Source organism: Candidatus Izimaplasma bacterium HR1 (genome assembly GCA_000755705.1).
GTDB lineage: Bacteria > Bacillota_I > Bacilli_A > Izemoplasmatales > Izemoplasmataceae > Xianfuyuplasma.
In genome coordinates this window covers 1,614,799-1,730,141 of the sequence record CP009415.1, presented here as the reverse complement: position 1 = coordinate 1,730,141, position 115,343 = coordinate 1,614,799, and the positions used below count along the sequence as shown (strand labels likewise).

Below are 115,343 nucleotides of genomic sequence, written 5' to 3'. Positions count from 1 at the left end.
CGAAATCGATAATATTGCCATCGTCAGTAGCTCGTAGGAAACTGTCAATAAAAGAATTGTAGGTATTTGATGCTTCATTAATAAAAGCGTCATATACTGCAGTTTTTTGTGCTTCGTACTCCACTGGGAATAAATCCCATATTGATACCAAACCATTTTCAGGTATATCTACTAATACAGAATAATTTTCATTTTCATTAAAGGATTCTGCCCAAGTTGGATAATTTGCAGAAAAATTATCTAAATCACCTAAACTATGGAATGAGCCACCAACACCTTGTGCTGTAAAATGTGTTTCAACATTTTGTGTACCGATTGCTGAAGATACACTGCTTGATATAGATGATGATGCGTCACCACTTACTATACCTTTTATCCCTGCTGAAAGTGCTCTTTCCACTGATGAACTAGATGTTTGGTTATAAGAAGAATCATTTGTTACCATATAAAAATAGCAACTAAGTCTTCCACCGAAATACCCAGATACAACCACGTGAGTACCATAAATGTTAATAAATTGCTCCGGTGTCATTGTTCCGGTTTTAAGAGCTTCTATATCTCTTAGAAACTCATCTGACAATGAATTTTCAAAAGTTCTTAAGTCTCTGTATCCTTCAATCTCAATTCTGTTTCCAACAATATTTTGTTGTAATGTATAATACATTTCTTGGGTACTTGAGGTATATGTTAATGAAGTGCTGAATTCCTTAAACTGTGATGCACTTGCCGTAAACATCTTGTATGCCCCTGAAGCACCTATTTTCTTTTGAATAGAAGAAGAACTTGAATCTGTAAATTCAGCTATTGTAGAACTGTAAAAACTCTCTGCATTTTGTGTTTGCATTGGTGTCTTTACAATTGTGAGTTCACTTAGCTTAGCAGCATCGAATACAGGTACTGCTCCTGATAGAGTCTCGATATACTTATTAGTGATTGCATTCACACTTTTCCCAATACCATTACTAATAACCACTTCTTTGTATTCAGAGCCCAATTCTTGTGAATCATTTCCAATACCTTCTCCACCGAGTAAATCGCAACCTGACAAACCTAACAAAACAAAAAAACTTAAAACCATAATACCAATTTTTTTCATTGTTTACCCCTCCATAATTTGTGTGAGGTAGTTATTCGATTTATAAAAGCAAATAAAAAGGTCTTAGATTATTATCTAAAATCTGACCAGTAAGTAAGTTCGAATTCCCCTCATAATTTCTCTCTCTATATTTATAATACATCTAATTAATAAAGATTTCCATTTATATTTCGCAATTTATAAAGGACAGCACTCTTCAAACTTTACTTAAATGTACCTAAAGTGAATAGTTAAGACAGATATATTAAATTCATGGAAGAGATATCTAAAATAGAGTAAATTATACTTATTTTTCAATTACTTTATGAAAAGAGTATGGAATCGCTTATTCATTTCTTTAAATGATATGACATAATGCCTAGAGTATTATGTCTTTTTTTATTAGTCGGGTGTGATGACGCAAATAGAGATATCCTAGGATTGCAGGAAAAGAGGAGATAGCTCTAAATGTTGGAACTGAGCTTCCTGATTTCTTAGAAAATATTTCAATCGTTGGATTGCAGGATTTAGAAGGAAATGAATTATTAACATTAGAATATCGAAATGATTTCTTCTTGAAATAAGCAAAATATAATCAAACCCAACTACCAAAAAGTAGTTGGGTTTATGTTTAGAACAATAACTTAAGACCTAAAGGAGCCATCATTTCATAATCAATCTCATTCTTTTATTTGTTCCTAGTAATTTGGTATAATAAGAATGTAAGGAGTGATCTTATGGAATTTAAAGGTAACACAATCAGTTTAAAATTATTTAGTGAGATTAAGAAAGAGTCTAGTATAATTGTTCATAACTCTAAAGTATATGATCCTTTTCAAAGCAAAAGAGATTATTATGTAATCAATGAGGTAAACAAGTTGGTTGATTCAGGTGTTAAGACAGAACAAGTAATTAAAGAACTAGAGAAAAAGTATCTACTTGAAGAAGTAGATGTTTCCTATGATAAACATCAATTCCAAGAAAATGACTTTAAACTAAAACTAACTCTGTTTTATACAGGATCTAGTGATGTTTTAAGAATTAAGTTTGAAAAAGATACATCACTTGGTAAATTACTGACTGTCGATATTGACGAAAGAAAACTAATCAAAGTAATGAAGTATGACAGAGTGCCAAATGAAGTAAGTGATGATATGGAGATGTTTGTTTCGGAGTTCAAGAAGCACCTTGAGAAAGCAAATAAAATGTCTCATCTTATAAATGCTGAGAGAAGTAAAATGATTAAACAATATGTTGAAGAAAGAGTAAAATACAATCTTCAAGAAGATAGAATGAAAAAGATTTTAGATAAGTAATAAAAAAAGTTCTAAACTCGTTAAATGTAATATGTTATAATTAGGATAGAATACAAGCACAAGAGCGCAGCTATTAGTTTAGTTGCGCTTTTATTTTTCCTTAGGAGGGTAAAGAATGAAGAAACTATTAATAGTAGTAATGTTTTTTATTGTTGTTTTAGTTAGTGGTTGTACGGGGAACACTGATTTTAGTATTACGGGAAATGAAAATATACAAGTAGAAGTTGGTAGTGCTCTACCAAACTTACTAGAAGGAGTAGCAATTGAAGGAGAGGTTACAGAACAACTCCTAAAAGTCGATACTTCAAGTGTTAACATGAATATTATAGGAGACTATAACATTGTCTTCTATATTGAATTGGATGAAGAAAGAATCTATGAAGAAACGATTGTTTTAAGTGTTGTTGAGAGTGTGACAGTTGCTAATCCACATCCGGTAATACTTGGTGCTGTTAATATAACTTATATTCTAGGTGAAGAGATACCTGATTTATTAGAAGGTATCAGAGTAGAAGATCCTAAATTCGGAGATATTACACCTGCTTTAACAATCGATGATAGTGAAATAGTATATGATACATTTGGCGTTTACGAGATTGAATATACTGCAAGTAATGCTGATGGATATTATGCGAGTATTACAAAAACAGTCGAAGTTACTGGTGGAGACATTTTTGCTCTTCCAGATGATTTTTATATTGTAAGTGCTAATAATATGTACGGAATTGTCGATGAAGATCAAAATGTAATTGTACCATTAGAATATGACGATATTTTTTACTTTGGTGCAGGGATAGTTAGATTGCAAAAAGATGGTATGTTCTTCTTTTATAATTCTGAAACAAATCAGTATTTTCAATCTGAGTACACTATTAATATGTATGGTGATAATGGACTAGCTATTGCATCTAATGGAACTAAATATGGGTATGTTGATACTAATGGTGAAGTTGTAATTGATTTTCAATTCTCAAGTGGTTCACTATTTATGGATGGGATTGCCTTTGTTAGTTACGGGACATTCAGCCAAGGAATCATCAATGAACAAGGAGAAACTTTGCTTCCGCTTATTCATCGTCAAATCAGTTTTTTAGATAATGGATATGTTAAAACAATGATTAATGATGGAACATATATTTATGATGATGAATATAATCTAGTATTTGAATGTGAATCTATCATTGGTGATTCATATATGATAAACGATGACGAATACTACATCTTTTCTGAAAACCAAAAACAAGGTGTTTTAGATAATGAATTCAATATCATTATTGAAGCAGAATATGAAACTGTTACTGTTGAGGAAGAATTGTTGTTCCTAGTAGTTAATTCTCTTAACACAGTTATTCATAATATTGAAAATGAAACTACGATAGTAAATTCAACATATCACGAGTTTGAAGATTTTGGTCTGTTTGTGTGTACTGATGGAGATTGTGGTCTATATGACAAAATGACACTCGAATTGATTATTGAGCAAGAATATGTATTCATAGGCGAACTTAACGATGATTTACTCATTGTTCAAAACTCTGAAGATGAGCTTGGTATCGTTGACAATCTAGGTAATGAGGTTATACCTTGTATTTACGAATCTATTTATTTACCAGCAATTGGTAGAATGTCTTTATACAAAGATGAAGAGTACTTCTTAGCGGATTACGATGGAAACATGTTAACTGGTGCTTACACATATATCTTTACATACAATAGCTTGGGTCATGCTATGGTGGAAAATACATCTGGATTCTATGGCCTAATTGATATGGATGGAGTAGAGATATTGCCTGCTGTTTATAGTACGCTTGAGTACAATAATAATGGATTTTATTATACTAGAGATTCTAGTGTGCCAAATGCTAGTAATATGGGAGTACTTGATTCCAATTTTAATGTTGTCATACCAAATCACTATTATCAAATATATTTTTATAGTGAAGGAATATTTTCTGCTAAATTAGACTATTCAGACGATACCTCAAGTGGCTATGTTGACACAACGAATACTGTTGTTGTCCCAATGATATATGAAGAAGTAAGCTCGATGAATGAAGGTTACGGAGTTGTCAAACTAGGTGCTGGTAGGTATCTGTATGTTGATGCTTTTGGTAATATATTACCAACACCGGAGTTTTATAGTGCTTCTGTTTTTAGAGATGGTTATGCGAGAGTGCAGTTAACTTCTAATGCGAATTCAAAAGGTGTGATTGATACTACTGGCTCAACTATAGTTTCTTGTGTTTATAAAAGTGTTACTGATATACAAGGTGGATTCTTTGTTGTTGTCTTCTCTGATAATACAAGGAATTATGTCGATCTAAATGATAATTTACTCTTAGCTGAAAATGTCGATAATGCTGGTAATTTCATATATGGAGTCGCTGTAATAAATGATGATGGAGTTGAATCACTTATTAATTCAAGTGGAGAAATAATTATAGAAGACAAATCGGCGATTTCGATTTTTGAAGATTCTATCTATGTAATAGGGTTAGATATTGATTACTATTACTATGGATTTGATGGTGAACTATTGTTTAGACAATCATTCTATCAGACAATACCATTCATAGATGGATACGCTCTAGTTTGGACAGGAACTCTAGAATCCGGGTTTATCAACATAAATGGAGATGCTATTTTACCAATAACTTATAATTATTTAATAAACTTGGGGGATACGCACTATCTGGTTTCCAAAGATGGGTACAATGTAGCAATTGTGAATGAAGAAGGAATCTTGACAAGGTATTTCTATGATGACGACGAAGAAGTAATCAGTTACTTAGAATATGGACTTAATCTAAAACTATATGATAGCCTTGATAACTTATTAGGTACATACGAGTATGATGATATTGTAGCGCATACAGCTGAAGGTAACTATCTATTCGAAGTTGATGGGAAATATATTCTTATAGATAGTGAGGGAGAACCTCTGTTTGATGAAACTTATGATCACATCTACATAGTTGGAGATGGTTATATTATAGTCAAAAATGATCTCAAATGCGGGTTAATTGATCCCTTTGGAGAATTAATTATGCCACTGCAATATGATATTTTATCTGTAGATATAGATAATGGAATCATCTTCGCTATAAATGGTGGTTATTACGGAATCTATGATATCGAAGGAAATGAAATAATACCGAATATTTACGACTACATACAATATGTAGTTAAATAGCACATACTCAACTTAAAAGAAAAATGAAAAACAAAAGTCCAAGGTTTATCCTTGGGCTTTTGTTAGTTAAAATCACTATAAATTACCAGAGAATAGGTAAAGTTAGCTTTTGTTACTAATAATAAATAAATATGGTATAATATATACACTAATAAACACAAAGGAGTGGTGCTTTGAAAGAAGGCCTGATTATTAAACTTATCGGTGGGTTATACACTGTGCTAGATAATGAAAACAATACTTACGAGCTAAAAGCTCGTGGGAAGTTTCGTCATATCAATAAATCACCTAAAGTAGGGGATAGAGTATTATATGATGAAGACTTTATTAAAGATATTAAAAAAAGAAAGAATAATCTAGAAAGACCACCTGTATGTAATATAGATCAAGCTATTCTAATTAATAGCGCCAAAGAACCTAACTTTAGTTTTAATCTGTTAGATAGGTTCTTAATGCTTATTGAAAATGAGGATATAACTCCTGTTATTGTTGTTACAAAAATAGATTTATTAAGTAAAGATGAATATATTATCTTGAGAAAGAAGATAAGTTATTATGAAAACTACTACAAAGTTGTTTATCTAAGCTCTAAAACCAAAGAGAATATTGAAAATTTATATCATTTATTTGACGGTAAAATCAGTGTTTTTGCTGGTCAAACAGGTGCTGGGAAAAGTAGTCTATTAAATGCGCTCAATCCAAACTTTAATTTAGAGACAAATGAGATATCAAAAGCTCTCGGAAGAGGAAAGCATACTACGAGACATAGTGAGTTGCTTCCAGTCCTTGGAGGATTAGTTGCGGATACACCAGGATTCTCTAAGTTGGATTTCTTCGATATAGACATCGATAATGTACCAATAAACTTCGTTGACTTCTTTGAACTATCAAATCAATGTAAGTTTAGAGGTTGTACACATATTAACGAACCAAAATGTAAAGTAAAAGAAGAAGTAGAAAATGGTAATATTCTACCTTCACGATATTTTAATTACAAAATAATTCATGATGAAATAAAAAATCAAAAGATAAAATACTAGAGGTGATTTTATGATAGTAGCTCCATCAATACTAAGTGCTGACTTCGGTAACTTAGAAAAATCTTTTAAGAAAGTTAGTAGTGCCAAATGGTTACATGTTGATGTAATGGATGGCCATTTTGTACCAAATATTTCAATTGGTCCAGTTGTTATAAAAGGATTAAGAGAATATACAAAACAAGTGTTAGATACCCATTTAATGATTTCAGATCCTGAAAAATATGCTCCTGAGTTTGTCAAGGCAGGTAGTGATAGAATCACTTTCCATATTGAGGCAGTTGAAGATCCATATGGACTAATCGATAAACTACGAGAATTAAATGTCTCAGTTGGTATATCAATTAAACCAAATACTAGTGTTAATAGTATTCGTGAACTAATTCCACTTATTGACCAGGTGCTTGTAATGAGTGTTGAACCAGGTTTTGGAGGTCAAAAGTTCATGCCTAATGCTCTAGATAAAATAAGTGAACTGAGTGAGTTAAGAAAACTATGGAATCCGGAACTACTAATTGTTGTAGATGGTGGTATCAATGAAACTACAGGTAATATGTGTAAAGAGGTTGGTGCAGACGTATTAGTTGCTGGTAGTTATGTTTTTAACAGTGAAAACCCTGAAGAGAGAATCAATAGTTTACTATGAAGTGTAATATTGTAACTGGACCGAATAACTATGATTTAAAGGAAATATTCACTGTCGATGAAACATTTACAATTGGTGCTGATATTGGCGCTTATATTTTAAGTAAAAATGAAGTAAAATTTGATTTAGCTCTCGGTGATTTTGATAGTGTAACTCCTTATGAGTTTGAGAAAATCAAAAAATATGCTAAAGAGATAAAAGAATACCCAATAAAAAAAGACCGAACTGATACATTCTTAGCGGTTGAAGAAGCTCTTATAAGAGGATTTGATGACATAACGATATATGGTGGTTTAGGAAGACGTATGGACCACACAATAGCTAATATAATGCTTCTAAAACTAGGTGACATTAAGATTGTTTCTGAGAATGAAGTTATGTATATCCTAGATCCAAACACATATGAAATAAATAATACCTATAAATATATTTCCTTCTTTGCATTAGAAGATGTAGAGGGTCTGACATTACATGGATTTGAATATGAGTTAAATAATTACAGTTTAACTGTTGATGATCCTATCTGTATAAGTAATAAAGGAAAAGGGACAGTAAGTTTTAAAGAAGGATTACTTCTTGTTGTACATCAAAAAGAACAGTGAAATCTGTTCTTTTTTTATTATTCAACTGAAAATAGAATTAATTCAAATATCTAGTTATTGTTGAATTTGCCAAATAGTTATATAATATTGATGTAGGAGGTAATAAAATGAATACAATCGAGATTGGAAAGTATATAAAAAGAAAACGTATCGAAATGCATTTAACACAAAAAGAAATCGCAGAGAAGCTAAGTATTAGTTTCCAAGCTGTGAGTAAGTGGGAGACTGGATCAACACTCCCAGACACTAGTATCTTAATGGAACTTAGTGATATCTTAGAAGTAACTGTTGATCAAATACTAAATGCAGGAGAGTTCAGAAAAAGAATGAATAAAAAAATCAATATTAATGAAGTAGCAGATGCAATTGAATCTATTTTAAGAGTAAAAGATGTTTTAGGGCCAAATAATGGTATCTATAAAACAATGATGCAAGGTATAAACCAAGACATGGAAGTACCATTCGAAGAATTCTACAAAAAACCTCGTAATCGCGAAATATTTGTAGCTAAATCAGTAATTCAATTAATAATAGATGGATACTCAGTTGATGAAGAAACGATAAAAGAATTTTTTAAATTTGAGGATATTCAAGCAAAACTTGTCAAAGTGCAAGTTAAATACAATAACCAATAGTTAGTAATAACATTTCGATACCCCATATAAAGGCATCAAAAAAGATGTCTTTTAAGGGTATTTTAATACGAAAAAAGCACTCAATTTTGAGTGCTTTTTATTCGTCTTTTTAAAAGAAAGGGAGATTTATTACATAAAAAAAGTCGCTAAGCGACTTTAAGAAGTTTGCTTATGCTCTTTTTACTAGACCGCTTTTTAAAGCTCTAGTAGATACTAATACTTTTTTGATTGTTCCGTCTTCTTCAACGATTCTTACTTTTTGAAGGTTAGCTTTCCATCTTCTCTTAGTTGCATTCATTCCGTGTGAACGGTTGTTACCACTCATACCTTTTTTCTTTGTTGCATAACATTCTCTTGCCATAGTATATACCTCCAATCGTATATTGCTTGATTTCAAGCATAAATAATTGTATCATACTTGAATTAAAAATCAAGCAAAAAATATATTTATTTTTAAAAAAGTATCTTCTAATATATATATAAGGATATGTGTTTTAAAATACGCTATGCTTTGATATTCAAAGTATGAGCCTGTAATCATATGTTTTCGGCTTCACTACTGAAAAAGACTTTCCGTTTGCATTTAAATTATAATTGTGATAAAATAACACAAGTTATAGCGAAAATAAAACAATTATGTATAAAATATATTGGAGGAATAAATATGAACCCAACTGTAATTGATGGTAATTTAATGAAACTTTTAATTACTAACGGTACTATTGCCTTAAGAAATGATCATCAAAGAATTAACGAGTTAAACGTATTTCCAGTACCTGATGGTGACACTGGAAGTAACATGCAATCAACTATGATGAGCGGTGTTAAAGCAATTAGTGCATTAGAAAATGAAAGTGTAGAAAAAGTAGCAAAAGTATTATCAAGAGGACTCTTAATGGGAGCTAGGGGAAATAGTGGAGTAATTTTATCTCAACTATTTAGTGGATTTGCCAAAGTATTTAAAGGTAAAACTACTGCAACTGTTTCAGAGTTTACTGAAGGATTTGTTCAAGGGGTTAAACAAGCATATAGTGCCGTAATTAATCCAGTAGAAGGTACAATTCTTACAGTAGCTAGAGAAGCTGCTGACAAAGCAGTAAATGATGTAAATGAAGAAACAGGATTACTAGACATTATGAATGTTTATGTAAAAGAAGCTTATGAATCATTAGACAGAACACCAGATTTATTACAAGTGTTAAAAGACGCTGGAGTAATTGATTCAGGTGGAGCTGGATTTAATGTAATTATTGATGGAATGATTTTGGCACTTGAGGGTGAAATTTTAGAAGATTCTAAATTTGCTACTGTACCAAGTGTTGCTCAAGAAATTGGAATGTATGATGGCGGAGAAGACTTTGGTTATTGTACAGAATTTATCGTTCAACTTAAAGATGGAGATAAATTCAATAAAGAAAAATTCACAAAACGTATTTCACGTTTTGGAGATAGTTTAGTTGTAGTTGCAGATGAAGAAATTTGTAAAGTACATATCCATACTCAAACTCCAGGAGACGTTTTAAACTTCGGACAACAATATGGTAACTTTGCGACACTAAAAATTGAAAATATGACATTACAACACAGTGAAACATTACTTCATGCAGAACAAGATGGACATGACTGTGGGCATGAACATGCACATTACGAAAAACCAAAAACAAAATACGGAATCATCACTGTAGTAAACGGTGAGGGATTACAAAATACATTTAAAGAAATGGGTGTATCTTGTGTTATTGATGGTGGACAAACAATGAACCCATCAACAGAAGATTTCATCAATGCAGTTGAAAACTTAAACTGTGATCACGTAATCATTATTCCAAATAATGGGAACGTACTTTTATCAGCACAACATGCTGCAAAATATATGGAAGAAAGAAGTGTTTCTGTTTTACCAGCTAAAACGATTGCTCAAGGATATGCATCATTAACAATGTTTGATGCTAACCAAGAGTTAGAAGTGAATATCGCTGAAATGGAAGACTTAATTAAAAATGTAAAAACTGGAGAAGTAACATATGCAGTTAGAGATACTGAATACAAAGGTGTTGAAATTAAAAAAGACCAATGGATGGGTATTGCTAACGGAGAAATCATTTCTTCAACAGAAGATAGATTATCTGCAGTTTGTAAATTAATGGAAACGTTAGTTGACGAAGATAGTGAAATAGTTACTGTTATTTACGGGAATAATGTAGATGAAAAAGAACTAGAAAAATTAATGTTATCAGTTGATACACATTACCCAGATGTAGAAATAGAAGTTATTGAAGGAAATCAAAACATCTATTCATACATTTTAGCAGTAGAATAAAAAATAAAAAGGACTTCGGTCCTTTTTTTTATTTATGGTATAATTTATTCATGAAGGGAAGTGGAGATATGTTTAGAAGAAGTTCAATATTTAAGATATTGTTTATCGTAATTGTTATTGCAGTAGTATTATATTCAGCTACTTTTGCATCTAAAGAGGTTAGTAACAAAGTAACGATTGCAACAGCTTTATTAGGGTTTATCGCAATTATCTATCAACTGTATAAAGACAGTAGAATAAAGAAAGCAGAGTTCTTGTTCGAACTAAATGATAAGTTCAACTCAGATGAACGAATCATGATAAGTTATGAGTTGTTAAAGAAAAACAGAAAGCTAAAAATTGATTTTTCAAAAGACGAAATTAGTAATATGGGAAATTATATAATGTTCTTTATCATCCTTAATTACCTTGTAAATAAAGGGCAAGTTAGTATAAAAATGGTTGATAAGATATTTGCTAATAAGTTTTTCTTACTTTGCCATAATGAAGCAGTCCAAAAACAACAATTTAGTACAAAAGAAGTAGATATTAATTATCCGATTATGGAGTTATATGAAACTTGGTATAATTATCGTCAAATAAATGGACTTAATGTCCTATACAACAAGCAAAACGTTTATGCCAAACATAGTAAAATTTTCACTCCAAAGAATGGTTTAATCTCATTTAAATGTCGAAAAAAGCGAAAATTTGTTTTCTATTGGAATAGACTATTCAAAAAAGTGAATACCGAAAAGTCATTCAAATAAATAAGTAGTTCAGATGAACTACTTTTCTTTTTGTCTTTATCCTCTAAATTTGTTATAATATTTAAGGAATAAAAGGTGATTTTATGAGTATGTTATTAACAATTAAAGGTATTGGACCAAAACTGAAAGATAAACTAAATCGTAATGAAATTTATGATTGTTTTGATTTGATTAATAAATTCCCATCTCGTTATGAAATCTATCACCTTACAACTTTATCTGATGCAGCTGACAATATACGTGTAACATTAGAAGGAAAAGTCACTAGTGTACCTACAGTCGCATATATAAGAAAGAACTTCACTAAGTTAGCGTTTAAGGTAATAATTGAAAATAGACCATTCTCCGTTGCTATATTCAATAGAGAATACCTAAAGAATATATTAGATATTGGAGAAGATATAGTTCTAACAGGGACAATTGATAGAATTAAGAACACCTTCACTGCCACAACATTAAAACTAAAGAGAAATTTCAAAAATGAAATTGAACCGATTTACAATGTTGATGGGGTTGGCGATGCCCAGTTTAATAAAATAGTTAAACTATCAATAATCGAATATGGATATTTAATTGAAGATGATCTTCCAGAATCATTAAGAAAGAAATATAAACTAATTACATACAGCGAACTACTTAAACTAGTTCATAATCCAATAACAAAGAAAGATTTAGAAAAAATTTCTAGAAGAATTAAATATGAAGAACTATTTAAGTTCCAATTTAAGATGCAATATATTAGATTAAGAAATAAAACAAAAAAGTCTTTATCTAAAAAATATGATATTAATTTCATAAGACAATTTATCAAAACTCTTCCTTTTGAATTAACAAACGCTCAAAAGAAAGTGACAAATGAAATCATAAAAGACATCAAATCACCTTATGTAATGAATAGATTACTTCAGGGTGATACTGGTAGTGGTAAAACAGTAGTAGCGGCAATCACAATTCTTACAGTTTTGAATGCTGGGTTCCAAGTTGCATTGATGGCACCGACGGAAATTCTCGCAAGACAGCACTATAAAACCTTCTCCAATTACTTTAAAGATGCTAAATACGAGATTGTATTCCTTAGTGGTAAAATATCCCGCGAACAAAGAAAAGAAAGACTGGAGATTATTAAAAATAATTCTCAAGTACTAATCATCGGTACCCATGCTCTATTTAGCACTGATGTAAGATATAACAATTTGGGTTATGTAATAACCGATGAACAACACCGTTTCGGTGTTAAACAACGTCAAAAATTACGAGAAAAAGGATTTAATCCTGATATTCTATATATGAGTGCAACACCTATTCCAAGGACATTAGCTATTTCATTATTTGGTGATATGGATATATCAACAATCAGAGAAAAACCTGCTAATAGAAAAAAAGTAGATACTAAATTATTTAGGAATAGTGAAATGAATCTTGTTCATATGATAATTGAGGATGAACTGAATAAAGGTCATCAAGTTTATGTTGTAACTCCTTTAATTTTAGAGAGTGAGAAATTAGATTTATCCAATGCTCAAAAAGTATTCAGCACATTGAATAAAAGGTTTAAGGAATTCAGTGTTGGGATGATGCATTCTAAAATTAAACAGGAAGACAAAGAAACTGTAATTGATATGTTTAATGCCAATAAGATAAATATATTAGTTAGTACAACAGTAATTGAAGTGGGAGTAGATAATCCAAATGCAACCTTGATGGTGGTAATGGATAGTGATCGTTTTGGTTTATCACAACTTCATCAATTACGAGGAAGAATTGGTAGAAGTAATCTTAAAAGTTACTGTTTATTAATCCATAAAGATAATGAAGAAGTAAAAGAAAGACTGGAAATTATGGAGAAAACAGATGATGGATTTAAACTCAGTGAAGAAGATCTTAGATTAAGAGGACCAGGAGAGTTCTTTGGTGCTCGTCAAAGTGGTGATATAAAATTCAAAGAAGCCGACATCGTCAGAGATGCCCACATTCTTGAAATTGCCAAAAATGATGCCCTAGAAATTCTTGATAATAAAGACAGTTATTATCAAAAACAATTTCAACTAATATTTAAATACCTAAAATCTGTATTAAAAAAATCTAATTTAGATTAATGTGTTATAATTAATAATCGAGAGGTGATATCATGATTAAAATCGCAGTAGACGCAATGGGTGGTGACTTTGCTCCTAAAGAACAAGTAGAAGGTGCAATGCTTGCTATCAAAAACATTGATGATATTGAAATAACCCTTTATGGTGATGAAAAAGCAATATATAAATATTTAACAAACACAGAAAGAATCAAAGTTGTACCTAGTGAAGGGACAATTGATATGGGTGAAAAAGACCCGATTAGAGCAATTAGAAATAATCGAAAAAGTTCAATGGCTCTAGCATTATCTAGTGTAAGAAGTGGTGACAATGATGGAGTTGTTTCAAGTGGAGCAACGCAAGCTTTAATCGCAGGTGCCCATATTTTAGTTGGTCGTATGAAACAAATGAAACGAACAGCTATTGCACCATTAATCCCAACTATTAACGGCGGAAGTACTATTCTATTAGATGCTGGTGGAAACATTGAAATTAAACCTGAATATATGTTAAATCAAGCTTACTTTGCACATGTTTATGCACAAGATGTTTTAGGTGTGAAAGAACCGAAAATTGGTTTAATCAATATCGGAACTGAACCTGGTAAAGGAAGACAATTGGATAAAGAAGCATTTGAACTATTTAAAAACGACTCACTCTTAGACTTTGTAGGAAACGTTGAACCTAAAGAAGTATTAGATCCACCATGTGATATCTTAATCAGTGACGGGTTTACCGCAAATATAGTTATGAAGACAGTAGAAGGTACCGCAAAAGGTATGGGTAAATTGTTAAAGCAAAAACTTAAAAAAGGTATTCTTGGTAAAATAGGATTGCTATTTAGTGCTAGGAATCTTAAAAGTTTTAAAAAAGCTATGAGTGCTGAAGAAATCGGTGGCGCGATGATATATGGTCTTAAAGGTGTTGTAGTAAAAGCACAAGGTTCAAGTAGAGCGAATGGATTCTATAATGGAATCAGACAAGCTGCGCTTATTTGTCGTAAAGATGTCTTAAATAAAGTTAAAACTCACATCGAAGAGATGGTTGAATAATGGAAAAACTGGAACAATATTTTAAACTGGATTTTTCAGACAAACAATTACTTAAAACTGCGTTAACTCATTCTAGTTATGCTAATGAGAATCACTGTGAATCAAACGAAAGATTAGAGTTCATGGGCGATGCTGTTCTTGATGTTATGATGGGAAAATACCTCTTTGAGAAGTATCCTAAATTTAATGAAGGAAATCTAACTAAAACAAGAGCTAAAAATGTATGTGAATCTGCTTTAGTAGAATATGCCAAAGCGTGTGAATTAAATAAATATTTACTATTAGGTAAAGGTGAAGAAAAATCTGGTGGTAGAAACAGAGTAGCTTTACAAGCGGATGCTTTTGAAGCTCTTATCGGTGCTGTATATATGGATAAAGGAATAACAGAATGTTATAAAATATTTGATAAAATTGTTGTCCCAATTGTCGAAACAGATGGAGAAGATAATTTCGTTGATTACAAATCATACTTACAGGAGTTAGTTCAATCAGATAAAAGAACTTTAGAATACCGTATTGTTGATGAAATTGGACCTTCACATAGTAAGACATTTGTAACCCGTGTTTATATGGATCAGATACTTATGGGCGAAGGAAAAGGGAGAACAAAAAAAGAGGCAGAACAAAATGCCGCAGAAATGGCTCTAAAAAAACTAGCCATAAGATCAATGAAATTTTAAAATAAGACAATGATGTAAAATCATTGTCTTTTGTTTTAAGATAATCAGAACAAGCGATATATCAAAAATTAGAAAAAACATAAATAAAAGTTTTCTAATATCTAATGGTCGAAATGTAAATGAAATTTATGAATGAACTGTTTAGTTATTGAATACGCGATGAATTATATGTAAGAGAATAGAAATGCCCAAACAGGGGAATTACTTATCCCCACTAACTATTGATAAAAATATATGTGAATTCTGTTGACTACAAGGATAATAATTCTATTAAAATTAACACAAAATATTAGATTGTAAATAGTCAAATAATGCTTTATTAATATTCTTTACATAAATCGTTAATTACATAGACCATATTTCTTGAAAAAAGACTTGACAAATCACCACACTTTACATTGTGGATAACTATGTGGAAAACAATGCTACAAAGCCAAAAAACAGGGTCAATACAGTAAAATATTTTTATTGAAAAATAATCTCTTTTTTCACTTTTTTTGTGCTATAATATAACTCCAAGAGAGGTGAAGGAATGGACGTTAAAGACATCAAATCATATATCAAAAGAAATATCATTGATTTTTCTGAATTAGTTCTGAATAATTATTACAAAATTGGTCTTGATGAAGTTGACGCTGTCATTATCATCAAACTTAAATATTTACTAGATCGTCAAATCACATTTATTCATCCAAAAAAACTATCTGAAATGCTAAGCATTTCTTCGCAAACCGCAAACAAGAGATTAAATAACTTAATGGATAAAGGGTTAATAAAAATGGAGTTAATTTCTAACGGTAACGGAAAAGAAACAGAGAGTTTCAACCTCGATCTTGTCATCGAACAAATCATCAAAGCCGATTTCGAAGAGAAAATCATGGAATCAAGCGATCAAAACAAAAACATAGAATCACGACTTGTTACATTATTTGAAACTGAATTCCGTAAACCACTAAGTGTTTTAGATATTCAAACAATAACTAAATGGTTAAGTGAAGACAATTATTCATTTGAAGAGATTAAGGGAGCATTATTTGAAGCTTCAAAAGCTCGTAAGCTTTCAACTAGATATGTTGATAAGATATTATTAAGTAAAGATGATCAAACACCTCAGACTAAATATAATCAAACAACTTTAATTAGGAATCTAAAGAAAATATGGACAGAATAGATATAATTCTAACTACATTTGATGAAATGTTTCCTGATGCCAAGTGTGAACTTAATCACACAAATGGCTTAGAATTATTAATAGCAGTTATGCTTAGTGCTCAAACTACAGATAAATCAGTTAACTTGTTAACTGATTCTCTTTTTAACAAGTATCAATCAATTGAGGATTATATTAATACACCGTTGGAAGAATTGCAAAATGACTTAAGACGAATTGGACTTTATAAAAATAAGGCTAAAAACTTGAAACTAATGTGTGAAAAGCTCAAAAGAGAATATAATAGTGAAGTGCCTTCAAGCCAGGAAAAACTAGAAAGTCTACCAGGAGTTGGAAGGAAAACAGCAAATGTTGTTTTAAGTGTATGGTATGATGTACCTAGAATTGCTGTAGATACTCATGTAGATCGTGTTTCTAAAAGACTAAAACTCGCATACCTTAAAGATAATGTAAGAAAAGTAGAAGAGAAATTGATGCGTAAAATACCAAAAAACAAATGGTCTGACACTCATCACAAAATGATTTTCTTTGGAAGATACCACTGTACTGCAAGGAATCCTAAATGTGCAAATTGTACTCTAAAAGATTTATGTCGCTATCCAAACATTTAAAAGCCAATTAAAATTGGCTTTTTTTTTATGGTTTGGTTCAGTTTTTGGATAAGTGTCAAAAATGTCTATGTCACATTTGTCAGAACAGAATTGATTTTAATTAGATTATTTTCAAATAAATCCAATAATAATACACATATTGGCACCTTTGTGCTAAATTTACCACAAGTTAAAGAGTATGGATATTTTATCAAGTTGATGTTAAACATAAGTCTCTAAAATTCCTTTAAAATTGAATAAGAGGTGGTGACTTTATGAAAGTTACAAGTTTAAAGAATAGAATCAATAAAAGAGTTGAACTAGATAAGTTCAAAAGTGATTTTACTGATATCGGAAGCTTTATTAAAAGAAAAAGAAAGGAATTAAACGTTACTCAAGATGAGATAAGTAATGGAATATGTAGTATCAGTTATTTATCTAAAATTGAAAATAACCAGATTGTACCAAATGATTTTTATGTTAAGGAGATTATGGACCGCTTGGACATTGAAGATGATGTTTATAGTAAAAGTATAAAAGATAAGGAATATATTGATAGTACTTTAAAAGCATTCTTCTATATGGATGATGAAGTAATGATTAATATCTATGACGAAGTGAAGGATATTAATCACAATGTTGTTATTAATCTTTGTAAGTTAGGATACACAGTTTATTTTAATCTTGTTGATGAAGACCAATACGTGATGATGCTAGAACATGTAGTGAATAATATGAGTAATCTTGAAGTGAAAGTCTATTTATATTTTAGCGCACTATATTTTATTCAAAATGAAAAATATAAAGTAGCTTTGGAACTCATTCTTTTAAACAGTAAGATAAGAGCAAACAATGATTTACTTGATTCACTATTCAATGAACTATCTTATTATGTAAAACAAAGGTTTCTAATAAAGAATAGTTCAAGTGATGATTATCATAATGCTATGACAATATTTAATAGATATCATAATGTAAAGAGGATAATGATTCTTGCATTACATAAAGCATTGTTTTTAACTATGGAGAATCCGAAGAAAGCAATGAGACTATTAAATACAATCAAAGTAAAAGAGCTCTCAAGTGAAATAAAAGACCTTTTCTATATCATCAAAGCTGAGACGTTATATTATCTAAATAACTATAAAGATGCATCATTTTACTTAAAGAATATTTCAAGAAACTCTGAATACTATTTAAAGAAAATGATTCTACTATTAAAAATATGTAAAGCTGAAGAAGATTTTGAAACAATCGAGAACATTAAAGATATAGTAAGAGAATATAAACCAAAGAAAAGTGAATTAAGAAATAAGATACATTATCATTTTCTAACCCAAAAAGATAAGCAGAATCAAAAAGAATATTTAAGAGATATTGCCATTCCTTTTTCAATAAAGATAGACGATTATGATTATTTGAGTATATATACTAATGAAGTAATGGACATTTGTGTTGAGAATTCTAGATATAAAGAGGCAATAAGTTACTACAATAAATACCAGAAAGAGTTAAATAAAGTAAGAAGAATTTTATATTAATGATTTTCCCTTGTATTAACTTTTATATTGGCATAGAATACTAGAGAATGGAGTGTTTCTATGAACGAAAACAGTGATTTACTCGGTAACACGAACATAAGAAAACTATTAATAAAATTAAGCATTCCTGCGATAGTAGGAATGGGAGTTAATGCATTATACAATTTAGTTGATACAATTTTTGTTGCTCAAGGAGCAGGAGAAATTGCTATTGGTGCTTTAGCATATGCTTTCCCTGTTCAAATGATTCTTTATGCAGTAGGATTAATGATTGGTATTGGTGGAGCTAGTGTGTTCAGCCGTGCATATGGTCGTGGTGATACAGAAACAATGAAACATACAATTAATACATCTTTGAGAGTAGGAATTGTTTTAGCATTGTTAGTTTCACTTTTTGGATATTTATTTTTAGATGAAATGCTTGTCTTTTTTAGAGCAAGTGATTCAAATATTGGTTTTGCCAAAGATTATCTTTCAGTAATCTTAATTGGACTAGTACCACTAACTTTATCAATGGTTTTAAATAACTTTGCTCGTGCCGAAGGTCGGGCTAATCTTGCAATGTTTGGTTTTATTATGGGTGCCGGATTAAACATCATCTTAGATCCTATTTTTATCTATGATTGGGGATTAGGTCTAGGGGTTAAAGGTGCCGCTATCGCTACAGTTATTTCGCAGTTCTCATCTTTTACTTTCTTGTTCTTCAATAGTTTGAGTAAAAAGAGTATTTTAGAAATAAATTTAATAAATCCATTTCTAATAAATTTAAAAGTTTTAAAAGATGTTGTAGTTATTGGCCTACCGACATTTGTTAGAAATAGTTTAGGAAGTATCTTATCAATAATCATCTTTATACTTATCGATGAATCAGTAAGCGGAGATCCTGCTATATATATATCCATATACGGAGTAATGAATAGATTGATAAATTTCTTGTTCTTACCAAGTTTTGGTGTTGTCCAAGGTTTAGCCCCAATTGTTGGATTTAATTACGGAGCTAAGAAGTTTAAACGGATTAGAGAAACTATTAATGATGCTACATTATTTGTCTTTGTATATTTCACAATTGCATTAATCTTGATTCAAGTATTTGCACCACAAATGTTTATGATTTTTAGTAAAGATCATAGCGAGTTCTTTATCAGTACTGGAGCTAGAGGATTTAGAATCTTATCATTAGGATTTATGTTTGTTAGTTTCCAAGTAGTTATGGGTAGTGTTTATCAAGCAATGGGTTATCCAATCAAAGCATTACTTGTAAGTCTTTCAAGACAGTTTTTATTCTTCCTACCACTTGTATTCATTTTTACTAATCTCTATGGACTGGACGGATTATGGATTACATTTGCAGTAGCAGACGTACTTGCAGGAATCTTGAGTATTATCTTGTTTGTTAGTAACCAAAGATATTTAAACAGAATGATCGAACCAGAATTATTAACTACATAAAAAAAAGCTTATCAATCACGATTGATAAGCTTTTTATTTAATATGCTTTAACTATTTTGTTTGCTAAACCTAAGTAGTCTATACCGATTTCTTCATCAGCTCCAAAAATACTTAAACTATTTTTTGGTTGGCCAATAGGAATACTAGATAAAACGCGAGTTTTTAGTTTGTCAGCAACGATTTTTCCGCCACCTGAACCAAAGATTTGTACATCTTCACCTTTGTGTCTGAAGTAACTCATATTTTCAACGATACCTAATATTTCATGTTCTAATTGCTCAGCTGCAAATCCTGCTTTAACAGCGATGTGTGAAGCACTAGGATGTGGAGTTGTAACGATTAACATTTTGCATGATGGAATTAATTTTTGAATATCTAGAGCTACATCACCAGTCCCTGGTGGAAGATCTACAAGAATATATTCAATGTTATCATCCCAGATTACATCATAGAAGAAATGATTTAACATTTTTCCTAACATTGGTCCACGCCACATTAAAGGTTTGTCTGGAGTTAAAAAGAATTCAGTAGAAATTAATTCAATACCATCAACATTATAAGGAATAATTTTCTCATCTTTTGTTCCTTTTGGTGGAGTTATTTCCATATCTAATATTGTAGGAATACTACTTCCGTAAATATCTGCATCAATAATACCAACATTTTTACCTAAACGTTTTAAAGCATAAGCCAAGTTAGCAGTTACTGTAGATTTCCCTACACCACCCTTACCACTAGCTACACCGACATAACGTACTTCTCTAGATAAAATACTAGTTGATAGTTTGTTTAATTGGTATTCAGTTTTAATACCTGTGAATCCTAATTCTATTTTTAACAAACGTGCTAAATCTCTAGTCATATTTCTTTTGAATTCATCATCGTCTTTATCAAGACCAATAACCATAGTTACTGTTTTTTTCTCTTCATCTATTGCTAAATGCTTAACACCATTTGAATCTCTAAGTGTTTTATCACTTGATGGATCTTTTAAATCTAAAACTCTTTCTATTACTTGTTCTTTTGTCATCATAATATCACCCAAAATTTATTATAATACTTTCATAAAAAAAAGCAACCAAAATACTATTTTATTGGTTGCATAAATTCACCTCTAAAGATTGCCTCATCACTCCCGATACTATAGACCTTAGAAACTCTGATCTCGATATCTAAATACGGGTGTATTCCCTCTTTAACTTTGACGATTAAAGGTATCTCTAAATCATGCTTTATTTCATTAAGAAAAGCTTGACCTTTTTTGTTCATTCCTAAGACTCTAATGTAAGGAATTTCAAATGATGTAATCTCATGTTTTTTTACATTACACAAAATATGAGCGAGTGCTCTTTTGATTTTAGAATTAGTGTATCTTCTAGTTAGAGATTTATGAATAAATTCACTAACATTGTTGAAAGAATTTATCTTTAAAAATCGGTTCTCTATACCCTCTGTGATATTGAATATTTGATGTAAATCTTCACTAGTAGAAGAACTAAAGATATGCCTGATAGGTAAATAGAAATCTTCATAACCTACTGGTTTTCTTGTGGTAAGAGTTTCATAGACATCTTTTGGAACATAATTAACTATGTCATTTTCATTGTTAACTAACTTTCTAATAGTTGTAGCACTTTGAATCGTGGAATTTTTATCTTCTTCATCAAAATAATTTGTACTTATTCTTTTGATTGTTTTAAAAACTATTTTAGAATTAAGTTTCTTACCAGCTAATATATACTGGATACCTAGTATATTGTTAGGAAGATCATAAGAGTTGTTAGGATATAAATCTTTCATAGCTAAATCACTACTTGTTGGATAACTATTCCCATCTTTTGAATACTTCTTGATTAACATGTTAAACTCAGTGCTTTCTAAAATATTACCTAAATGGTGTAATTCGTCGATATCGCCCGTCTCACTACCAAAGTATATTTCATCGACACATAAGTGGTTTAGGATACTAACGCTTGTAGAAGCGAAAATATCAGCGTTTTGGACTGTGAACACAAAAGGTAACTCAATAACCAAATCAACCCCATTATTTAAAGCCCATTTAGTTCTTGTGAATTTGTCAATTATCGCTGGTTCACCTCTTTGAGTGAAGTTCCCACTCATCACACAAACTAAACGATCAGCTTTGCTTAATCGCTTTGTTTCTTCAATGTGGTAAACGTGTCCATTATGTAATGGATTGTACTCGACTATAATCCCAACTGTTTTCATAATATCACCAATTAAATTATACCTTATAATTGACTTTTTAGTATAATAAAAGTATAATTTGTATCGCACAGGAGGTGAGTGGACATGAAATGGACAACTCATGAATTGATGAAATTAGAGAATATTGATAATCAGATCAATGAAACGATTGATTTATCGGAGTTAATATCAAATACTGATATTATTAGGATTAATCAAGTGGAAGTGACTGGTGATTTTGAAATCTATGATGGGGAAGAGTTTATTTTCTACCTAGATATTAAATGTACACTTGTTTTACCATGTGCAATTACCCTAGACGAAGTGGAATATCCTGTTGATTTAAGCGTAGAAGAGGTCTTTACAACATACAAAGATACTGATTCGAATGTAATTGACGGAATAACTATTGACTTATTACCGATAATATGGTCTAATATATTGTTGGATAAGCCAATGCGCGTTGTTAGTGAGCAAGCTCACGATAAAATCGACTTCGAAAACACTGAGTTTGAAGAAGAAGAAAAGCAGAACGCATTCGCAAGTCTAAAAAAATTACAATCATAGGAGATGACTAAATGGCAGTACCGTTTAGAAGAACCTCTAAAACAGCTAAAAGAAAACGCCGTTCTCATTTAAGATTAAGTGTACCTGGTATGGTAGTTTGTCCAAATTGTGGAGAAATGAAACTAGCACACAGAGTTTGTAAAGAATGTGGACATTATGCTGGAAGAGTCGTTCTTGTTGCAAAAGAAGACGAAGTAATCGAAGACTAAATTTCGAAAGAAAACGCTGATTTCAGCGTTTTTCTTTTACAATTTTTTAAGGATATGATAAAATAATTTAGCCGGAGGCGATTGTATGTATAAACATGTTAGTGTATTACTAAATGAATCACTTGATTATCTTAATATTAATAAAGATGGAATTTATGTGGACTGTACCCTGGGTGGTGGAGGACATTCTTTTGAAATCCTTAAGAGATTAGATAAAGGTCATCTATATTGCTTTGATCAAGATGATTATGCTATAGCAAGAGCAAAGGAAAAATTAGATACATTAAATAAGAACTTCACAATAATAAAAAGTAACTTCGTTAATATAACTGAGGAACTTAATAAGTTAGGAATTGAAAAAGTTGATGGTATTTTATATGACCTTGGGGTTTCATCTTTCCAATTTGATATTCCGGAACGTGGTTTTAGTTATAATTATGATGCTCCACTTGATATGCGTATGGATCAATCTCGTGAGTTAACCGCAGGAAAGATAGTAAATGAATTCTCTTTTCATGATATTAAGAATATCTTAAATCGTTATGGCGAGGAAAACCAAGCAAAATATATCGCAAGAAAGATTGAACAAGTTAGAGAAGAAAAACCTATCAACACTACATTTGAATTAGTAAAAGTAATTAAGAGTGCTTTACCACAAAAATTATTAAGTAAAAAAGGACATCCGGCTAAGAAAACTTTTCAAGCTTTAAGAATAGCTGTGAATGATGAACTTCAAGTCTTTGAAAAGTCGTTATCACAGGCTTTTGATTTACTAAATTCTGAAGGTAGAATTGTTGTAATAACTTTCCATTCATTAGAGGATAGAATCGCAAAAACATTGATGAGAGAAAAGAGTGTTTTAAATATTCCTAAACATATTCCAATAACACCAGATGTTAAACCTGATTTCGAATTATTACACCGTAAGGTTATCCTTCCTACTGAAGAAGAACTAAAAGTAAATAATCGTGCTCATAGTGCGAAATTACGAGCGGTTAAAAAATTATAAGAAATCCCTTTAAGTGTATTGACTTGTACGTTTCTTTATGATATTATACTAATGCTGACTTTGAAATGCGGGTGTGGTATAACGGCTATTACCTCAGCCTTCCAAGCTGATGACGTGGGTTCGATTCCCATCACCCGCTCCATTTTTTATGTCGGTGTAGTGATTCTTTTTTAAAAAGATGATCTCAAAACAACAACTAGTATAATTGACAGATATATTAGTCTATGATATTATACTATTTACATACATGCAGGTGTGGTATAACGGCTATTACCTCAGCCTTCCAAGCTGATGACGTGGGTTCGATTCCCATCACCTGCTCCAAGTTGTTGATAAAAGACCTAGAAATAGGTCTTTTTTATTTACTTCTTTATGGAATCGAAAAAACTAAAAAAAAGAGGAATTTTCCTCTTTTTATTTGAATGTAATATTTAATTCTGTTTCAGCATCTAAATTTGCAATTGTATAGCTAATGCTACAATATTTTTCTGCTTGATCCATTGATTTAATAATTTGTTTTTGTTTTGCCTCATCTGCACCTGTAATAACAACATTAGTAACAAGTTTGTTGATAATAGTTGGTACCTCATCACGTTTATAACTATTTACATCATAAGTTACTTCAGTAAATGTTAATTTACGTTTTCTCATAATTCCTATGAAAGTTGCGTGTAAGCAAGATGCATATCCACCTAAGAATAATTCATAAGGTGCCATACCTTCTCCTTTGTAGCTTAGTTTTGTTTCATAATTTTCTACTTTTAATATACCTTCGTGTTTATCATTGAATGATACGTTTACATTGTTAGCCATGTGAAACTCCTTTATTTTTTCTTGTTGTCAATATAACGCTTTTTGCATTCCAAAATCAACTCTAATGCATCAATTTTGTCATGGAAATCATAAACTTCAACCGTTTTATTTTGTTGTAAATCCTTATATGTTTTAAAGAAATGTTTAATTTCACGTCTTGTATGAACTTGAATATCACCAATCTCATTAACATGTGAGAAACGTGGATCAGAATCAACTACACCGATTATTTTTTGGTCTGGTTCACCATTATCTACCATGTCTAGGTATCCAACTACTCTTGCGTCAACAACACATCCAGGGAATGTTTTTGAAGATGCTAAAACTAATATATCAAGAGGATCATTATCCTCTGCTAATGTAAACTCTAAGAACCCGTATTCAGCAGGGTAAGTCATTGGACTATATAATACTCTATCTAATTTAATGCGATCATTTTTCTTATCAATCTCATATTTGTTCTTTGTTCCCATAGGTATTTCGATTATTGCTTCATAGATTTTTTCCATGATACACCTTCTCTCTTAATAAATTATATTCTTATTATGAAAAATTTTCAATAACATTATGAAAACAGATGAAAAAACGTGATACGAGCTTATATTGATAGATAAAAAAATGGTATTATGATAGAATATAGGCAGTGTAAAAGGAGGTGAATAATATGGACAACGAGTTCGTAAAAGAGATTATTGAGTTGATTAATACTAAAACAAAAGAAGAAATTTACAAACAAGTATTAGAGTATCACCCTTATGAAGTTAGTGAAGCTTTACTGGAAATGACAGTAGAAGAAAGAATTAAATTTTATCGAGTATTTAAGGGTAATGATATCTCCGAAATAATCAGTTACTTGGAAATTGATGATGCATTACGTCTTTTTGAGGAAATGAAACCTAGATATATTGTTAATATTATTCAAGACCTTGATACAGATGATGCAGTTGATGTTATGTTAGCATTTAAAGAAGAAGACCGAGCTGGATATCTAAAAATGATGGATGAAGAACATCGTGAAAATATTAGTTCTTTATTCCAACACAAAGAAGATACTGCTGGATCAATAATGACAACTGAATATATTGAAATAAGTATTAAAGATTCAGTTGAATCAGGAATGAAAAAACTATTAAAACAAGCGGTAGATGCTGAAACAATTAACACTATATATGTAACTGACACAAAGAATACTTTGGTTGGGACATTATCACTTCGTGAAATGATCCTTGCAAGGAAAGGTCAGTTTATAAAAGATATTATGAATACACGTATTATTTCAGTTCCAACATCACTCGATCAAGAAGATGTTGCTGTCATCTTCAAAGATTATGATTTTACATCATTGCCTGTTGTCGATAATCTAAATCGCATGATCGGGATTATCACAATTGATGATATTATTGATGTAATTGAAGATGAAGCTAATGAAGATTACTCTCGTTTAGCTGCAATTAGTGATGTAGAGATTGATACTGATAATGAAACAATCTGGATGAGTGTTAAGAAACGTTTACCATGGCTTTTAGTTTTAATGATATTAAGTTTCTTTACTTCAACAATTATCGCTCAATTTGAATCAACCTTAGCCATAGTTCCAACGATTGCTTTATTCATGCCGATGATATTAGGGATGGCAGGTAATACAGGTACACAAAGTTTAGCAGTTACAGTAAGAGGGCTAAATAGTGATGAGTTTGAGGATAGAGCAGATATAAGAAAACATCTTATAAGAGAAGTAGGAACTGGGTTATTAAATGGACTTATTATTGGAGCGATATTGTTCTTTGTAACTTACGGATTCTTATTATTGAACGGAAGTTCTGAAGCATTTAAAATAACGCAAGTTGTTAGTTTATCAATTATAGTAAGCTTAACTGTATCAACATTAAGTGGAGCATTGATTCCAATCATTATCAATTCGCTTAAAATTGATCCAGCAGTGGCAAGTGGACCATTTGTTACAATGATAGTAGATATCTTAGCTTTAAGTGTTTACTTTAGTCTAGCAACAATCTTAATTATTAATACATTATAAAAATAACGTTCAATTTGAACGTTATTTTTTTATGTTATCTAATTCGCTTTTACAATATTCCTTATCCTCATCCTTTTCAACCTGGTCAATTGCATTATATCCCAGTTCTAGATACTTGTTCATATTGTCTAAATCATGTAGAATTTGATATGCATGAGCCATCGATTCATAGGCAAATACAAGATCAAAATCGCCAATGTTATTTTCTATTGTTTGCTTATAACAAGCCTTAGCATGTATCAGAGCACTTTCACCCATTTTAAGCACTGAATACACTCTTGAAACTTGCCAATCGCCCCTAACGATATTTAGAATAGGAGCACCGCTCATTTGCCAATGAAATCTTGAAGCGTGTACATAATGAATCATCTTTAAATCGTCTTCATTATTTCGATTCTTTTTGTTTAAATAATCCCAGGTCTTGTTAAAGTAACTGATTCCTAGTTTCTTATGATCTTCCAAAGTCATACTATAGCTCCTTTTTCATTTTAATGTGATCTATCTCAGCTTCTTGAAATATATCACCAACAGGTATATATCCGAGATGTTCATAAAAGTCTTTAACATATAATTGGGCATTTAAAATTAATTCTGTTAAACCTATTTCTTTAGCATGTTCTTCAATGAAACTCATCAGTTCTGATGCAACACCTTGTTTCCTATATTTAACTAGCGTTGCTACACGTCCTACTTTATTCTTATATAATCTAGCAGCGCCAACAGGAATTTCATCAATATATGCTGTAAACAATGTACAATCATTGTCTAATCCATCAAATTCAATCTCATAATCTATTTCTTGTCCTATGACGAAAACTTTTCCACGTACTAAAAAATTATCAATGATTTCCTTTTTATTAACTGCTACAACTACCTTCATATTAATTCACCTTTTTCCATTATATTCCTTCTCTTATTATAACTTATTTATATTTTATTTTGAATTAATATATGTTAGAATTATGCACGAGGTGGAAAAAATGGAATTATATCATTATATTATAATCGCAGTAGTAGCTATTGTAGCGGTTGTTGTATCTGTCGTATTATTAAATAGGAGTAAAGTTGAAAAGAAGCAATATGAATTACCTACCATTTTAGAATTACTAAATAAGAAAAATATTGTAGGTATTGATTTTATAAGAAATAAGATTGTGATCAATTTTAATGATGTAACTTTATTTAATACCGATCTACTTCTTGAAAAAGGAGCAAAGGGGATTAGTATTGTTGGAAATAAAGTGAAGTTTTACTTTGATGGAGACAATGAATTGAATGAAAATATCTATAAGCAAATAAAACAATTTATAGAAGGGTAGTGAAATATATGGAACGTGAATTTGTTGTAACAAATGAACAAGGGATACATGCGCGTCCTGCTACGAAATTGGTTCAATTAGCAAATGATTTTAGTGCAGATTTAGATTTATTATATAAAGGTAGTACTGTTGATTTGAAATCAATTATGGGTGTACTAAGTTTAGGAGTAACAAGAGGTTCTCTTGTTGTCATTAGAGCTAACGGTGAAGATGAGAATGAGGCTATCAAGCAAATAACAAAATTCTTTCAAGAATTAAATAACTAATAGAAGAGTGATAATATGATATATTTACTTGTTGATAACGTTACAGGATTCTTCGATTTCCTGAATCCGATTATTAACTTTCTAGAAGAATTAGACCATATTGGTTTAGCTCTTTATACATTTTTTGAGGTGTTACTAATAATTCCGCCAATTGAGGTTATATATTACCCGTTAATTCAACTTAATGTTGATACGTGGTATCTATATTTACTCAATGTTGTTGTCTTTAATGTAATTGCTTCAGCCTTTGGATATTTTGTGGGAATGAAAATTGGTTATCCAGTTTTACGATTCTTTGCTAGCGAGGAAGTACTTGAAAAAGCAAAAAAACTTTTTGATAAATGGGGAATTTTGGCGGTAGCTCTTGGAGCTTTTACACCGATACCATATACAATAGTAGTATTTTTAGCAGGTATTTCGCGCATGGACTTTAAAAAGTACATGTTAGCAGGGATGTTAGGAAGAATTCCACGGTATGTTTTGGGGGGTTATGTTCTTGTATTTATTGTGCAAGAGATTAACTCTGAAGTACTTAACCAATATATGTTAATAATGAGTATAATTGGTATGCTTCTTGTTGTGTTGTACTATGTCTTGCAGACTATATACAATATATACAAAAAGAAGCAGCAAGCCTAAAAATAAAAAGCGCTGTTTAGCGCTTTTTTTATTTTTATATGAATCGTAAATCTTCTGAAGTCAAGTCTAATCTATTAATTAAGAGATCTTTGAATTGTGAGAATTTTGCTGGATTATCTTCAATGTAAACTTGCATTAATGCTTTTTTACCACTTTCTTTAGCCTCATCCAGTCTACTTAAATCTTTCAAAGCAAATGATTTAGTTAAATATAGTGTTGCAAGAGCTCCGGAAGTTTGATATTTTTTACAATATTCTATACCTTCTTTAGCAATGTTTACAACTTCTTCAAATTTTTGCTGTCTGCCTAGTATTGGAGCTAAGGTAGATAAAACTGTTGGAATAAACAAACTATCACCTGATGAAATGTATTTAAATTGAGATGAAGTTATAATTTGGTACATGTGAATAGATGGCTCATAGTTATCCATTATTGAAGAAACTTTAACTATCTCCATTAATATATTAATCTCTATCCAATTATAGGTTTCATTTTTTACACAATTGGGGTAATCCACCATAATTGAATATAGCTCTAAAGCATGTATATCAGAAACCATTTGAAGATTGTGTTGGATGCAAACGAAGCAAAAATCAAAAAACGATTTATTATAGGTTGATATAAAAACATCATCTCTTAGTATTACTGCTTTATTGTATGCATCTTGATATCTCAATTGTCGTATAAGAGTATAAATATTAGTTAGTTTTTGGAGTTGCTTATTTTGTTTTGTTTCAAATACATGATGCAAAGAACTAATGCTCAATTTAAGTCTATCTGCTAACAAAAGAAGGACTGAATTAGGGATTGAGGTAGCTCCACGTAAATATCTTTTGTATTGGCTTAAAGAAATTATACCATCAATTAGGTCTTCCCTTGATATGTTTCTATCAAGTCGTAAACCATCTATAAACAAACCGAAATCTCTAGTGTTTTCTGACATTTTATGGACACCCCCCTTTTATGGGTCATATATGAACTTTTCATTTATTGTAAAAAAATATAAAATACAGTCAAGGAGTTGATTTATTATGAAAAAAGTTTTAGCATTTTTAGTAGCATTAGGGTTTATTTTTAGTACAGCAAGTGGGGTAATCGCGGCATCTGATATTCCAGTACCAAGTGATTACGATAAAATACCTACTGAACATTTACCTTTACCAGTATATTAGTCTATCTACTAAATTACATTTTACTATATAAATAACTGATTTAAAAGAGACAATATAAAGTATTACTAACAAAAAATGAAAACGGGTTACTATTTTTTGTTTTTTATTATGCCAAATTTCCAAGAAGTTTAAGGAGGAAAATTATGAGTGCACTTCAAGAGTTAACGATTGAGTATGATGGGATGTTGGGAACGATAAAGCAATACTCATGCGATCCATATGTTGTAAGTTATTTAAATAAACTGAAATCAGCAATGAAATCAGAAGATTTTGAAATGATCAAAATCATGATTAATAAACTTAATGAATGGTATGAAGAAAATATAAATGCGATAGAAGAGAATAGATGGGTTATTAATGTTGATTCACATCATAAAACGCAAAGATTATTAAAAGAGTTTATGTTTAAATTCGAGAATTAAAAAGTAGAAGCTTAATGGCTTCTACTTTTTAATTGTCTTATAGATTATTAGATCAGTTTCGCTAACATCAAAAATATCTTTAATTAATTTTTTTGTTTCCTTGATGAGTGATTGATTTGTTACTATATTCAGTAGAGAGTATAATTTTGTTAAAGAATCTAAATAACTATCATTTTTGAATAGTTCTCTTTGATTCAAAGCTTTTAAATAATATATTGAAATCAAGAAATTAAGTGGATGGTAAATTTCGTATTCTTCAATAACTTTCATTGTGAGCTTTAAAGATTCCTCATTTTTACCAATTTTACCTAATCCTTTTATTGCACTTAATTGAAAAGGTAATAGATAGTTTTTGAACTCAGAGAATTGTTCATCATTTTGCTTGTTTAATATGTCGTAACAGTAACTAGCGATTCTATAATCACCTTTTTTAATTAGGTGGTCTTGGACAAACATAATACAAGACAATTCGATAAATGATAATGAGTCTTTCTTGAATATATCTTCGTAGTCCATTAATTCTAGTATTTCATCGACAGCTTGATTAATCGTTATTTTGTCAAAATGTAGATCAAGTTTTATTTCTATAAATTCTAGTAGTTGCATGTTATATTTTGACATAACTGAAGATAATTCTAAGGACTTGAATTCAACACTGGCTTTATTATACTCATCCATGTGTATTAATTTATATATTTTTATTAAATCTGCATAATCCTTATCTTGTTTCTTGCGAAATGATTCGTAAGCATGTATTGTGTTGAAATCTAACCTCGACATTAATGCATTTAGTGTTTCACTTCTTAATGAAGATTCACCTTTAATGAAACGGTAGTATTGTCTTAATGAGATTATGTTTTCTACAAAGTCTTCTCGTGATATATTTCTTGAATCCCTTAATTCATCAATGAATCTTGCGAAATCATTAGAGTTTGGCATGGTTGTCCTCCGTTTTATTTTCGTTTTCTTCCTAAACCAATACGGTCCATTGTTTTTGCTAGTTTTCTTTCAGTTACTTGAATTGCTCTATCTCTACCTTTGTCTAAAATTAAGTCTAATTCTTTTGAATTGATTAACTCATTGTATCTTTCTTGAATAGGTTTTAGTTCTTGAAAAACGATTGCACCTAGATCTTCTTTAAACTCTTTATAACCCTTACCTTCGTATTTGTCTTCTATATCATTAAAAGGCATATTAGTGATAACTGAATAAATCGTTAGTAAGTTAGAAATACCAGGTCTGTTTTCTGGATCATATTTAACAGTACCCATAGAATCAGTGATTGCACTTTTGATTCTTTTTTTAATGATATTTTCCGGATCTAACAAATTGATTCTTGATTTTTCATTATCATCAGACTTACTCATTTTAGCTGTTGGATTAGACAATGAATTAATCTTGGCTCCTATTTCCGCTATTAGCGGCTCAGGAACTGTGAAAATATCATTATATTTATTGTTCATTCTAACAGCAATATCTCTTGTTAATTCTAGATGTTGTTTCTGATCTTTTCCAACTGGTACAAAATCAGGATCATAAATCAAGATATCAGCAGCCATTAAAGTTGGATATGAAAATAATCCTACAGTAACGCCTTTTTCCTGTTTGCGTGCTTTGTCTTTGAATTGAGTCATTCTTTCTAACTCCCCCATGTACGAGTTGCATTGGAAAAGATATGCCATTTGCGAGTGGGCTGGGACTTCTGATTGAATAAATAGGTTTACTCTTTCAGGATCTAATCCACAAGCTATGTAAAGGGCAGCTAATTCTTTAATTAGTTTTCTTAAAACTTGTTTATCCTTATAAACAGTAATCGCATGTAAATCTGCGATAAAGATAAAGAACTCATAATCTGGTAATTTATCTTGTAATTTTACGAAGTTTTTAACACTTCCTAAATAGGTTCCGATATTTAATGAACCTGTTGGTTGGATTCCTGATAATATTCTTTTCATGATATTTCCTCCTTAAAATAAAAAAAAGTCCGTCCTAAAATAAGGACGAACTTATATAATCCGTGGTACCACCTTGGTTTCTATAAAAAATTATAGACACTTAGCTCTTTAACGCAGAGTTACGGATATGATTAGTATCGCTCGTAGATCCATTCCTTAAATTTGTTTTGCTTAGATTCCACCATTCTAAACTCTCTATATAAACAAGGTTATAAGTACTAATTCTAGTCATCGTTTTATTGATTATATAATACAATAATTATTCTTTTAATGCAACCTCTAATTCGTCTAGTAGTTTGTTTAATCTATTTACTACAGCTTTGAAAGGTTCTTTTGTAGTTAAATCTACACCAGCTTTTTTAACTTGATTTACAGGATAATCATTTCCACCAGAACGAAGTAATCCGATATGGTTTTTAATGTTTGATTTATCTTCTTGGACCATCTCATAAAGTTTTAATGAAGCCGCGAAACTTGTTGCGTATTGGTAAACATAGAATGGTGTATAGAATAAATGAGGGATATATGCCCAAACAAATTCTTTTCCATCTTCTTCAGTAATATCAATATCATAAAACTCTTTATATAAATCAACCATAATACCCGAAAGTGTTTCATAAGTAATTGGTGTTCCTTGTTCTGCTAGTTCGTGTGCTTTTAATTCATATGCAGCAAACAATGTTTGACGGTAGAATGTACCTAAAATATCATCGACTGATTGTTGTAATAATTGAATTTTATCTTCTTTTGAAGCATCACTGTTTTTAATGAAGTAGTCTAATAGATTATGTTCATTAAAAGTAGAAGCTATTTCAGCGACAAAGATTGTATAATTTTGTGTAGCAACTGGTTGGCTTTCAGCACTAAACATTGAGTGCATTGAATGTCCTGCTTCATGAGCTACAGTAAATACATTATTTAAGGTATCATCATAATTTAATAATATATAAGGATGTTCATTAATTGCACCCCAACTATATGCACCAGTTTGTTTACCTTCGTGTTCATAAACGTCAACATAACCGTCTTCTAAAGCTGTTTTTGCCTTGCTTTGGAACTCTTCATCTAAATGAGCAATTGACTTAAAGAATAAGTCTTTTGCTTCTTCGTATGTGAATTTAGAATTACCCGAAGCGAGAGGAATGAAACGATCATATGTATGATGTTTCTCAAGTCCTAAGAATTCTTTTCTCATTTGATAGTATCTTTTAATTGGAGCAGTGTTCTCTTTAGCAACCGCTACAAGGTTATGATATACATCTAAAGGAATGTTATTTCTAAATAAATAAGATTCTAAAGAACTAGAGTATTTTCTGTTTTTCATTGAAGCGATATTAGCTTGTAAGATCGTATTGTAAATCTGTGCATAAGCATTCTTTTTATCCTTGTACTGACTGAAGATAGATTTGAATACTATTTCACGGTCTTTCGGAGATTCCAAATCAGCGAGAAAACTACGGTAATTACCACTAGTAATTAAAACAGTTTCTCCAGAAGTTAAAGTAACTTCTTTGTCGACTTTGTCAGCAACACTTAAAGCAGTATAAACTTCGCTTCCTTGACCTGATAGTTGACTATAATTGGCAAGAATTGTTTCACTTTTTGCATCTAATACATGCTCTTGTAATCTAAATAATTTTTCTAGAGAGAACTTATATTCTTTTAATGTTTCATCTTTTTGAATGAATGAATTAATTACTTCCTGACCAATAGTTAATAATTCAGGTGATTCGAAGGCTGTTACTTGTCCTAATTTACTAGCTAATAATGCCATTCTTTGAACACGTGCTGCGTTCTCAGTATTCTTCTTGTTCAAATCACTTGTTAAGGCAGCATATTGATATACTTTTATAAAATCAATACCCAGTTCCTTTTGTAAAGTGTAGTACTCTTTGAACGATTCAAACTTATCTAATTTACCTTGGAAAGATCCTAGTTTTTCAATCGTTTCTTCGACTTTTCCCAAAGCTTTTTCCCATTCTTTTAAAGTTTTGTATAGTTTAGTTAAATCCCATTTCATATTATATTACCTCCTAATAATGTTATCATTATATTATAAGTAAACTGAAGTATAAAGCGTTATGACATTATTTTAAAAATTGTAGCATTTTTTGTGCCAAAATTTTATGTTGCAAGTTAAACAAATTATGTTATAATTAAAGTGCGAACTAACTATATTATAAAATTTATAAAGAAGAGGTGACGCGAATGATTACTATCTATACAACTCCAAGCTGCTCATCCTGCCGAAAAGCAAAAAAATGGTTTGATAATCATCGTATAGATTACCGTGAAAAAAATATATTTAATATTAAACTTACAAGAGATGACATCATAATGATGTTGAAAAATACTGATAATGGTTTTGAAGATATTATTTCAACAAGATCAAAAGTATTCCAAGAGCAAAATTTAGATATTGAAGATATGAGTATGAGCGCATTAACTAACTTTATTATTGCTAATCCAAGTGTTTTACGAAGACCAATTATTATTGAAGAGAAGAAAATGCAAGTAGGATATAATGAAGATGAAATACGAACATTCATTCCAAGAAGATTACGTGAAATTATCATGTGTACTACATGTGATAAGGGTAATGATTGTGATTATAAACATGCTTTAGATATTTACTTCAAAGAGTTACAAGAAAAAGAACGAGCAGGAGTACAAGTAGCATAAATCAAAACAAAAGAGAGGTCTAGACCTCTCTTTTTTTTGTAACAAATATTCCTAGAACTGTAAACCCTGCTAGTAATGCAAAGATAAATGTTGTTGTACTTATACCTTCCCATAGATCCTGGCTATTGTACAAGTGATTCTCTAAATTGAAAAATGCAAGATCAATTTCATCGGTATCAGTATTATTCTCGATAACTATGACATTTATTGTATATGATTTTGAGTCTTCCAGTTCTAAATCAAATAAATAACCATCTAATTCCCCGGGTACTACATTAGTCTGTGATTCGGTAACTATGGTAGGGTCGGTTTCTCCGTCAACTGCGATTGTAAATAGAATTTTTTCTAGTACTTCATCACTTGAATTAAGGATAACCAATTCATAACCATCGTCAACCAATGTAGTTTGAAATAGAACGGCATCATCTGGTAGATTTCCTACTATTGAATAATAAGTACCAGTAAACTGTGGCTTTTCTGGTGTGTTATTAGCGTATAAGAAACTTTCCTCGAGTTGTGTAGAATAATTATAAGCTATCATTGATGAAATCAATGATAGAAGTAATAGGAAAAAAGGTAAAATAATTACTAGTATTCGTTTCATTATATCACTCCTTGGCTTTATTATAGCATAAAACCATATTTTATAGTTATTATAATTTATTGCATTTTTTAACTATGAGAACCTTTTCATTATTTTGTAAGCGATACCATCGTGTTTGAAATGTTGACATAACCTTCTAAACAAAGTATAATCTACATAAGTAAAATATTTAAAATAAATGAAGATTTTGTAAAGATGGCAAATTACTCAATACGGGGAAAGTTCTATTTTTTATGCAGTCTTCATTTTTTCTTAAAAATAATATTTACTACTTTATTTGAAAATAAGTCATTTTCAGAAAAGAGATGGAGGATTATGAAGAGTTATTACTTAAAGAAGATTCTTTCCTCGATAATAACGTTAATAATTGTTATTACAATAGTTTTCTTCATGTTAAGAGCAATTCCTGGTGGACCTTTCGCCAGAGAAAAACCCTTACCTGATGCAACTAGAGAAAGACTCGAAGAGGCGTATGGTCTCAACTTACCTCTACATGAGCAATATTTCATGTATATGGGGAATTTGTTAAGAGGAGATTTAGGACCGTCATTTAGAAATCCAGCTTATTCAGTAAATCAATTGCTGGCAGCAGGGATTCCTAGTACAGCGAAAGTTGGAGGTCTGGCTGTAGTATTCATTGTTTTATTGGGGATACCTTTAGGGGTGATTTCCGCATTGAAGTCTAATACCTATATTGATTATGGTGTTATGCTTATGGCAACAATTGGAGTAACTGTTCCATCCTTTGTTATAGGATCTATATTTATTATTATAGCGCAGTACATTGATTGGATTCCTGTAGGAAGTTTAGATAAGTTCCCAGTGTCTTATATCGGACCTGTTGTAGCCTTATCTGGATACTCTTTATCATTTGTAGCTAGGTTGACTAGATCTAGTATGTTAGAGGTATTAAGACAAGATTATATTAGAACTGCTAGGGCAAATGGTTTAAGTGAATTTAAAGTAATATTCAAACATGCATTAAAAAATGGTTTAATTCCTGTTGTGACATATATAGGTCCAATGATTGCAGCTTTAATGACAGGATCATTTGTAGTTGAACAGGTATTTAATATCCCAGGAATTGGGAAGTATTTCACACAATCTATAAACTCGCAAGATTACACTTTAGTTATTGGTGTTACAATATTCTATGCGGCTTTCTATATATTCATGGTCTTCTTGGTAGACATTTTATATTCAGTTATTGATCCAAGAATTAAGATGGGGAGGTAATAGAATATGAATAAGAACTTTAATAAAGTTTCTAGTGATGCAAAACTAGACAAAGAACAGACAAGAAAAAGCCTAACTTATTGGCAAGATGTGTGGAGAAGATTAAGGAAAAATAAATTATCAATATTAGGAATGTTCGGTACATTTATTGTAATTTTGTTAGCTGTTGTTGGACCATTGGTTAACCCGCATTCTTATAAGCAACAAAACTTAGAATACAAAAATATACCCCCTCAATTTGAAATTTATGAATTGACGGATGATTTAAATATTTATTTATCAGGTACTTTTGAATTAATTCAAGTTAGTGATAGTGGAGAATTAATTAAAAGATTTGAGAAATCAGCAACTGATTTTGATGTCGCTACTAGAACTCAAATATTTAGATTATTTGATGAAAATGGTATTGAAATAGATCAAGTTACCGCTGATTATTCATATTCAACAGACCCTACAAAGGCTCACGTCGGAATCGACTATAGCTTTATATATCATGGGGAAGAAATTCAACAACCGACAGAGAAGGTATGGAATACAACATTCTTACTTGGTACCGATGCATTTGGTAGAGATTTATTTGCCAGAGTATTATATGGTATTGGTGTTTCATTACAAATTGCTGTAATAGCCGCAGTTATTAACTTATTAATTGGTGTAATTTACGGTAGTATTTCTGGATATGTTGGAGGTAGTACAGACAATATTATGATGAGGATAGTTGATATAATTAACTCAATTCCTTTATTACTATATGTAATTCTATTAATGGTTGTTCTTAGAGATAGTCCGTTTGAAGAGAATATCTTAAATCCGGTATTCGGTGAAAGTGGACTAGGAACTATTATCATAGCATTAGTATCAATCTACTGGGTAGGTATGGCTCGTCTAGTTAGAGCACAAATGTTAGGTTTAAAAGAGCAAGAATATGTTTTAGCTGCAAGAACAATTGGAGTTAGCCATAAAAATATAATTAGTAGACACTTAGTACCGAATGCACTTGGTCCTATCATCGTTACATTAACTATGATGATTCCATCTGCAGTATTCACCGAAGCATTCTTAAGTTTCATTGGTCTTGGTATTAATGAACCTGCAGCATCTTTAGGTGCTTTAGCTAACGATGGAGCGCAAGTATTCCAAAGTTATCTATACCAACTAGTGGTACCATCAGTCGTTATCGCGTTTATGATGTTATCGTTCAACTTTGTTGGGGATGGTTTACGTGATGCATTAGATCCAAGGTTAAGAAAAGGTTAGGTGAAGAATATGAGTGAAAAAATACTACAATTAAACAATTTAGAAACATCATTCTTTACTCATTTAGGTGAAGTTAAAGCGGTACGTGGTGTAACTTATGGACTTAACAAAGGTGGAGTTTTAGGAATCGTAGGAGAAAGTGGTAGTGGTAAAAGTGTAACAAGTTTATCAATTATCCGCTTAATTGAATCACCAGGTAAAATCAAAAATGGTGAAGTAATCTTTGATGGTGTCGATTTAACAACATTATCAGAATCTGAAATGCAAGAATTAAGAGGTTCAGAAATTTCAATGATCTTCCAAGATCCGATGACATCTTTAAACCCAGTTTATACAATTGAAAATCAAATGGTTGAAGTTATTAGACGCCATATGAAAATACCAAAAGAACAAGCTTTAGAAGAAGCAAAATTAATCACAAATGAAAGCAAAAAAGCTAAAGAGCTTGAAGATATTGAAAAAGGAATTACACGTCCTTTTAACAAGCAAGAAGCATTTGATAGAGCAATCAATTATTTAACTTTAGTGGGTATTCCAGAACCTGAAGAAAGAATTGGCCAATATCCGCATCAATTTAGTGGTGGGATGAGACAACGTGCATTAATAGCTATGGCGTTATCTTGTGAACCAAAACTATTAATTGCAGATGAACCAACGACTGCTTTAGACGTTACAATCCAAGCACAAATTCTGGATTTACTAAAAGATATCCAAAAAAATCTTGGAACTTCAATAATCTTTATTACTCATGATTTAGGAGTAATTGCTGAGATTTGTCAAGATGTAGTGGTAATGTACGGTGGAATGGTTATGGAAAAAGGAACAGTTGAAGAAATTTTCTATAATGCACAACATCCATATACAAAAGGATTACATCAATCAATTCCAAAAGATATCGTTGGACAAAAAGAAAGATTAGTGCCAATTGATGGATCACCACCGGACTTACTAAGTCCTCCAAAAGGTTGTCCATTCAGCCCTCGTTGTGAACATGCTATGGAAGTTTGTTTACAAGAAGCGGCTCCATTATACAAAATCAGTGACACACAAGTTTCTGCTTGTTGGTTACAAGATCCGAATGCTCCTGTAGTTAAAGGATTTACTAAAAGTGGGGGTGCTGAATAATGGCTGAAAAAGAAGTATTATTACGTGTTAAGAATTTAAAGAAACACTTTCTATTAAGTCGTGATTTCTTTGGTGGAAACGAGAAAAAAGTTCATGCTGTTGATGGCATTGATTTCCATATATTCAAAGGTGAAACATTTGGATTAGTTGGAGAATCTGGTTGTGGGAAATCTACAACTGGGCGTACAATCATCAACTTATATAAAAATACTGCAGGTTCTGTTTATTTTGAAGATAAGTTGATCAGTATGGGATTTGGTGACATCAAAGAGGAAATAAAAGAAGTTTCAAAAGATTTTAAAAGTAGAATTAAGGCAACGGAAGATAAAAGTGCCCAAGATGAATTACGAAATGAAATGAATGAAATAATATCTGAGTTAAAAGTTAAATTGAGAGATGCAAAACATCTATCTAAAGAAGCAACTCATGATCCTGGTGACATTCAAATGATTTTCCAAGATCCATATGCGTCACTTAATCCAAGAATGACTGTTTCTGAAATTGTCGCTGAAGGTATTAAAACACATAAATTACTTGAAGGTGACGCAATCAGTGAAAGAGTTTATTCGTTATTGGAAACAGTAGGGTTAAAACGTGAACATGCGTCTCGTTATCCTCATGAATTTAGTGGTGGACAACGTCAAAGAATCGGAATCGCTAGAGCACTTGCAGTTGATCCAAAGTTAATTATTTGCGATGAACCAATTAGTGCACTTGACGTTTCAATTCAAGCGCAAGTTGTAAACATGTTAGAAGACTTACAAAATAAATTAGGATTAACTTACTTGTTTATTGCTCATGATTTATCAATGGTTAAGTATATTAGTAGCCGTATTGGTGTTATGTATTTAGGTAAATTAATGGAAGTTGCTGAAAGTGACCCATTATATGCTGAACCTTTACATCCTTATACTAAGTCACTATTATCATCAATTCCATTACCAGATCCTGAAGCAAATAGAAATAGTGATAGAATCATCTTAGAAGGAGATGTTCCATCACCAGTAAATCCAAAACCGGGTTGTCGATTTGCATCGCGTTGTCGTTATGCAAAAGATATCTGTTTCCAAAAAGACCCAGTTATTGAAGAAGTGAAACCAAGTCGATATGTGGCTTGTCACTTAGTAAAAGAAATAAATAAATTGTAATAACCATAGGAAACTATGTTATTAAATAAAAAGATGGAGGAGTTTTATGAAAAAATTATTAGTTTTATTTGTTGCATTCTTCTTAGTGGTAACTCTTAGCGCATGTACTGGCGATGGAGAAGGAGTAGTGCTAAACTGGAACATCGGTGCTGACCCTAGAACATTAGACCCAGGTCTAAATGGTGCTAGTGATGGTGGAGATGTTATTAACAATACCTTTGAAGGTCTAGTTAGAGAAAAAAATGGTGAAGTATTCCCAGGTATGGCAACTGAATGGGTTACTACAGCAGATGGTATGACAGTAACTTTCACAATTCGTGAAGATGCAAAATGGTCTGACGGAACAGAATTAGACGCAGACGACTTTGTACGTTCATGGTTACGTGGTATGGATCCTCGTAGTGCAAGTGAATATTCATGGATATGGCATTATACAAATGTTGTTGGTTCAGACGCATATAGTAGTGCTGTACAAGACATCGATGATAATGATACACCTGACGACGATACTGATGATATCAAACTTGAAACTGATGCTGAATTTGATGCTAGATTAGATACTTTAGCTGCAGCTGTTGGAATCAAATCATTAGACGGTGGAGCTAAATTAGAAGTTAAATTAATCGCTCCTACTAACTGGTTTGTATCATTAATGTCATTCTATCACTTCTTACCTGTACCAGTTGGTGCAACTACAGATGGTGAAGGTGCATGGGCAAAAAATCCTGAATTAGCAGTTAGTAACGGTCCTTTCGTTTTAACTGATTATAAAATTGGAGAAAGCCTACAATTAACAAAAAATGAAGAATATTGGAACGCAGAAAATGTTGGTATTGATGTAATTGAAGCTGAATTTATTGATTTAGCTACAACTGCTTATGCAAAATACTATGCTGGTGAATTAGATATTATTCCTAGTGTACCAACTGCAGAAATTCCTGGCTTAATCGCTACTTCTGAAGAATTCCATATTTTCGCATCATTAGGAACTTATTACATCAACTTCAACCTTTCTGGTTGTGAAGACGGTGGAAATAGAGACATCGGTGATAGAGATAATGAAATATTCTGTAATGATAATTTACGTCAAGCTTTAGCTTTATCAATTGATCGTGATGAAATTACAGCAGCTTTAGGTGCTGGACAAGTACCTGCTGGTGGATTTATCCCTCCTGGTTTCCAAGATGATACTGGAGCAGATTTCTATGATACTGCAAAAAATGATTCTGATATCGTAACTGATGATGGTTCATATGCAATTGCTGTTGATTACTTTGCTGCAGCTGCAGCTGATTTAGATATGACAGTTGCTGAATTGCAAGCTGAATTAGGAACAAAAGAATACCGTTATAATACTTCAGACGGACATGAAACTGTTGCTGTATTAATTCAAGGTATGTGGTCAGAAAACTTAGGATTTGACATTAACTTAGCTAATGAAGCATGGAGCTTATTCCAAGCTACTAGAACTGCTGGTAACTTCGATATGGCACGTGGTGGTTGGTTAACTGACTTTATGGATCCTTCTGGTATGATTGGTATCTTTACACAAGGTAACGCATACAATGATCCTGATTATGATAATGCTGCATTTGAAGCAAAATTATTAGAAGCGTCTTCAGCTACTACAGCTGCAGCTCACTTCTCTGCTTTATACGATGCACATGCATTATTCATGGCAGATATGCCAGTAATCCCTATCTATCACTATAACGACCAATGGTTAGTAAAATCTTACGTAACTGGTTGGGGACGTTCAGTATTAGGTGGAGTAGATTTCTCAACAGCTCAAGTTGATAGACCTGAGTAATTAAATTTTAATAAATTAAGTAGGTTGCTTTTAAAGCACCTACTTTTTTTTATGTTTTATCCCTGAAATAATGTGCGAATGTAAGAAAGCGTTTTTACTAGAGCCCTTATTAGTTGTAATTTCAAATTAAAACATTTATAATATACTTGATATTAAAAATAAAATATTTGGAGGAATTATTATGGCTATTAAAGTTGCTATTAATGGATTCGGACGTATTGGTCGTTTAGCATTTAGACTAATGAACGAAAATCCTGATTTTGAAATCGTTGCATTAAACGATTTAACAGACGCAGAAACACTTGCTTACTTACTTAAATATGATACAGCACAAGGGAAATACAAAAGTGATAGTATTTCAGTTGATGGAGATTCAATCGTAGTTGACGGGAATCCTGTCAAAGTTTATGCACAAAGAGATCCTGAATTATTACCTTGGGGTAAACTTGGTGTAGAAGTAGTATTAGAATGTACTGGATTCTTTACTTCTTTAGAAGGTGCCGAAAAACACATTAAAGCAGGAGCTCAAAAAGTAGTAATCTCAGCTCCAGCAAAAGGTGACATGAAAACTATTGTTTACAATGTTAACCATGAAATCTTAGACGGAACTGAAACTGTAGTAAGTGGTGCTTCATGTACTACTAACTGTTTAGCTCCAGTTGTAAAAGTATTAAATGATAGTTTTGGATTAGTAAAAGGATTCATGACTACAGTTCATGCTTATACTAACGCTCAAAACACTTTAGATGCTCCACATCCTAAAGGAATTAACTCACGTCGTGGACGTGCTGCTGCAGAAAACATCGTACCTACAAGTACAGGTGCTGCTGTTGCTGTTGGTAAAGTATTACCTGAGTTAAACGGAAAACTTGATGGTTATGCATTACGTGTTCCAACTCCTACAGGTAGTTGTGTAGATTTAACTGTTGAATTAGCTAAAAACGTTACAGTTGAAGAAGTAAACGCTGCAATGAAAGCTGCTTCAAACGAAACTTTAGGTTACACTGAAGATCCAATCGTATCATCAGATACAATTGGAATCGAATACGGTTCATTATTTGATTCACAATTAACTAAAGTAATGGAAGTAGACGGAAAACAAATGGTTAAAGTAGTAACATGGTATGATAACGAAATGAGTTATACTGCTCAAATGGTTCGTACTATTGCTCATTTAGCTTCTAGCTTGAAATAACAACTAAAAAGACTTCCTTGGAAGTCTTTTTTTTATTTAAATATGGTATAATTTAGAAGAGGTGAACATTATGAATCCATTTTTAATAAATAGAAATAGATTATTTGAACAATTAGACGAAGACAGTGTATTACTACTTCATAGCGGAAACGCACCACACCGTACAACTGATCAGTTTTATCCATTCCTAGTTTCTAAGAACTTTTTCTATCTAACAGGAGTTAAAGAATCAAATTGTACATTGATGTTAATAAAAACAAAGAAAGAAAGTAAATCTTTCTTATTTATTGATGAAACAACTAAATTCATGAAACAATGGGTTGGAGAAAAAATCTCCAAAGAAGAGGCAAGTACGGTTTCTGAGATAGACATTAAAAACATAATGTTTAATCCAGTTCTAGAGAAATTCGTAAACAAAATTATGACCTATACTAGAGGAAACAATATATTACCACCAAATGTAATGTACTTAGATATGTTTAGACCTTCAACTAAACACGACCCTTTAGCTTATAAAGAATATAAAAAGTTCATTGATAAGTACCCAGAATTACAAGTAAAGAATCTTAATGAACATACAAGTTATTTAAGAATGTTTAAAAATAAATATGAAATAGATGATCTTAAAAAAGCCATTAGAATCACTAACGAAGGTATTAAGAGAATGATGAAGGAAGTTGAACATCGTTACTACGAAAACCAAGTTGAAGCAGATTTTATGCATGAAATAACCTTGAACGGAACTAGAAAAGTTGGGTTTGATACAATTTTAGCTTCAGGTAAAAATGCGACAATTCTTCATTATGAAGACAACAATCAAAGAATTGAAAAGAACTCACTTATTCTTTGTGATTTAGGTGCTGAATGGGATGAGTATAGTGCTGATATTTCCCGTACTTTTCCTAGTAGCGGAGAATTCTCAGATCGCCAAAAAGAGTTGTATGAAATCGTCTTAAAAACAAACAAAGAAACGATCAATTTTGTGAAACCAGGCTTAACCTGGAAAGAGTTAAATGATTTTGCGAAAAACATCTTAATCACTGAATGCAAAAGAATCGAATTAATTATAGAAGACGAAGAAATTTCTAAATATTATTATCACAGCATTGGTCATTTCTTAGGTTTAGACGTTCATGATGTTGGACAATACGGAGTAACTATTCAAGAAGGTATGGTACTTACTATTGAACCAGGTCTATATATTAAAGAAGAGGAAATTGGAATCCGCATTGAAGATGATGTGTTAGTTACTAAGAATGGATGCATTAACTTAAGTGATGATATTATTAAAGAAGTAGATGATATAGAAAGATTTATGAGATAGTAAAGGAAAATATATGAATATAAAAGTTATTGAGAATAATGATGAGAAACAGAAAATTGCATCGAAAATTCTTTTGAATTTACCTGAATGGTTTGGGATAGAAGAATCGACAAAAGAGTATGTATCTAATGTAATTAAGTACCCATTTATAGCTGCGTATAATAATGATGAAGCTATTGGTTTTTATTCTTTACGAGAAGAGAATAAGGATGTGCTTGAAATGTATGTTCTTGGAATACTAAAGAAATATCATAATCAAGGAATAGGAACTCTTCTACAAGAATACGTAAATAAGTACGCAAGAAATAAGAACTATAAGTACTTAATGGTTCTCACTCTTGCAGAAAAAGTGCAAAACAAAGAGTACTTACAAACTAGAAATTTCTATCTTAAAATGAACTTCATTGATTTCTATCAAAATGATGATATTTTTGACAAGTTTAATCCTTGTCAAATTATGATGAAGATGATTTAAATATTATAATAGGGGTGGCAAAATGATTTCATTATATGATCTATTCATGATACCCTTAGAAAAAAGTGGCATCATAAAAGCTAGAAAAGAATTAATTCCAAAAGCTAAGGGAACCATATTAGAAATAGGTTCAGGTACAGGAGTTAATATAAAATACTATAACTTTGATGCCGTTGATAAACTCACTATGACTGATAAAAAACTAAGTAAGAAGATTAGACAAATTGCTTCTACTGGTATAGAACTAATAGAAGTCAATGTTGAAGAATTACCTTTCTTAGACAATTCTTTTGATTATATTATTCACACTTTGGTATTTTGCAGTGTCTCTGATGTAAATAAAGGAATCCAAGAACTAAAACGAGTTCTTAAACCGACAGGAACAATTATGTTCATTGAGCATATCTTGCCTGAGAAAAAGGGCTATAAAGGTTTATTTAATTTTGTTAATCCCGCATGGAGAAGGATTGCTTCAGGTTGTAATCTAAACAGAGACTACGAATCTTCACTTCTTGCTAATGGATTTAAGGTAATAAATTCATCAAAATTTATGAACACCGCATTTGTATATGGTGAAGCAATAATTCAATAATGATACTTACATAATAGTAATTGATAGTAACGACTTAGATTGGTCGTTACTATTTTTTTATAGGTAATAATTTAATGTTATTTATCAACTAATTTGAAGTGAAATTATGCTATAATTAGGTAGGTGATTTAAATGGACTTTATACAAGGAAAAGTAAAAGCAATTATCTATCATAATGATGATAATTCATACACAATTATTAAAATCAAAGTAACTGATGCCACTGAAAAAATGGGACTTTTTGCTTATGATGATTTTGATTATGTCACAGTCACTGGATATTTTCCCCAACCGATGCGCGGAGAAGAAATAAAATTCTTTGGAGAATTCAAAGAACATAATCGCTATGGAATGCAATATGTGGTCAACAATTTTGAAAAGTTAAGCGACACTTCAATTCCAGGGTTAATTGAATATCTAGCAAGTGATTTATTTAAGGGAGTCGGGATAAAGACGGCTCAAAACATAGTAACTAAACTTGGTGCTAACCTTATCAAAATGGTAATTGAAGACAAAGCAGTTTTAAATGGAGTTCCCAAGTTATCAGATAAACTAATTGATGTTATCTACGATGGACTTGTAGAAAATAAAGCCGCAGAGAATACTTTAATCAAGTTGTATGGATACGGAATCACTCCAAAAATGGCAATCAAGATATATAAGTTTTATCAAAACGAAACAATTGCGATTATCGAGAGTAATCCGTACCAACTAATATACGATATTGAAGGTATTGGATTTGAAAGAGCAGATCAAATTGCTAAGAAGTTAGGATTCAAAGATGATGATCCGTTAAGAATAAAAGCAATGATTATTTTCCTATATAATTTAATGGGGATTAATTATGGTCATACGTTCTTATATTATGATCAATTACTAGAATATTTAATCAAAGCACTTAACAAAACAAAAGAGTTAGTTCAAGAATCAACGATTAAAGAATATATTGATGAATTAGTAGATGATGGATTCTTTACTATTGAAGATAACATTATTAAACTAAAAACAATAAATTATGCAGAGCAAAATATTACAGAAAAAATTAAGGAATTAAGTAATTATGAACAAGAAGAGATAGACGAAAACAAAGTATTAGAGTTAATTAAACTATATGAAGGAATTCATGATATTGAATATACTAATTTACAAAAGAAATCAATTCTAAGAGCTTTAAAAGCAAATATCTTTATTTTAACTGGAGGTCCAGGTACAGGGAAAACTACAGTTATTAAAGGTTTAGTCTTTGTTTACGCTAAATATCATCAAATACCGATTGAGTACAATAATACTTTATTTGAAGTAAAACTTATTGCCCCAACAGGTAGAGCTGCTAAAAGAATGAATGAAACAACTAGTCTCCACGCTGAAACGATTCATCGTTTCTTAGGTTATTCATATGACGGTAAGTTTATTCATAATAAAGATAACTTAGTTGATGCACAAGTAATCATCGTTGATGAAGCATCAATGATTGATGTATTTTTAGCTTCACAGTTATTACAAGCAATTCCTAAGGAAACAAAACTTATCATTGTTGGTGATGAGGATCAATTGCCAAGTGTTGGACCAGGACAAATCTTAAAAGATTTAATCGATAGTGATATGATTGATTATACAAGATTAAAAACAATTCACCGTCAAGCTAACGATTCTAATATTATTGCGTTAGCCCATAGTATAAACACTGAATCAATACCTGGGGACATTTTAAATGTCTATGAGGATAGAATGTTTGTTGAAGAAAAATCCATACACTTTCAAACTAGATTAATCAGTAGTATTAACTATCTGATTAATCAAGGATATGATCTCTACGAAGATATTCAAATATTAATTCCGATGTATCGCGGTAGTACAGGAATTGATAGTGTAAATAGATTGATTCAAAAAGAATTTAACCAAAATACTGAAAAAGCGATCGTTCATGGTGATAGAGAATTTAGAATAGGTGATAAAGTAATACAACTAACAAATCAAATTGAAGACCAAATTATGAATGGTGATCAAGGGATTGTTATTGGGATTACAAGTGAAGAGATTTTGATAGTCGATTTCTTCGGAATCGAGGTTGCTTATAAAAAAGGAGATTTAATAAATCTTAAACACGCATTTGCTATGAGCATCCATAAATCACAAGGTAGCGAATACAAAGTAGTAATTATGCCGTTATTTAGAAGTTATTCTATCATGCTTAAGCGTAAACTAATTTATACAGGTGTAACTCGTGCAAAACAGAAACTCATTCTTATGGGAGATTTGAATGCATTCCGCTATGGTGTTGAAAGAATAGAAGCAGAACGACAAAGTGTCTTAAAAGATCTAATTGCAAACAAGATTTTAGAAAAAGCACCAATAATAACAAAGAAAACTGAAAAGTATATTAAAGATCCAACCATTCCTTTTGAAACTTTGGGTGAAAATTTAGAAGAGGGAATTACCCCATACTCATTTATGGAAGATTAATTCCAATTAATTTTAAATATCTATTGTAAAAAGGAAATATATAAATTACAATAAAAGTGACTTTTTAAACTAGTCCAGAGAGGCGTGTAAAAGTTTATGTTTGATTTCCGAGGAAATTGCTTTTTTACAAGAACATAAATCTAACTTTTATAAATTCTTCTGGTCTAGAACTGGAAGAATTTTTTTATATCATAAGGAGGATTTATGAAAAATCTATTTTCGTTAGAAGAATTATCAGTTTTAGACATTACAGAAATTATAGAATCAGCCGTTGAATTTAAAAACGGTAAAGACTACAAGGAATTACAAGGAAAAAAAGTAGTAAACTTATTCTTTGAAAACTCAACAAGAACACATTACAGTTTTATTGCAGCAGAACAAAACCTAGGTATGATTGACACAAACTTTAATGCGGCTTCATCAAGCGTAAAAAAAGGGGAAAGCCTTTATGACACAATTAGAACATTTGAAGCACTAGGATTTGATTCAATGGTAATAAGACATCCCCAAAACAATTACTTCAAACAACTAGATGGTATCAATGTACCATTAATGAATGGTGGAGACGGAACAGGGAATCACCCAACACAAAGTTTGTTAGACTTAATGACAATTTATGAAGAATACGGTAAATTTAAAGATCTAAAAATTGCAATTGTTGGTGATATTAGACATTCCCGAGTAGCTCACACAAACATCAAAGTAATGGAACGTCTCGGTATGAAAGTTTATATTACTGGACCTAAAGAATTTGATGATGGTAGCGGGGAACACATAGAATTTAATCAGGCAATCGAAGAAATGGATATAATTATGTTATTACGTGTTCAGTACGAACGACATGGTTATGAAATCCAGTTATCAAAAGAAGAGTATCTAGCTGATTATGGTTTAACAATGGACAAGGTTGCTAAAATGAAAGACCATGCAATCATCATGCATCCAGCACCATTTAACCGAAAAACCGAAATAGATGATGACGTAGTTGAATGCTATAAATCGAGAATCTTTAAACAAATGACAAATGGTGTTTACACAAGAATGGCTGTCCTAAAGTGGGTGTTTGATTATGAGTAAAATCATTATTGATAATGAAACAATGAAAAGAACTTTACGACGATTAGCTTATGAAATCATTGAACAAAATGAACAACTAAATAATGTTGTATTATTGGGAATAAGAAAAAAAGGTGTTATCATCGCTTCAATAATTCAAGAAAACATTTTGAAGATTGAAGGGGTTAACTTAGAAACATACGAGATCGATATCACCCCATATCGTGATGATATTGAAAGTGATATCCCTAAATCAATAAACAAAGAATATGTCAAATCAGACCTAACAGATAAAATCGTAATACTTGTTGATGATGTTCTATACACAGGAAGAACAGTACGAGCAGCGATGGATGCTATTATCGATCTTGGAAGACCAAGTAAAATTGAACTTGCTGTATTAGTAGATAGAGGTCATCGTCAGTTACCAATTAGAGCTAATTTTATTGGAAAGAACATTCCTACATCAAGTGATGAACTTGTCAAAGTAACAGTCACAGACTTAAAGGGACAAGATAAAGTAGAAATCATAAAATAATGGGAATACTATTAAAAAACGGACAAGTATTAATTAAAAAAGAATTAGAAAGAAAAGATATCTTAATTGAAGGTGATATCATCAGTAGAATTGATGAAGACATCCTTGAAGATAATCATAAAATAATAGATTGTGAAAACTTATTTATTTCACCAGGGCTTATCGATATGCATGTTCATTTAAGGGAACCTGGATATGAGAATAAAGAAACAATATTAACAGGAACAAAAGCAGCAGCTAAAGGTGGATATAGTCTAGTTTGCGCTATGCCGAATACAAAACCAGCTCCTGATAATATTAAAACACTAAACCATATTCTAGACCTTATTAATGAAAAAGCATTAATAAAGGTATTACCATACGCAACAATAACAGAAGGACAAAATAACTTCAGTCCCCTTGTTGATATGGATCAAATGAAAAACAAAGTTTGTGGTTTTTCAAATGATGGATATGGAATCCAATCAACAAGACAAATGTATGACGCTATGCATCTAGCACATCTCCATGAAACGTTAATCGCCGCACACTGCGAAGATGAAGAAATCCTCTTTGGAGGATATGTTCATAAAGGAAATAAGGCAGTACGAGAAGGTTGGGATGGTATCACTTCCTTAAGTGAATCAATCCAAATAGCTCGTGATACTTTGATAGCTGAAGAAACAAAAGCTAAATATCATGTTTGTCACATATCTACAAAAGAAGGCGTAAGAATTGTTAGAGATGCAAAAAAAAGAGGAGTTAATGTTACTTGTGAAGTAACCCCTCACCATCTGCTCTTAACTGAAAATGATGTTCTAGATGGTAATACAAAAATGAATCCTCCGGTTCGAGAACTAAAAGATAAATACGCACTAATAAGTGGGTTACTAGATGGAACAATCGATATGATTTCAACAGACCACGCCCCTCATACAGAAGATGAAAAACAAAAAGGATTAAAAGAAGCACCTTTTGGAATAGTTGGTTTAGAAACAGCATTTCCATTAATTTATACCAATTTTGTTGAATCAGGAATAGCTTCATTGCATGATATTGTTAAATGGTTTAGTTATAATCCAGCAAAAAGACTAAATTTAGGATATGGGAAATTACTAGAAGGAAGAGTTGCTGATATAACAATTATTGATCTCCACACAGAAAAAGAAATTAATAAAAACGATTTTGTATCAAAAGGGAAAAACACACCATTTGATAAATGGGTATGTAAAGGTTGGCCTCTTATGACAATCGTAGATGGAAAAATAGTTTATGAAGAAGGTGTATTCTATGAGTAACTATAAAGTATTAAGTAACACTTTAATCGCCTACAAAACATATGAAATGAGATTATTTGGAAATACTGAAAAGATTACGAATCCAGGACAATTCTTAAACATTAAAATAGATGATTCATATCAAGCGTTTCTAAGAAGACCAATTAGCATTTCTAAATATAAGGAAAATGAAATAACGATTATATATAAAGTATTTGGTGAAGGAACGGATCGTCTATCAAAGAAAAAATTCCTTGATGTATTAGATATCCTATCACCTCTAGGTAATGGATTTACAGTATTAAAAGAACATGAAAAAGTTCTTTTAATAGGTGGCGGAGTAGGAGTGCCACCACTAATTGGGGTAGCCTTAGAACTAAAGAAAAATAATATTAAATTTGACGCAGTATTAGGATTTAATAACCAGTATGATGTCTTTAAAGAGAGTGTCTTTAACGCACTAGCCGAAAATACATATATTGCCACTATGGATGGTAGTTATGGTTATAAAGGAAATGTTGTTGATGTTATCAAGCAACTAGACATTGAATTTGATTATTATTATTCATGTGGACCTGAACCAATGCTTCATGCATTAGTAAAAGAAGGATATGAAGGACAATTATCATTTGAAGAAAGAATGGGTTGTGGCTTTGGAGCTTGTATGGGTTGTACTCATAAAACAATTGATTCTTATAAAAGAATCTGTAAAGAAGGTCCAGTATTAGAATCAAAAGAGGTATATATAATATGATAAATCTAAAAACAACCTTGCCAGGCTTAGAACTGGATAATCCAATTATTCCAGCTTCTGGAACATTTGGATTTGGTTATGAATTTGCAGAATTTTACGATATAAATGTTTTAGGAAGTTTTTCTTTCAAAGGAACAACTCTAAATTCAAAATTTGGTAATCCTACCCCAAGAATTGCTGAGAGTTATGCCGGAATGTTAAATGCTATCGGTCTTCAAAACCCGGGAGTTAATGATGTATTAGGTATAGAGTTAGAGAAACTAAAAAAAGTCTATAATAAGAAAGTAATAGCTAATATCGGCGGTAGCACAAAAGAAGAATACTTAGAAGCATGTAAAATCATAAGTACTTCAGATATTGTCGGTGCAATAGAACTAAATATTAGTTGTCCAAATGTAAAACAAGGTGGAATGACATTTGGGACAGACCCAAAAGTAGCATATGATTTAACAAAAGCAGTAAAAGAAATTACTGATTTACCACTCTATGTAAAACTCTCACCAAATGTTACTGATATAAAAGTAATTGCAAAAGCAGTTGAAGATGCTGGTGCCGATGCTATTAGTATGATAAATACCCTTGTAGGTATGCGTATTAACTTAAAAACTGGTAAACCAGTTTTAGCGAATACTTACGGAGGTTTTAGCGGACCTGCAATAAAACCTGTAGCATTAAAAATGGTTCATGAAGTTTATAAAACTGTCAGTATTCCAATCATAGGAATGGGTGGGATTATGAATGCGTATGACGTCATTGAAATGATGATGGCAGGTGCGACAGCAGTTCAAGTTGGAACAGCAAATTTAATTGATCCATATGCATCACTAAAGATCATTGAAGAATTACCCAAAGTAATGAAGGAACTAAAAATAAATAATCTAAAAGATATAATAGGATGGAGCCATAAATGAAAAATGTAATTATCGCATGTGATTTTAAAGATAAAGAGGAATTAAACAGTTTCTTAAATAAAATGCCAAACAAAAGACCTTTCCTAAAAATTGGAATGGAACTCTTTTATAAAGAAGGTCCATTATTAATTAAAGAACTTAAACAAAAAGGTTATAAAATATTTTTAGATTTAAAACTACACGATATTCCAACAACTGTTTATAAAGCAATGAAAAATATTGCCTTACTAGATGTCGAATTAACAAACATCCACGCAAGTGGTGGAGTTAAAATGATGGAGTACGCTAAAAAAGCAATTGATGAAGTTGGTAGTAGTACAATCTTGATAGCAGTAACACAACTTACTTCAACAAGTGATGAAGCATTAAAAGATGAACTATTAATAAATACACCAATGAATGAAACTATTAAACACTATGCTAAAAACACTAAAAAAGCAGGATTAGTTGGTGTAGTATGTTCACCTTTAGAAGCACCAATTATGAATGAACTAGGATTAATAAGTGTGACACCAGGAATAAGATTTAGTAGTAATAATGCTGATGATCAAGTCCGTGTTTCAACTCCAGCATTAGCTAAAGAATTGGGGAGTACTTATATCGTTGTTGGTAGAAGTATCACAAAAGCAGATAATCCTGTAGAAGCTTACGAAAAATGTTTGAAGGAGTTCTTATAATGGAAAAAATAATTGCTAAAGAATTATTGAAAATTAATGCTGTATTCCTACGTCCTAACGATCCATTTACTTGGGCAAGTGGAATTAAATCTCCAATCTATTGTGATAATAGATTAACGTTGTCTTATCCTAAAACAAGACACATAATTGAATTTGCGCTTGCTGAAAAAGTAAAAGAGAAATACCCACAATGTGAATACATTATGGGTACATCAACAGCAGGAATTGCTCATGCTGCTTTAGTATCTGAATTACTTGCATTGCCTATGGGTTATGTAAGAAGTTCAAGTAAAGATCATGGTCGAGGTAATGCGATTGAAGGGAAAATAATAAAAGGGGCAAAAGTTGTTGTTATTGAGGATTTAATTTCAACCGGTGGAAGTTGTGTAAAAGTTGTTAATGCATTAAAAGCCGCAGAGTTTGAAGTATTAGGAGTTGTAGCAATTTTTAGCTATAATCTTAAAAAAGCTACTAAAGTATTTAAAGAAAATAATACTGAGTATCATACAATAAGTAATTATGATGTTTTAAAACAAGTAGCTCTAGAAAAAGATTACATCAAAGAAGAAGATTTAGCAAAACTAGATAAATGGAAACAAGACCCAACTGACGAATCTTGGATGAAATAGAAAAAAGGCACTCTATATTTTTATAGAGGTGCCTTTTTTTATTTCCTATGCTATAATTTATTAAGGATGGTTTTAAAATATGACATGCTTATAAGGTGGTAATCAATCATGATAAATTTACTTGCAATTGAAATTACAGTACAAGATTTAATTGAGTTTATTGAAAGCGTAAAGGAACTGTATTCTAGTTTAGGTATTATTGCCGCCATAGGATTACCCTATGTTGAAACAATTGTTCCAATCGCTCCGTTATTTTTGATGTTATCATTTAATATCCTTAGTTATGGAATAATTTTTGGTATATTGTTCACATATATTGGGACTACTGCAGCGACGATAACAATCTTTTTATTCTTACGTTATTTCTCTTCTAAAGACAAAATAAATCCTAAGAAATATAAAAAGGTAATGAGATATTTAGATTGGATTGAAAACACCCATCCCATTCTCCATATCCTTTCGATGATGATTCCTCTAAGTCCAGCATATTTGATTAATTACTCGATGGGATTATCTAATGTTTCTTTTGGTAGATATTTATATGTAACACTGATATCTAGACTTTTGATGCTGATTTTCTGTTTACCATTTGGAATGACACTTATAACCCTTTATGAATCAGGCGAATTAGGCGGAGTTCAAGTCCTTTGGTTACTAATCTTCGGGACAATAGTAATAGCAGGAATTGTAGTAGGACAAAAGATAAACAAAAAAATTGCTTAGTTGATATATTAGTTGCATAAATATGACAAAAGTTATATAATAAATTTGAAATCGATGATAGAAGACGAGTAAGTAAATGATTCATTAAAAGAGACTTAGTGATTGCTGAAAACTAAGATGATAATTTACTGAAGCTACTTTTTAAAGAGGTACTAATTATACCCGTATAATCTGCGTTAAAGATATCAAGTGTCTATATTATATAGAAACTAAGGTGGTACCACGGATTATAATAAGTTCGTCCTTTATTTAGGACGGACTTTTTTTTATTTTAAAGGAGTGAAAATATGAAATATTTAACAACAAATGAAATTAGAAATATCTGGTTAAAATTCTTTGCTGACAAAGGTCATAATATCGAGGAAAGTGCAAGCTTAATTCCTAATAATGATCCGACTTTACTATGGATAAATGCTGGTGTTGCACCATTAAAGAAATACTTTGATGGAAGTGTGATTCCAAAAAATCCTCGTATTGTTAATGCTCAAAAATGTATTCGTACTAATGATATTGACAATGTTGGTAAAACAGCACGTCATCATACATTCTTTGAAATGCTAGGTAACTTTAGTATTGGTGATTATTTTAGAGATGAAATAATTCCTTGGGCTTTCGAACTATTAACTAGCGATAAATATTACGGTTTTGATAAAGACTTATTATATATGACAGTTTATCCAACTGATGAAGAAACATTACAAGCTTGGGTAAAAGAAGGTATAAATCCGGCACATATTATTAAAACTAATTATAACTTCTGGGAGATAGGGGAAGGACCATGTGGACCTTGCACAGAAATCTTCTTTGATCGCGGAGAAGAGTTTGGTGATTTAACGACAGACGTTATAAGAGATGATATCGAGAATGAGCGATTTATTGAAATCTGGAATATCGTGTTCTCGCAGTTTAATTCTAAACCAGGAGTAGAACGAAAAGACTATAAAGAACTACCAAATAAAAATATTGATACCGGTATGGGTCTTGAAAGAATGGCTTGTGTTTTACAAGAAGCTGAAACCAATTTTGAGACAGATACTTTTATGACTATCATTAAAGATATTGAAAAATTATCTAATGAAAAATATGACGGACAAATGTCATATAAAGTAATAAGTGATCATTTACGTACAGTTGTATTTGCAGTTAGTGATGGAGCAGTTCTTTCAAATGAAGGTAGAGGATATGTTTTAAGAAGACTATTAAGAAGAGCTATTAAACATGGTAAATCTTTAGGAATAAATAAACCATTCTTATATACACTTGTACCAACAATTATAAAAGCTATGAGTGAGTTCTATACATACCTTGAAACAACCGAGGAACTAGTCACAAAACTAATTAGAATTGAAGAAGAGAAGTTCTTTGAAACATTGGTTCAAGGTGAAAAGAAATTGGAAGAAATTATTGAAACTAACGATAAAAATGTTTTATCAGGAAAACAAGCATTTACACTATACGATACATATGGATTCCCGTTAGAATTAACAGTAGAAATGGCTGAAGAACATGACTTCACAGTTGATACTGAAGGATTTAAAAGGGAGATGGAGAAACAAAAAGAACGTGCTCGTAGCGCACGTAAAAGTTTAGTTTCTATGAAAAGCCAAAACGAAGCGTTCATTGAATTTAAAGAACAAGATTCTTTCACAGGTTATAGTACATTAGAAGAATCTACCTATGTTCTAAAAAGTTTCCCTGAAGGTGTTGTTTTGGAAAAAACACCATTCTATGCTGAAAGTGGTGGACAAGTTGCCGATAAAGGAAGCATCAAACATGGTGACAAAGTATTTATTGTTGAAGATGTTCAAAAACTACCAAATGGACAATCATTACATGTTATTAAAGATAATGATTTGAGCGATGGGGATATCATTTCAGCTATCGTTGATAAAGATAATCGTAACATGACAATGTACAATCATAGTGCTACTCATTTATTATTTGCAGCATTACGTGAAGTAATCGGCGAACATGTTTCCCAACAAGGTTCTAATGTTTCAAGCGAAGCTATGCGATTTGATTTTAATAACTATGATAATTTAGATGATGAAACATTGCTAAAAGTAGAAAAAATCGTAAACGATAAAATAAACAAAAACATTAAAGTAAACGTTACAGAACAGACAATAGAAAAAGCAAAACAAATGGGGGCAATCGCTGAATTTGGTGAAAAATATGCTGACAAAGTGCGTGTTGTTAATATGGATTACACTATCGATTTATGTGGTGGAACTCATGTTAGTAATACCGGTCTAATCGAAAGATTTGCTATTGCTAGTATTGAAAGTAAAGGTAGTGGTATTTACCGTATTAGCGGTCATGCTAATAATGCTGTAGAAAACATTAAAAATCAATTTACTGGGTTCCATAAAGAAATGGATAAGCTTATGGATAAAGTTAATAAAATCCTAAGTGATGCTAATATAAAAGGAATTAAATTATCATTTAATTTTACAAGAAACGAAGAAATTATTGGTAGTTATCAAGACATTATTAATAAACGTATAGAATTCCAATTGCTCGGAGATAAAGCAAGAGAGTTAGATAAAGAATACAAAGAAGCTCTTCGAAGTCAAACACTATCAAATTTAGATGATATGTTAAAAACTGCAGTTGATAATAAACTAGTAATACGAGTTGAAGGTGTAGATAAGAATAGTTTGAAACCACTTGCGGATAGGTTATTAGATAAACTACCAAATGGTTTTGTCTTTATCGCAAACGTTTCAAACAACAAAGTAACATTCATTGCTAAAAGTGCAAACAAAGAAATCCATGCTGGTAATATCGCAAAAGCAGCTGCTATTGTTACAGGCGGTAACGGTGGAGGCCGTCCTGATATGGCTCAAGCTGGTGGGAAAGATACTTCTAAAATTGAAGAAGCACTTCTAAAAGTGAAAGAGTTGATAATGTGAAAAAACTAGGACTAGATTTAGGAGATAGGTCTTTAGGGATTGCTGTAAGCGATGATTTAAACTGGTTAGCTAGACCAATCGAAACATTAAAATTTGAGGATAAAGACTTTGATAATGCATTAAAATACACACTATCCTTAGTAAATGAGCACAAAATTGATACAATAGTATTAGGACTACCAAAAAACATGGATGGTACTGAAGGTATTCAAGCAAAGACTTGTCGGACCTTTAAAGATAGTATTTTAGAAAATATCAATATAAAAGTCATCTTATGGGACGAAAGACTAACTTCCAAAATGGCTTCGAATATGATGATAGATCAGAAATTAAAAAGAAAGAAAAGAAAGCAATCAATTGATGCTATGGCTGCTGTAATTATCCTTCAAGGATATTTAGACAGTTTAAAATAAGGAGGAATAAATATGAACGAGAAAACAATTATCGTCACAGACGAAAACGGAAACAACACAGAATATGAAATAATACTTACATTTGATAGTCCTGATACAGGAAAAAAATATGTAATCTATAAATTACCTAATGAAGATGAAGAGGTAATGGCGGCTATTTACGAAGAGGAAAATGAAGGTGAAGGTTCTTTAACTGAAATTACTTCTGAAGATGAATTCCAAATGATTCAAGATATCTTAGATTCATTTACGGAAGAAGAGTAAAAAGTGCCTAAGGCATACTTAAATAACATCAATAAAAAAGAAACTAATCCTGTATTAGTTTCTTTAAGAAGTTATGCTGAAGAATTTAATGTCCCAGTTATTAATGAAGAAGGAATTAAATTTATCAACCAAGTCATTAAATTAAAAGGAATTAAAACCATTCTAGAAATAGGAACCGCAATAGGTTATAGTTCGATTAATATGGCTTTAAATAATGATGTAGAAATTACCACCATCGAACGAGATGAAGGTATGTTTAACATTGCTAAAGAAAATATTTTTGATAATAATCTAGAAAATAGAATTACCCAGATTTTCAATGATGCTTTAGAAGTAGATGAATCAACTCTTGGTTCGTATGATCTAATCTTTATCGATGCCGCAAAAGCACAAAGCATTAAGTTCTTTGATAAATACAAAAAGAACTTGACTAAAAACGGAGTAATTATTACTGATAATTTACTTTTTCATGAACTAGTAGTTGCAGAAATAAGAGAACGTAATTTAAAACAACTAGTTGCTAAAATCGATAGATTTAATAAGTTTGTTGTTGAACAAGACGATTTTGACACATATATATATCACCTTGGTGATGGTATGAGTTTGAGTATAAAAAAGGATTGATACGTATGAAATTAGCAGTAACGCCGTTTCACACAAATAACATTAATAAGTTAGCTAACAAAGGTGCTGATGTTTTCATTTTAGGAAATGATAAATATGCTAATCGCTTAGTTACTTCTTTCAGTGAATTTGAAATCAAACAAGCTAATGAAATAATTAAATCTTTGAATAAAGAGATAATTATCTCAATGAACTTAATTATACACAATAGTGATATCACTGACATTCTAGAATTTTTAGACATAATTAAAGAGTTGAATGTTGATGGAATTATCTTCGGTGATTTAGGTTTATATAATATAGCTAAAAAGAAGCAATTAGAGCACTTGCTAATTTATAACCCTGAAACACTAAATACTAATTTCTACGATAAAACTTTTTGGACTAGAAAACGTATCAAGGGAATTATTATTTCAAAAGAGATTACCTTACATGATATCAATGAAATTGGTATAGACCGAAATATAGATATTGGTTTAGTCGGACATGGACACCTAAATATGTTTCATTCAAGAAGACCACTTATTTCTAATTTCTTTAAATTTAATAATGAGGAATCAAAAGATTATGTAAAAAACCGTAATCTACGATTAATTGAAGAACTTAGAGATGAAGCATATCCTGTCTTCCAAGATGAACATGGTACTCACATTTTTAGAGAAAAACCAATGGAATCATACAACGAAATAAACGAACTAAGTAAATCACTAGATTTGTTTATTATTGATGGAATTTTTAAAGACATGGATTACCTATTAGAAACGACAAAAAACTATTCAGATATCCTAAAAGGAAATAGCCAAGAAATAGCCAAAGAAATAAGCAATAAATACAAAGAAAATCATGACAGTGGGTTTTTATACAAAAAAACTGTCTATGATAAATACTAGGAGGCCTATATATGAAAAAACCAGAATTACTAGCGCCTGCTGGTAACTTAGAAAAATTAAAAATAGCTATAATATATGGCGCAGATGCTGTATTTATTGGTGGTAAAAAGTTCAGTTTAAGAGCTCGAGCTTCGAACTTTGAAATTAAAGATATAAAAGAAGCTTGTGATTTTGCTCATAAGTACAATAGGAAAATCTATGTAACGACTAATATTCTCCCTCACAATGACAATATTGACGGTTTAGTAGATTATCTCAAAGAATTAGAAAAAGTAGGTGTCGATGCAATTATTTGTGCTTCACCGGTTATCATTGAAACAGCTAAGGAACATACTGATTTAGAAGTTCATATCTCAACTCAAACGTCACTAACAAATTATGAAAGTGTTAATTTTTGGTATGAGGAAGGCGTAAAACGTGTTGTTTTAGCCCGTGAACTCGATAAAGAAGAAATCAAAGAATTAAGAGAAAATACAAAATGCGATTTAGAAGTGTTTATTCACGGTGGAATGTGTGTATCTTATTCCGGTCGTTGTACTTTGTCTAATAATATGACAGATCGTGATGCTAATAGAGGTGGTTGTGCTCATTCATGTCGTTGGAATTATGATCTATATGACGGGGAAGAAAAACTTAATGATGATATGGCATTCTCAATGAGTTCTAAAGACTTGCAAACCGTAAAACATATTTCAGATTTAATTGATATTGGGGTGGATTCACTAAAAATTGAAGGACGCATGAAATCAATTCATTATATTGCTACAGTCGTTAGCACATATAGAAGACTGATCGATAGTATATGTGAAGAACACGAAATTGATTTGCCAAAATACTTAATGGAAATTAAAAAAGCAGAAAATCGGTTAACCTCTCATGGCTTTATGGAAGGTATGACGACCATAAATGAGCAATTGTATAATATGCGAAGCGAAATCCCAACTCAGGAGTTTATTGGCTTAGTCAGAGACTTTGATGAGGAAAATTTTATCGCTACAATTGAGCAAAGGAACTACTTTGTGCCAGGTGATGAAGTAGAAGTTTTTAGTCCTAATATTGAACCATTAAAATTTAAAGTTGAAGAAATAAAGGATGAAGAGGATAAAGTTTTAGATGCCGCAAGACATCCAAAACAAATCTTGAAAATATTTATTCCTTTCAAAGTTTCAAAATATGATATGATTCGCAAAATTAAACCCTAGATTACTTGCAAAAAAATAATATTAATATATAATATATTTAGGAATTACAACAAGACTAAACAACAAGGAGTTTTTAACTCCTTTTGTTAAAGAAAAGGTGAGAATATGAAAAAACCAGTTATCATCGCAGTTGCCGGAGGGAGTGCCTCAGGAAAGACAACAGTTACTGATAAAATTGTTGCTAGTTTTGAAAAAGAAAATGTAACTGTTATTAAGCATGACGATTACTACAAAGACCAATCAGAAATGTCTATGGAGGAACGTGTTAAAGCAAATTATGATCACCCGTTCAGTTTAGATAATGATTTAATGTTTAAACATATTTTAAAATTGGTTAGAGGTAATGATATTGTTAAACCTTTATATGATTTTGAAAATCATACAAGAAGTAATAAAACAGAAGTAATCAAACCAACAGAAATCATCATATTAGAAGGAATTCTTATTCTAGAAGATGATAGAATAAGAGACTTATGTGATATTAAGTTATTCGTTGAAGCCGATGATGATTTAAGATTCATAAGACGTTTAATTCGTGATATGGAATCACGTGGGAGAACTATGGAAAGTGTTATTAAACAGTACTTAAACACTGTTAAACCTATGCACTTTGCATTCGTTAAACCGACCAAAAGATATGCTGATGTAATTATCCCAAATGATAAACATCATGATGTCGCAGTTGATTTAATTATCACCAAAATAAAATCTATCATTTCAAATGAAAATATAGTATAATAACATATTGTAGTGGAGGTAAACTATGGAAAAAACGTATAAATTAACCAAACAGGGTCTTTTAGATTTACAAAATGAAATTGAAAGACTTAAAACAGAAGACAGAGCAAGAAACTTAGAAGCTTTAAAAGATGCACGTGCTCAAGGAGATTTATCAGAGAATGCAGATTATGATGCAGCTCGTGATGAACAAGCACAAATTGAAGCTAGAATTAAAGAGATTGAAGGAATTTTAAAAGATTACGAAATCATTAAAGAAGATCATACTAATAAGGTTAATATTGGTAAAACAGTAGTAATTAAAGTTGGTGAGTTCGAAGAACAAGAATACACTATAGTTGGTTCTTTAGAAGCGGATCCTCTAAATAATAAGATCTCAAATGAATCACCAATCGGTAAGGGAATTATCGGAAGCAAAAAAGGTAAAACTGTTACTGTGAAAACAGAAACAGGAAGAGAAGTAAAAGTAAAAATAGTTGACGTTAAATAAGAGTGTATTTTACATTCTTATTTTCATTTTAGGAGGCTAATTATGATTGGTATTATCGGAGCAATGGATATTGAACTAGAAACCATTAAAAAGGAAGTCACAAATCTAACTGAAGAAGCGAGAGGTATAAGAACATTTTATACTGGAACGATTGAAGGTAAGCAAGTCGTGATTGTTTTAGCGGGAATTGGTAAAGTAAATGCAGCAATAACAACTTCCAAATTACTAGAAGAATATGATGTTGATTACGTTATTAATATTGGAGTTGCTGGAGGACAGAATGGTGTTACTCATAAAGATATAGTAATTTCAACCGAAGTACTATATCACGATGTTGATGTAACTTCTTTTGGTAGTAGATATGTTCATGGACAAGTACCAGGAATGGATGCTACTTTTAAAGCAGACAAAACACTTATATCTAAAACAATAAAAGTTCTAGAAAATGCAAATATTGCATATCATTTAGGTAAAGTTGCATCAGGTGACCAATTTGTAACATCTAAAGAAACTATCGCAAAAGTTAATGAACTTTATAATGATATTCTAGCAATTGAAATGGAAGCTTGTGCGATAGCACATACTGCTTCTATATACAAAATACCATTTATAATATATAGATCAATAAGTGACGTATTAGATGATGAAACTCAAGGTGAAGACTTTGATAAATTTGTTGAAGAAGCAAGTATCAAAGCTAGTGTAGTATTACGAGAGTTAATCAAGGAGTTATAATGAAGTATATATCATTGCTAAATACTGAAATACCCTACAAAATAGCCAAAAAGAAGAACAAGAACACATACTTTTACTTCAAAAGAGAAGGTTATATCCAAATTAATCTATCTAAATATCAAAGTGAAAGAGATGCGGTTAAATATATCAAGGAAAACAGTTTTAGGTTTATCAATAAACTTAAAAATTCAACAAAGTCAATTGATGAAGATGATTCATTATTCAAATTACTAGGTGAGAATTACAAAGTAGTATTGAATGATGTGGAAGTGATTCAAATAGATGAAGAAAAGAACACTATTGATTTACCGACCACTGATATCAAAGATGAAGTTATTAAACAATTCTATAAAATGAAAATGATGGATGTAATTTATTATCTTCATAGCAAATATCAGAATAATAAATACATCGATTTATCTAATATTAAATATAAAACACGATATACAAATACCAGACATGGTAGTTGTAATGCTACAAAGAAAACCATAAATTTGAACTTACATTTAATCAAATATGAACTGAAGTATATAGAGTATGTCTATTTACACGAAATAGCTCATTTAATACATCAAAATCACAGTAGTAAGTACTACCAATTGTTAGAGAAAATATGTCCAAATTTTAAGCAATTAAGATTTGAATTAAAAAGAATATATAGGTGATATTATGTTTTTACCAATATCAAAAGAAGACTTATTAGAAAGAAATATTGAACAATTAGATTTTATCTTAATTAGTGGTGATGCTTATATCGATCATCCCTCTTTTGGTATCGCCATAATTTCAAGACTATTAGAGTCGTATGGATATTCAGTTGGGATTATCGCTCAACCAAATATGAATGATAAAGAGGAGTTTAAAAAATTAGGAACTCCACGACTTGGTTTCTTAGTGTCTAGTGGTAATATTGATTCTATGGTAAATCATTATTCAGTTGCGAAAAGACGTCGTACTAAAGATCAATATAGTCCTAACGGAGAGATGGGTCTAAGACCTGACTACGCAACAATTAAATATTCTTCTACAGTACGAGAATTGTTCCCAGATAGTGCAATTATTATTGGTGGTATTGAAGCTTCTTTAAGAAGAATGGCGCACTACGATTACTGGAGTAATAAAGTTAGAAAAAGTATTCTTATTGACAGTAAAGCAGACTTGCTAATTTATGGGATGAGTGAATTAAGTATCATTGAAGTCGCTGATTACCTAAATAGTGGTTTGGATATTAAAGATATTATCTTTATTAAAGGTACTGTTTTTAGAACAAAGAATCCACAATATATTCCTGAAGATGCAATTGAATTACCATCTTACGATGAGATTTTGAACAGTAAAAAAGTCTATGCTAAAAGTTTCAATATTAAATATCAAAATGTTGACCACATTAGTGCAAAACCATTACTTGAAAGATATCGTAATCATAATGTAGTTCAGAATCCCCCAAATCATCCATTAACAAAAGATGAAATGGATGCCATATATAATCTCCCATATGAAAGAGATTATCACCCGGTTTATAAAAAACTTGGTCACATCCCAGCGATAAATGAAGTGAAATTCTCGATTATTGCTAATAGAGGTTGTTACGGAGGATGTAGTTTCTGTGCTTTAACTTATCATCAAGGAAGAATTATTCAATCACGTTCAAAAGAATCGATAGTTAATGAAGCTAGAATCATTACTAATTATGAGGATTTCAAAGGATATATCCATGACATCGGAGGTCCTACAGCTAACTTCTATGATGTAGCTTGTAATAAACAAAAAACTAAAGGTATCTGTTTAGATAAGCAATGTTTAGAAGATAAACCTTGTCCGTTATTAAAAGTTACTCACAATAATTATTTAGAAATCTTAAGAGAAGTTCGTAGCTTAGACAAAGTTAAAAAAGTCTTTGTTAGAAGTGGAATAAGATATGATTACTTGTTGTATGATAAAGATGAAACATTCTTTCATGAGTTAGTGAAACATCATATTTCTGGGCAACTGAAAGTGGCTCCAGAACACATTAGTGACGATGTATTAGAAAAAATGAACAAACCAAAAAGAGAACTTTATGATAAGTTTGTAAAAAGATACTATGAAATCAACAAGAAATATGACAAAAATCAGTTTTTAGTACCTTACTTAATGTCTAGCCACCCTGGTAGTACAATTAAAGATGCAGTGGAACTAGCTCTTTATATCAAAGGTTTAGGTTATTATCCTGAACAAGTCCAAGACTTCTACCCAACTCCGGGTACTTTATCAACATGTATGTATTATACAGGTTTGGATCCAAGAACAATGGAACCTGTTTATATTCCAAGATCCAAAGAAGATAAGGCAATGCAAAGAGCTTTAATTCAATTTCGTAATCCTAAAAACTACAATTTAGTACTTAAAGCTTTAAAATTAGCTAAAAGAGAAGATTTAATTGGGTTTGATAAACATTGTTTAATCAAACCAAGACGCTAATTAAACTTAGACAACTAGATAACATTTTAGTATAATAAGATTAATTGATGGAGGTATAAAAATGTTGCATTTATTTCTAAAAACTAAAAGATTTATTCCAAGTGAATTTCATAATTCATTTTTTGAGATAGATTTTAAAGGTTTATATAAAAAAGGGTATCGAACAATCCTTAGTGATTTAGATAATACATTGATTTCATATGATGAGCAACTACCGACAAATGAAATTAATCTAAAGTTTAAAGAACTACAAGAAATTGGATTTGAACTAATCTTAATTTCTAATAATATCCCAAGTCGTGTTGATAAGTTTACCGAAAAAACTAATATTAAAGGGTTTGCCAACGCAAGAAAACCTTTACTAGTTGGTATAAACAAAGCAATTAGTAGTGCTATTGTTAAAGACTTAGATCGAACTATCTTAGTTGGAGATCAATTAATGACAGATATATGGGCAGCTAATCGTGTTAACGTTTATAGCGTTTTAGTAAATCCATTAAAAAAGAAAACAGAGAAATGGTATACCAAAATAAACCGAAAAACCGAGCAAAGAATGTTAGGAAAAATTAAAAAGCATTACCCAAATAAATATAACGACTTAAAACTAGATTTGAGGAAATAATATGGAAGAATTACGCTGCATTGGCTGCGGGAGTGTTATCCAAACAGAGAATCAAAAACAAGCTGGATACGTCCCTAAAAGCAAATTAACTGAAGAATCCGAAGACATTGTATGTCGTCGTTGTTTTAGATTGAAAAACTATAATGAGATTATCCCTACAGAGATTACTGAAGAAGATTTTTATCATATTATAAGTGAAATAGGTAATAGTAATTCACTTGTTGTAAAGATAATTGATATCTTTGATATTGAAGGTTCGATGATTCCTCAAATAGCTAAATTAACAAATAATAATGATTTAATTATTATTGCTAATAAAACTGATTTGTTACCTAAAAGTATTAAGGAAGCAAAATTGTTACACCACTTAAGAAAGATAGTTAGTGACAATAACTTAAAACCACTGGATATTTTCTTAATGAGTGCCTTGAAATATAAAAATATTGATAAAATTATTAATGAAATAATGGAATATGCAGAAGATAGAGATATCTATATAGTAGGTGCAACAAATGTTGGTAAATCAACATTTATTAATACAATATTAAAAGCGTATGCTGATGCACCAAAGGACATTATTACTGTTAGTCAAACCGCAGGAACTACTCTTGATGTAATTAAGATACCAATTGGTGATAACCACATAATTGACACACCGGGTATCATCAATCATAATCAAATTACGCATTATATTGATCAAAATGCAGTAAAAATTATTACCCCTAAAAAAGAAATTAAAACGAGAGTTTATCAAATAGAATCAAATCAAACTTTATTCTTTGGTGGACTGGCTCGTGTTGATTATATAAAAGGTGAGAAAACGCCATTCGTATGCTACTTTAGTCAAGCTTTAAATATTCATAGAACAAAGTTAGAAAAAGCTGATGAACTACAGAAAAATCATCTTGGTGATTTATTAAAGCCTGTTTTTGAAAACGAAACAGATGAATTGGTACCACATACATTTAACGTTAATCCAAGATATAAATCAGATATTGTAATTCCAGGTCTAGGTTTTATAACTGTGAAAGGAAATGTCACAGTTAAAGTCTATGTTCATAAAGCTTTAACCCCTTATATCAGGGAGGCTCTTATATGACAAGTAAGGATTTACTGAGTGAAATACAAACCGTATATAAAAATAAACCTAACCGCCTAAAACATGTTTTAGGTGTTAGAGATACCGCAGTTAAACTAGGTGAGATTCATCATCTGGATCTTGAAAAACTAGAAACAGCTGCATTACTTCATGATATTACAAAGTATTATCCAAAAGAAAAGAACATCGAACTTATTCATGAGCATTTTGATAATGCTGATGAAATAGTAAAGGAGTTCAACGAACACATATTGCATGCATTTAGTGCATATGTTGTCGCTAAAGAAGTGTATAATATCAAAGATACAGATGTTTTAGATGCAATTAAATATCATACTATTGGAAGAAAAGATATGACAATGTATGAGAAAATCATCTTTATCAGTGATTATATAGAACCAAATAGAACTTACGATTCTTGTGTTAAAGTACGAGAGATTGCATTTGAAAATATTGATTTAGCTGTCTATACAGCAATTGATGATTCAATTATCTTTTATGAAAATACAGGGGGACAAGTTCCCAAAAGTGCCTACTTAGCTAGAGACTTTTATTACAACATATTAGGAGGAAAAGTATGAAAAAAATTGAAGTAGTTGTTGAAGCATTAGAAAGTGTTAACTTAAGCGATATTGAAATATACGATATGAGAGAGAAATCACCATTTTTTGATTATTTAGTTATTTCAAGTGCAACAAGTGATCGTCAACTTCAAGCAGCTATTAGCCATATCACAGATGATTTAGCTAAACACAACTTCCCACATCCAAGAGTTGAAGGGAAGAACTCAAATTCATGGGTTTTAATTGATACAAAAGATATCGTAGTTAATGTCTTTACCAAAGAAGAAAGAGAATACTATGATTTAGAGAAAATGCTTGTTGAAATTAGAAAAGTTGAGATGAATGAAATAAAATGATTTATGAAAAATTCGCTTCATATTATGATCAATTCGTTGATTATGAATTAAACGATATCTACTATGAAATGATAACTAAATACTATACTGAAGGAACTGCAATTGACATAGGTACTGGAACTGCACCATTAGCAATTAAATTAGCTGAAAACAACTTCACAGTAACTGGGACAGATATCTCTTCACCAATGCTTGAAAGAGCCTATAATAACGCAGTTATCGCAGGAGTACACTTAAATCTGTATATTCACAATATCCTTGATCCAATTAATATGTCTTATGATGTATTTACTATGACAAGTGACGTTGTGAACTACTTATCTAATGAGCAAGAGACATTACGAGCATTCGAAAACATTAGTTCAGCAATGAACGATAATAGTATTTTTGCATTTGATTTCTTAACACCACAACATATGAATAAAGTGCATAATTACAAAGAAGACATTTTACTTGAAGACGATTTACTTGAATGGCATGTAGCTAAAACAAATGTACCAAATCAAATTAAGCATTCCCTGAAATTTGGAAAGATAACTGAAACACATTTTCAAACTACTTTTCCACTTAAAAAATATAAAGAACTGCTTAATAAAGCCAATCTATTCATTCAAAAGAAGCGAAAAACAGATGAAAGAATTATCCTTTTATGTAAAAAAAGATAATTCTTTTTTATATACAATCAGTATAAAATAAAAAAGGACTTTCGTCCTTTTATTTATTGTTTTGCTTCGTAAGTATCCATCAAATTTAAATACAAATATCCATATCCAACAACGATAAGTGGTATTACATAGAATGTACCAACAAATGTGAAAATAAGTAATAACCATAAGATATAGGTGAATGGGAAAATGAGAATTTTAAAATAATTACCTCTAGTTATTTTAAAACTTAACTCAAATGCATCGAAAAGACTAATTTTCTTATCTATTATTATAAAGGGTACCATTTGTAGTCTGATTGTAAATAACCAAAATATTACAATTAGTAAAGCAGACAACCTAATTGATTGGATAAATCTCGGTATGATATCTGAATTAGTTAAATAAACCCTTATTGCATGGGGATCAACCATAATAGATACTTGAGTAAATAGTTCTCGTATCACAGGGAAAACAGGAATAAGAGCAACTACAAATATTAAAGCAACTATAACTCTTAAGAATATGAAGTTATAAAAACCTTTATCTAAATGAAAGAAATTATTGAAAGTTAAATCGTTTTTACCTCTAACGTGTTGTATTAGGAGTTTGAAAGCGAGATAAGTAGCGAATATATTGAATAACATCTCTATAGTGAAGTCGGCGTAAAACTCAACTATGTCAGGTAGAAACTTTGTTATTTGGCCAAGAAGTATATTAATAGCATTCATGATGAAAAATGGAACAAATACTATTATGAAGGCATCTCCAAAGTGATTGTTCACACGTGTTTTAGATTCTTTTTTGATTTCTCGAATTGATTTACTCATAAAACACTTCCTATACTAATTTTCTACTATATTTTACCACTCAATGGGTAAAATTGAAAGTAATAACACACTTACATTAGTACTATATATTTGAGGTGGTATAAATGAAAGAGTTTATTAAGAAATATTATATCTATATTGCAGTTGTTGTGATTGTATTAATATCGGTTGTATTATCACTCGATTTCGAAAAGGAACCAAATATAATTGTCCCAATCACCGAAAATGAACAGGTAGTAAATAAGTCGTACATATATATCGATATTAAAGGTTCTGTATTAAACCCTGGAGTATATAAGGTAGAGGCTGGAACCAGATTATTCCAATTAATCAACCTATCAGGTGGTTTTACAGAGGAAGCTGATCATGCAGTGGTGAATCAAAGTGTTTTATTGTATGATGAAATGTATATTTACATACCTAATATTAGTGAGGATTACACAGGAAATATCTATGTTAATAATGAAAATAGTAATGGCGTAGTCAATCTAAATACTGCATCAAAAAGCACCTTAGAAACACTACCAGGAATAGGACCGTCTACAGCTCAAAGTATCATTGACTATCGTGACAATATTAGCTCATTTAATAGTATAGAAGATATAATGAATGTACCTGGTATTGGAGAAGCAACATTTAATGAGATTAAAACACTTATTACCGTATAGATATAGGATTGTTTACATTGGGATTTCATTAGTTATAACAATACTGATTATAAGTAACTATTGGTATAGTGTGCTAGCTGTATTCTATGCCATTTACGTCTATAATAACCATAAAGACATTCTATTATCCATACTTGTAGTGTCTGTTGTATTCGTTGCTATATACAGTTATCATGGAAGGTATCGATTAGAAAATAGTGCTCAACTTGTAGTGGAAGTTATAGAGGTAAAGCAAGGAGATGATTTCACATCATTTATTGGAAAGGTTGATGGACAATTAGTCAACATATACTTGAGTGATAAAGCTGAAATGCGACCTGGTGACATATATGGTGTTAAGGGCGAACTTCTAATCCCGAATGAGCAAACTGTCCCTGGAAACTTCAATTATAAGGAATATCTACTATCAAAAGGAATAAAGTACCAGTTATTTGCTGATGATTATGAATACTTGGATCATAGATTCAATATAGGTGTTATTAGTTTTAACTTAGCGAATTATATAGATAGTAATATACCTTTATCAAAAAGCTATGTAAAAACATTTGTTTTAGCTGATAAAAGTGAATTTGACCAGTATCTTAGAGAGGATATAAACTACTTGGGAATTAGTCACCTATTTGCTGTTAGTGGACTTCATGTAGGAATACTAGTATTGGTGCTTAGAAAGATAATGAAGTCAATGAGATTCTCGCAAGGTAAATCAGATGTATTTATTACGATTTTGTTGTTGCTTTATATGATAGTTACTTCGTTCACACCAAGTGTGGTACGAGCATCGTTGGTATTTGTGTTATTGATCTTGAATGAAAAAATGAAAATGAAGTTAAGTAATATTGATATTCTTTCATTTGTTTTCATTTTGCTCATATTTCTAAATCCTTACTATTTTATGAATCCTGGTTTTGTACTTTCGTTTCTTGTAACTTTTTTTCTCTTGATGAGTTTGGATATATTACGAAATTTTTCAGGAGTAAAATTATTTTTTACAGTCGGATTTATATCATTTTTGAGTACAATTCCCATAATATTGTCGCTAAATCATCAAATTAACTTGTTTACTCTGATATTTAACATATTCTTCTTAATAGGTATGACATATATACTTTTACCATTATCATATATAACATTCATTTTTCCATTGTTTGACTCGCTACTAAATGTCTTTATTAAAGCGTACAATGCGTTGATTTCATATTCAACGAATATTGATAATTTTATCCTAAAAGGAACTTTTATTTCAATTTGGGAAGTTATGATTTACTATATAATCGTTGTTTCCTATATGCAATATTTCACTCATAAAAGGCATAGAATCAAGTTTTTGGTATTACTTAGTTTTTTTAGTTTATTGTTTATGAATTCAAATCTATTTCATTTTGAGAAGAAAGTTGCCTTCTTAGATGTAAGAGGAGATGCTACAGTCATAACTGATAATTTTAATCGATGTAACATTTTAATCGACACTGGTGAGAGGGATCAATACGATTCTGTTGTTAATTATCTGTATAACAATAATATTAAGACTTTAGACTATTTAATTATTTCGCACTTCCATAGTGATCACTATGGAGAAATGCAAGACATTATTGACAATTTTAGAGTGAAAAATATAATCACTCCAAACAATATTGAAATGTACTCAGGTAGGTCTTTAACGTGTGGTTCGATTGACTTGTTTGCATATGATTTATCAGGTCTAAATCAAAATGAGAATAATAACTCTATAGTCATCAGTGTTTTTATAGATGATAGACATTACTTGTTTACCGGAGATGCCGAAAAGGAAAGAGAATTGGAGTTCATAGATTTATATAATATAAATGTAGATTATTTGAAAGTCGCTCACCATGGTTCAAGTACGAGTAGTTCTATTGAATTTCTTGATTTAGTAAAACCTGAAGAAGTATTTATTATGGTTTATAGATACAATAAATTTGAACATCCTGATTTCTTTGTTATTAATCGTTATGAGAAAAGGAATATAACAGTACACAGAACCGATTTGCATGGTACAATTGAAGTTGAATATTTATTTGGTTTTGAGAGAAAAAACTATAACAAGCCATAGGTTATTATGCTATAATATTTAATGAGGTGAAACCTATGAACGATAGTGTTTTTTTATTCTTTGGGAATGATTCTTATATCATCAAATCAAAGACAAATAAATTAATAGCAAAACATCATATTGATGATTTTAATGTAACGTCTTATGATATGGAAGAGAGAAATATAGAAGATGCAATAAATGATGCATCTACGATCCCTTTTATGTCAGACAAAAAGGCTGTTATTATTAAAAATGCCTACTTTTTGAGTAATCAAAAAAAACCAAGAAAAGAAATTAAACACAATATGGATGCATTCAATCGATACTTGGAGTCGCCTGTTAGTGATACTCTGTTTATAATTCATGCACCTTATGATAAATTAGATGAACGTAAAGCAATTACTAAATTCTTAAAATCTCATAGTACTGTTGAAGATTGTAAACCATTAAAAGATCAAGATACTAGAAGTTGGATTAAAAGACAATTAGGTAAGAACAATATAGCAATCGACCCAGAAGCGGTAAATGAACTGCTAAAAAGAGTAGAAAATAACACAGAAGTATTAGTAAATGAAACACAAAAACTAATCTTATACGCAGAAGGAACACGTAAAGTAGATATAGATATAATAAAAAGAGTTACCACGAAGAACGTTGAAGACAACGTTTACGAGATAACTAATTTGCTGTTAGATAATAATCGTGGTAAAGCATTGGAAGTTTATAATGACCTTATAATGCATAGTGAAGATCCATTAAGAATACTAGGAATCTTAGCTACTAAATACCGTGAAATCCTTCATACTAAATTACTAATTAAAGAAGGTAGAGATAAAGCAGCAATAGCTAAATACTTTAACGCTACCAGTGGTAGAGCATACTATATAATGAAAAATGCTCGTGGAGTAAGTACTGATTTAGTTATAAAGTATCTAAAGACATTGGAAGATATGGACTATAAAATTAAAACTGGCCAAATCGATAAAAAAATCGGTTTAGAATTATTCATTTTAGGTAAATAAAAAAAGACAATTTAAATTGTCTTTTTATTTTATTGTTATAACGTACCTACTGATTTAGCAAGTCTTGATTTTTGTCTAGCGACATAGTTCTTATGATTGATACCTTTTGTTACAGATTTATCTAATCTCTTGAATGCGTCAGCCAATGCAACTGTAGCAGCTTCTTTGTTATTTTCAGCTATTGCAGTTTCAACATTTTTTAATGCAGTTTTTAAACTAGATTTTAAACTTGCGTTTCTTAATCTTCGTTTTTCATTTGTTAGATTACGTTTCATTTGTCCTTTAATATTAGCCATTTATGTCACCTCCATTTAACAAGCATAGTAATTGTATCAAAACAAAAACAAAAAAGCAACTATAATTTACTATTAATTAATAAATATAAGCTTTGTTCAAACTTTATGTCCATTTCCTTCGTTCTTTTCCTCGGACCTTTCATTTTCTTATGCTTTCTAAGTTTTTGATTAGTAGCTCTTTGGGTTAGTAATGACATAATATTATCATCGTTATAAATCAATCCATTTTGATTAATAGGATAAGCGCGTTTACTAAGTGCCATAGTAGCTACACCGTAATCCTGCGTAACGACAATATCACCTTTAAACGATTTATTAATCAAAGCATAATCAACACTGTCTGCTCCTTTATCAAGGATATAGACAGTACTATAACCATCTTTATAAACGTGAGAATTATCAAAAAACATATGAACTTCAAGTTCATACTTTTTTGCTAGTTTAATAATTATTTCTTTTACAGGACATGCGTCCGCATCTACCATTATTCTCATGTTATCACCAATATGTATATTACCATATCTTTCTTAGTTTGCTAAAGTAATTAATGTGAAAATTATATCTGTTATGAATATTACAAATATAGTATAGAATAAAACATTACTAACCCTCTCGATATGACGAGAAATTAAAGGATGAATATATTTTATGACCAGATAACTTAATATCCCAAAAATTGTTGTTGGATAAATACAAACATACTGAATACTACAAGGGAATGTATCACTGTAGTCCCATAAGTGGATACCATATAAATACTCAAAACCAAATCCAGTAATAGCTTCTACAAGTCCTGTAGCTAAAATAGCAACAGCAATAAAGATGATCTCTTTATAAATGTCCTTAATCCCCTTTATTTTACGGTATACATTCTCAAAAAAGATAATAGTTAATAATAGTCCAAAACCATATAACGGTTGATAGGGGCCAATTAAGACGCTATTGTCATACCAATCACCTAAAAAGATCATATTAATGATTCTTTCTAAAATAAACCCCGCAACACTGTATGCAATTAAATACATAAAATAACGTTTAAAAATATAATAATATTTATTTTTGAAGTTATTATTCATTGTAATCACTTCCTAATATCTATTATAGAACTAATAAACTGTTTTCTCAATAATTAACAATATGATTGTATTAACTATTTTTACATGTTATTGTAATAAAAGCGAAATATTTGCTATACTTTTAATAGGTGGTGATTTCTATGAATTTAATTATGGGTGATTATAATACTCTAACAGTCTTAAGAGAAACAGAATTTGCATATATGTTAGGTAATGAAGAAACAGAAATATTCCTTCATAAGAAACAAATAACAAGAGAATTAGAAGATGGAGAAAACGTTGAAGTTTTCCTTTATTATGATAATCAAAAAAGAATAACAGCGACAATGACAAAACCAATAGTAGATTTAGATAATCCAGGGTTTTTAGATGTTGTTGACGTTAACCACCGTTTAGGGATATTCCTGAATATGGGATTAATCAAAGACTTATTACTATCAAGAGATGATTTGCCATTTATTAGAAATGAATGGCCGCAAAAAGGCGATAGATTATTTGTCAGATTAAGAGTTTCTAAAAACCAATTAACTGCTAAATTTGTCCCTAGATTTGATATCAACAAATATCTAAAAGCGACAGAAGACTTAGAAGTAGGAAAAGAATATGTAGCGTTCAATGTCTATAAAACTGAAGAAGGTAACATCTTCTTTACAGAAGAAGGACATAGTATTTACGTCTACTTTAAACATATGAGAAAAGAATACCGTTTAGGTGAAAAAGAAACAATAAAAGTTTCAATAGATAAAGGGAATTACCAATATAGTGGAACTATCAATAAGCAAAAAGAAATTATCATTAGTGCTGATGCACTAATCATTAAGAAGTATTTAGAAGAGAATGATGGGGTTATGGAATATACAGATAAATCAAGTAGTGATGATATTAGTATTGTCTTCCATATGAGTAAAAGCGCCTTTAAAAGAGCTTTAGGTTCTCTATATAAACAAGGACTAGTATTACTAGAAAAAGACAAAACATCTTTAGTAAATATTGATAAATAAAATATCTTAATATATAATGATATAGGACAAAAATTTTATAGTAGGTGAAATTATGGGACGTAAGTTTGAAGTGAGAAAAGCCGCAATGGCTAAAACAATGTTAAAGAAAAGTAGATTATATTCAAGATATGGTAAAGAAATCTACATGAGTGCTAAACAAGGTGGATCTAATCCAGATGCAAACTTAGCATTAAAACATTTAATTGATAAGGCTAAAAAAGATCAAGTACCAACAGACGTAATTAAACGTAATGTTCAAAAAGCTGAAAAAGGAATTGGTGAAGATTATACACCAATTCGTTATGAAGGATTTGGACCTAATGGTGTTTCATTTATTGTTGATACTCTAACAGATAATGTAAATAGAACAGTAAGTGAAGTTAAAAATTGTTTTACTAAATCAAATGGTAATCTTGGTGTTAGTGGATGTGTAGAACATGGATATAAACATTTAAGTTATATCAATGTTAAAGGTTTGGACGAAGAAGAAGTCTTAGAAACATTACTAATGGCTGATTTAGATGTCTTAGACTTATCTGAAGAAGAAGGCGTTGTTGAAGTTGAAGCTGATGGATATGAATTAACTAAAATCCAATCAACTTTAGAAGAAGCAGGTGCTGAAATCGTTGATACTGAACAAGGTTGGTATCCAATTGATTCAATAAAAATTGATGAAGAAACAAGAAAACAATTCGATAAATTTATGGACATGGTTAACGAAGTTGAAGATGTTCAAGAAGTATATCATAACGTTGATTTAGAAGTAGAATAAAAAAGAGCTTTTTTGCTCTTTTTTTATTTCCTTTGACATTAGTACGATACCGTAGTAATATTAGTACGACGTCGAACTATTGGAGGATTATATGGATGATCTAATGAATGTGATTTCCAAAATTAATACCGAAATGAGTAATTATATTTTAACTGAGTTAAATAAAAGTGGGGTTAATGACTTTTCTTTATCACACGGAAATATCTTAATCAATTTTCAAAACAAAGAGAAAATGAATTATAGAGAACTAAGTAGAAGAGTTGGGAAAACTCCGCAAACAATGACAACTCTAGTACGGAAATTAGAAAAATACGGTTACCTCTTTTTAAGTGTTGATCAAGAAGATAAACGAAATAAACTAGTGAGATTAACCGAAAAAGGTAAAGCTTTTTTGCCAGGTATGTTTAAAATTTCAAAAGGACTATATAATATTCAATACAAGGACTTTTCATTGGATGAGAAACTGGTTTTAAAGTCTTTACTAGCTAAACTACTAAATAATTTCAAAGGTCATGATTTAGACAATTAGTTAGGAAACATTGCCAATAATATGAAGTGTTTGAAGACACAATTAAATAACCATATTGTTTGTTTATAAACTAATACTTATTTATAATAAATATATAAGAGGAGTGAATACTATGAAAAAGATTATTTTAGCAATTATGTTAGTGATATTTACGTTATCATTATCGGCATGTAAAATACAAAGCAACGTATTAGTAATTGGTATGGATTTAAATTGGCCACCATTTGAAGATGTAGATGCAAATGGGGACCCTTATGGAATAAGTGTAGGTCTAGCAGAAGAATTAGGTGAATACTTAGGAAGAGATATAAAAATCATCGATATGGATTTCTCTAACTTAATTCCTGCAGTAGATTCTGGACAAATAGATGTTATTTTAGCTTCAATGACAATTACTGCGGATAGAGAAGATAGTGTTGACTTTAGTGAACCTTATTTCTTTTATCCATTGATTACCGTAATGAATAAAACATTTGCAACAGATAATAATGTAACAACTAAAGCACAACTATTTGCAGTAGATGGAGCTAGCTTTGTTGGAACTGCTTCAACTATCAGTTTAACAATTCCAACTGTAGAAGCAACTAATCCTGTAATCAATGAAGTACTTGATACAGAAGCTGCAGCTGCTTCAATTATTACCGGTGCAGCTGATGCATTTATTATTAGTGCATCAACAGCAGCAGCTATCAATAATGTGAATCCTGATACAACAAGTCTATTATGGGAAGCTGTAGATTACTCACCAATTGGTATGGCAGTAAAAGAAGGACGCGATGACGGATTACTGGAAGATTTAAATGAATTTATTGCTGGGTTAGAAGTGAATGGTGTATTCGATCGTTTAGCTCTAAAGTATGATGCGGATATCGCCGCAGACATTCCTGGTAAAGGTTTAGAGATTTACTTAGGTGAATAAGAAGAATAAAAATAGAATGACATACATATTAGCCCTGTTAACCTATGGGGCTTTTCTTGCGTTATTCATTTATTTATATCCAGGTAGGAATAATTTTGATCTTTCTCGTCTTTCTGAAAAATCACAATTGATCTTCAATGGATTCTTACTAACAATTTTGATTAGTGTTGTTTCATTAATCTTAAGTGTAATAATTGGTTTTGTTTTATATTTAGCGATTAATAGTAAAAATAGTTATCTGAAACACTTGTCTACAATTTATAACGAAGTAATTATGGGAATACCTTTAGTTGTATTTTTGACATTTATGTATTTCTTCATCTTTGCTCCGTTTCGTCAAATCTTTGAATTTGGTAATGGTGTAGAACCAATTATAGTTGGGATTATAGCTATTAGTATTTATATGGGACCTTATATGAAAAATGCATTTGAAGGGGCAATCAAAACAATTGATCATACCCAGTACCAAGCAATGCAAGTATTTGGTTTTACAACATATCAAAAATACCGATACATCATATTACCTCAATTAATTAAAGTGATAATCCCACCGCTTATTGGTAACTTTAGTTATGTTATTAAATCATCAACATTACTTCATGTAATGCTAGTAAATGAATTATATGCAGAAATAAAAAGAGCTAGTTTATCTTCACTTGCCATCATGGAAGGATATGTCCTTATGTTCTTCTTATACTTAATTATAACCATCCCTCTATTGAGACTAGCACGATGGTTTGAAAGAAGGTACGGAGTATGAGATTAAAAGTTGATAAATTATTTAAATCATATGATGATAAATTAATTCTAAACAATATTAATATTGATATTAAAGATCGTAGTGGTATTGCATTAATTGGTGCTTCAGGTGCTGGAAAATCAACATTATTAAGATTACTATCTTTAATTGAAATACCAGAACAAGGTAAAATATGTGTCAACGACCATCATTTAGAAGATACAAATAAAGATGAGTATTATAAGAAGATTGGATTTGTTTTTCAATCACACACATTATTTCCTCATTTAACAGTATTAAGAAATATCACAATAATCTTAGAAAAAGTTCATAACATAGTTATTGAAGATGCTGAAAAAACAGCCTTAGAATTACTTACTAAATTTGATCTTCAAGAACATATTCATAAATATCCAAAACAACTTTCAGGAGGACAATCTCAACGTGTAAGTATCGTTCGTTCACTAGCCTTGAACCCTGAAGTGATGTTCTTAGATGAACCAACAAGTGCTCTTGATCCCGTATTAACTCAAGAGGTACTACAAACAATCCTTAAACTACGAGAAGAGCATATGAATTTTGTAATTGTAACTCATGAAATCCTGTTTGCAAAAAAAGCAGCAGATTATATTATCTTCATGCAAGACGGTAGAATCATTGAACAAGGTGACGTCGCAATTCTTGATAATCCACAAACAAAAGAATTAAAAGATTATTTATCAAATGTCTTTTTGTGGGAATAAAACTTATAATATGTAATATATTATTTGACAAAATTTTATAATATGATAATATTACTAAGCACTAGGATTTAAAGTATGCTTTGATTGCCGTCTTAGCATATGGGCCATCTAACCCGTTTCGGGTCCTAGAGTAGATTTAGTATCCAGTGTGTTTCCAGCACACGTACGGGTCCTAATTTATGGAGATGTCTTCGGATGTCTCTTTTCTATAAGAAGAGGAGAATGACAATGGACGGAAAAAAACGAAGCAACATTAAAATAGGTTCAACAGTATTAGTTGTTGAAAAACATAACCAAAGATCTGGAGAACTTACAGAAGGTGTTGTATCAAGAATATTAACAAACTCACAAAATCATCCTCATGGAATAAAAGTAATGCTTGAGGACGGAATTGTTGGTCGAGTAAAAGAAATAAAATAAGCAGATATAGTATAACTCAATAACAAAGCCCTTTTGGGCTTTTTTATTTTTCTATTAGTGAGTAAACTATATCACCAAACTATTCGTTTTTTTAGTTTGCATTCAAAGTAAATTAAAAAAATAATAAACAGTATTTTTTTATATTGTAAATGCTTACATTATTCAATATAATTTAGCCTGTACACAAAAATAAGGAGTGACAACATGAACTATAGAATTAGAAACAAATGGATAGTATCTTTTGCCGCTATAATGGTGCAGGTAGCTATTGGAGCTTTATATGCTTGGAGTTTGTTTAACGAACCGATTTCGGAAGCATTTGGGGTATCGAAAGATGTAGTAGTAATTACTTATTCAGTTTCATTGTTATCTTTCGCATTAGCAACAATATTATCAGGTAGACTACAATTAAAGATTGGACCTAGATTCACAACTTTAATGGGAGGGTTATTATATACAAGTGGTATTTTATTATCATCATTTGCAACAGATCCTTTAATGTTATATATAACTTATGGTGTAATTGCAGGAGCTGGAGTAGGATTTGTCTATGTGTGTCCATTATCTACATTAGTAAAATGGTTCCCTAATAGAAAAGGACTTGTTACTGGAGTAGCAACAGCGAGTTTCGCAATTGGTGGTTTCGTTTTTAAGATTTTAATTGGAAATATGTTTGACATAGGTGATGCTTTATATACTAATGAATTAGTTTCAAGTGTATTTTTAACATTAGCTGTTATTTATGGAGTTATGACTATTGGTGGAGCATTGTTACTTGATGTACCTGAAAAAGAGATTCCTGTTACAAAAGCATGTAAAGTTCAAAACTGGGATCATACAACAAAAGATATGTTAAAGACTACGAATTTCTATAAATTACTATTAAGTGATTTGCTGGCATTAATGCCAGGATTACTAATTATTGGTTTAGCTAAAGATATCGGTACTGATTTTGTTGGTTTAGAGTATGGACAAGCTGCTGGTATTGTAGGACTAATCGCATTGTTTAATGCAGGTGCTCGTCTGTCTTCGGGTATAATTGCAGATAAAATTGGTGCCTTAAAAGTATATAGAACAATGTACTTCATAACAATTATTGCATTAGCTATTTTAGCATTTGTACCACTTAGCTATCCGTTATTCTTATTAGCAATATTAGGAATTGTACTTGGATATGGGTCTTTCTTGTCTTTAGTACCAACAATTGTTGGTAGATTATTTGGTGGGAAGTTCTTTAGTGCAAATTATAGCTTGATATTCCAAGCTTATGGGATTGCTGCACTTATTGGACCAATTATTAAAAGAGAAAGTTCTTCATATAACATGACATTTATGATTGCGATGGGAGCTGCTATTGCAGGACTTGTAGTAGCAATGCTTATCAAGGATATTAAGGAAGATGAAGTAGAAGTTGTTTGTGAGGAATTAGAGTTAGCTTATAATAACTAAATCAAAACGAGTGATTTCCACTCGTTTTTTTTGCTGTACAATTGATAGTAACTTTATATTTTGTTGGAACTTAAATACCAATATAAGGTTATTGAAAGTTATGTTATAATGATTAATGGAGTAAAAAAATGAAGAAGGTGAAAATATGTTGTTTATTGGCTATCCTAAATGTTCAACCAGTAATAAAGCTAAAAAATGGCTGAATGATAATAATATAATTTTTGATCTAAGAGATATCAAAGAAGAGAATCCCCAATATGAAGAGTTAAAAGCGTGGTACGAGAAATCTGGATTAGAAATTAAGAAGTTTTTTAATACCAGTGGTAAATTGTATAGAGAACAAGGAATAAAAGACTTATTAAAAACTTTAGGTTCAGAAGAACTTATACATATATTATCTAAAGATGGTATGATGGTAAAGAGACCTATCTTAATAGATGATAATTTCGTCTTAGTTGGGTTTAAAGAAGAGGTATGGAGAAATACTGTATTAAAGTAATAAAACACAGAAAAGAAAGATAACCGAAGGTGTATATATGTTAACTTTATCATTAATAGTAGTAAATATAGTAGTAGCAGTTTTTGGAGTATATCAATTTGATTATAAAGTTGATAATGTTGTTAATAATCCATTAGTTATAATTTTAAGTATAATTATCGGGACAGTAATCGCTTTGATTTTTGCTCTTGTATATATTGAAGGATTCTATCTATTGGTTGCAAAAAGAAAACCAATTAATTCTAAATTAATGCACGCTTTAGCTAACCAATTTATGGCTGTGCCATTACATGTTAGTAATACACGTGTTAAAGTAATTGGTCGAGAAAATCTACCAAAAGATCCCGGATTTTCAATTTACTCCAATCACACTTCAATGATGGATATCCCCGTCTTAATGTGTAATCTCAGGGGTTATCCTGTTGCATTTTTGGCAAAGAAAATAGTAACTAGATTATTTGGTATTGGAAAATGGACTCCAGCTCTTGGATGTGTAAGTCTTGATCGAGAGAATTCAAGAAAAGGCGCTGAAGCAATTATTCAAGTTATTAAGAATGTTAAAAACGGTTCAACAATGGTTATATTTCCCGAGGGAACTAGAACTAGAGAAATCGGGAGTTTAATTGATTTTAAACCAGGTTCATTCAAAGTTGCATTGAAAAGTAAAGCTCCATTAGTCCCTGTAACAATTGTAAAGGCAAATAACTTCAATATTATAAAATGGCCATTCGCTAAAAAAATTAAAGTGGTAATTCATAAACCTTTACCATTTGATGAATTCAAAGGAATGAATACTCAGGATTTATCAAACAAAGTTAGAGAAGTAATCGAATCAGCACTATAAAGAAAAAAAGAGTTTGTAACTCTTTTTTTTTGTATTGTAGTTAATTAGGATTACCATAAAATATCAAGTTTCCTTTGTGAAAATATTCCAAAAAATGAAAGAAAGTGTTATCAAGGTTTCTTTTTTCTTGTAATTATTGTTTGATATGGTAATATATTCAAGGTTTAGGAGTTGATTATATGATTACAGTATCAAATTTAGATTTAATTTTTCCCGATAAAAAGATTTTTGAAGATGTGAATATCAAGTTTCTTCCAGGTAACTGTTATGGTGTTATTGGAGCAAATGGAGCTGGAAAATCTACATTCTTAAAAGTACTTTCAGGTGAAAAAGATTCTACTAGTGGAAATGTGTTTATAGAAAAAGGAAACAGAATGGCTGTTTTAAAACAGGATCATTTTGAATATGACGAATATAGTGTAATAGAAACAGTTATTATGGGTCATAAACAATTGTTTGATATTATGATGGCAAAAGAAGTATTATATGCTAAAGATCCGTTTACTGATGATGATGGAATTGAGTTAGCAGAACTTGAAGTTGAGTTCGCAGAACTTAATGGATGGAATGCCGAGTTTGATTCAGAAAAACTATTGAATGGTTTAGGGGTTCCTCAAAACATATTTGGTAAAAAGATGAGTGAAGTACTTGGTAAAGATAAAGTAAAAGTATTATTAGCTCAAGCTTTATTTGGTAATCCTGATATTTTATTATTAGATGAGCCTACCAACCATTTAGACTTTAAAGCAATTATGTGGTTAGAAAACTTTTTATTAAACTATGATAAAACAGTAATTACTGTTTCACATGATAGACATTTCTTAAATAAAGTATGTACTCATACAGTTGACATTGATTATGCAAAAGTAAAACTATATCCAGGTAATTATGATTTTTGGAGAGAATCTTCACAATTAGCCCAAAGATTAATGATGGATTCAAATAAGAAAAAAGAAGAAAAGATTAAGGCATTAAAAGACTTTATCGCAAGATTTAGTGCAAATGCATCTAAGTCTTCACAAGCTACTTCAAGAAAGAAATCTTTAGAAAAGATTAATCTAGATGAAATTGTTCCTTCAAGTAGAAGATATCCTTATATCGGTTTCGATATTGCAAGAAATCTTGGTAAAGATGTTTTATATGTTGATGACCTATCAGTATCATTTAAAGGTGAAAAAGTTTTTGAGAATGTATCTTTTGTTGTTAATAGAGATGACAAAGTTGCAATAACTGGTAAAAATGATTTAGCTAAAACAATGTTACTTAAAGTGTTAGCAGGAGACGTTGAACCGGATAGTGGAACTATCAAATGGGGACAAACTGTTGAAAAAGCAAACTTACCAGCAGATAACAATGAATTCTTTATGGATAATAATAATAACCTTGTTGAATGGTTAAGACAATATTCTAAAGAACCAGCTGAATCTTATTTAAGAGGTTTCTTAGGGAGAATGCTATTCAGTGGTGACGAGCCAATGAAAAAAGTTAAAGTACTAAGTGGTGGAGAAAAAATGAGATGTATGTTTAGTAGATTAATGCTTTCAGAAGCAAACACTTTACTTATTGATCAACCAACAAACCATTTAGACTTAGAAGCTATTCAATCAGTAAATACTGGTTTAAAAGAATATAAAGGTTCATTACTATTAGCTTCACATGATCACTCATTACTTGCTACAGTAGCTAATAAAGTTGTTGAAATTGGAAAGACAGGTTCATATACTTATGAAGGTGATTTTGATAATTTCTTATCAAACGAAGTTACTAGAGAAAGAATAAAAGCATTATATTAAAATAAATAAAAGAGGTAATCAATCAAATGATTACCTCTTTTTTAAATTTCATTTTTAGAAATCGTTTTATCAATTCCTTATCATTGTTTTTCACAGCGTTTAATACATCTGAGCTTTTTGCGATTGATTTAATTACCGCCTTTTGAAAGAGTTTAACGATTGCTTTTTGGAGTGGATTAGGTTTCTTGTAAATCCAATCATAATAACTTTCCAAAGTATCTCTTTGGAAATGAAGAATATCATTTAAGATATAAGAGTCTTCATAATATGCACAATGAAAATTTTGCTCAGCAAATGTATTTTTAGGGAATTTATCAAGATTAATCCCCGATATACTAAACGAATGTTTAATGAAATCACGATAAATCACTTGGCATTTTTTACCACCAGCAAGATTGTAGATATTTTTATTTAAGATATTTTGATGCTTAATTGCTTCGACAAGAGCATAACCACAATCTCTTGTTGTAACGAGTTCTAGTTTAGTATCTAATGGCATATGGAACATTAGTGGTTCTATTCTCTTTGGATCATCACCAGGTCTAGGACCCATAACTCCAGTTAATCTGAATATTGAATAATCCAACCCTGAGTTAATAACTAATTGCTCTGCTTCAATTTTAGTATGGGCATAATAATCACCAACGCTTGGGTTTAGTTCATCACCTATTTTAATGCCATCATGTAAGAGTCTATCACCATAGACACTTACACTAGAAGTGTAAAGGAAAAATGCTTTTGGTGAATACTCTTTTATTTTCGACAAAAGATTTTTTGTTCCACACACATTTACATCATAAGCAAGTTCTGTATTATGATCTGCTAGTGGAGGTATTATGGCAGCTGTATGAATTACAAAATCAATATTTTTGGTAGCTTGATCGAGTGAATTAACATCTCTAAGATCACCAAAATGTAGTTCAACTAAATCAATAAATGGTTCAAGTGTTTGTTCAGATAATTCAGATTGCTTCTCGAAAATGACAATTTCGAGTTTCTCTTTTTTCTTCACTAATTCTGACAATGTTTGAATTCCCACAGAACCACAAGGTCCAGTAAGTAATACTCTCATTTATCTCACCACTTTCTAACTTAATGTTATCATAAATTAGTTGATGGCTAAACAATAGTCTTTTTTATGGTTTAATTAACTATAGTTTGTATCGTAATTAGATAAACACCCCAATTATGTACCTAATAATTTAATATAAGAAAGAAGCAAATGAATAGTTTTCTAAGTTTGTATCAATGAGGGGATTTATAGAGTATAATTAAACCACATGATTAGAATGTAAGTTTTGTATTATGAGAATCTGCATATCGACTTATGAAGGTCATAAGACTAGAAAGAGGTTCAGATGGATAATACAAGCAAGCTAGATTTCTTATTTCAGGATAAGAATGATTTAGTGAAGACATCAGATTATGTACTAATTCAAGCAGGAAAAGGACGAAGAGATAATAGTTCTATTCATATAAAAGCAGTAGAGTTTTCATATGTTGAAGGTCTAATCTGGGATAAGTACAGAGAGTATGGAATTAAAAAGAAAATCAAAATAACTAGCTCAGACTGGGAACGAATTTTAACAGGTTTTGAAGAATCTTTAGAACCGCTAGAAGTTTATAAAAGCGGCGATGACTTAGAAGATATCCTTAAATTTGAACTTTTCAGAGCTCAAAACCCGATTAATAATGTTGTAGAATATACAAAAGAAATCAAACATTTACTTACCGAATTAACTTCATGGATTCTATCACATGTTGAAAACGAAAAACATATAACAATAATTAAACAACACATCTAAAAGTCCAATTAGGACTTTTTTTTTGTTCCATTTTATTCTTTTGGATACAAAAAGATGCTAGGGACACATGTTAATTATGTGTTACTAGCATCTTATCTTCATTTTGTAATCATTTTTTTATCGGTTACCCGGTCCTGATATTGTGGAAATCGGGATATTTCCTCGTCCATAATTTGTACTTGATATTTCTCCAAAAAGCTGTGCTTTAATATTTAGAGTTCGATAACTAACAAACTGGAATAAAGAGTAAGATGAATTAATAGAACTATTAATTGAATCTTCATATTCTTCTAATGTATAAAATCTATTTTCATCAGTAGTTACATATTCATCAATCATACTTTTTACATCAAGAATATGATAAACAAATGTTTCATAATCAAAATAGTTATCTACTAAATCTTGAAGATATGAATGATATAATATCATATTTTCTTCATCATCGAGAAGTGTATCAGTTAATGTGTAATTACTTATTCCCCCAATCGTTGGTTCGTCGATGATGAAGGAAACCGCCTCATCATCAGTGAGTGGAAGTAAAGGGAAACCATTGAATGCCATATTTAAATCCCATGCAATCCATTCAAAGACACCTTTATTATTATATAAGTAATAGTTGTGATAAATACTACCTTGATAAGAATCAAGGTTAACAGTATATGTTGATACTGCTAAATATTTTAAGTAACTAACAGCATTAAATATTTCATTTACATCTTCACCTGATTTTAGTCTTCTTAGTAATTCTAATACTTCTTCAATCGAAGAGTTATCATTGTTTTTGTCCTTTAATGCAGTATAGTTTATCGTACTACCTAAATAGTCTAAATTGGCTCCTGTACCATTATCTGGTTTGTATAATTCACCATCTGAATTATCAAAATTATGCTCTAAGAATTCATTACTTACATGTTCAACAGATAAGTAAAGCCCGTAATACTCATTATTGATACTCAAGGCAACAAATGTTGTTCTTGATGAAACGGTGCCTATTGAATTCAATGCTTCATATGTAATGTATTCAACCATCATTGTTGGATCTTTATATAAGTTATTTAGAATGAGTTTATCAATTCCAAATAAGTCTTGATCTTCATAGTAATTTAAATCAATATTATAACTAAATCTATCTCCCTCATTTTCAACAACATCTCGTAAACTAGAATGACCTTTAGTTCTAATTGCTACATTTGATAGAGTGAAACCATTGTAGGTAATATCACATAAATAGTATTCTTCATCTAAAGCATTATCTAGTAACTCTTGATAGGTACTTGGATCGATATCGATATTAACATTAACAACTTCATCGTGAGGATAGATGATTTCATTCACCATGATATCCTCTTCATATTTATTAACAGGTGGATGAATTAAATCATCATTTACCGGATTGTCAGGATCGTTATTGTTATTTGTGCATGACGAAAGAAATGAAACTAAAATTAGTAAAAAAATAATTATGAATTTTCTCTTCATCGTAAACACGTCCTCATTGTAAATTTCATACTCTATAATCCTATTATAATATAAACAGCCAATGAAACCAAAAAATATGTAAAAAGCTTATTTGTAGCGCTAAATAATTAAGAAATTAATTTGGTTTTTAGACTTATTTAATATCTTTTATATGATATAATTGTTTAAGAGGAGTGATTTGATGTATCCATTTTTATTACCTGAGATATTTAAATACAGTATTCCCCTATATGATGTATTACTTGCGATTGGTATAATCGCAATGTTTATTTATATCATAAATAGGTTTGAAAAAACTGATGGATTTTCAAGATCTGCGACTAATAGATTAATTATTTTAATATCTATAAGTTTGGTTTTTGCGCTAATCTTTTCTTTCTTGCTAGATGGTATATGGCATTCGATTAAAGAAGGAGAACTTACATTTGGTTCAGTTACTTTCTTAGGTGGATTAATTGGTGGTTTATCAACTTTCTTGATTTTAATGAAGTACTTCTATAAAGAAGGTATTAAAGACCTTAGAAAGATAATGAATACGGTTATTGTTGGAGTGGTATTAGCTCATGCATTTGGTAGGATTGGTTGTTTCCTTGCAGGTTGTTGTTTCGGAATCCCGACTGATTCGTTCCTCGGAGTTATTTTTCCTCATGGTCATGCCAGTCAAGTATTTCCAGGAGAAACTGTTTATCCAACGCAATTGTTTGAAGCGTTTTTCTTATTCACATTATTTATTGGGTTAGATAGAATTAGTAAATTCAAAACATTTGAAATTGAAACATATTTAATTGGTTATGGGATTTGGAGAATCTTAATTGAATTTATCCGTGGTGATGACAGAGGTTCTGTCTTTACATTATTTACAACAGAATATAAAGTTTTCCCAACACCATCACAATTTATTAGTGTATTTATGATTGGTTTTGGAATATATTTAATCATTAGACGAAAAAAAGATGCTAAAATCTAGCATCTTTTATTTTTGATATATGGTAATATATATTTAGGAAAGAGCGTGTTCTTTATGGAAAAAAGTATCATAAAAAATAGAAAGTTATCAATTCTTATCTTCGGAATGTTTCTTGTGATTTTATCACTAGAAATTTTTGATTTGACTATCTTTAACAATCAATTAGCTAATGATATGACGGTAAGTTCTATTTCCCGTTTTCTAGGGGGGATAATCTTTATAATTGTTATGAGTTATTATGGTTATAAAAAACTATATATGTGGAATAAACCATTAGGTCGAACGTTATTAGTAATTATTCCTGGGGTAATCATTGCGCTCAATAACTTTCCAATTAGTGCATATCTTAACTCAAGAACTACATTAATAGAACCTGAATATACAATATACCTGTTCCTAATAGATTCTTTAAGTACTGGATTTTTTGAAGAGATAGTGTTTAGATCGATGATTCTAATTGTCCTATTACAAGCACTACCTAAAACCAAAAAAGGGATGTTATATGCAGTTGTTTTATCTTCAGCTATATTTGGGTTAGTACACTTATTAAATCTGTTTGTTGGAGCTAGTTTAGGAAATACTTTACTCCAAATAGGTTATTCATTCTTAATGGGAATGATGTGGGCAGTAGTATTCCTTAAAACCAAGAATATATGGTTATCTATGCTTTTACATGCATTATACAATTTCTTTGGACAAGTTATGTTTGCTCTTGGTAGTGTCAGTAATAGATATGATACCGTAACTTTGATTACGACGAGTGTATTAGCGGTTATTGCTATAATATATTACTTGGTTATTTTTAGAAAGATTAAAAATGATGATATTGAAGAACTAATCAATATTAGTTAGGGTGTTTATCTATACAATTAATAGATTTTTAATGATAGATTATCGATGTTCATATTGACTTTTTAAGCATCAATTTTTGATGCTTTTTTATTTGCCGTTTTTCACATTTAATAAATTAGACGTTTTTAGTTCAAAGTAATTGTTTAAAGAGGGTGACACTGGTATAATTTAGAAGTATTTAGAAATGAGTGTATAAAATGAAGAATTTAAGGACTGAACTACAAAATGGAATCAAGTTTGTAAGTACTACACCAAAAGTTGTAGTTTTTATGTTTATAATCTATTTTATGCAAGGGTTTATCCACAATTTAGGACATCCTGTTACTCCTGCTTTAGTGAGTGACAGAGGGATACCGAGTGAGTATTTCGGTTATTTCTTTGCGGCTATGAGTTTTGGTTTATTAGTTGGAGCTCCTTTTTGGGGATACTTAGGGGATAAAGGCTATAAAAGATTGTATATCTTCTTTGGTTTATTAGTTTATAGTTTTGGACAATATATGTTTGCGTTTGCGAATGATCGCAATATTATGATTTTATATCGTTTTATTAGTGGATTTGGAGTTAGTGCGAGTATTACATTAATAATGTCTCACTTAATTGAACATAGTCCTTTAGACAGAAGAAAAATATATTTAGGATGGTATCAAGCTTTATTTGTTTTAGGTTCAAGTGCTGGATACTGGTTTGCAGGACAATTAGTTAGTGTCGATTTCCTTATTAGTTTATTAAATACTAATGACTATAGAAATATATTCTTAATTCAAGCTATTGCAAATGTTGTTCATGCTTGTTATATATTCATATTAATTGGAAAAAGTAAGAAAGTTGCTAAAGAAGATCGTGCAAAAAAACCTAATATCATAGAAGGCTTTAAAGCGATATCTAAATTAAATAAAAACTTAGTAGTATTTATGATTAGTTTAACGTTTATAAGTTTAGGGACAATTACGATTAGTAAGTTTATTGAAGTATATATGAACGATACTGGGTTATCTCCTAAAAATATTGGTGACTTTGTAGGTTTAACTGGAATTATTTCACTAATTGCGACAATTGTACTTGTACCGTTTGTCGCAAGACTAAAGAAGGATTTTCCAATTATGATTATTATTCAGGCACTGAGCGCAATCATCATTTTTATCGTATTTAGACAAGAAGATATTATGATAGCCTTATATACTGGATTTATGCTTTATGTCGTTTTAAAAGCAATTTATACGCCTCTAGAGCAACATTATATATCAACTCATGCCAATGATAATAATTTAGGGACAGTAATGGGTGTTAGACAATCATTTTTCGCAGTTGGGTTAGTTGCAGGACCATTACTTGGTGGATGGTTATACAAAGTAAAACCACTATATGCATTTGACTTTAGTGCTGCGATGTTGGTTTTAGGATTTATCTTGATACTTATTGTTGGTAGAAATATTAGAATTAATGGAAATACTAGTAAAAATCTGGAGGAATAACTCCAGATTTTTTTATAACATGGTAAGATAAAATCGTTGTAGATTAGGGATACATATGATATAATTTTCTTTGAGGTGTTATTATGAATTTACCAAATAAAATAAGTATGTTTAGAGTGTTATTAGTACCAGTTTTAGTAGTGTTTTATTATTTGTATGTAGAACTTAATAATGATTTATTTGCATATTTCTTAGCTCCGATATTTATCGTAGCGTCACTAACTGATTTTCTTGATGGTTATATCGCAAGAAGTAGAAATCTAGTTACTGTCTTTGGGAAATTTATAGATCCTTTAGCAGATAAGCTAATTGTTATGGCTGCACTTATTATTTTAAATGCATTAGGACATATTCCTATCTGGGTTACAATTGTTATCTTAAGTAGAGAATTTATTGTTACAGGAATCAGATTAGTTGCTGTTGGTGATGGTAAAGTTATTGCTGCTAGTAATCTAGGGAAATATAAAACAGCTAGCACAATGGTAGGCTTAATAATTATGTTATTATTCCCATTAGCTAGTGTCTTTACTACTATAGGATTATATATTGTATATTTAGGAACAGTACTAACTATTGTTAGTGGTGTTGATTACTTTGTTAAAAATAAAGAAATAATTATGAAATCAATTTAAGTAAATTCGATATTATATAAGTATTATATTTATAGCAAACTAAGGAGGTCACTTTATGGCTAAAATCGATCGTAAGAAGGCATTAGATACTGCGATAAAAGAAATTGAGAAACAACACGGTAAAGGTAGTGTTATGGTACTTGGTAATGAAGATTTAAACCAAGGATTAGAAGTTATTAGTAGTGGGAGTATCTTGTTAGATAAAGCTTTAGGTATCGGTGGATATCCTAAAGGAAGAATCATCGAAGTTTATGGACCTGAAAGTTCAGGGAAAACAACATTCGCATTACATGCGATTGCTGAAGCCCAAAAAGCTGGAGGATATGCAGCGTTTATTGATGCTGAACATGCTTTGGACCCAACATATGCTAAAAGCTTAGGTGTTGATGTTGATAATCTAATTCTTTCACAACCTGATACAGGGGAACAAGCTTTAGAAATTACTGAAGCTTTAATTAGAAGTGGTGCAATTGATATGGTTGTTATTGATAGTGTTGCTGCTTTAGTACCAGAAGCTGAGATAAGAGGAGATATGGGAGCTAGCCATGTTGGACTTCAAGCAAGATTGATGTCGCAAGCTATGCGTAAATTAAGTGGTGTTATTAGTAAATCACAATGTATCGCAATCTTTATTAATCAAATCCGTGAGAAAGTAGGAGTTATGTTTGGTAACCCCGAAGTTACTCCTGGTGGACGTGCATTAAAATTCTATGCTAGTGTTCGTTTAGAAATTAGAAGAAGTGAGCAAATTAAAATCGGGACAGATATTGTCGGAAATAAAACAAAAGTTAAAGTTGTAAAAAATAAAGTAGCTCCACCATTTAAAACTTTAGTCGTAGATATTGTTTACGGTAAAGGTGTAAGTAAAACTGGTGAAATTATTGATATCGCTGTTGAAGAAGAAATTTTACAAAAATCAGGAAGTTGGTTTAGTTACGAGGGTAACAAGATTGGCCAAGGTCGTGAGAATGTTAAAGCATATCTAGAAGAAAATGAATCTGTGAAAATTGATTTGGAAACTAAAGTAAGAGCAAAATTGGGCATTTAATATGCCCTTTTTTATTGTTTTGAATTTTCAGTGAGTAAAACGCTTTCATTTTAAAATAACTAATAGTATTATATAAGAGTATTTTATAATTTAGCTTTTGGATAAGGAGATTATTATGAAGAAGTTTGAGGAAATCAAAGGGTTATGTAAAATTGTAGATTTGAAGAAATTACGAAGAACTGAAGGAGTTTTCTTTGACGCAGTTCCTGATGAATTTATAAAAGATTTAAGTGGAGTAGATAGAGTAATCCATATTTCAAATGCAGTAAGTCCGGGTTCTATTAAAAATGTCGAACGACCTTGGTATATGCATCCATACCAAAGTGATAACTTATTAGTGCTTAGTGGGATTAGACATATTGACCTGTACAGTAAGGAACATGGTAAAGTAGAGAACTTTGTTGTGACAAATAATAAGATATTTATGAATGGAGAATTAGTTTGTGATCAACCCGCCGTGTTAACATGGCCACCACATGTATTCCATAGAGTGGAAAGTAAAGAACAAGGAAGTTCTTCCATTAATTTTGCTCAAAGAACTGATGGTTTCGATATCAAAGATAATTTTAGTATTTACGATTTAAACGTAAATACTGGAGATTTTCACGTCATTAGAGAAGGACATAGAGATCAATTTTAAAAAAATGAACAACCAATCTTTAGTTGGTTGTTTTATTATGTAAAAAAATATGAAATAAATGTTATATTCATTGACTTTTCATAGGGTGGGTTGTTATAATTAGATAGTTAAAAATTAGTTTCTACTCATAATTAAAGTTATGTTAATAATATTAGTAAATAATTATAAAATTGAATAAGAACGGAGATGGTTAAATGCCAGATACAGTAGTATTAATAATTTCCGGTCTTGGTATTATCTTAATAGGTACATTTATTGGATTTATTTTGAGTATTTATATTGGTGATAGAGGTTTATTGAAATCTCGACAAAAAGCTGATCTAATGATTGAAAACGCACAAAAACAAGCGGAAAAAAATAAGAAACAAACTTTGCTTGAAACTAAACAAGACATTCATAATTTAAAACTGGACTTTGAAAAACAAATCAAAGAGCGAAAAAGAGAAGCCGAAGTACAAGATAACAAACTTATACAACGTGAACAAACTCTTGACCGTCGTAGTTCAAATTTAGATAAAAGAGAGTCTAATTTGGATAAAAAAGAAGAAAATATTGAGCGTAAGAAACAATCACTAGATGATAAAAATATCAGACTGGACAAATTAATTGACGTACAAAATGAAAAACTATTAGAAATTGCAAGATTCTCTTTAGACCAAGCTAGGGATTTAATATTTAAACGAGTAGAAGACGAAATGGCAATAGAAATCGCAAGCTACATTAAAGAGGAAGAAGAAAAAGCAAAACTTGAAGTTGATAAGAAAGCTAAACATTTAATTTCTGACGCAATTCAAAAATATGCCCAAGAAGTTACTAGTGAAAGAACAGTAAGTGTTGTTTCATTACCTAACGATGAAATGAAAGGTCGTATTATTGGTCGTGAAGGAAGAAACATTCGAACAATAGAAGCATTAACTGGTGTAGATCTAATTATTGATGATACTCCAGAAGCAGTAGTTCTAAGTGGATTTGATCCAATTAGAAGAGAGATAGCTAAAAGAACAATCGAATCTTTAGTATCTGATGGACGTATCCATCCAGGTCGTATAGAAGAAGTCGTTGAGAAAACAAGAAGCGAAGTTGATCGCTTTATAAGAGATAAAGGTGAAGAAGCTGTATTTGAAGTAGGTATTGGTAGAATTCATCCTGATCTAGTAAAACTATTAGGAAGATTACACTTCCGTACAAGTTATGGACAAAACGTTTTAAGACATTCAATTGAATGTGCCTTCTTAGCTGGTAAATTAGCAGCTGAAATTGGCGAAGACGAAGTCTTAGCTAAACGTGCTGGGTTACTACATGATATCGGTAAAGCTGTCGATCATGAAGTTGAAGGTTCACATGTTGAAATTGGTATTAATATTGCTAATAGACACAAAGAGCCAAGAGCTGTTGTTGATGCTATCGCATCACATCATGGTGAAAAAGAAGCTGAAACTGTTATCGCAGTATTAGTAGCTGCTGCAGACGCGTTAAGCGCTGCAAGACCAGGTGCTAGAAGTGAAAGCTTAGATAACTACATTAAACGTTTAGAACAACTAGAAAGTATTTCTACTAATGTTAATGGTGTAGAAAGTGCTTATGCAATTCAAGCTGGTCGTGAAGTAAGAGTTATTGTAGAACCTACCAAAGTAGATGATGCAATGGCATATAAAATTGCTCGTGACATTAAAGAACAGATTGAAGAAGAACTTTCATATCCAGGTACTATTAAAGTTACTGTTATTAGAGAAACAAGAGCACAAGATATCGCAAAATAAAAGAGTTGAAATTTCAACTCTTTTTTTTTATTGTTTCAAACATACTATAAAATGGAAAAAACACCTTCAAAAGAAAGCAACTAAGCACTTAACTACAATTTTGTCTTTTTTGTCCTATAACTGTACAAGTTAAATACAAAAATGTTATAATAAAGTTAGATAAACACTGATGAAGTTTTTAAAAATAAGGCTCCCCCGTTGAATGTAAAGGGTATTTTTATTTTTGAAAGAGGAAAGCTTCATTTTTTTATTCAATTAGAGTTTGAATTACTTAAGGAGGAAATTATGAAAAGATTGAAAGGATATATCCGTAATTACGAACAGGTAATCCTTGATAAGAAAAAGATTGGTAGAAAGCCAGTAATACTTTATATTGAGGCCATCTTAGCATTTCTTGTTTTAGGAGCCCTGACATTTTTTATTGGATATCAATTTGAGTTATTGTACCAAATTAATTACTTATTGATAATGTCTAATGTAGTTATATTCTTATCGTATTTTATTTATAAGAGTTTGACATGTGGACATTACAAAAAAGTAACAAAATGTGAACATTCTTTATGGATGATTAACTCACTAAATTATCTATATGTATTTTCTATTATGCTAATAGCTTCAACTTTATTAAGTTTTACAGCATTCAGTAAAGCTATCTCACTTGTTGTGGCAATAGTATTTTTAGTGTTAACAGTTTTATCTGTAGTAACTTATTTATTTATAGAAAAAGAAATTCAAAGAATTAAAATGCCTGATACTTTTAATATGGTACTAAATGGTTTCTTTGTTGCAATTCTTTTCTATACTGTAACCTTGTTAACACAAATAAATATTATCCCATTATCATTCGCAGTGGTTATGCCGATAATGTTAACATTGATTGTTATTAAGCGTTATATTGAAAAACGATTTATTATTAAAATGAAAAGAATAGCTATAATTGGTTTAGGAGTATTCCTAATTATTCTAAGTTTCCCATTTACAAGATCATTTAACTATATTAGTTTTTATCGTGGGGAATTCTCATTTAGAATTATCTATGAGACCTTAGATGATCCAGTTAAAGAATTTGAAGAAGGAGTAACGGGAGATGTTATCTTCTATGATGATTATATTATTGTCGTAGATGATGAAAATATTACGTTCTACAACGATGATTTAGTAGAACAAATGTCAGTTGCTAATGAGTACGAAATTGTTTATACAATGAATGATAGACTATTTGCTAACAAAGAAAACATTAATAGCCCAGTTATAATTGATTTATATGAGTTAATAGATGATGACTTTGAATTTGTTAATGGGTACTATGTTCAAGAACCAACTCAAAAAATTCATTTAGATAGCAATGATGTTTACTACTTTGAATCAAACGGGTATATTTATGAAGATTCTACTGGAGGGTTAGAGTTGATGTCTTCTTCAGGAATTGAAGATTATACAGTTCTATCAAAAGAGACTGATTTACTAAACTTTAAGTATTCACGTGTTTTCTTAGCGACACCAGAATCATTTATGAATGATGTTCAAGGATATAATTATGATAATCTAGCTTATCATAATGGACATTTATTATTTACTTATAATACTGTCTATGTTAGTAGAAATCCTAATAAGATAAATCCTGCTGATGATGGTGAAGTAATTCTTTACTTAGCAGATCAAGAAGAATATATCAATGATAGAGCAGCACTTCAAAATTCGATTGAAATGCCAAAACTTTTTAGAATCAATGAGTTTTACTTCATTGATGGACATTACTACTTAGTTGGTCATATTGAATACGTTAACGGCGATAAATTCGGAAAAGTTTATATCTATGATGACGAAGGCAAATTAGAACGAGAAGCTATCTTCCTTGCAGAAAACTTTGCTGTAAACGAAGACTATATGGCTTATGGTGAGGATACAATTAGATTCTATGCTTTAGATGGTGGAACTAGTGTAACATACCACTTAATTCAAGGATATGGTTTAATGTTCTTTACAATGTGCTTAGTCGCTTTATTTGGTATTAAAGAGATTCATTTTAACCCAAGAAGACTACTTGGATTAGAAGACGAGGAATAAACTAAAAAGCAGATGAAAATCTGCTTTTTTTATTACACTCATTACAATTGATAAACAAGAAAAATTATGATAAAATTATCTAGCGTGAACATAAGGAGGTCTCTAATGGAAATATTTGATTTATATGATGAAAATTTCAATTTATTAGAACATAAAATGGAACGAGGGACGTCCAATGAAAAGGGTGAATATCATTTAGTTGTACATATTTGGATTAAAACTAGGGATGGTAAATACCTTATTCAACAACGAAATAAACTAACTGATAGAATACCTTATCAATGGGCCGCAACTGGTGGTGCAGCAGTATCTGGGGATGACTCAATAAAAACTGCGATTAAAGAAACTGAAGAAGAATTAGGAATTAGATTAAAAGCAAATCAATTTGAGCTTTTAACAAGATATTACTGTGAGGATGGTATTGCAAACTTCATCACTGATTTGTATATTGTTAAAGAGGAAATCTTGATTAAAGAGCTAAAACTTGATAAAGTAGAAGTAAGAGACGTGGCATATAAAACAATGCCTGAGATTAAAGATATGATTAAAAATAATCAATTCTGGAATTATGAAAGAATACTTTCTAGAAAAGGTTACTTTGATCTCCTAGAAAAGAGTTGAAAATATGCGAGTTTTATTTATAGGTGATGTTTTTGGAACTTTAGGACAAAAGGCTTTGGCTAAGTATTTACCTAAATTAAAGGAAGAATACAAACCAAACTTAATTTTCCTGAATGGTGAAAACATCGATAAAGGTTTTGGAATATCAGAGAAGATTTATAAAGATTTAATGAAACAAGGTATTAGTGTAGTAACAATGGGTAACCATACATTTAGAAATAAGCAATTATTTGAGTTTATTGAAGGTTCAAATATAATTAGACCAGCTAATTATGATGAATCTGTACCTGGTAATGGGTATAAAACAATTAAGTTTAATGATGAAGAAGTAACAGTGATAAACTTGATGGGGCGCGTATTTATGGGGGATCCACTTGATAACCCATTTAAAATAGTGGACCAAATATTAGAACATATTACATCAGAACATATCTTTGTTGATTTCCATGCGGAAGCAACAAGTGAGAAAATCGCATTAGCTCATTATTTAGATGGAAGAGTTACTGCAGTAGTTGGAACACATACTCATGTACCAACAGCAGACGCTATGACTTTCCCAAACGGAACAATGTATATAACTGATATTGGAATGACAGGAGCTAAATATGGTATCCTAGGCGCTGATGTTGAAACACAAGTTAATAAGTTTATAACAGGCTTAAGAGGCCGCGTTGTTGAAGAAAAAGAAGGACCATTGCAATTCAATGCAGTGTTTATCGATACAGTAACCAATAAAATAAAATCAATTAACATATATGAGTAAGGTTTCTTACTCATTTTGATTATCTATTTGATTAAGAATATACTAAAATAAATTAAGGTGATGAATTATGGCAAAAAATTATTCAAAATATTTCGTGAAACCATCAATAAAAGATGCACGAAAAAGAAAAGAAAAGGAAACTGAAGTCATTAATTTTGATGACTATTTCAATATTAAGGGATTTGGGAAAAACAAGACATACAAGATAGAGACATTTGGGTGTCAAGCGAATGAAGCAGATACTGAAAAAATCGAAGGTATTTTACGAGCTTTAGACTTCACTGAAAGTGAAAAGCTAGAAGATGCTGACTTAATACTTCTTAACACATGCGCTGTCCGTGAAAACGCTGAAAATAGAGTTTTTGGTGAGCTAGGTAGACTTAAGCAATTTAAAAGAAATAACCCTGATTTAATACTTGGAATCTGTGGGTGTATGCCACAAGAGGAGAAAGTTGTAAATCGAATATTAGAGAAAATACCACATGTAGACTTGGTCTTTGGAACTCATAATATATACAAATTACCTGAGTACCTAGAGACTGTTATTCTTTCAAAAGAGAGAGTTATAGAAGTTTATAGCCAAGAAGGTAGCGTTGTAGAGAATCTTCCTCGAATTAGAGAGAATTCTCGAAAAGCATGGGTAAACATTATGTATGGTTGTGATGAGTTCTGTACTTATTGCATTGTACCGTACACAAGAGGAAAAGAAAGAAGTAGATTACCTGAACATATTTTAAGTGAAGTTCAAACACTAATAAATGAGGGGTATAAAGAGATTACTCTTCTAGGACAAAACGTAAATAGCTATGGTAATGACTTTACCGATTTGGATTATCGCTTTAAAAATTTACTTGACGATCTTCACCAAATGGCTATAGAACGCGTTAGATTCACAACATCACACCCTAAAGATTTCGATGAAGAAACAGTAAAGATTTTAGCTAAAGGTGGAAATCTAATGCCTTATATTCATCTTCCTGTTCAATCTGGTAACAATGATGTACTTAAGAGAATGAATCGTAAATATACCAAAGAATCATATATTCAATTAGTAAATTGGATATATAAGTATGTACCTAATGCTTCGTTGACTACAGATATTATAGTTGGGTTCCCTGGAGAGACAGAAGACCAATTTCAAGATACCTTAGAATTGGTCAAAACATGTAAATTTGAAGGAGCTTATACATTTATCTATTCAAAACGAGAAGGAACTCCTGCAGCAAAATATGAAGATGAAATAACTTATGAAGAAAAGAAAGATCGTCTAAATAGATTAATGGATATTGTAAATGATGGATATCTAGTTGGAACAAAACGTTTTGAAGGCAAAGTTGTAAAAGTTCTTGTAGATGGTTTATCTAAGAGCAAAGATACTGTTCTTGCTGGTTATACAGAAAATAATAAACTTGTCAATTTTGCAGGTCCTGAAGAACTAATAGGAACTATCGTAAAAGTTCTAGTTACTGAATCGAAAACATGGTCTATGTTTGGTGAAATCGTTGAATAAGTTAAGTGAATTAGTAAGTTTAATTAAAGAAGACGATCATATTATTAGATTTAAGGAATTGGAAGATATCATTGACCATAACAAGTCAATTGGACAAGATTATAATAAGTTATTAGAACTGCAAAAAACAATGGTTAATAAGGAATATAGAAAAGATAAGAACTACACTCTTTCTAAGGAAAAATATGAAGCTCAATTACAAATTGTAAAGGATTATCCTATACTAGAAGAATACTTAGACTTGCTTGATGAAATTAATAGTGATTTAGCAATGATAAAGTCAATTATTGAACAAGAAATATCTAAGGATTTTGACTAGTTGCAAATATTAATGTTATCTAATTGAGGGGAAATGGCTTTGAAAAGCAATTTCCTATTGATTTACCACAAGAAGTATATTATAATTATTTTAAGAACATTTGTACAAGGAGTGAGATGAATGGCTAGAACAAAAAAAGCAGAAGATTTTATTTATTTATATTCGAAAAAAGTAAAAATCACTAAATTAGTACAAGATTTCACAGTTATACCTGCTAATGAAATCGTTAAGTATCTTTTAAATAAAGAAATATACTTACCAAACTACATGCATAAAGCATTGATTAGAAAGAACATAGCTCCAGCAATAGCTGAAGGTGAAAGTTCAAATAAATTCAGTGATGAAATGCGATTCCGTTTAAAGTGGTTTGATAAATTTACAATTTTCCAACTAGAAAGACTAGCTTCAGGATATCAATTACCAATTAATGTTACAGAATATAAAAAAGATTTCTGGGACATTATTATAAGAAATCGTACTGAACTAGGAATTAATAACTTAGAGTTTGTTAAACTACAAAACTTAACTCTTAAGTATGCAAGAGAACCACAAGAATCATATGAAAGTATGGTTGAAGAGTTCCACAAAGTTTACTTCGAACCAGATGGTTACTTTGATGGTTGTCTAATTGAAGAAGCACAAGAAGTATTAACAAACGCTACTACACTATCTGAAATTAGAGATTTAGGTAAAAAATTCAATGTGGAAATCCCTCGTCGTATCAACAAGAAACAATTAATTGATATAGTTTCTCTAAAATTGAATTTTGATGACGAGAAACGTCAAGAAATCTCTAAGAAATCAATTTTAGAAATTGAAAGATATGCGAAACGTCGTAAAGTTAATGTTTCTATTGAACTAAAGAAAAGCGATATGATCGACTATATCTTAATTAAAATGCCTAAAGAAGCAGCTCCAAAATATACTAATAGCTTAAAAGTGTTCGCTGGTATGAATATTGAAGAGTATTTATATAATATTAAGTTCCAAGAAATCACAAGTAAAGTTGCAGACAAACGTAAGAAAAATATGAAAACGATATTTATCGCTATCATCGTTATCGCTGTATTAGCCGGTACGGGATATGGATTATATCACTTCGGTATTATTTAATCATAAGGTAGGTGCTTCATGGAAGTAATCGATAAATCACAATATACGCCTATGATGCGTCAATATTTAACAATTAAGGAAGACTATAACGATGCTATAGTCTTTTTTCGTCTAGGAGACTTCTATGAAATGTTCTTTACAGATGCATTTCTAGCTTCTAGAGAATTAGAAATACAGTTGACAGCACGAGATGCTGGAACTAAAGAAAAAGTTCCAATGTGCGGTGTACCACACCACGCAGCAGAAGCCTATATTGAGAGATTAATCAACAAAGGATATAAAGTAGCTATTTGTGAACAAGTCCAAGATCCTAAAGATGCTAAAGGGATCGTAAAAAGGGATGTTGTTAGATTAATCACACCAGGGACTTATATTGAAAGTAAAAGTGAAGAGATTAACTATATAGCCGCAATAGGTATAAATGCTAATAACTACACAATAAGTTATTTAGACTTATCAACAGGGGATACTTATTCAATTATCTTACCTAAAGATCTAAATATCTTAATCAATGAATTACTGCAGATTTCACCAAAAGAAATTATTATTTCCAATTTCTTTGATGAAACTCATTTAGAAAAATATATTAAAGCTGAAGGTGTCGTAGTTTCAATCAACAATGAATATGATTCTCCTGATGTCTTTAATAACCTATTTAAAGAATTACCTTCAAAAGAAGAAAAGAAAACTTTTAGAAGGTTATTAAACTATATAATTAGAACCCAAAAAAGAGAACTAATGCATCTAAAACAAGTTGTTATTTTAGAAGCGAGTTCTTATTTAAGAATGGATTCTAATACTGTTAGAAATCTAGAATTAACAGAGACCTTAAGACAAAATAACCGCATTGGTAGTTTATTTTGGTTGATTGACAAATGTGAAACCGCAATGGGTTCACGTTATCTAAAAAAACAAATCCTACGACCTTTAGTTAATAAAGATGTCTTAGAAACTAGATACGATACAATCGATATCTTAAATAAAGAATTCATCATCAAACAAGAAATTAAAGACTTACTTAAGAATGTCTATGATTTAGAAAGAATTGTCGGAAGAATTAGTTATGGTAATACTAATGCTAAAGACTTAGTTCAACTAAGAAGAAGTTTAAGTATTGTTCCTGAACTAAAAGAGAAACTACTTTCTTTAAATAATTCTCATACTGATTACTTGGCTAATTCATTAGATGCCTTAAAAGTTTTCTACAACTTACTTGATGTTTCCATTGATAATGAACCACCTTTAACTATCAAAGAAGGTAAAATCATTAAAGAAGGTTACAACAGCGAACTTGATGAAATCAAGAACGCTGCATTAAACATAAAAGAATGGCTTAAAGAACTCGCAGAACAAGAACGTGAAAGAACCGGTATTAAGAAACTAAAAATCGGTTATAACCGTGTCTTTGGTTATTATATTGAAATACCTAAAGGACAAGTTTCAAATGTTTTAGATGAATACGGATATACAAGAAAACAAACACTATCAAATAGTGAAAGATATATCACCCCAGAACTAAAACAAAAAGAGACAATTATCTTAACTTCAGAAGAGAAAAGTGTTGCTTTAGAATATGAGTTATTTATTGAAGTAAGAGATATTGCTCGTACACATATAAGTGTTATTCAAAAAAACGCTAATTTGTTAAGTGAAATTGATATGCTAATTAGCTTATCAATTATTAGTGAAGACTTAAACTTAAGTCGTCCGATATTAGTTGATGATAATACAATCAAGATTATTGATTCAAGACATCCTGTTGTTGAAAAAGTACTAACTGATGAAGTTTTTGTACCTAACGATATTATCTTAGATACTCATACTGATATATTATTAATCACTGGACCTAATATGAGTGGTAAATCAACTTATATGAGACAGATGGCTTTAACAACTATCTTAGCGCAAATTGGGAGTTTTGTTCCAGCAAGAAGTGCCGAGATTCCAGTCTTTGATTCCATCTTCACAAGAATCGGTGCAGCTGATGATTTAGTGAGCGGTAAATCAACTTTTATGGTTGAAATGTTAGACGCTAATAACGCAATTAAAAACGCTACAGAAAACTCTCTGATTCTTTTTGATGAAATGGGTCGAGGGACTGCGACTTATGATGGTATGGCTTTAGCTCAAGCCATCATAGAATATATCCATGAAAAGATTAAATGTAAAACTTTCTTTAGTACTCATTACCATGAACTAACTGATTTAGATAAATCATTATCTAAACTACGTAATGTTCATGTTAGCGCAAAAGACCAAAACGGGAAAATCATCTTCTTACATAAAGTAAAAGAAGGACCTACCGATAAATCATACGGTATCAATGTTGCTAGTTTAGCAGATTTACCAAAAGGATTAATTGAGCGTTCAAAATTAATCTTAGCTGATCTAGAAAAATCACATCAACAACTTTCTGATGATACTTCAATTAATCTTTTCAACTTCGATGATTATGAAGTAGAAGAAGAAAAACCTGAAGTAACAAATGAATTAGTTGAAATCCTAAAAGATGTTGATATTGATGAACTAACACCACTTGAAGCACTAAACTTACTGAGTAAAATCATAAATAAAATATAGTCTATTAAAGCTATGTTTTGTTATAGTTTTTTATTATCTTCATTTTTCATAGTATAATAACTATAGTATTTGGAATAAAGTAAGAAGGGATAGGAGGTAGCATTTTATGAGACATGTGTTGTTTTTTCTATCTCAACTCGCAACTGGCACAATAGGATTTGTGATGTTTTTAGAAGTTTTTAAAGATTATTTATCTGAAGGATTTTATTATGTAATTCAGAAAGATATATATTCCTTTTTTATAAGTATATTGTTACTTGGACTATGTGTAGCAATTCATATTATTTATCGTAAATCAAACAAAAAGCGAAGATTAAGATAATCTTTGCTTTTTTATTTGACGAATTCAACTAGTCGTCTGTCAATCTTTTAAACAAGAAACTTATTTTAAATCATCACAAGTGTAAGAAGCTTATGGAGGTTTTGTTATAAATGTGCAAATTATTATTGCATTTTAGGTTTCCAACACCGTCTACGGGAGTTCGATCCTCTCCGCTCCTGCCATTAAATTACATAATAACTAAGCCATTTAAAAGTTTAGTTATCTTTTTTATATACCTGAAAAAGATGCACAAAGGTATTTTGCTTTATATTTTCTGATGTTATTTTGATATAATTGATGAGAGGAGTTGATGCTATGAAGAAGGATATTTTGATTTTGTTAATTGCATCTTTTGTTGTTGGATTGCTAATAGGTATTTTAATGATAGAAGATATTCAAACGAATTTTGCACCTTATGTATGGGGATTATATTTTATTATCATTGTAGGTTCATTTTTCTATGTGAATGTCAAATATTCTAGAGTTGGATACGAGACATATTTGTATCCTAGTATTTTATTGATAATGTATATACCTATAAATATTCTTGCAGGTTATATTCTTAATTCTCAATTTGGACTATTCAGATACTACGGCAGTTATCCAAGATACGAGTTCATATTGTTTTATGCATTATTCTTAATATGTTTGTATAGCTTAGCTAGACTCATAGATCGCATATTTAAATCTAAAAATACTAAGTTAGTGATGATTATAACAGACGTGTTGACGTTAGTTGCTCTACCATATTTAGCATTGGTTACATATTTTGTATCACCACATTAAACAATGCATTTTATGTCTCCAACACCTATAGGACAATATGGAAGTCATTTACTGGCTTCTTTTTATATGGTAAAATATAAAAGATGGAGATGATATAGTATGGATAGATTAAAAAGAGTTTTGAATATAGTTTTCATAGTTAGTATTGTCTTGGTTGTATTAGGATTTATTCTAAGAAATGCAATTTACCCAATACCTGGGGTTCCTGCAAATTTAGATTCGGCACAAGAACTTATAGAGGATTATGAGGTAGGTTTATACTACGCAAATAGTCATGGAACATATACTGTTATCTCTTACGAGGCTTGGAGATTTCATACTATAACATGGAATGTGTCTGTGCCTTTTATTGTGGTTGGCCTTTTAGCTAAGGGTTCAGCTTTGCTATTAAAATCTCAGGTAAAAGAGCAAAAGAGTATAGATTAAATGCATTTTAGGTCTCCAACACCGTTTAGATATATTGAAGCCATTTACTGGCTTCTTTTTATATTTAGATATTATTGATTTTCAACATAGGTCTTTGTGTATATAACTTGATTGTAGTAAACTATTGATGTAAACAATCATTTACACTAATTCTAATATATGTTGGTAGCGCTGTACCAGTAATGTATATACAATAGAAGCATAAGGAGGTGCAATGATGATTGCCAAAACAGGAAATAGGATTTCGAGTTTACGTAAAAATAGAAATTTAAGTCAAGAAGATTTAGCAGAATTGCTAAATGTAAGTCGTCAAACAATTAGTAAATGGGAAAATCAAGAAGTGTTACCAGATGCTTATAATTTAATTGGATTATCAAAGATATTTAGAGTATCAATTGATGAGCTATTATTAGGAAAAACACATTCAATGTATAGTTCAACAAACTTGATGTCAGAAATGAAGCAAAAAAGAGATAAATTCAATTTATATGGTAGAATTTTTGCTATAGTAGCATCAATATTATTTATAGTTCCTTTAATTATCCTAGAATCAATTGGCATTCCCGATCCACCAATGGGAATTATTGCTGCAGGATTGGTTAGTTTATTTGGAATTTTATTCGCTATTGCAGTAACATTTTTTGTGAAAAGCTATAATTTTAGTAACGAGTATAAATATTTAGAAAGACTAGAATTCGAAAAAAGTGGAAATAATCAAGATAAAGAAGAGTAAAATAATTGCATTATAGGTCTCCAACACCGTCTACGGGAGTTCAATCCTCTCCGCCCTGCCATTAAAATATAAAATAACTAAGCCATTTAGAGGTTTAGTTTTTTTTATTCACTTTAAAATGATGCACAACGGTAATTTGGACCACGAAAAGATGTCATTAATTGGCTTCTTGTTTATGTTATAATTATTGAGAAGGAAAGGGTGATTACATATGATTAGTAAAGTAAGACCAATACATTATCTTATTCTCATTGTTGGGTTATGGTATATATACTTTCGGTTTAATGATACTTTCAGCTTGATTTATACAATTACCATTACAATTGTTTCTTTAGTATTGAGTGTTCGCTACTTCTATTTAAGACAATGGAGTTACATTGAAAATCCAAGTATATTAGAGCACGTTAGAATTTTCTTTACGATACTTGCTCTCTTGAGTTCTATCTACTCATTAAATATGAATTTCGATTTAGGTGGAGTACCTATTCATAATTCTGATATTTCAGGAAGCTTAGAAGTAGGGAAATACTATATGGCTAATCACGGAACTTACACTTCTGTACCATACGAACATTGGTTTATATCTAAACTCATGAGCAATACAACAACTTTGATGATTTATAGTGCATTCTTATGGAATGTTATTTATATAGCTAGAACTAGTAAATTTCATGTTTTTGAGAATTTTGGGAATTTTTCCATTAAGGATTGGACTGTATCAATTATTGCATGTCTATGGTTTATTGGATTTACTTATGCTGCAGTAATTCATGGAATTTTGGATAGTATACCATTATTCATCAATTAAATCTAAAATGTGATTTTTAATTGAGAAATGATAGGAAATTCGTATGTCTATTATGCATTTTTAGGTCTATAACACCGATAACACAATAATAGAAGTCATTTACTGGCTTCTTTTTATATGGTAAAATAACATGAGGGAGATGATTTTATGAATAAATTATTAATAGGATGTACACTATTCTTAGCTGGTGTGATTTGCATTTGCACTTGGATGGTTGTTATAACTATAATGCATCCTCAGTTTGGTGATGCAACAATTATTTTTTGGCCTGGGGCTATTATGATTCTTGCAAGTTTGTTTTTGTTCGGAAGTGCAGTAGATGTAAAAAGACGAAAAGCCCTCTAGGGCTTTTTTTATGTGTATCTTCTTGGTTAGAAGATGCATTATAGGTCTCCAACAGGGTCTATGGGAGTTCGATCCTTTCCGCCCTGCCATTAAAACATATGATAACTAAGTTGTTAAGATGTTTGGTTATTTTTTCATTTACCTAAAAAGGATGCACAATGGTATTTTGGACCGTATATATTTAGTTTATTCGTAGGGTTCATTTTGTGCTATAATGTATCATAGAAGAGGTGATGACATGAGGATGTTTCAGTGCAATGTTTGCGGATATAAACCAATAAGTTTTTGGAAAAGATTAAGAAGTATGCATAAAGGTAGCTATTCCGAAATGTATATATGTTCTGTGTGTAAGAGTGAATACAAGATTAGAACCAATGTGAGAACTCTCTATATACTTTTTGTATTATTTATTATGTTACTCTCGTTTTTTAGAATTTTCCCATTTCTTGTTACTGTTGTTTTATTCTTTGGTTCATATCCAATATATTTAGTCAAAGCGCCACTTTTGCTTACAAAAGATAACTCAAAATAATGCATTTTAGGTCTCCAACACAGTTTACGGGAGTTCAATCCTCTCCGTCCCTGCCATTAAATAAAGTAAAGAAGCCAATTTGGGCTTCTTTTTATTACTATTATTATTTTCTATTTTGCTTTGTGTGACCGTTGTGCATTGTGTCTATTTGTAGTAAAATATAACACAGGAGGATAAAATGATAACAATAAAAAACATGCATTTTGAAATGCCAAAAGAGACTTGGCAAGTAAGGGTGGATAGGGAAACAGTTTTAGGGAATCCTTATATACTTGAAGAAGATTCAAAAAGAGACAAAGTGATTTTACAGTACAAAGAATGGATTGAAAATCATATTAAAGCAAAAACTCCTGAAATCATGGCTGAGCTAAATAGAATTAAGAAACTTCATGACGATTTAGGGAATATAGAATTGTTTTGTTGGTGTGCACCACAGTCTTGTCACTCTGAGATAATTAGAGACAAAATATTGAATATGAAATAATCTAAGAGGTCTGTACCTCTTTTTTTATACAATAACTACATATAGTATGTTTGGTATCAAATCATACATTCAAACGTTTAGTATAATTAAAATCAAGTTGATTAAATATATAGCGTTTATAGGCATTTTAGGTCTCCAACATTGCCATGAGATAATGGAAAAAAGTAGAATCGAAACCAGGATTAATCATTAAGTTAAAAGAAACCTTAATCGGTTTCTTTTTTTAGTGATAGAATGGTATTATATAATAACTTGACTAAGGAGATTTGACGATGAATATAACACTTAAGAATAAGACTTTAGAAGTAGAAATTGATGCTTTTGGTGCGGAGTTAAAAAGCATTCAGTATAATGACATAGAATATTTATGGCAAGGAGATCCAGAATACTGGAAGCGAAATAGTCCAGTGCTTTTTCCTATTGTTGGTAGATTATTAGATGATGAATATATATACGAAGATAAAACATATAAACTGACTCAACACGGGTTTGCGAGAGACATGCAGTTTGAATTATTAGAATCATCTGATAACAAAGTATTATTTCTACTAAGAGAGAACGAAACCTCATTACAAAGATATCCATTTACTTTTAACCTCTTTATTGGATACGAAGTAATTGATAATAGAATAGTAGTTACTTGGAAAGTAGAAAACACCAATGATAAAGAGATGTACTTTCAAATCGGTGCACATCCTGCATTTAACTTCTTAAACGGATCGTATATTGATATCAACAAAGTAACAAATCAATATCTATTAGAAGGAACACCTTATGTTCAAGATATAACAGCTAATATCAAGTATGATAGTATTGAAATCGATAACACCACATTTACTAAAGATGCTATAGTAGTAGATAACATCGATTACATTACACTAAGAGATGATACTAAATCAGTATCAATACATTGTAATAACTTTCCATTCTTAGGACTATGGACAAAACTAATAGATAATGAAAATGCACCATTTATTTGTTTAGAACCATGGCATGGAATTGCAGATTTTTCATTTCATGATAAGCAATTAGTAACAAAAAAAGGAATCAATATATTACAAAAAGGAGAAATATTCAACGCTACATACTATATAGAGTTGAAGTAATGAAGGAAGTTATTATTTGGAGTTCAAAAGGTTGGATTATGGCATTATCCGACGGAACTGTAAACAAAAACATTTTGAACACAGATATAAATACAGCGGGAAACCTTAATATCTATTCAGTAAGTTTAACGTCATACCAAAAGTTATAATTTTATAACTACATTAAAAATGAGAAATGAATTTGTGTCTTAGTTATCCAACAGCATTAGAATATAGAAGTCATATACTCACTTCTTTTTATATGGTAAAATAGTAAAGAAGGAGATGGTGTAAGTGAAAAAACTAGTTTTATATGGATTCTTATTTTTGGGTGGAGTAATATTCACATCAGCATGGTTTATTAAAGATGGTTCATGGATTATCTATCCAGGAATGATTCTAACTGCAGTTGGGTTTTGGGGGTTTTTCACAATTGATTATAAAGAATAGATGAATTATACGTCTCCAATATATTTAGACAACTTAGAAGTCATTTACTGACTTCTTTTTATATGGTAAAATTTAGAATGAAATACAGTAATTTTACATATCAATAATATGACAAGAAGGTGCAAGTTATGCTTAAGAATAATGAGAGTTCTAAGAAATACCGAATAGTTGTTGGTGGAATACATATCGAATCAACAACATTTACCTCATATATTTCTAGTAGAAGTGATTTTAGAATAAAAAAAGGTAATGAGTTACTTGAGTCTTATCCATGGTTTAATAATAAGATATATAATTGTGAACTTGTACCGCTAATTAATGCTAGAGCTATCCCTGGAGGATATGTATGTAAGGAGTTTTATGGTGAATGGTTAAATGAGTTTACTACACTATTAATCAGCGAAATGTCTAAAGGAGAAATCCACGGTGTTTTACTTGATGTTCATGGGGCGATGAGTGTCCAAGGGATGATAGATGTTGAAGGTGAACTTGCCCATACAATTAGAGAAATAGTTGGTCCTGAGGTTATAATCTCCACAACCATGGATTTACACGGTAATGTTTCTGATAAACTCTTTAAAGCATCTGATCTACTGACATGTTATAGAACTGCCCCGCACATTGATACAAATGAAACAAGGCAAAGAGCTTTTGAGAATCTGCTGCTAGTGCTTAATCGTAGTGACGATAAATTAGTTAAGGCGAAGATTGATATGCCAATATTATTACCTGGAGAAAAAACTTCAACTGAAGTAGAACCAGGTAAGACTTTATATAAAAAAATAGAAGAAGTATGTTTGAATGAAAGAATTATTGATGCTGCGATATGGATGGGATTTCCTTGGGCAGATCAAGAAAGGTGTCATGCTTCAATCGTAGTGACAGGAAAAGATGAATCAACTGTTAGAAATGAAATTAGAAAGCTATCAGAGTATTTTTGGCAAATCAAAGATGATTTTAAATTTGTCGGACCTACCTCATCTCCTGATGATGCAATTAAAATTGCATTATCATCAGAGATTACTCCCTATTTTATATCTGACACAGGAGATAATCCTGGGGCAGGTGGCTCAGGTGACTTAAACATAATGCTCCGTAAATTTCTTGAGATATGTAATACGCAAAATATAACTAAACGTATTTTGTTTTCATCTATTTTTGATAGAAAGGTAATTGATTCGGTATATAAATACAAAATAGGTGAAGAAGTAAAACTATCATTAGGAGGTAATGTTGATCCTGAGTTTGCTGAACCACTAAAGATTAAGGCAAAAGTGTTACGATTTTTCAACGGTGGAATAGCTGGTAAATGCGCAATTATTGGGATTGATAATATTGAAGTTATAGTCACAGAAAACAGATATCAATACGGGACACTGAATGCGTATAGAATTGCTGGGATTAATGAGTTCTCTGAGTATGACATAATTGTAGTGAAAATGGGATACTTAGAACCAGATTTAAGCAATGGTGCTAAAGATTGGATTATGGCATTATCAAACGGAGCTGTAAACCAAGACTTATTAAATATAGAGTATAAATATATTAGAAAACCTTTATACCCCTTTGATCAGTTTGAGTTTATCCCAAGTATCACAGTACTTGTTAAATAGTGAAGTAAACAAGCAGTATATCTGGGAGAAATGAATTATACTATTACTGAGGTGATGACATGAATAAATATCAAGATAATATAAGTAAACTTAATGATATACAATATAAAGTGACCCAAGAAAATGCGACAGAAAGACCTTTTACTAGTGAATACGATAAAGAAACAAGAGAAGGTATTTATATTGATATCGTCTCTAAAGAAGTCCTCTTCTCATCAAATGATAAATTTGATGCTCATTGTGGGTGGCCTTCTTTTACGAGACCAGTAAAAGAAGAGGTAGTAAAAGAAATTAAAGATAAAACACATGGTATGATTAGAACTGAGATAAGAAGTAAAGATGCTGACTCTCATCTAGGACATGTTTTTCCTGATGGACCTAATGGTAGTTTAAGATACTGTATAAATGGAGCTAGTCTTGAATTCGTTCCATTATCAGAGTTAGAACAAAGAGGTTATAGTGAATACTTGGCTCTCTTTAAATAGTATGATAAAATAAACATACAGATAGGTTGTATCTAAATAAATTATAAGAGGTGATTTTATGATTACATTACGTGATGTAACTACAGAAGATTCGATTATTATTTATCAGTGGAAAAATGACTCATATCTTCAACAAATGGCTCTAGGTCCAGACTATGAAACAACTATTTCAGCTCAACAAGATGACATTGAAAAAACACTAGAAACAGAATTTAGTGAATACAAAATGATTCTTCTTGACGACCAACCAATCGGTTATATAAGAATCGATTATATGGATGAAACAAAAGAAATGGTCTGGTTACGATTTGCCCTTGGTGAAGAACGAGGACATGGTTATGCTGAAGAAGCTTTAAGAATCTATCTAGAAGGTTTATTTAGAAGAGGTATTAAACGAATCGAAGGAGAAGTTTATGAAATAAACGTTCCTTCTCATAAAATCATGACAAAACTAGGATTTATTAATGAAGGTATTAAAAGAAAAGCTCACTTCATTGGTAGTGAGTATATTGATATCTATGTTTATGGATTACTAGAAGAAGACTACAACAAATAAAAAAACACCATCCGGTGTTTTTTTTATTATTCATTTTCAATAAACAAGGTACTTGTTAGACTCAAAAACTCAACAAATTCCATAATGTTTTCTATTTCCTTAATTGCATCATTTATATGTTTTTGAGTAATATCACCCATATGCATAACATCAAATGTATCAATTCTATTGTCGATCGCAATATACAGTTTACTATTCCTAAAAGAAAAACCGATTTTATCTTGGTACTTTCTATCAAGAACAAGTAATTTCTCCATCAAGTGAGGAGTTAATAAGTAAAAGACATCATGTTCGTTATCAGTATATACCTTGAACTCAGAATTAAACTTCATAGATTCCAATTTAACTTTCGTAAACGATGAGAATGGTCTGTATTGTCCAGGTTGAAGGAGGAATACATTAGATTTGAATTGCTTATAGAATTCAAACTCATAAAATCTTCCTTGAAAGGTCGTTACCCTTCTAGTGCTTTTTCCACTACTTTGGATATCGACAACGTGAACATCTGCACATCTAAAATCGACATTTTCAATTTTACCTATAAGTAAATCTTCTGTAGTGTATCTATCATGTAATTTAACTAGATGAGAAGAAGATACAACATCAGAACTAATTCCCTCATTAATTCTAAATATTGAATTTGGTATTCTTTTCTCAATTTCCTTCTTAACATATGTTGTTTTAAACTCATTGCTTATTTCTCTTACTTTCTTTTTACTGTAGTAAAGGATTATCGCTCCCGGAACAAACATAATTATCCCAACAATGGCGACACCAAAAGCTCCGCCTTTTCCTCCACCATAAGCTGCAATACCACCAACAACAGTTAATACCCAACCAACGCTTCTATAAAAATCCCATTTCTCTTTTCTTTTGTTCATCTCTTCCATAACAGTTCACCTCTTTTATTCTTGTTTCTCTCTTTTTTGATAATAGCCATAAAAAAAGCCCCTTCAATTATGGTTATACCACAATTATACAATAAAAGGGGATTTGATTTTAAATAATTATACAGTTTTATTTAGTTGCTTCTGTAATTTTGGGTTCTTAATATAGTATAACCGAGCATTTTCAATTATCTCATTAACTAAATCACCATTCATGTGATCGTGTTTGTAGAGTTCATCTACAAACTTACTAATGTTCTTAGATAAAACAGGAATAGTTATCTTAGTGACATTAGATTTTATAATAAATCGTGGTTTGTGAAGTACTAAAAACCAAGTCTTTTTATAATTAACAGTATATCTTGTTTTCCAAGATATTAGTTTCTTCCTAAATGTGATTTCATTTGCAGTGACTTCATACTTAGTTTGATACTTATCAATCCTTGTTAAAACAAAGATTAAAATAACCTCTAAAATAACAATAGCCAATGTTGTCCCAGAGTTGATTATCTCATTAACTCTAGCGGGAACTAAAACAAAACCTAAAAGAAGTAAATAAAACGCTACAGCAGGTAATCCTGCTTTAACTTGATTTACTACAGTATATTTCTTTTGATCTAATAAAATATACTTATTCTTCGCAAAGAAATTATATAGTGGACGAATCGTCCAAACACTAAAACCAATAGCAACTAAAATGATGACTAAGATATCCACAAAAACACCTCCATATGGTCCTCTAATTATATTCTAGCAAAAAAATGTGAATATCTTATGTTTATTTGACATTCATATAGATTAATAAATAAATATATTATATAATTATATCTAGAGAAAGAAGGTATTACGATGGGAAAGATTATACAATTAGATGATAACTTAAGCAATTTAATCGCTGCTGGTGAAGTTGTTGAAAATATGGCTAGTGTCGTAAAAGAACTAGTAGAAAACTCAATTGATGCGAATAGTGCAAACATTCGCATTGAACTACAAGAATATGGTCTAAACGAAATTAAAATTGTTGATGACGGTGACGGTATGAGTTTAGAAGATATGAAAATGGCTGTCAAAAGACATGCCACTTCTAAAATCAAAACCGCTAATGATTTATTCCATATCAATAGTTTAGGTTTTAGAGGAGAAGCTTTACCAAGTATTGCTAGTGTTTCCCATTTAGAAATTATTAGTAGCGAAGGTGAACTTGGCCACCGTATCTTTTACCTAAAAGGTGAATTAAAAGAAAGCGGAGAATATGCTCCAAGAAAAGGAACAAGTATTGCTGTTAGATACTTATTTTATAATACCCCAGCTCGTTTAAAACATTTAAAAGCAACT

The 115,343-nt window shown here is 30.8% G+C and carries 122 protein-coding genes, 2 tRNA genes and 2 other annotated features (2 of these 126 only partly in view); of the genes, 103 read left to right on the top strand and 21 right to left on the bottom strand.

Features of this window, described 5'->3' with window-relative positions; translation table 11 throughout:
- On the bottom strand, positions 1–1,096 hold the 5' portion of the coding sequence (locus tag KQ51_RS08465; protein ID WP_038471187.1) for an MAC/perforin domain-containing protein. Its footprint begins 737 nt before the window's first position; 1,096 of the gene's 1,833 nt are visible here — the first part of the coding sequence; the start codon lies at positions 1,094–1,096; its stop codon lies off the left edge, out of view.
- A 716-nt stretch (positions 1,097–1,812) separates the two neighbouring features.
- On the opposite strand from KQ51_RS08465, the gene KQ51_RS08460 reads away from it, so the two are divergent.
- The 6 genes from KQ51_RS08460 to KQ51_RS09540 all read left to right on the top strand — a co-directional run bounded on the left by KQ51_RS08460 (position 1,813) and on the right by KQ51_RS09540 (position 8,504).
- Positions 1,813–2,391 (top strand): hypothetical protein, encoded by a 579-nt coding sequence (locus KQ51_RS08460; RefSeq protein ID WP_038471185.1) that lies wholly within the window; start codon positions 1,813–1,815, stop codon positions 2,389–2,391.
- Positions 2,392–2,506: 115 nt separating this feature from the next.
- A complete protein-coding gene (locus tag KQ51_RS08455) occupies positions 2,507–5,584 on the top strand; it encodes a WG repeat-containing protein (protein ID WP_038471183.1) in 3,078 nt (1,025 codons plus the stop codon).
- Positions 5,585–5,757: 173 nt separating this feature from the next.
- Positions 5,758–6,624, top strand: coding sequence for a ribosome small subunit-dependent GTPase A (gene rsgA / locus KQ51_RS08450; protein ID WP_038471181.1), 867 nt, complete (start codon positions 5,758–5,760; stop codon positions 6,622–6,624).
- A 10-nt stretch (positions 6,625–6,634) separates the two neighbouring features.
- Positions 6,635–7,267 (top strand): ribulose-phosphate 3-epimerase, encoded by a 633-nt coding sequence (rpe, locus tag KQ51_RS08445; protein ID WP_038471179.1) that lies wholly within the window; start codon positions 6,635–6,637, stop codon positions 7,265–7,267.
- Entirely contained in the window at positions 7,264–7,869 is a 606-nt protein-coding gene (locus tag KQ51_RS08440) for a thiamine diphosphokinase (protein ID WP_038471177.1), read from the top strand. Before rpe ends, KQ51_RS08440 begins: the two co-directional genes overlap by 4 nt.
- A gap of 107 nt (positions 7,870–7,976) precedes the next feature.
- Entirely contained in the window at positions 7,977–8,504 is a 528-nt protein-coding gene (locus KQ51_RS09540) for a helix-turn-helix domain-containing protein (RefSeq protein WP_052609409.1), read from the top strand.
- Positions 8,505–8,673: 169 nt separating this feature from the next.
- On the opposite strand, the gene rpmB is transcribed toward KQ51_RS09540, so the two are convergent.
- Entirely contained in the window at positions 8,674–8,865 is a 192-nt protein-coding gene (rpmB, locus tag KQ51_RS08430; RefSeq protein WP_038471175.1) for a 50S ribosomal protein L28, read from the bottom strand.
- Between the two features lie 303 nt (positions 8,866–9,168).
- Between rpmB and KQ51_RS08425 the strand changes: the two genes are divergently transcribed.
- From KQ51_RS08425 to KQ51_RS08385, 9 genes are all read left to right on the top strand, one after another.
- The gene (locus KQ51_RS08425; protein ID WP_038471173.1) at positions 9,169–10,824 is read left to right on the top strand and encodes a DAK2 domain-containing protein; all 1,656 of its coding nucleotides are present in this window, start codon (positions 9,169–9,171) and stop codon (positions 10,822–10,824) included.
- 68 nt (positions 10,825–10,892) lie between these two features.
- Entirely contained in the window at positions 10,893–11,573 is a 681-nt protein-coding gene (locus tag KQ51_RS08420) for a hypothetical protein (protein WP_038471171.1), read from the top strand.
- 83 nt (positions 11,574–11,656) lie between these two features.
- Complete coding sequence (gene recG, locus KQ51_RS08415; protein ID WP_038471169.1) at positions 11,657–13,669, top strand: ATP-dependent DNA helicase RecG; 2,013 nt, start codon at positions 11,657–11,659, stop codon at positions 13,667–13,669.
- A gap of 32 nt (positions 13,670–13,701) precedes the next feature.
- Complete coding sequence (plsX, locus tag KQ51_RS08410; protein WP_038471168.1) at positions 13,702–14,700, top strand: phosphate acyltransferase PlsX; 999 nt, start codon at positions 13,702–13,704, stop codon at positions 14,698–14,700.
- Positions 14,700–15,380 (top strand): ribonuclease III, encoded by a 681-nt coding sequence (rnc, locus tag KQ51_RS08405; RefSeq protein WP_038471166.1) that lies wholly within the window; start codon positions 14,700–14,702, stop codon positions 15,378–15,380. The genes plsX and rnc overlap by 1 nt, the downstream gene beginning before the upstream one ends.
- A gap of 532 nt (positions 15,381–15,912) precedes the next feature.
- On the top strand, positions 15,913–16,551 hold the full coding sequence (locus tag KQ51_RS08400) for a DnaD domain protein (protein WP_038471164.1): 639 nt from the start codon (positions 15,913–15,915) through the stop codon (positions 16,549–16,551).
- On the top strand, positions 16,539–17,162 hold the full coding sequence (gene nth, locus KQ51_RS08395) for an endonuclease III (RefSeq protein WP_038471162.1): 624 nt from the start codon (positions 16,539–16,541) through the stop codon (positions 17,160–17,162). Before KQ51_RS08400 ends, nth begins: the two co-directional genes overlap by 13 nt.
- A 254-nt stretch (positions 17,163–17,416) precedes the next feature.
- The gene (locus KQ51_RS08390; RefSeq protein ID WP_038471160.1) at positions 17,417–18,682 is read left to right on the top strand and encodes a helix-turn-helix domain-containing protein; all 1,266 of its coding nucleotides are present in this window, start codon (positions 17,417–17,419) and stop codon (positions 18,680–18,682) included.
- A 60-nt stretch (positions 18,683–18,742) separates the two neighbouring features.
- Positions 18,743–20,131 carry an MATE family efflux transporter gene (locus KQ51_RS08385; RefSeq protein WP_052609406.1) on the top strand — a complete coding sequence of 463 codons (1,389 nt, stop codon included), beginning with the start codon at positions 18,743–18,745 and terminating at the stop codon, positions 20,129–20,131.
- A gap of 37 nt (positions 20,132–20,168) precedes the next feature.
- Here the strand turns inward: KQ51_RS08385 and KQ51_RS08380 are convergent, their stop codons facing one another.
- Positions 20,169–21,164 carry a P-loop NTPase gene (locus tag KQ51_RS08380; protein WP_038471158.1) on the bottom strand — a complete coding sequence of 332 codons (996 nt, stop codon included), beginning with the start codon at positions 21,162–21,164 and terminating at the stop codon, positions 20,169–20,171.
- Positions 21,165–21,217: 53 nt separating this feature from the next.
- A complete protein-coding gene (locus KQ51_RS08375) occupies positions 21,218–22,360 on the bottom strand; it encodes a nucleotidyltransferase (protein WP_052609405.1) in 1,143 nt (380 codons plus the stop codon).
- Between the two features lie 84 nt (positions 22,361–22,444).
- On the opposite strand from KQ51_RS08375, the gene KQ51_RS08370 reads away from it, so the two are divergent.
- The 5 genes from KQ51_RS08370 to KQ51_RS08350 all read left to right on the top strand — a co-directional run bounded on the left by KQ51_RS08370 (position 22,445) and on the right by KQ51_RS08350 (position 24,448).
- A complete protein-coding gene (locus KQ51_RS08370; RefSeq protein ID WP_038471156.1) occupies positions 22,445–22,906 on the top strand; it encodes a YceD family protein in 462 nt (153 codons plus the stop codon).
- An 11-nt stretch (positions 22,907–22,917) separates the two neighbouring features.
- Positions 22,918–23,115 carry a 50S ribosomal protein L32 gene (gene rpmF / locus KQ51_RS08365; protein ID WP_038471155.1) on the top strand — a complete coding sequence of 66 codons (198 nt, stop codon included), beginning with the start codon at positions 22,918–22,920 and terminating at the stop codon, positions 23,113–23,115.
- A gap of 85 nt (positions 23,116–23,200) precedes the next feature.
- Positions 23,201–24,124: a 16S rRNA (cytosine(1402)-N(4))-methyltransferase RsmH gene (gene rsmH / locus KQ51_RS08360; RefSeq protein ID WP_038471152.1), complete on the top strand. Its 924-nt coding sequence runs from the start codon at positions 23,201–23,203 to the stop codon at positions 24,122–24,124.
- 67 nt (positions 24,125–24,191) lie between these two features.
- Positions 24,192–24,266: transfer RNA gene (locus tag KQ51_RS08355), tRNA-Gly, on the top strand.
- A 107-nt stretch (positions 24,267–24,373) separates the two neighbouring features.
- Positions 24,374–24,448, top strand: a tRNA-Gly gene (locus KQ51_RS08350).
- 90 nt (positions 24,449–24,538) lie between these two features.
- Here the strand turns inward: KQ51_RS08350 and KQ51_RS08345 are convergent.
- On the bottom strand, positions 24,539–24,937 hold the full coding sequence (locus KQ51_RS08345) for an OsmC family protein (protein WP_038471150.1): 399 nt from the start codon (positions 24,935–24,937) through the stop codon (positions 24,539–24,541).
- Between the two features lie 11 nt (positions 24,938–24,948).
- The gene (locus KQ51_RS08340; protein WP_038471148.1) at positions 24,949–25,446 is read right to left on the bottom strand and encodes an inorganic diphosphatase; all 498 of its coding nucleotides are present in this window, start codon (positions 25,444–25,446) and stop codon (positions 24,949–24,951) included.
- 155 nt (positions 25,447–25,601) lie between these two features.
- Here KQ51_RS08340 and mgtE point away from each other — a divergent pair, with 155 nt between their 5' ends.
- Positions 25,602–26,972 carry a magnesium transporter gene (mgtE, locus tag KQ51_RS08335; RefSeq protein ID WP_052609402.1) on the top strand — a complete coding sequence of 457 codons (1,371 nt, stop codon included), beginning with the start codon at positions 25,602–25,604 and terminating at the stop codon, positions 26,970–26,972.
- 21 nt (positions 26,973–26,993) lie between these two features.
- On the opposite strand, the gene KQ51_RS08330 is transcribed toward mgtE, so the two are convergent.
- Both KQ51_RS08330 and KQ51_RS08325 read right to left on the bottom strand, forming a co-directional pair.
- Positions 26,994–27,440, bottom strand: a complete 447-nt coding sequence (locus tag KQ51_RS08330) for a hypothetical protein (protein WP_038471144.1) — start codon at positions 27,438–27,440, stop codon at positions 26,994–26,996.
- A 1-nt stretch (position 27,441) separates the two neighbouring features.
- The gene (locus KQ51_RS08325; RefSeq protein WP_038471142.1) at positions 27,442–27,852 is read right to left on the bottom strand and encodes a GNAT family N-acetyltransferase; all 411 of its coding nucleotides are present in this window, start codon (positions 27,850–27,852) and stop codon (positions 27,442–27,444) included.
- A gap of 100 nt (positions 27,853–27,952) precedes the next feature.
- On the opposite strand from KQ51_RS08325, the gene KQ51_RS08320 reads away from it, so the two are divergent.
- Genes KQ51_RS08320 through KQ51_RS08310 form a run of 3 tightly spaced genes read left to right on the top strand, consistent with a single transcriptional unit; the run spans position 27,953 to position 29,196 of the window.
- On the top strand, positions 27,953–28,291 hold the full coding sequence (locus KQ51_RS08320; RefSeq protein WP_038471140.1) for a hypothetical protein: 339 nt from the start codon (positions 27,953–27,955) through the stop codon (positions 28,289–28,291).
- An 8-nt stretch (positions 28,292–28,299) separates the two neighbouring features.
- Positions 28,300–28,557: an HPr family phosphocarrier protein gene (locus KQ51_RS08315; protein ID WP_038471138.1), complete on the top strand. Its 258-nt coding sequence runs from the start codon at positions 28,300–28,302 to the stop codon at positions 28,555–28,557.
- Between the two features lie 15 nt (positions 28,558–28,572).
- Positions 28,573–29,196 (top strand): YqaA family protein, encoded by a 624-nt coding sequence (locus KQ51_RS08310; protein ID WP_038471136.1) that lies wholly within the window; start codon positions 28,573–28,575, stop codon positions 29,194–29,196.
- A 34-nt stretch (positions 29,197–29,230) separates the two neighbouring features.
- On the opposite strand, the gene KQ51_RS08305 is transcribed toward KQ51_RS08310, so the two are convergent.
- A complete protein-coding gene (locus tag KQ51_RS08305; RefSeq protein WP_038471135.1) occupies positions 29,231–30,139 on the bottom strand; it encodes a hypothetical protein in 909 nt (302 codons plus the stop codon).
- A gap of 88 nt (positions 30,140–30,227) precedes the next feature.
- Here KQ51_RS08305 and KQ51_RS09780 point away from each other — a divergent pair, with 88 nt between their 5' ends.
- Positions 30,228–30,368 carry a hypothetical protein gene (locus tag KQ51_RS09780; RefSeq protein WP_158497960.1) on the top strand — a complete coding sequence of 47 codons (141 nt, stop codon included), beginning with the start codon at positions 30,228–30,230 and terminating at the stop codon, positions 30,366–30,368.
- Between the two features lie 143 nt (positions 30,369–30,511).
- The gene (locus KQ51_RS08300) at positions 30,512–30,790 is read left to right on the top strand and encodes a hypothetical protein (RefSeq protein WP_038471133.1); all 279 of its coding nucleotides are present in this window, start codon (positions 30,512–30,514) and stop codon (positions 30,788–30,790) included.
- 21 nt (positions 30,791–30,811) lie between these two features.
- Here KQ51_RS08300 and KQ51_RS08295 read toward each other — a convergent pair whose 3' ends face one another.
- The 3 genes from KQ51_RS08295 to pepF form a co-directional block, all read right to left on the bottom strand.
- Positions 30,812–31,729: a hypothetical protein gene (locus KQ51_RS08295; RefSeq protein ID WP_038471131.1), complete on the bottom strand. Its 918-nt coding sequence runs from the start codon at positions 31,727–31,729 to the stop codon at positions 30,812–30,814.
- A 14-nt stretch (positions 31,730–31,743) separates the two neighbouring features.
- The gene (gene trpS / locus KQ51_RS08290) at positions 31,744–32,745 is read right to left on the bottom strand and encodes a tryptophan--tRNA ligase (RefSeq protein ID WP_038471129.1); all 1,002 of its coding nucleotides are present in this window, start codon (positions 32,743–32,745) and stop codon (positions 31,744–31,746) included.
- Positions 32,746–32,783: 38 nt separating this feature from the next.
- Positions 32,784–32,986 (bottom strand) — a binding site (T-box leader).
- Positions 32,987–33,004: 18 nt separating this feature from the next.
- Complete coding sequence (pepF, locus tag KQ51_RS08285) at positions 33,005–34,765, bottom strand: oligoendopeptidase F (RefSeq protein WP_038471127.1); 1,761 nt, start codon at positions 34,763–34,765, stop codon at positions 33,005–33,007.
- 188 nt (positions 34,766–34,953) lie between these two features.
- Between pepF and spx the strand changes: the two genes are divergently transcribed.
- On the top strand, positions 34,954–35,427 hold the full coding sequence (gene spx / locus KQ51_RS08280) for a transcriptional regulator Spx (protein WP_038471125.1): 474 nt from the start codon (positions 34,954–34,956) through the stop codon (positions 35,425–35,427).
- A 19-nt stretch (positions 35,428–35,446) separates the two neighbouring features.
- Here spx and KQ51_RS08275 read toward each other — a convergent pair whose 3' ends face one another.
- On the bottom strand, positions 35,447–36,031 hold the full coding sequence (locus tag KQ51_RS08275) for a hypothetical protein (protein ID WP_038471122.1): 585 nt from the start codon (positions 36,029–36,031) through the stop codon (positions 35,447–35,449).
- A 315-nt stretch (positions 36,032–36,346) separates the two neighbouring features.
- Between KQ51_RS08275 and KQ51_RS08270 the strand changes: the two genes are divergently transcribed.
- The 34 genes from KQ51_RS08270 to KQ51_RS08105 all read left to right on the top strand — a co-directional run bounded on the left by KQ51_RS08270 (position 36,347) and on the right by KQ51_RS08105 (position 69,236).
- Entirely contained in the window at positions 36,347–37,267 is a 921-nt protein-coding gene (locus KQ51_RS08270; RefSeq protein WP_038471120.1) for an ABC transporter permease, read from the top strand.
- A gap of 6 nt (positions 37,268–37,273) precedes the next feature.
- Entirely contained in the window at positions 37,274–38,524 is a 1,251-nt protein-coding gene (locus KQ51_RS08265; protein WP_038471118.1) for an ABC transporter permease, read from the top strand.
- A 9-nt stretch (positions 38,525–38,533) separates the two neighbouring features.
- Positions 38,534–39,649, top strand: coding sequence for an ABC transporter ATP-binding protein (locus tag KQ51_RS08260; RefSeq protein ID WP_038471116.1), 1,116 nt, complete (start codon positions 38,534–38,536; stop codon positions 39,647–39,649).
- On the top strand, positions 39,649–40,797 hold the full coding sequence (locus KQ51_RS08255) for an ABC transporter ATP-binding protein (protein WP_038471113.1): 1,149 nt from the start codon (positions 39,649–39,651) through the stop codon (positions 40,795–40,797). Before KQ51_RS08260 ends, KQ51_RS08255 begins: the two co-directional genes overlap by 1 nt.
- Positions 40,798–40,843: 46 nt before the next feature.
- Positions 40,844–42,607: a peptide ABC transporter substrate-binding protein gene (locus tag KQ51_RS08250; protein ID WP_038471111.1), complete on the top strand. Its 1,764-nt coding sequence runs from the start codon at positions 40,844–40,846 to the stop codon at positions 42,605–42,607.
- A 181-nt stretch (positions 42,608–42,788) separates the two neighbouring features.
- On the top strand, positions 42,789–43,802 hold the full coding sequence (gene gap / locus KQ51_RS08245) for a type I glyceraldehyde-3-phosphate dehydrogenase (protein ID WP_038471110.1): 1,014 nt from the start codon (positions 42,789–42,791) through the stop codon (positions 43,800–43,802).
- A 70-nt stretch (positions 43,803–43,872) separates the two neighbouring features.
- Positions 43,873–45,126: an aminopeptidase P family protein gene (locus KQ51_RS08240; RefSeq protein WP_038471108.1), complete on the top strand. Its 1,254-nt coding sequence runs from the start codon at positions 43,873–43,875 to the stop codon at positions 45,124–45,126.
- 13 nt (positions 45,127–45,139) lie between these two features.
- Positions 45,140–45,601 carry a GNAT family N-acetyltransferase gene (locus KQ51_RS08235; protein ID WP_038471105.1) on the top strand — a complete coding sequence of 154 codons (462 nt, stop codon included), beginning with the start codon at positions 45,140–45,142 and terminating at the stop codon, positions 45,599–45,601.
- Between the two features lie 22 nt (positions 45,602–45,623).
- A complete protein-coding gene (locus tag KQ51_RS08230) occupies positions 45,624–46,193 on the top strand; it encodes a class I SAM-dependent methyltransferase (RefSeq protein ID WP_052609398.1) in 570 nt (189 codons plus the stop codon).
- A gap of 132 nt (positions 46,194–46,325) precedes the next feature.
- The gene (gene recD2, locus KQ51_RS08225) at positions 46,326–48,656 is read left to right on the top strand and encodes an SF1B family DNA helicase RecD2 (protein ID WP_052609396.1); all 2,331 of its coding nucleotides are present in this window, start codon (positions 46,326–46,328) and stop codon (positions 48,654–48,656) included.
- 204 nt (positions 48,657–48,860) lie between these two features.
- Positions 48,861–49,733, top strand: coding sequence for an aspartate carbamoyltransferase catalytic subunit (locus KQ51_RS08220; protein WP_038471104.1), 873 nt, complete (start codon positions 48,861–48,863; stop codon positions 49,731–49,733).
- A complete protein-coding gene (pyrR, locus tag KQ51_RS08215; protein WP_038471102.1) occupies positions 49,726–50,250 on the top strand; it encodes a bifunctional pyr operon transcriptional regulator/uracil phosphoribosyltransferase PyrR in 525 nt (174 codons plus the stop codon). Before KQ51_RS08220 ends, pyrR begins: the two co-directional genes overlap by 8 nt.
- Positions 50,250–51,527 (top strand): dihydroorotase, encoded by a 1,278-nt coding sequence (locus KQ51_RS08210; RefSeq protein ID WP_038471100.1) that lies wholly within the window; start codon positions 50,250–50,252, stop codon positions 51,525–51,527. Before pyrR ends, KQ51_RS08210 begins: the two co-directional genes overlap by 1 nt.
- Positions 51,520–52,260 (top strand): dihydroorotate dehydrogenase electron transfer subunit, encoded by a 741-nt coding sequence (locus KQ51_RS08205; protein ID WP_038471098.1) that lies wholly within the window; start codon positions 51,520–51,522, stop codon positions 52,258–52,260. Before KQ51_RS08210 ends, KQ51_RS08205 begins: the two co-directional genes overlap by 8 nt.
- Positions 52,257–53,171, top strand: a complete 915-nt coding sequence (locus tag KQ51_RS08200) for a dihydroorotate dehydrogenase (protein ID WP_038471095.1) — start codon at positions 52,257–52,259, stop codon at positions 53,169–53,171. The genes KQ51_RS08205 and KQ51_RS08200 overlap by 4 nt, the downstream gene beginning before the upstream one ends.
- Complete coding sequence (gene pyrF / locus KQ51_RS08195) at positions 53,168–53,848, top strand: orotidine-5'-phosphate decarboxylase (RefSeq protein ID WP_038471094.1); 681 nt, start codon at positions 53,168–53,170, stop codon at positions 53,846–53,848. The genes KQ51_RS08200 and pyrF overlap by 4 nt, the downstream gene beginning before the upstream one ends.
- Entirely contained in the window at positions 53,848–54,477 is a 630-nt protein-coding gene (gene pyrE, locus KQ51_RS08190; RefSeq protein ID WP_038471091.1) for an orotate phosphoribosyltransferase, read from the top strand. The genes pyrF and pyrE overlap by 1 nt, the downstream gene beginning before the upstream one ends.
- Before the next feature lie 108 nt (positions 54,478–54,585).
- Positions 54,586–55,200 (top strand): TVP38/TMEM64 family protein, encoded by a 615-nt coding sequence (locus KQ51_RS08185; RefSeq protein ID WP_038471089.1) that lies wholly within the window; start codon positions 54,586–54,588, stop codon positions 55,198–55,200.
- Between the two features lie 45 nt (positions 55,201–55,245).
- Positions 55,246–55,449 (top strand) — a binding site (T-box leader).
- A 38-nt stretch (positions 55,450–55,487) separates the two neighbouring features.
- Positions 55,488–58,115, top strand: coding sequence for an alanine--tRNA ligase (alaS, locus tag KQ51_RS08180; RefSeq protein WP_038471087.1), 2,628 nt, complete (start codon positions 55,488–55,490; stop codon positions 58,113–58,115).
- Positions 58,112–58,528, top strand: a complete 417-nt coding sequence (ruvX, locus tag KQ51_RS08175) for a Holliday junction resolvase RuvX (RefSeq protein ID WP_038471085.1) — start codon at positions 58,112–58,114, stop codon at positions 58,526–58,528. Before alaS ends, ruvX begins: the two co-directional genes overlap by 4 nt.
- A 12-nt stretch (positions 58,529–58,540) precedes the next feature.
- Positions 58,541–58,792, top strand: a complete 252-nt coding sequence (locus KQ51_RS08170; RefSeq protein ID WP_038471083.1) for a DUF1292 domain-containing protein — start codon at positions 58,541–58,543, stop codon at positions 58,790–58,792.
- 3 nt (positions 58,793–58,795) lie between these two features.
- A complete protein-coding gene (locus KQ51_RS08165; RefSeq protein WP_052609393.1) occupies positions 58,796–59,416 on the top strand; it encodes an O-methyltransferase in 621 nt (206 codons plus the stop codon).
- Between the two features lie 5 nt (positions 59,417–59,421).
- Positions 59,422–60,306 carry a peptidase U32 family protein gene (locus tag KQ51_RS08160; protein ID WP_038471081.1) on the top strand — a complete coding sequence of 295 codons (885 nt, stop codon included), beginning with the start codon at positions 59,422–59,424 and terminating at the stop codon, positions 60,304–60,306.
- Between the two features lie 11 nt (positions 60,307–60,317).
- Positions 60,318–61,508: a peptidase U32 family protein gene (locus KQ51_RS08155; protein WP_052609392.1), complete on the top strand. Its 1,191-nt coding sequence runs from the start codon at positions 60,318–60,320 to the stop codon at positions 61,506–61,508.
- 105 nt (positions 61,509–61,613) lie between these two features.
- On the top strand, positions 61,614–62,246 hold the full coding sequence (gene udk, locus KQ51_RS08150) for a uridine kinase (RefSeq protein WP_038471077.1): 633 nt from the start codon (positions 61,614–61,616) through the stop codon (positions 62,244–62,246).
- Between the two features lie 25 nt (positions 62,247–62,271).
- Positions 62,272–62,736 carry a transcription elongation factor GreA gene (greA, locus tag KQ51_RS08145; RefSeq protein WP_038471075.1) on the top strand — a complete coding sequence of 155 codons (465 nt, stop codon included), beginning with the start codon at positions 62,272–62,274 and terminating at the stop codon, positions 62,734–62,736.
- A 42-nt stretch (positions 62,737–62,778) separates the two neighbouring features.
- A complete protein-coding gene (locus KQ51_RS08140) occupies positions 62,779–63,471 on the top strand; it encodes a 5'-methylthioadenosine/adenosylhomocysteine nucleosidase (RefSeq protein ID WP_038471073.1) in 693 nt (230 codons plus the stop codon).
- The gene (locus KQ51_RS09535) at positions 63,471–64,136 is read left to right on the top strand and encodes a M48 family metallopeptidase (RefSeq protein WP_052609390.1); all 666 of its coding nucleotides are present in this window, start codon (positions 63,471–63,473) and stop codon (positions 64,134–64,136) included. Before KQ51_RS08140 ends, KQ51_RS09535 begins: the two co-directional genes overlap by 1 nt.
- A 4-nt stretch (positions 64,137–64,140) precedes the next feature.
- Positions 64,141–65,931, top strand: a complete 1,791-nt coding sequence (locus KQ51_RS08130) for a YgiQ family radical SAM protein (RefSeq protein ID WP_038472017.1) — start codon at positions 64,141–64,143, stop codon at positions 65,929–65,931.
- A 61-nt stretch (positions 65,932–65,992) separates the two neighbouring features.
- Positions 65,993–66,553, top strand: coding sequence for a YqeG family HAD IIIA-type phosphatase (locus KQ51_RS08125; protein WP_052609388.1), 561 nt, complete (start codon positions 65,993–65,995; stop codon positions 66,551–66,553).
- A gap of 1 nt (position 66,554) precedes the next feature.
- The gene (gene yqeH / locus KQ51_RS08120; protein ID WP_038471071.1) at positions 66,555–67,652 is read left to right on the top strand and encodes a ribosome biogenesis GTPase YqeH; all 1,098 of its coding nucleotides are present in this window, start codon (positions 66,555–66,557) and stop codon (positions 67,650–67,652) included.
- A complete protein-coding gene (yqeK, locus tag KQ51_RS08115; protein ID WP_052609386.1) occupies positions 67,649–68,233 on the top strand; it encodes a bis(5'-nucleosyl)-tetraphosphatase (symmetrical) YqeK in 585 nt (194 codons plus the stop codon). The genes yqeH and yqeK overlap by 4 nt, the downstream gene beginning before the upstream one ends.
- Positions 68,230–68,571: a ribosome silencing factor gene (rsfS, locus tag KQ51_RS08110; protein ID WP_038471069.1), complete on the top strand. Its 342-nt coding sequence runs from the start codon at positions 68,230–68,232 to the stop codon at positions 68,569–68,571. Before yqeK ends, rsfS begins: the two co-directional genes overlap by 4 nt.
- Positions 68,568–69,236, top strand: a complete 669-nt coding sequence (locus tag KQ51_RS08105; protein WP_038471067.1) for a class I SAM-dependent DNA methyltransferase — start codon at positions 68,568–68,570, stop codon at positions 69,234–69,236. The genes rsfS and KQ51_RS08105 overlap by 4 nt, the downstream gene beginning before the upstream one ends.
- A gap of 53 nt (positions 69,237–69,289) precedes the next feature.
- Here the strand turns inward: KQ51_RS08105 and KQ51_RS08100 are convergent, their stop codons facing one another.
- Entirely contained in the window at positions 69,290–70,045 is a 756-nt protein-coding gene (locus tag KQ51_RS08100) for a DUF975 family protein (protein ID WP_038471065.1), read from the bottom strand.
- Between the two features lie 104 nt (positions 70,046–70,149).
- On the opposite strand from KQ51_RS08100, the gene KQ51_RS08095 reads away from it, so the two are divergent.
- Genes KQ51_RS08095 through holA form a run of 3 tightly spaced genes read left to right on the top strand, consistent with a single transcriptional unit; the run spans position 70,150 to position 73,788 of the window.
- A complete protein-coding gene (locus tag KQ51_RS08095; protein ID WP_038471063.1) occupies positions 70,150–70,713 on the top strand; it encodes a helix-hairpin-helix domain-containing protein in 564 nt (187 codons plus the stop codon).
- Positions 70,685–72,784, top strand: coding sequence for a DNA internalization-related competence protein ComEC/Rec2 (locus KQ51_RS08090; protein WP_038471061.1), 2,100 nt, complete (start codon positions 70,685–70,687; stop codon positions 72,782–72,784). The genes KQ51_RS08095 and KQ51_RS08090 overlap by 29 nt, the downstream gene beginning before the upstream one ends.
- 35 nt (positions 72,785–72,819) lie before the next feature.
- Positions 72,820–73,788 carry a DNA polymerase III subunit delta gene (gene holA / locus KQ51_RS08085; RefSeq protein ID WP_038471059.1) on the top strand — a complete coding sequence of 323 codons (969 nt, stop codon included), beginning with the start codon at positions 72,820–72,822 and terminating at the stop codon, positions 73,786–73,788.
- A gap of 35 nt (positions 73,789–73,823) precedes the next feature.
- Here the strand turns inward: holA and rpsT are convergent, their stop codons facing one another.
- Genes rpsT through KQ51_RS08070 form a run of 3 tightly spaced genes read right to left on the bottom strand, consistent with a single transcriptional unit; the run spans position 73,824 to position 75,160 of the window.
- Positions 73,824–74,084 (bottom strand): 30S ribosomal protein S20, encoded by a 261-nt coding sequence (gene rpsT / locus KQ51_RS08080; RefSeq protein ID WP_038471057.1) that lies wholly within the window; start codon positions 74,082–74,084, stop codon positions 73,824–73,826.
- A 59-nt stretch (positions 74,085–74,143) separates the two neighbouring features.
- Positions 74,144–74,578, bottom strand: coding sequence for a YaiI/YqxD family protein (locus KQ51_RS08075; protein WP_038471054.1), 435 nt, complete (start codon positions 74,576–74,578; stop codon positions 74,144–74,146).
- Positions 74,579–74,611: 33 nt separating this feature from the next.
- Positions 74,612–75,160, bottom strand: coding sequence for a putative ABC transporter permease (locus KQ51_RS08070; protein WP_038471053.1), 549 nt, complete (start codon positions 75,158–75,160; stop codon positions 74,612–74,614).
- A gap of 140 nt (positions 75,161–75,300) precedes the next feature.
- Between KQ51_RS08070 and KQ51_RS08065 the strand changes: the two genes are divergently transcribed.
- From KQ51_RS08065 to KQ51_RS08015, 11 genes are all read left to right on the top strand, one after another.
- A complete protein-coding gene (locus KQ51_RS08065) occupies positions 75,301–76,161 on the top strand; it encodes a CvfB family protein (protein ID WP_052609384.1) in 861 nt (286 codons plus the stop codon).
- 52 nt (positions 76,162–76,213) lie between these two features.
- Positions 76,214–76,933 (top strand): YebC/PmpR family DNA-binding transcriptional regulator, encoded by a 720-nt coding sequence (locus KQ51_RS08060; RefSeq protein ID WP_038471051.1) that lies wholly within the window; start codon positions 76,214–76,216, stop codon positions 76,931–76,933.
- A gap of 91 nt (positions 76,934–77,024) precedes the next feature.
- Positions 77,025–77,462, top strand: coding sequence for a MarR family winged helix-turn-helix transcriptional regulator (locus tag KQ51_RS08055; protein ID WP_038471050.1), 438 nt, complete (start codon positions 77,025–77,027; stop codon positions 77,460–77,462).
- A 112-nt stretch (positions 77,463–77,574) separates the two neighbouring features.
- Positions 77,575–78,381, top strand: coding sequence for a transporter substrate-binding domain-containing protein (locus tag KQ51_RS08050; RefSeq protein ID WP_052609382.1), 807 nt, complete (start codon positions 77,575–77,577; stop codon positions 78,379–78,381).
- A complete protein-coding gene (locus tag KQ51_RS08045) occupies positions 78,374–79,141 on the top strand; it encodes an amino acid ABC transporter permease (RefSeq protein WP_158497959.1) in 768 nt (255 codons plus the stop codon). The genes KQ51_RS08050 and KQ51_RS08045 overlap by 8 nt, the downstream gene beginning before the upstream one ends.
- Positions 79,138–79,863 carry an amino acid ABC transporter ATP-binding protein gene (locus KQ51_RS08040; RefSeq protein ID WP_038471046.1) on the top strand — a complete coding sequence of 242 codons (726 nt, stop codon included), beginning with the start codon at positions 79,138–79,140 and terminating at the stop codon, positions 79,861–79,863. Before KQ51_RS08045 ends, KQ51_RS08040 begins: the two co-directional genes overlap by 4 nt.
- 228 nt (positions 79,864–80,091) lie before the next feature.
- Positions 80,092–80,283: a YwbE family protein gene (locus KQ51_RS08035; RefSeq protein ID WP_038471044.1), complete on the top strand. Its 192-nt coding sequence runs from the start codon at positions 80,092–80,094 to the stop codon at positions 80,281–80,283.
- A gap of 204 nt (positions 80,284–80,487) precedes the next feature.
- Positions 80,488–81,732, top strand: a complete 1,245-nt coding sequence (locus KQ51_RS08030) for an L-lactate MFS transporter (protein ID WP_052609380.1) — start codon at positions 80,488–80,490, stop codon at positions 81,730–81,732.
- A 145-nt stretch (positions 81,733–81,877) separates the two neighbouring features.
- Positions 81,878–82,231, top strand: a complete 354-nt coding sequence (locus tag KQ51_RS08025; protein ID WP_038471043.1) for an arsenate reductase family protein — start codon at positions 81,878–81,880, stop codon at positions 82,229–82,231.
- A 37-nt stretch (positions 82,232–82,268) separates the two neighbouring features.
- Positions 82,269–83,075: a lysophospholipid acyltransferase family protein gene (locus KQ51_RS08020; protein WP_052609378.1), complete on the top strand. Its 807-nt coding sequence runs from the start codon at positions 82,269–82,271 to the stop codon at positions 83,073–83,075.
- A 179-nt stretch (positions 83,076–83,254) separates the two neighbouring features.
- Complete coding sequence (locus tag KQ51_RS08015; RefSeq protein ID WP_038471040.1) at positions 83,255–84,868, top strand: ABC-F family ATP-binding cassette domain-containing protein; 1,614 nt, start codon at positions 83,255–83,257, stop codon at positions 84,866–84,868.
- 22 nt (positions 84,869–84,890) lie between these two features.
- On the opposite strand, the gene KQ51_RS08010 is transcribed toward KQ51_RS08015, so the two are convergent.
- Complete coding sequence (locus tag KQ51_RS08010; RefSeq protein WP_052609375.1) at positions 84,891–85,940, bottom strand: NAD-dependent epimerase/dehydratase family protein; 1,050 nt, start codon at positions 85,938–85,940, stop codon at positions 84,891–84,893.
- Positions 85,941–86,226: 286 nt separating this feature from the next.
- On the opposite strand from KQ51_RS08010, the gene KQ51_RS08005 reads away from it, so the two are divergent.
- Entirely contained in the window at positions 86,227–86,673 is a 447-nt protein-coding gene (locus KQ51_RS08005; protein WP_038471038.1) for a hypothetical protein, read from the top strand.
- A 117-nt stretch (positions 86,674–86,790) separates the two neighbouring features.
- On the opposite strand, the gene KQ51_RS08000 is transcribed toward KQ51_RS08005, so the two are convergent.
- Positions 86,791–88,152 carry a CotH kinase family protein gene (locus tag KQ51_RS08000; protein ID WP_052609373.1) on the bottom strand — a complete coding sequence of 454 codons (1,362 nt, stop codon included), beginning with the start codon at positions 88,150–88,152 and terminating at the stop codon, positions 86,791–86,793.
- A 181-nt stretch (positions 88,153–88,333) separates the two neighbouring features.
- Here KQ51_RS08000 and KQ51_RS07995 point away from each other — a divergent pair, with 181 nt between their 5' ends.
- The 26 genes from KQ51_RS07995 to KQ51_RS07875 all read left to right on the top strand — a co-directional run bounded on the left by KQ51_RS07995 (position 88,334) and on the right by KQ51_RS07875 (position 113,121).
- A complete protein-coding gene (locus KQ51_RS07995) occupies positions 88,334–89,119 on the top strand; it encodes a prolipoprotein diacylglyceryl transferase (RefSeq protein ID WP_038471036.1) in 786 nt (261 codons plus the stop codon).
- A gap of 54 nt (positions 89,120–89,173) precedes the next feature.
- Positions 89,174–89,971, top strand: coding sequence for a CPBP family intramembrane glutamic endopeptidase (locus KQ51_RS07990; RefSeq protein ID WP_038471034.1), 798 nt, complete (start codon positions 89,174–89,176; stop codon positions 89,969–89,971).
- Between the two features lie 197 nt (positions 89,972–90,168).
- A complete protein-coding gene (locus KQ51_RS07985; RefSeq protein WP_038471032.1) occupies positions 90,169–91,443 on the top strand; it encodes an MFS transporter in 1,275 nt (424 codons plus the stop codon).
- 83 nt (positions 91,444–91,526) lie between these two features.
- Entirely contained in the window at positions 91,527–92,075 is a 549-nt protein-coding gene (gene pgsA, locus KQ51_RS07980; protein WP_038471030.1) for a CDP-diacylglycerol--glycerol-3-phosphate 3-phosphatidyltransferase, read from the top strand.
- A gap of 55 nt (positions 92,076–92,130) precedes the next feature.
- Positions 92,131–93,123 (top strand): recombinase RecA, encoded by a 993-nt coding sequence (gene recA / locus KQ51_RS07975; protein ID WP_038471028.1) that lies wholly within the window; start codon positions 92,131–92,133, stop codon positions 93,121–93,123.
- Positions 93,124–93,238: 115 nt separating this feature from the next.
- Complete coding sequence (locus KQ51_RS07970; RefSeq protein ID WP_038471026.1) at positions 93,239–93,763, top strand: hypothetical protein; 525 nt, start codon at positions 93,239–93,241, stop codon at positions 93,761–93,763.
- Positions 93,764–93,957: 194 nt separating this feature from the next.
- Positions 93,958–95,523 carry a ribonuclease Y gene (gene rny, locus KQ51_RS07965; protein ID WP_038471024.1) on the top strand — a complete coding sequence of 522 codons (1,566 nt, stop codon included), beginning with the start codon at positions 93,958–93,960 and terminating at the stop codon, positions 95,521–95,523.
- A gap of 285 nt (positions 95,524–95,808) precedes the next feature.
- Positions 95,809–97,590 carry a hypothetical protein gene (locus KQ51_RS07960; protein WP_038471022.1) on the top strand — a complete coding sequence of 594 codons (1,782 nt, stop codon included), beginning with the start codon at positions 95,809–95,811 and terminating at the stop codon, positions 97,588–97,590.
- Positions 97,591–97,695: 105 nt separating this feature from the next.
- Positions 97,696–98,211, top strand: a complete 516-nt coding sequence (locus KQ51_RS07955; RefSeq protein WP_052609371.1) for an NUDIX domain-containing protein — start codon at positions 97,696–97,698, stop codon at positions 98,209–98,211.
- A gap of 4 nt (positions 98,212–98,215) precedes the next feature.
- Complete coding sequence (locus KQ51_RS07950) at positions 98,216–98,974, top strand: TIGR00282 family metallophosphoesterase (protein ID WP_038471019.1); 759 nt, start codon at positions 98,216–98,218, stop codon at positions 98,972–98,974.
- A 67-nt stretch (positions 98,975–99,041) separates the two neighbouring features.
- A complete protein-coding gene (gene miaB, locus KQ51_RS07945; RefSeq protein WP_038471017.1) occupies positions 99,042–100,484 on the top strand; it encodes a tRNA (N6-isopentenyl adenosine(37)-C2)-methylthiotransferase MiaB in 1,443 nt (480 codons plus the stop codon).
- Positions 100,477–100,803, top strand: coding sequence for a YlbF family regulator (locus KQ51_RS07940; protein ID WP_038471015.1), 327 nt, complete (start codon positions 100,477–100,479; stop codon positions 100,801–100,803). Before miaB ends, KQ51_RS07940 begins: the two co-directional genes overlap by 8 nt.
- Before the next feature lie 120 nt (positions 100,804–100,923).
- Complete coding sequence (locus KQ51_RS07935; RefSeq protein ID WP_038471013.1) at positions 100,924–101,916, top strand: hypothetical protein; 993 nt, start codon at positions 100,924–100,926, stop codon at positions 101,914–101,916.
- An 18-nt stretch (positions 101,917–101,934) separates the two neighbouring features.
- On the top strand, positions 101,935–104,496 hold the full coding sequence (mutS, locus tag KQ51_RS07930; RefSeq protein ID WP_038471011.1) for a DNA mismatch repair protein MutS: 2,562 nt from the start codon (positions 101,935–101,937) through the stop codon (positions 104,494–104,496).
- A 637-nt stretch (positions 104,497–105,133) separates the two neighbouring features.
- On the top strand, positions 105,134–105,604 hold the full coding sequence (locus tag KQ51_RS07920; RefSeq protein WP_038471007.1) for a hypothetical protein: 471 nt from the start codon (positions 105,134–105,136) through the stop codon (positions 105,602–105,604).
- 99 nt (positions 105,605–105,703) lie between these two features.
- Positions 105,704–106,030 carry a hypothetical protein gene (locus KQ51_RS07915; protein WP_038471005.1) on the top strand — a complete coding sequence of 109 codons (327 nt, stop codon included), beginning with the start codon at positions 105,704–105,706 and terminating at the stop codon, positions 106,028–106,030.
- Positions 106,031–106,247: 217 nt separating this feature from the next.
- Positions 106,248–106,763 (top strand): helix-turn-helix domain-containing protein, encoded by a 516-nt coding sequence (locus KQ51_RS07910; RefSeq protein WP_052609369.1) that lies wholly within the window; start codon positions 106,248–106,250, stop codon positions 106,761–106,763.
- Positions 106,764–106,974: 211 nt separating this feature from the next.
- Positions 106,975–107,571: a hypothetical protein gene (locus tag KQ51_RS07905; RefSeq protein ID WP_038471003.1), complete on the top strand. Its 597-nt coding sequence runs from the start codon at positions 106,975–106,977 to the stop codon at positions 107,569–107,571.
- A 147-nt stretch (positions 107,572–107,718) separates the two neighbouring features.
- Complete coding sequence (locus KQ51_RS07900) at positions 107,719–107,916, top strand: hypothetical protein (RefSeq protein ID WP_038471001.1); 198 nt, start codon at positions 107,719–107,721, stop codon at positions 107,914–107,916.
- A 710-nt stretch (positions 107,917–108,626) separates the two neighbouring features.
- Positions 108,627–108,932 (top strand): DUF4326 domain-containing protein, encoded by a 306-nt coding sequence (locus KQ51_RS07895; RefSeq protein ID WP_052609367.1) that lies wholly within the window; start codon positions 108,627–108,629, stop codon positions 108,930–108,932.
- A gap of 272 nt (positions 108,933–109,204) precedes the next feature.
- Positions 109,205–110,038, top strand: a complete 834-nt coding sequence (locus tag KQ51_RS07890; RefSeq protein ID WP_038470999.1) for an aldose 1-epimerase family protein — start codon at positions 109,205–109,207, stop codon at positions 110,036–110,038.
- Positions 110,038–110,187 carry a hypothetical protein gene (locus KQ51_RS09775; RefSeq protein ID WP_158497958.1) on the top strand — a complete coding sequence of 50 codons (150 nt, stop codon included), beginning with the start codon at positions 110,038–110,040 and terminating at the stop codon, positions 110,185–110,187. Before KQ51_RS07890 ends, KQ51_RS09775 begins: the two co-directional genes overlap by 1 nt.
- Positions 110,188–110,311: 124 nt before the next feature.
- Positions 110,312–110,467, top strand: coding sequence for a hypothetical protein (locus tag KQ51_RS09770; protein ID WP_158497957.1), 156 nt, complete (start codon positions 110,312–110,314; stop codon positions 110,465–110,467).
- A gap of 128 nt (positions 110,468–110,595) precedes the next feature.
- Positions 110,596–112,080, top strand: a complete 1,485-nt coding sequence (locus KQ51_RS07885) for a M81 family metallopeptidase (protein WP_038470998.1) — start codon at positions 110,596–110,598, stop codon at positions 112,078–112,080.
- Positions 112,081–112,139: 59 nt separating this feature from the next.
- Positions 112,140–112,565 (top strand): peptide-methionine (R)-S-oxide reductase MsrB, encoded by a 426-nt coding sequence (msrB, locus tag KQ51_RS07880; protein ID WP_038470996.1) that lies wholly within the window; start codon positions 112,140–112,142, stop codon positions 112,563–112,565.
- A 58-nt stretch (positions 112,566–112,623) separates the two neighbouring features.
- Positions 112,624–113,121 (top strand): GNAT family N-acetyltransferase, encoded by a 498-nt coding sequence (locus tag KQ51_RS07875; RefSeq protein WP_038470994.1) that lies wholly within the window; start codon positions 112,624–112,626, stop codon positions 113,119–113,121.
- Positions 113,122–113,147: 26 nt separating this feature from the next.
- On the opposite strand, the gene KQ51_RS07870 is transcribed toward KQ51_RS07875, so the two are convergent.
- Together KQ51_RS07870 and KQ51_RS07865 are read right to left on the bottom strand one after the other, a co-directional pair.
- Positions 113,148–114,011 carry a DUF3137 domain-containing protein gene (locus KQ51_RS07870; RefSeq protein WP_038470992.1) on the bottom strand — a complete coding sequence of 288 codons (864 nt, stop codon included), beginning with the start codon at positions 114,009–114,011 and terminating at the stop codon, positions 113,148–113,150.
- 117 nt (positions 114,012–114,128) lie between these two features.
- Complete coding sequence (locus KQ51_RS07865) at positions 114,129–114,725, bottom strand: hypothetical protein (protein ID WP_038470990.1); 597 nt, start codon at positions 114,723–114,725, stop codon at positions 114,129–114,131.
- A gap of 132 nt (positions 114,726–114,857) precedes the next feature.
- On the opposite strand from KQ51_RS07865, the gene mutL reads away from it, so the two are divergent.
- Positions 114,858–115,343, top strand: partial view of a DNA mismatch repair endonuclease MutL gene (mutL, locus tag KQ51_RS07860; RefSeq protein WP_038470988.1) — the 5' end (the start) only. It continues 1,353 nt past the right edge of the window; only the first 486 of its 1,839 coding nucleotides appear in the window; the start codon lies at positions 114,858–114,860; the stop codon falls past the right edge of the window.

Excerpts from the sequence above, each read along its gene's own strand:
- KQ51_RS08460 (WP_038471185.1), top strand. The coding sequence starts at position 1,813 with ATGGAATTTAAAGGTAACACAATCAGTTTAAAATTATTTAGTGAGATT.
- KQ51_RS08455 (WP_038471183.1), top strand. The coding sequence starts at position 2,507 with ATGAAGAAACTATTAATAGTAGTAATGTTTTTTATTGTTGTTTTAGTT.
- rpe (WP_038471179.1), top strand. The coding sequence starts at position 6,635 with ATGATAGTAGCTCCATCAATACTAAGTGCTGACTTCGGTAACTTAGAA.
- KQ51_RS08440 (WP_038471177.1), top strand. The coding sequence starts at position 7,264 with ATGAAGTGTAATATTGTAACTGGACCGAATAACTATGATTTAAAGGAA.
- KQ51_RS09540 (WP_052609409.1), top strand. The coding sequence starts at position 7,977 with ATGAATACAATCGAGATTGGAAAGTATATAAAAAGAAAACGTATCGAA.
- rpmB (WP_038471175.1), bottom strand. The coding sequence starts at position 8,865 with ATGGCAAGAGAATGTTATGCAACAAAGAAAAAAGGTATGAGTGGTAAC.
- KQ51_RS08425 (WP_038471173.1), top strand. The coding sequence starts at position 9,169 with ATGAACCCAACTGTAATTGATGGTAATTTAATGAAACTTTTAATTACT.
- KQ51_RS08420 (WP_038471171.1), top strand. The coding sequence starts at position 10,893 with ATGTTTAGAAGAAGTTCAATATTTAAGATATTGTTTATCGTAATTGTT.
- recG (WP_038471169.1), top strand. The coding sequence starts at position 11,657 with ATGAGTATGTTATTAACAATTAAAGGTATTGGACCAAAACTGAAAGAT.
- plsX (WP_038471168.1), top strand. The coding sequence starts at position 13,702 with ATGATTAAAATCGCAGTAGACGCAATGGGTGGTGACTTTGCTCCTAAA.
- rnc (WP_038471166.1), top strand. The coding sequence starts at position 14,700 with ATGGAAAAACTGGAACAATATTTTAAACTGGATTTTTCAGACAAACAA.
- KQ51_RS08400 (WP_038471164.1), top strand. The coding sequence starts at position 15,913 with ATGGACGTTAAAGACATCAAATCATATATCAAAAGAAATATCATTGAT.
- nth (WP_038471162.1), top strand. The coding sequence starts at position 16,539 with ATGGACAGAATAGATATAATTCTAACTACATTTGATGAAATGTTTCCT.
- KQ51_RS08390 (WP_038471160.1), top strand. The coding sequence starts at position 17,417 with ATGAAAGTTACAAGTTTAAAGAATAGAATCAATAAAAGAGTTGAACTA.
- KQ51_RS08385 (WP_052609406.1), top strand. The coding sequence starts at position 18,743 with ATGAACGAAAACAGTGATTTACTCGGTAACACGAACATAAGAAAACTA.
- KQ51_RS08380 (WP_038471158.1), bottom strand. The coding sequence starts at position 21,164 with ATGATGACAAAAGAACAAGTAATAGAAAGAGTTTTAGATTTAAAAGAT.
- KQ51_RS08375 (WP_052609405.1), bottom strand. The coding sequence starts at position 22,360 with ATGAAAACAGTTGGGATTATAGTCGAGTACAATCCATTACATAATGGA.
- KQ51_RS08370 (WP_038471156.1), top strand. The coding sequence starts at position 22,445 with ATGAAATGGACAACTCATGAATTGATGAAATTAGAGAATATTGATAAT.
- rpmF (WP_038471155.1), top strand. The coding sequence starts at position 22,918 with ATGGCAGTACCGTTTAGAAGAACCTCTAAAACAGCTAAAAGAAAACGC.
- rsmH (WP_038471152.1), top strand. The coding sequence starts at position 23,201 with ATGTATAAACATGTTAGTGTATTACTAAATGAATCACTTGATTATCTT.
- KQ51_RS08345 (WP_038471150.1), bottom strand. The coding sequence starts at position 24,937 with ATGGCTAACAATGTAAACGTATCATTCAATGATAAACACGAAGGTATA.
- KQ51_RS08340 (WP_038471148.1), bottom strand. The coding sequence starts at position 25,446 with ATGGAAAAAATCTATGAAGCAATAATCGAAATACCTATGGGAACAAAG.
- mgtE (WP_052609402.1), top strand. The coding sequence starts at position 25,602 with ATGGACAACGAGTTCGTAAAAGAGATTATTGAGTTGATTAATACTAAA.
- KQ51_RS08330 (WP_038471144.1), bottom strand. The coding sequence starts at position 27,440 with ATGACTTTGGAAGATCATAAGAAACTAGGAATCAGTTACTTTAACAAG.
- KQ51_RS08325 (WP_038471142.1), bottom strand. The coding sequence starts at position 27,852 with ATGAAGGTAGTTGTAGCAGTTAATAAAAAGGAAATCATTGATAATTTT.
- KQ51_RS08320 (WP_038471140.1), top strand. The coding sequence starts at position 27,953 with ATGGAATTATATCATTATATTATAATCGCAGTAGTAGCTATTGTAGCG.
- KQ51_RS08315 (WP_038471138.1), top strand. The coding sequence starts at position 28,300 with ATGGAACGTGAATTTGTTGTAACAAATGAACAAGGGATACATGCGCGT.
- KQ51_RS08310 (WP_038471136.1), top strand. The coding sequence starts at position 28,573 with ATGATATATTTACTTGTTGATAACGTTACAGGATTCTTCGATTTCCTG.
- KQ51_RS08305 (WP_038471135.1), bottom strand. The coding sequence starts at position 30,139 with ATGTCAGAAAACACTAGAGATTTCGGTTTGTTTATAGATGGTTTACGA.
- KQ51_RS09780 (WP_158497960.1), top strand. The coding sequence starts at position 30,228 with ATGAAAAAAGTTTTAGCATTTTTAGTAGCATTAGGGTTTATTTTTAGT.
- KQ51_RS08300 (WP_038471133.1), top strand. The coding sequence starts at position 30,512 with ATGAGTGCACTTCAAGAGTTAACGATTGAGTATGATGGGATGTTGGGA.
- KQ51_RS08295 (WP_038471131.1), bottom strand. The coding sequence starts at position 31,729 with ATGCCAAACTCTAATGATTTCGCAAGATTCATTGATGAATTAAGGGAT.
- trpS (WP_038471129.1), bottom strand. The coding sequence starts at position 32,745 with ATGAAAAGAATATTATCAGGAATCCAACCAACAGGTTCATTAAATATC.
- pepF (WP_038471127.1), bottom strand. The coding sequence starts at position 34,765 with ATGAAATGGGATTTAACTAAACTATACAAAACTTTAAAAGAATGGGAA.
- spx (WP_038471125.1), top strand. The coding sequence starts at position 34,954 with ATGATTACTATCTATACAACTCCAAGCTGCTCATCCTGCCGAAAAGCA.
- KQ51_RS08275 (WP_038471122.1), bottom strand. The coding sequence starts at position 36,031 with ATGAAACGAATACTAGTAATTATTTTACCTTTTTTCCTATTACTTCTA.
- KQ51_RS08270 (WP_038471120.1), top strand. The coding sequence starts at position 36,347 with ATGAAGAGTTATTACTTAAAGAAGATTCTTTCCTCGATAATAACGTTA.
- KQ51_RS08265 (WP_038471118.1), top strand. The coding sequence starts at position 37,274 with ATGAATAAGAACTTTAATAAAGTTTCTAGTGATGCAAAACTAGACAAA.
- KQ51_RS08260 (WP_038471116.1), top strand. The coding sequence starts at position 38,534 with ATGAGTGAAAAAATACTACAATTAAACAATTTAGAAACATCATTCTTT.
- KQ51_RS08255 (WP_038471113.1), top strand. The coding sequence starts at position 39,649 with ATGGCTGAAAAAGAAGTATTATTACGTGTTAAGAATTTAAAGAAACAC.
- KQ51_RS08250 (WP_038471111.1), top strand. The coding sequence starts at position 40,844 with ATGAAAAAATTATTAGTTTTATTTGTTGCATTCTTCTTAGTGGTAACT.
- gap (WP_038471110.1), top strand. The coding sequence starts at position 42,789 with ATGGCTATTAAAGTTGCTATTAATGGATTCGGACGTATTGGTCGTTTA.
- KQ51_RS08240 (WP_038471108.1), top strand. The coding sequence starts at position 43,873 with ATGAATCCATTTTTAATAAATAGAAATAGATTATTTGAACAATTAGAC.
- KQ51_RS08235 (WP_038471105.1), top strand. The coding sequence starts at position 45,140 with ATGAATATAAAAGTTATTGAGAATAATGATGAGAAACAGAAAATTGCA.
- KQ51_RS08230 (WP_052609398.1), top strand. The coding sequence starts at position 45,624 with ATGATTTCATTATATGATCTATTCATGATACCCTTAGAAAAAAGTGGC.
- recD2 (WP_052609396.1), top strand. The coding sequence starts at position 46,326 with ATGGACTTTATACAAGGAAAAGTAAAAGCAATTATCTATCATAATGAT.
- KQ51_RS08220 (WP_038471104.1), top strand. The coding sequence starts at position 48,861 with ATGAAAAATCTATTTTCGTTAGAAGAATTATCAGTTTTAGACATTACA.
- pyrR (WP_038471102.1), top strand. The coding sequence starts at position 49,726 with ATGAGTAAAATCATTATTGATAATGAAACAATGAAAAGAACTTTACGA.
- KQ51_RS08210 (WP_038471100.1), top strand. The coding sequence starts at position 50,250 with ATGGGAATACTATTAAAAAACGGACAAGTATTAATTAAAAAAGAATTA.
- KQ51_RS08205 (WP_038471098.1), top strand. The coding sequence starts at position 51,520 with ATGAGTAACTATAAAGTATTAAGTAACACTTTAATCGCCTACAAAACA.
- KQ51_RS08200 (WP_038471095.1), top strand. The coding sequence starts at position 52,257 with ATGATAAATCTAAAAACAACCTTGCCAGGCTTAGAACTGGATAATCCA.
- pyrF (WP_038471094.1), top strand. The coding sequence starts at position 53,168 with ATGAAAAATGTAATTATCGCATGTGATTTTAAAGATAAAGAGGAATTA.
- pyrE (WP_038471091.1), top strand. The coding sequence starts at position 53,848 with ATGGAAAAAATAATTGCTAAAGAATTATTGAAAATTAATGCTGTATTC.
- KQ51_RS08185 (WP_038471089.1), top strand. The coding sequence starts at position 54,586 with ATGATAAATTTACTTGCAATTGAAATTACAGTACAAGATTTAATTGAG.
- alaS (WP_038471087.1), top strand. The coding sequence starts at position 55,488 with ATGAAATATTTAACAACAAATGAAATTAGAAATATCTGGTTAAAATTC.
- KQ51_RS08170 (WP_038471083.1), top strand. The coding sequence starts at position 58,541 with ATGAACGAGAAAACAATTATCGTCACAGACGAAAACGGAAACAACACA.
- KQ51_RS08160 (WP_038471081.1), top strand. The coding sequence starts at position 59,422 with ATGAAATTAGCAGTAACGCCGTTTCACACAAATAACATTAATAAGTTA.
- KQ51_RS08155 (WP_052609392.1), top strand. The coding sequence starts at position 60,318 with ATGAAAAAACCAGAATTACTAGCGCCTGCTGGTAACTTAGAAAAATTA.
- udk (WP_038471077.1), top strand. The coding sequence starts at position 61,614 with ATGAAAAAACCAGTTATCATCGCAGTTGCCGGAGGGAGTGCCTCAGGA.
- greA (WP_038471075.1), top strand. The coding sequence starts at position 62,272 with ATGGAAAAAACGTATAAATTAACCAAACAGGGTCTTTTAGATTTACAA.
- KQ51_RS08140 (WP_038471073.1), top strand. The coding sequence starts at position 62,779 with ATGATTGGTATTATCGGAGCAATGGATATTGAACTAGAAACCATTAAA.
- KQ51_RS09535 (WP_052609390.1), top strand. The coding sequence starts at position 63,471 with ATGAAGTATATATCATTGCTAAATACTGAAATACCCTACAAAATAGCC.
- KQ51_RS08130 (WP_038472017.1), top strand. The coding sequence starts at position 64,141 with ATGTTTTTACCAATATCAAAAGAAGACTTATTAGAAAGAAATATTGAA.
- KQ51_RS08125 (WP_052609388.1), top strand. The coding sequence starts at position 65,993 with ATGTTGCATTTATTTCTAAAAACTAAAAGATTTATTCCAAGTGAATTT.
- yqeH (WP_038471071.1), top strand. The coding sequence starts at position 66,555 with ATGGAAGAATTACGCTGCATTGGCTGCGGGAGTGTTATCCAAACAGAG.
- yqeK (WP_052609386.1), top strand. The coding sequence starts at position 67,649 with ATGACAAGTAAGGATTTACTGAGTGAAATACAAACCGTATATAAAAAT.
- rsfS (WP_038471069.1), top strand. The coding sequence starts at position 68,230 with ATGAAAAAAATTGAAGTAGTTGTTGAAGCATTAGAAAGTGTTAACTTA.
- KQ51_RS08105 (WP_038471067.1), top strand. The coding sequence starts at position 68,568 with ATGATTTATGAAAAATTCGCTTCATATTATGATCAATTCGTTGATTAT.
- KQ51_RS08100 (WP_038471065.1), bottom strand. The coding sequence starts at position 70,045 with ATGAGTAAATCAATTCGAGAAATCAAAAAAGAATCTAAAACACGTGTG.
- KQ51_RS08095 (WP_038471063.1), top strand. The coding sequence starts at position 70,150 with ATGAAAGAGTTTATTAAGAAATATTATATCTATATTGCAGTTGTTGTG.
- KQ51_RS08090 (WP_038471061.1), top strand. The coding sequence starts at position 70,685 with ATGAGATTAAAACACTTATTACCGTATAGATATAGGATTGTTTACATT.
- holA (WP_038471059.1), top strand. The coding sequence starts at position 72,820 with ATGAACGATAGTGTTTTTTTATTCTTTGGGAATGATTCTTATATCATC.
- rpsT (WP_038471057.1), bottom strand. The coding sequence starts at position 74,084 with ATGGCTAATATTAAAGGACAAATGAAACGTAATCTAACAAATGAAAAA.
- KQ51_RS08075 (WP_038471054.1), bottom strand. The coding sequence starts at position 74,578 with ATGAGAATAATGGTAGATGCGGACGCATGTCCTGTAAAAGAAATAATT.
- KQ51_RS08070 (WP_038471053.1), bottom strand. The coding sequence starts at position 75,160 with ATGAATAATAACTTCAAAAATAAATATTATTATATTTTTAAACGTTAT.
- KQ51_RS08065 (WP_052609384.1), top strand. The coding sequence starts at position 75,301 with ATGAATTTAATTATGGGTGATTATAATACTCTAACAGTCTTAAGAGAA.
- KQ51_RS08060 (WP_038471051.1), top strand. The coding sequence starts at position 76,214 with ATGGGACGTAAGTTTGAAGTGAGAAAAGCCGCAATGGCTAAAACAATG.
- KQ51_RS08055 (WP_038471050.1), top strand. The coding sequence starts at position 77,025 with ATGGATGATCTAATGAATGTGATTTCCAAAATTAATACCGAAATGAGT.
- KQ51_RS08050 (WP_052609382.1), top strand. The coding sequence starts at position 77,575 with ATGAAAAAGATTATTTTAGCAATTATGTTAGTGATATTTACGTTATCA.
- KQ51_RS08040 (WP_038471046.1), top strand. The coding sequence starts at position 79,138 with ATGAGATTAAAAGTTGATAAATTATTTAAATCATATGATGATAAATTA.
- KQ51_RS08035 (WP_038471044.1), top strand. The coding sequence starts at position 80,092 with ATGGACGGAAAAAAACGAAGCAACATTAAAATAGGTTCAACAGTATTA.
- KQ51_RS08030 (WP_052609380.1), top strand. The coding sequence starts at position 80,488 with ATGAACTATAGAATTAGAAACAAATGGATAGTATCTTTTGCCGCTATA.
- KQ51_RS08025 (WP_038471043.1), top strand. The coding sequence starts at position 81,878 with ATGTTGTTTATTGGCTATCCTAAATGTTCAACCAGTAATAAAGCTAAA.
- KQ51_RS08020 (WP_052609378.1), top strand. The coding sequence starts at position 82,269 with ATGTTAACTTTATCATTAATAGTAGTAAATATAGTAGTAGCAGTTTTT.
- KQ51_RS08015 (WP_038471040.1), top strand. The coding sequence starts at position 83,255 with ATGATTACAGTATCAAATTTAGATTTAATTTTTCCCGATAAAAAGATT.
- KQ51_RS08010 (WP_052609375.1), bottom strand. The coding sequence starts at position 85,940 with ATGAGAGTATTACTTACTGGACCTTGTGGTTCTGTGGGAATTCAAACA.
- KQ51_RS08005 (WP_038471038.1), top strand. The coding sequence starts at position 86,227 with ATGGATAATACAAGCAAGCTAGATTTCTTATTTCAGGATAAGAATGAT.
- KQ51_RS08000 (WP_052609373.1), bottom strand. The coding sequence starts at position 88,152 with ATGAAGAGAAAATTCATAATTATTTTTTTACTAATTTTAGTTTCATTT.
- KQ51_RS07995 (WP_038471036.1), top strand. The coding sequence starts at position 88,334 with ATGTATCCATTTTTATTACCTGAGATATTTAAATACAGTATTCCCCTA.
- KQ51_RS07990 (WP_038471034.1), top strand. The coding sequence starts at position 89,174 with ATGGAAAAAAGTATCATAAAAAATAGAAAGTTATCAATTCTTATCTTC.
- KQ51_RS07985 (WP_038471032.1), top strand. The coding sequence starts at position 90,169 with ATGAAGAATTTAAGGACTGAACTACAAAATGGAATCAAGTTTGTAAGT.
- pgsA (WP_038471030.1), top strand. The coding sequence starts at position 91,527 with ATGAATTTACCAAATAAAATAAGTATGTTTAGAGTGTTATTAGTACCA.
- recA (WP_038471028.1), top strand. The coding sequence starts at position 92,131 with ATGGCTAAAATCGATCGTAAGAAGGCATTAGATACTGCGATAAAAGAA.
- KQ51_RS07970 (WP_038471026.1), top strand. The coding sequence starts at position 93,239 with ATGAAGAAGTTTGAGGAAATCAAAGGGTTATGTAAAATTGTAGATTTG.
- rny (WP_038471024.1), top strand. The coding sequence starts at position 93,958 with ATGCCAGATACAGTAGTATTAATAATTTCCGGTCTTGGTATTATCTTA.
- KQ51_RS07960 (WP_038471022.1), top strand. The coding sequence starts at position 95,809 with ATGAAAAGATTGAAAGGATATATCCGTAATTACGAACAGGTAATCCTT.
- KQ51_RS07955 (WP_052609371.1), top strand. The coding sequence starts at position 97,696 with ATGGAAATATTTGATTTATATGATGAAAATTTCAATTTATTAGAACAT.
- KQ51_RS07950 (WP_038471019.1), top strand. The coding sequence starts at position 98,216 with ATGCGAGTTTTATTTATAGGTGATGTTTTTGGAACTTTAGGACAAAAG.
- miaB (WP_038471017.1), top strand. The coding sequence starts at position 99,042 with ATGGCAAAAAATTATTCAAAATATTTCGTGAAACCATCAATAAAAGAT.
- KQ51_RS07935 (WP_038471013.1), top strand. The coding sequence starts at position 100,924 with ATGGCTAGAACAAAAAAAGCAGAAGATTTTATTTATTTATATTCGAAA.
- mutS (WP_038471011.1), top strand. The coding sequence starts at position 101,935 with ATGGAAGTAATCGATAAATCACAATATACGCCTATGATGCGTCAATAT.
- KQ51_RS07920 (WP_038471007.1), top strand. The coding sequence starts at position 105,134 with ATGAAGAAGGATATTTTGATTTTGTTAATTGCATCTTTTGTTGTTGGA.
- KQ51_RS07915 (WP_038471005.1), top strand. The coding sequence starts at position 105,704 with ATGGATAGATTAAAAAGAGTTTTGAATATAGTTTTCATAGTTAGTATT.
- KQ51_RS07910 (WP_052609369.1), top strand. The coding sequence starts at position 106,248 with ATGATTGCCAAAACAGGAAATAGGATTTCGAGTTTACGTAAAAATAGA.
- KQ51_RS07905 (WP_038471003.1), top strand. The coding sequence starts at position 106,975 with ATGATTAGTAAAGTAAGACCAATACATTATCTTATTCTCATTGTTGGG.
- KQ51_RS07900 (WP_038471001.1), top strand. The coding sequence starts at position 107,719 with ATGAATAAATTATTAATAGGATGTACACTATTCTTAGCTGGTGTGATT.
- KQ51_RS07895 (WP_052609367.1), top strand. The coding sequence starts at position 108,627 with ATGATAACAATAAAAAACATGCATTTTGAAATGCCAAAAGAGACTTGG.
- KQ51_RS07890 (WP_038470999.1), top strand. The coding sequence starts at position 109,205 with ATGAATATAACACTTAAGAATAAGACTTTAGAAGTAGAAATTGATGCT.
- KQ51_RS09775 (WP_158497958.1), top strand. The coding sequence starts at position 110,038 with ATGAAGGAAGTTATTATTTGGAGTTCAAAAGGTTGGATTATGGCATTA.
- KQ51_RS07885 (WP_038470998.1), top strand. The coding sequence starts at position 110,596 with ATGCTTAAGAATAATGAGAGTTCTAAGAAATACCGAATAGTTGTTGGT.
- msrB (WP_038470996.1), top strand. The coding sequence starts at position 112,140 with ATGAATAAATATCAAGATAATATAAGTAAACTTAATGATATACAATAT.
- KQ51_RS07875 (WP_038470994.1), top strand. The coding sequence starts at position 112,624 with ATGATTACATTACGTGATGTAACTACAGAAGATTCGATTATTATTTAT.
- KQ51_RS07870 (WP_038470992.1), bottom strand. The coding sequence starts at position 114,011 with ATGGAAGAGATGAACAAAAGAAAAGAGAAATGGGATTTTTATAGAAGC.